This window comes from Micromonospora sp. NPDC051141, from assembly GCF_044455765.1.
In the GTDB taxonomy this organism is placed as follows: domain Bacteria; phylum Actinomycetota; class Actinomycetes; order Mycobacteriales; family Micromonosporaceae; genus Micromonospora.
Window position 1 is genome coordinate 55886 of sequence record NZ_JBITFD010000002.1, and the last position, 115343, is coordinate 171228.

A 115343-nucleotide genomic window follows, 5' to 3' on the forward strand; every position below is an offset into this window, starting at 1 on the left:
CCTGGTCCGCAACGGCCCCACCGCGATGAACGCGCAACCGCTGCGGGTGCTGCTGCTGCGCTCGCCGGCGGCCCGGGCGCGGCTGCTGCCGTACGTCAGCGCCGGCAACCGGGACAAGACGGCCGGCGCGCCGCTGACCGCGGTGCTCGCCGCCGACGTGGACTGGCACGACCGGCTGCCCGAACTGTTCCCGCACCGCCCCGGCGCGCGGGACTTGTTCACCGGCGACCCGGCCGGCCGGGAGGCACAGGCCCGCTTCAACGCCGCGCTCCAGATCGGCTACCTGGTGGTCGGGGTACGCGCCGCCGGGCTGGCCGCCGGCCCGATGGCCGGGTTCGACGCGACAGGCGTGGAACGCGAGTTCTTCCCCGACGGGCGGCACCGGGTGCTGCTGCTGATGAACATCGGCCGCCCGGCCCCGGACGCCTGGCGGGAACGGCTGCCCCGGCTGCCGTACGAGGAGGTCGTCAGCACGCTGTGAATCAGCGCGGCTCCCACGCGTCCGGCTGGGTGGTCAGCTTGCGCACGTGCGCCGGCAGCCGGCCGCTGACCAGCTCGTCCAGGCTCACCTCGTCGACCACCCGCCGCACCGAGGCGCGCACCGCGACCCAGAGCCGGGGCAGGTTCTCCGCCGCGCCCTCGTACTTCGTCTCCTCGGGACGCAGCCCGCGTACCCCGGCGAGCGGACCGTCGACGGCGCGCAACACCTGCCCGATGGTGACGTCGCGCGGCGGTCGGGACAGCGTGTAACCGCCCTCGGCGCCGCGCTGGGCCCGGACGATCCCGGACCGGCGCAGGTCGGCCAGGACCGCTTCGAGGAACTTGCGGGGCATGTCCTGCTCCGCCGCGATGGCCTGGGTGGACAGCAGGGTGGGGTACGCGGTGGCCAGGCTCAGGGCTGCCCGGACCGCGTAGTCGCCGCGCGCGGAGATCTGCACCCTGCCATCATGCCCGGCCGGCCGGTGCGGGGGAGTCGGCGGGCGGGCGCGGGCGCACCAGACGGACGGGCAGCGGCTGCTCCCGGGCGGCCCGGAACGCCCCCGGGCTCACCCCGACCTCCCGGGTGAAGAAGCGGCCGAAGTTGGTCGGCTCGGGAAAACCGAGCAGCCGGCCGATCCGGGCGATCGGGTCGTCGGTGGCGGCCAGCAGCCGGCAGGCCTGCAACGCCACCCGCTCGTCGATGACCTGCTTGGCGCTGCGACCGGTCACCGCCAGGCAGGCCCGGGTCAGGGTACGCACGGAGCAGCCGAGCCGGGCGGCGTAGTCCTCCACCCGGCGGGTGTGCCGGTAGCCGCGTTCCACCTCGCGGCACAGCCGCCGGAACGTCACCGCCTCGGTGCCCGGCGGTGGCCCCTCCTCGCCACGCGGCAACAGGCTCAGCCGCAGCAGCAGCACGGCGAGCTGGTGACGCAGCAACGCCGCGGCGGCGGGCACCAGCGCGTGCCGGTCGGCGTCCACCGCGAGCTGACTCACCTCGCTGATCACCGCGTCGGCGTCCTCGCCGGTGAGCTGGCGGTGGGCGGGCACCGCGTCCGGATCGACGTCGAGGCCGCGCAGCGCGTCCGGCCCCCAGCTCACCACCGTGGCGTCGAGCTGCTGACCGAGGCAGCGCAGCGCCTGGCCGGGCCGGGCGCGCAGCAGCGTGCCCGGTCGGCAGGGCACGGCCCGGAAGTCCAGCTCGGCGGTGCCGTGGCCGTGCGTGACCAGGACCAGCAGGTCACGGTCGAGCAGGATCGGCCGGGGCCAGCCGGGTGCGGTGGTGAGGTCGTCGAGCGCGCCGGTGACGATCTCGTCGGTGTCGAGGCGGGTGTCCGAGAGGCCGATGCGGGTGGCCGGGGAGGGCTGACCGGTAGTGACCATCATCCCCGACGGTAACCGGCTCGGACGCACGTTGCATCTCGACAGTTTCGTCCCGCCCGGCTGCCTTGTCGGGGCGCACCACGGACGGTTAGGTTACCGATCGGTAAGGCTCGGGTCGGGTGACCGGCCCGCGGCCCGGCGGCGACGGCGATGGGATGGGCATGACGGATCTGTTCTCGGTCGACGGCAAGACGGTCCTGGTCACCGGCGGCTCGCGGGGGATCGGGCTGATGATCGCGCGCGGCTTCGTGCGGGCCGGCGCCCGGGTGATCATCTCCTCGCGTAAGGCCGACGTGTGCGAGGCGGTCGCCGCGGAACTCTCCACCGAGGGACACTGCGAGGCGATCCCGGCGGACCTCGGCAGCGACGCCGGCGCGCTGGCGCTGGCCGAAGCCGTCCGGCAACGCCACGACCGGCTGCACGTGCTGGTCAACAACGCGGGCGCCACCTGGGGCGCGCCCCTGGAGGAGTACCCGGAGAGCGCGTTCGACAAGCTCTGGGCCGTCAACGTCAAGGCCGTGTTCCGGCTCACCACCGCGCTGCTGCCGGCGCTGCGCGCCGCCGCCGATGCCGACGACCCGGCCCGCGTGATCAACATCGGCTCGATCGACGGACTCCGGGTGCCGTGGATGGAGGTGTACGCCTACTCCGCCACCAAGGCCGCTGTGCACATGCTCACCCGCGGCCTCGCCCACCAGCTCGCCGGCGAGGCGATCACGGTCAACGCGATCGCGCCCGGACCGTTCGAGAGCAAGATGATGGCGTTCGCGCTCGACGACCCGGAGTCGCGCGCCGCCATCGAACAGCAGGTGCCGCTGGGCCGCATCGGCCGCCCCGACGACATGGCCGGCACCGCGATCTACCTCGCGTCGCGCGCCGGCGCGTACCTGACCGGGGCGGTCATTCCGGTCGACGGCGGGATCACCACACGCGGCTGACCCGCGTACCCCTCGGGGTGAGACGGCCCGGGGCCGCGCGGACTCGGCAGATCCGCGCGGCCCCGGTGTGGTCGTGCTCAGCGACCGGCGAGCAGCCGGTTCACCGCGGTGTCGACGTCCAGGTGCTCGGCCTCCCGGCCGCGCGGGACGACGACGTAGGTCCGGCGCAGGAAGCGCACCAGCACGCTGCGCGGAACCTCGAACAGGGCGTTGCCGTCCGGGGACGACAGCGCCAGCGCGACGAAGTCGCCGCGCGGGGTGGCCCACGGCCAGACCCGCACATCACCGATGCCGGCCGGCTCGTCGAGCCCGGTGACCAGCAGTTCGCGGGCGAACGACCAGCTCACCGCCTCGCCGCCGGCGGACTCGGCATGGAACAGGACATGGACCGCATACGGGTCAGCAGGGTCGTAACGCAGACTGGCACGCACCGGCAAGGCGGTGGCGTCAGGCGCGACGAGCCTTAGCGACGTCTCGACCTCTACGGTCGTCGGTCGGATGACACTCATGGACGTTCTCCCCCCGGCACCGCTGCGGAACGCGCGTGTCCCGCTTTTCCCATACTCAGGTGCTGCTCCTGGCTACGCTCCGCCATACGCTGACTTCACCCAGTGGTGGGAAGGGGTTCGGAAAGCCTTCGGAGCCGGGAGACCCCGAGTAGGATTTCCGGTTCCGCCCACTCCGTCGTCCCGCCCGGCAACGGGTGGTTCAGTCGTCGACTTACTCCGGTAACGTCCAGTCCTCAGCAGGGGTGACGGTCCGGGGCGACACTGGGGGTGGAAATGGTCACGAGGGGAACCCCGGTGGCATCGCGGGCCCCGGGCGATCCGCCGGAGGATGCGGCCCGAACGGCCAGAAATCGGGGGTACGAAGTGCCGGTCGACGGGCGTTCCCCGGCCGCGCCCACCGCGCCGCGTCGGCGGGGCTGGCGAGGTCGCCTGCACACCACGCTCGACCTCATCCGCGCCAACCCCACCGGCCGCGTCGCGCTGAAAATCTTCATCGGCATCCTCGGCGCCGTCGTGGTCACCGTCGGCATCGCGCTCATCCCGCTGCCCGGCCCCGGCTGGCTGCTCGTCATCGCCGGGCTCGGCGTCTGGGCGGTGGAGTTCCACTGGGCCCGCCGGCTGCTCGCGTTCACCCGCCGGCACGTCAACGCCTGGACGCGCTGGGTGACCAGTCGATCGCTGCCGGTGCGCTTCGTGCTCGGGCTGGTCGGGCTGGTCTTCGTGTCGGTGGTGGTGTGGCTGTCGCTGAAGTACAGCCTCGGCATCGACGTGGTCGCGCGGGTGCTGCACTACCTCGCGACGCACTGAGGCCCGGTTTTTGGTCCGGGCCGTCGATCAGGTAGAGTCATGCGCGCTGAGGGCGATTAGCTCAGCGGGAGAGCGCTTCGTTCACACCGAAGAGGTCACTGGTTCGATCCCAGTATCGCCCACGCAGGTCAAAGGCCACTTCCCGGCTTCGGGAGGTGGCCTTTCTGCTTGCGTACAGCAGCTTTGTACAGCAGTTCTCGTCAGCGGCTCAGGGAGTCGCCGAGGCGCTCGGTTTTACCGTAGACGTACTTGCGGGTGCGCCGGCCGTCGGGCTTGGTGACCCAGACGTAGGCGGCGAAGCCGTTGCGATAGGGAAAATCGAGCCTTCGCCGTTGGCTCGGGTGCATCCGGGCATCAGGCGGCCTCCTGGCGTTCGACCTGCTCGCGGATGTAGTCATCGACCCATTCGGGGAGGATCGACGGTATTTGCCGTCCTTGATGGAGCACAGCTCGCCGGTGGCGATCTTCATCTTGACCTGGGAGATGCCGAAGCCGGCTCCGCTGGCGGCTCGCGGTTCGTGGGTAGTTGCGGAGGGCCATTCCGCCTGCCATCGACCGGGGCAAGCCGAAGCAGACCAGCACCCGACCCGCCAGCGTCCGTACGAGCCGTCACGGTTCGCCCGTTGTGCGGGCCGGGCGGTGGCCCGCTCCCCTGGTGGACGGGTGATGACAGACGGGATGGCGGTGTTGTCGGTGGCTGGTGTCTTGCTGTTGTCATTTGTGGGTGACGGTGTGCGTGGGTGTGGTACTGATCGGAGTCGTTGGGTGGCTGTCTGCTGGGAGGTGGCGTGGTGGATGTTGAGGTGACGGCGTTGGCGGCGGCGGTGGTGCCGCACGTGTCGGCGGCGGTGGCCGCGTACGGGGCGGGGGTGTTGTCCCGGGTGGAGGATGCGGCGACGGACGCGACGGTCGGTGTGGGGGGTCGAGTGCTGCGTCGGTTGTTGGGGCGGGGGGAGTCCCGGCCGGCGGTCGAGGCGGCGGTGGGGGATCTGGCCGAGGATCCGGGGGATGAGGACCGGGTGGCGGCGTTGCGGTGGCAGATCCGTAAGGCGCTTTCTGAGGACCCGGGTTTGGCTGCGGAGGTCGCGCAGTTGATGAGGGCCGCGGGGGTGACGGTGACGGCATCTGGGGAGCGGTCCGTCGCGGCGCAGACGATCAGTGGGGTGACGGTAACGGGCGATAACGCTCGGGTTACCCGGTGAGGGACGGGTTCGAAGAAACCACCGGCCCCGACCGTGCGCACTCCGCCGCCGCTGCTGGCGATAGGTCGATTGCTGCCCGTGAGATCAGCGGAGTGACCGCGACCGGCGACAACCCGAGGATCGATGCCCGGCAGATCGTGATGCAGCGGTCGTCAACCGGGTCGCCGGTGGTGCAGCGGTTGAGTAATTTGCCGAAGCCGCCGACTCGGTTGTTTCTCGGTCGGGATGAGGATCTGGCCCGCCTGGAGGAGGTGATGGCGGCGGGGCGTGGGGTGGTTTCGCAGGCGGTGCATGGGTTGGGTGGTGTGGGTAAGACGGAGTTGGCGTTGCAGTATGCGAACCGGCAGCGGGATCAGTTTGAGGTGCGGTGGTGGGTGACGGCGGATAGCCCGGCGGCGATCCAGGATGGGCTGGCGGAGTTGACCGCTTTGGTCAATCCTGAGTTGACGTTGACGGCTGGTCATCAGGACGCGGCTGGGTGGGCGGTGGCGTGGTTGCAAAACCGTTCGGGATGGCTGCTGGTGCTGGACAACGTGGAAGATCGCGGTGATGTAGAGCCGCTGTTAGGGCGGTTGGATACCGGTGAGGTGTTGATTACGACACGGCGTGATGTGGGTTGGGAAGCGGTGGTTGACGGGTGTCTGCGGTTGGGGATGTTGGATCGGGCGTCGGCGGTGCGGCTGCTGGTGGAGGCTGGGGGGCAGTCTGATCAGTTGACGGCGGCGGTACTGGCTGACGAGTTGGGGTATCTGCCGTTGGCGTTGCGGCAGGCGGCTGGGTTCCTGCGGCAGACACAGATGCCGATGTCGGAGTATCTGGATCGGCTGCGTGCCCAGCCGGCGGAGGTACTCAACCGGATCGCGGAGGGCGACCTGGCGGAGCGCGCGGTGGCGCAGGTGTGGTTGGAGACTCTCAATCGGCTGCGTGAGCAGCGGCCGGCAGCGGTTGATCTGCTGGGGATGTTGTCGTGTTACGCGCCGGAGGCGGTTCCGCGTGACGTTTTGGCCGGGTATCCCGGCGGGGGAAACGTGGTCGGTCAGGCGTTGGCGGTGCTGGCCTCGTACAACCTGGTCACCCTGACCGTCGAGACGGTCGAGACACACCGTTTGGTGCAGGCAGTGGTGCGTGCGCATGCACAGATCCCACGGCTTGCGAACACCCCCGAGCATCAGCAGCCTTCATCGTGGCCGCGCATCGTGGACCAGGCGGTGGCGATGCTCAACCAGGCACGTCCCCGCACCAGCCCGTCCAATGACGTTGACAGTTGGCCGCGCTGGCTGACCCTCAGCCCACACATCGAAGCGGTTACCGGTCATATACCAACCGATTCCGAGAATTTGGAAGCTGCATCGCTGATCGGACAGCTCGGCTTCTTTCATAACACCCAAGGCAATTACAACCGAGCCATCGTGTTGGAGCAGCGGGCGTTGGCGATTAGCGAGGCCGCGTTGCCGGAGGGCCACCCCGATGTGGCGTTGCGGCTGGACAACCTGGCGCAAACGCTGGTTGATCTGGGGCGGCCGGCGGAGGCGTTGCCGTTGCAGCAGCGGGCGTTGGCGATTAGCGAGGCCGCGTTGCCGGAGGGCCACCCGAGTGTGGCGTTGCGGCTGGACAACCTTGCGTACACGCTGGGCCGGTTGGGGCGGGCGGCGGAGGCGTTGCCGTTGCGGCAGCGGGCGTTGGCGATCAGCGAGGCCGCGTTGCCGGAGGGCCACCCCGATGTGGCGTTGCGGCTGGACAACCTTGCGTACACGCTGGGCCGGTTGGGGCGGGCGGCGGAGGCGTTGCCGTTGCGGCAGCGGGCGGCGGAGATGAGACAGACGAATGGATCCAAGGCAAGTGAGTAACCGGGTGACAACGGGGACAGACTCCGGCGCATATGCACGGACACATATGGACTGTCGGCGCATCTCAGTGGCGTAAGAGGCCCACGCCAGCGCGCGGTAATGGTTACCTGGTTTCAAGGAGTCCGCCGGGGCACACACGGGGCACAAGACACTGTGAAACGTCGGCAATCAGCCATCAACGACGTGAGCCCGGGAGCGGGCGTGACCAGTGCGCCGACCAGGTTGCCGCAGGTCATGGGAGAGGCAGCCTAAGTTCCGCCTCAACGTCTGACACCGGAGTTGGGTGACCAACTGGGTGACGATGGGCACGAGCAGCGCTGGACGTCCATGGACTGCGGCGGCCCGTCCGGGCAGTCCGAGCGCTGCTGCTGGCCCAGCTCATCGATGGCTGGTGATTCCCTCGGAACGAATCCGACCCCGGTTGCTGTCACCGTGCTGTCGATCGCAACCGGGCCATCGAGCCTATGACGGGGACCAGCGACGGAGGACTACGGATCAGCGCCCGTCGTCAGAGACGTGCGCAGACGCGCCCGGACGGAGGGCCCAGAACTTACAAGCGAAGGGTCGGGTGGCCGGGTGGTGCGGGAAGCAGGTGCTACCTGTCGAGCATGGTGAGAGGGTGGGTGCGGATACTGGCGGGGTGGTGGAGAAGCAGTGGACGGAGATGACCCGGTGGACCATTCACGGCGAGCGGGTCGTGGACGACACCAGGCGGGCGCGGCTGAGCATCGCGGAGGTCGAGCTGCCCGACGGGCTTCGCTTCGAGCAGTACGTGATCCGGGCTCCCCGGTCGGCCATGGTTGCCGTGCTCGACAACCAAGAGCGCCTGCTGTTGATGCGGCGGCACCGTTTCGTGCTCGACCGGTGGGTGTGGGAGCTGCCCGGCGGTTACGTCGACGGCGAGGAGCAGCCGGCGGTGTGTGCGGTGCGGGAGGTTGAGGAGGAAACCGGCTGGCGCCCTCAAGGCGTCGAGCCGTTGCTGTCCTTCCAGCCGTGGGTCGGTACGGCCGACGCCGAGAATCTGCTGTTCCTGGCCCGGCAGGCCGAGCACATCGGCACGCCGGTGGACGTGAACGAGGCTGAGCAGGTCGCCTGGATCCCGCTCGATGAGGCTTACCGGCTTGTGGCTCGGGGCGAGATCGTCGGTGCCGGCACGGTGATCGCGGTGCTGGAGCTGGTCGCGCGTAAGGCCCGTGAGGAGCTGTGACGGTCAGCGTCTACGGCCGAAGGTGGCGTCAACGCGGCCGGTGAAGACCCGGACGGCGGGCAGTCGCCGGTGTGGGACGAGTTGGCTTTGCAGATCTCGGAGGTAGCGGACGGCTCTGGCGGAGCGTAGCTGGGTGGTCAGGCTCAGAGCCTCCGCGCCGGTGGTGCAGGCCCGCTCGGCTTCGCCCTGTTGAGCTTGAACGCTGGCGAGCAGGGCGAGGTTGAAGGCTCTGCCGCGTACGTAGCGGTTGTCCATGCGTAGGGATCGGGCGGCGAAGCGTTCGGCGTGGGTGTTGCGGCCGAGGGCGTGGAAGCAGTGGCCGAACTTGGCCGACAGGTATGCCTCGTCGAAGTAGCTGAGCCATTGCGGCTCGGCGCTGCGGTCAGCTCGGTCGAGGGCTTGCTCGGCCTTGTGCAGGGCGGCGGCGCAGGCTCGTTCGTCACGGGCTTTTGCCAGGGCGTGGGCTTCCATGACGTGGGCTTCGGCGGCCAGGACGGGGACCCCGGCTCGGCGGGCGGCCTGGCCGGCGGCGCGGGCGAGGTCGAGGCCGGCGGTGGTGTGGCCGAGGTAGGTGGCCTGGTGGCTCATCGCCGCAAGAATCTCCGCCCCGAGGCCGTCGTCTCCGGCGGCGTGGGCGAAGTCCAGGGCGAGGGTGAGGTATTGCTGGGCGATGCCGTGTTCGGCTGTGTCGTACGCCTGCCATCCGGCGAGTTGGGCCAGTTCGGCTGCGGCGCTGAGCAGCCGTTGACCGGTGGGGTGGCCGTATCGGCCGTCGGTGAGCAGTGGGGTCACCTCCTGGTGGAGGTAGCGGGCCACCGTGTCACGGGCGTGGCCACCGCCGTACTGGTTGTCCAGCCCGCGGTAGGTCGCGGTCATCGCGCGAATGGTGTCAATCTGCGGTTGCCCGACGGCGTTACGGCCAGGCTGGGTCACCGGGGCCGGATCGGGGGCGGTGAACCAGCGCAACGCTGGCAGGGTATATCCGGCGGAACTGAAGGCCACCTGTCGGAGCACGTCTCGACGGTTCACGTCACCTCGCCAAAGCTCTATGGCACTGCGTACGTCGTCTTGCCAGGTCCGAGCAGCCGGCGGTTCGATGGGCCGATCGGGAGTGCGGCGGGCCGATGCGGACGGCAGGGTGGCCTGTCGGGGTGCCAGCCCATCATGATTCGCGCCTGGTCGGGCATCTGGCATCCGTCGGCGATCCGCTCCAGGACGTCGATCGAGGTGACCTTGCGTCCGGCGATGATCCGGCTGACGTAGCCCTGTTCCAGCCCGACGGCGGCCCCGATCCGGCTCTGACTCGCCCCGGTGAGGCTGGTGATCCAGCGAAACAGCCCGCCGATGTCGCGGGCGGCCAAGGCGGTCAGCACCGCGCCGTGCGACCACACATCCTCAGGTATTCGAAGCGGATCGAGCAGCACGGCGGCTCCCAGCGTCGCGTTCCGACTACTCATGGTGTTTAGACACGAGCGTATGGCGGCCATTCGCGCTGGTCGAGTCGTCCCATGTGACGGTGACATGTCCGCTGGCCATGGGGCTGGCCCCTGGCCTTCCGTAGCTTCTTCGTCACCTAGGGTGGCGGGAGGCGAGAGATGCCGGGCAAGGGTGACGAGTCGGCGGTGAGCCGTGGCGAGCAGATTCAGGCGGCCGAGCGGGAGGCGGCGAAGCGGCGGCTTCTCGCCCTGGCGGAGGCGGATCGGATTCCGGTGGAGGAGACTACGCGGGCGGTGCCGGATCGGCGGTGGCGTCGTGGGCGGCGTTGAGGTGTTGCCGGTCGGTCGGCGGGTGGCGTACTGGCGGGTTCGGCGGAGGTTGTCGCAGCAGGTTTTCGCTGACCGGCTCGGTAAGTCGAAGAGTTGGGTGGACAAGGTCGAGCGCGGTGTGCGGCGGTTGGACAAGCTGTCGACGCTTCAGGAGATCGCCAGTGTGCTCCGTGTCGATACCGCAGCGCTTGTCGGCCGGGACGCCGCGCCGGTGCAGGCGAAGGGTCGCGCGGATGGTGTCGATCGGATCAGAGCGGCGTTGTCCTGCTACGAGATCCCGTTGGGCAAGCTGGCAGGCGGTTCGGTGGTGCCGGTGGATCGGATGCTGCGGGATGTGGGGTATGCGTGGACGACGTTCCAGTACGGCCGCTATCCGCAGGTGGTCGACTTGGCGCCGGACCTGCTCGCCAACGCGCAGCGCACCTATGTTCACGATCGGGGCTCGGGTCGTGGGCCGCTGGTCGAGGCGTACCGGGTCACCGCCGCTCTGTTGGTCAAGCTCGGCGACGCCGAGTTGGCGTGGCTGGCGGTGGATCGGGCGATGCTCGCCGCCACCGGCGACCGGGAGTTGGTGGCCGCCGCAGCCGTCCAGCTCGGTCAGGTGTTGCGCGCGCTCGGGAGGGCTGGGGAGGCGAGGTCGGTGATGCTCGCTGCCGCGTACCGGATCGCCCCGCCCGTGATCGAGCACGACCCGCCGGTGGAGTTGTCCCTGTGCGGGACGCTGCTCGTTCAGGCCGGTCTGGCGGCGGCGCAGAACGGCAACGAGGCTGTCGCCGGTGAGCTGCTCGACGAGGCCGCCGGTATGGGGGAGCAGGTCGGTGACGGGTGCGACCATCACCGCACCGGGTTCGGGCCCACCGCCGTCGACGTGGCCCGCGCCGCCGTGGCCGTCGAGGTGGGCGACGCTCATGCGGCGATCGCCTGGCACGAGAAGGCCACCACGCGTCCCGGCTGGCGGTGGCTGCCCGCCGAACACCGCGCCGCACACCTGCTCGACGTCGCCCGCGCCCACCTGCATGCCGGGGACGTGGGCAACGCGGCTCGCATGCTGACCGAGGCCGAGCGCACCGCACCGACCGAGATCACGCACCGGCCCGTCGCCCGCGACATCCTCGCCGAGATTGCCCGCGACCCCCGCGCCCCGACCACGATCGCGAAGCTCGCCGCCACGCTCGGGGTCGGCTGAGCAGCGCTACACGCGGATGAGAAATACAGCAGTGAAGTACAGCAACCGTGCCGGCCGGACCGGGCCGAGAAGCGCCTCAGCTGACGGTCTGACCTCGCATGGAGTCCGATCCGACCGGCTCGCCGACAGTTCACACCGAAGAGGTCACTGGTTCGATCCCAGTATCGCCCACGCAGGTCAAAGGCCACTTCCCGGCTTCGGGAGGTGGCCTTTATGCTTGCGTACAGCACCAGCGTCAGTAGATCGTCAGCAAGCGCTTGGCGAAGGCGCGTGGGAGATGCACGCGACTGACAAAGGTGCTCCTCGTTCATCCCTCAGCCATTTCGAAGGGCTGCGCGCAGAGCCGCTAGCAGAGAGTAATTGGTTCCCGCGAGCTATGCCACCGGTCCAGTGAGGAACTGTGGTGAGCAGGAGGATCGGTGATGTACCGGCGGTCTCCCAGCGCTGCTGCCGAATCTGCCTGTAGTTGGATCAAGCGCGCTCCGCGCGGCGCGGGCCGGGCGCGGTAACCGGCTCCTGACGGAGCCGCGCCCCGCCCGCCTTCGGCGGCGGGGCGGAAAGTCAGCCGGCCCGAACCCCACGCCCGCCCCGCGCGTCACACCTGGGTCAGTGAGGTGACCCGGTGACGAGTCCCGAAGGACGACCTGGGCCAGGCGAACATCTTCCACCCGGTTCGGCGATCCCGAAGCAGCACGAGATCCGGCAGGCCAACCACGGCGGACGAAGTTGCCGAACGGTTCCGCACGGTCGCTCAGGCCCCGGTGGGGAAGGGGTTGAGGTGGGTGTGGGGGTGGTGCGGTGAGGGAGAGGCGGAGTTAGAGCTGTGCCTCCGGCGGGGGCCAGACGACTCCAGGATGGAGTTGCCGAACGGTTCCGGTGGTGGGTGGTTGAGGTGGGATGCCATCCCGCCAGCCACCGACCCAGGCAAGCCGAGCAGACCAGGGCCAGGGTGACAAGGTGGAGCGCCCTACTGGACGAACGACCTTGTCACCCTGGCTTTGGTCCGCTCCACGGAGTGTGGGTCGGCGGCAGACGGGATGGCCAAGCGGGCAGGAAGCGCGCTCGCGTTGGTCGAGGTCATTGATCGGGTAGCATGCCGATCGTCCCTGTCGCCTGAGGGGCTATCCCTTCTGCCTATGCGACCTTGGACTATTTCGGGCTCGCTAAACACCCGTCCTTCAGCTGGGAAGAGGGCCAGCACTAGGGGTGCTTGCGGCTGGGACATGGCGCGACGGAGGGGGAGCAGTGGCGCGAAAAGCAAGTGGTGTCCGAGGCTGTATGGCGGCAGTGGTTGCGGTCGCTATTGTGCTTCTAACTGCCTTTATCGGCCTAGCGACCGAGGTGGGTGCAAATCTTCTGCCGAAGTCTTGGGATTGGTTGCAAAACCCGGCTATCGTATTCGGCGGAGGTGGAGCGGCCCTTTTGGTCTTGATTGGCGCAGTGATCATCGAGCGAAACCTCGCGCTAGGTGACGGTGGCGATCAGATCGAAGACGGGGCAAAAGGCGCCTCGGGTCGGCAGTCAAATAACTATGGAGATCGCATCACGGTCGATAGCAACTCCGGGACCATCGTTAATGCCCCTGGGGCCACAATCCACGCGATATGCGGTGCCGAAAAACCGAGTGCCGGCCCTGCCGAGAAGAGCCCCGATAATTTGGGCGAGGCCAGCCGGATTCGTTACAGCAACCTACCACCTCGGAACCAGTTCTTTACTGGACGACAAGATTTTTTAGATAGGCTGGAAGGGCGGACGGGCCTAGACCGTCGAGTGGTTATTCTAATACGCGGACTCGGCGGCATTGGCAAGACGCAAGTCGCGCTCGAATTCGCGCATCGGTTTAAAGACAAAAATCCTCGGGTCATAGTCTGGTGGGTTCGGGCAGAGTCTGTGGTGACTATCGTCGAGGACCTTTCTAGCTTGGCCCCGGTCGTCGGCGTTGCAGATATGATCGATCAAGAAGCAACTGCTCGAAAAGTCCTGGACATTCTGAGTCAGACGCCCGACGGGCTTCTCGTTTACGATAACGCCAACGCTCCGAGTGTCGTCGCACCGTGGACCCCGACTGGGGGTCCAAAGACTCTTTTGACAAGCCGAGATCGTGGCTGGAGCGGCATCGCAGAGCAAGTCGACCTGCCTCTCTTTGGGCGCTCAGAGTCGGTCGCATATCTTCAGCGACGAATCCGATGCGACGATGACACCAGCTTGGCGGTATTGGCCGAGGAACTCGGCGATTTGCCGCTAGCTCTGTCTCAGGCTGCCGGGTATGTCGATGTTAATGGCATGAGTATTAGTCGATACCTGGATCTTTATCGCGATAAGCGTTCTGCCGGTAGGCTCCTCGCGCAACGGCTTGGAGTTCCGGACTACCCCGAAACTGTTGCGACAACCTGGCTCCTGCACCTTGATCAGTTGAACCAGATGCCATCCGCCAGTGGCCTGTTGATGCTATGCAGCTTCCTCGGTCCCGAAGTAATCAATCTCGACTTGATATTGTCTGAGCCTCGCGTACTTCCAGCACCTTTGGGGGAAAGGATCTCTGATTCCTTCGAAAGGGAACAGGCGATAGGTATGCTGGCAAAGACCAGCCTTGTAGCTAGGGTGGGGGATGGCGAGATAGTAATTCACAGGCTTGTCAGCCTAGTGATAAGAGGCTACCTGCTTCCGGCTCAAAAGGTGGTATGGGCGAGTTCAGCAATCTTTACGCTCTATAACGCCTTCCCTGAAAGACCTGCCGACAAGCGAGAATGGGCTACCTGTTCAGCTCTTGCGCACCATGCTGTCGCGGCAATCTCGCGGATATCCGAACTCCCACCATCGCCTGAGCTGGCTGAGTCTCCTGCCTTATCTGCCGCTGTAGGCTTGCGGGTTCTTGTTGCCGACTACCTCTCGGTGCGAGGGGAGTACTCGATCGCACGAGAGCATTTATTGGAGGCGCTCTCTACCGCAGACAAGTTGCATGGTCGCAATACTCCCCGGCGCAGTTCCATCCTTGTGTCGCTTGGAGGGGTTTACCGTCAGATGGGTGACCTTGCGGCTGCGCGAGACTACTTCGAACAGGCGCTTGAAATAGAAAACCAGCAGCTTGAACCGAACCGATTGAGTCTCGCGACCATTATGGGGAACCTCGGAGCCGTGCTGGCTCAGCAGGGTGACCGTTCACGCGCGTATGATCTGCAGAGGAAAGCTCTAGAGGTTGGGGAAGAGGTATTTGGTCGAGATGCCTATGAGATCTCAACAGCTTTGAACAATCTCGGTGCCCTGCAAGTCGATCTCCAGGAATATGACTTGGCTGAAGTGAGCCTTCAGAGGGCTCTGCGCATCAAGAGGGCAAATCTGTCGCCAACTGATCCCGAGATACCGATGACTCTGGCGAACCTTGGAATGCTCTCGGTTGCTCGTAGGAGATTCGACAGGGGGCTGAGATTCTATCAAGACGCTTTGGCGCTGAAGGAGGAAGTCTTCGGCAACAAGCACCCAGAGCTTGCGGCAACGTTGATTAACATGGGGGGCGTGAGGCAAAGGTTAGGAGACCTGGAGAACGCGCGGAAAGACATTGAGCGGGCGATCGCCATCTACAGTGATGCAGGATTCCCTAATCACCCGTCAGTAGGCCTCGCTTACGCTATTCTTGGGCTTGTGCACCAGGACGAGGGCGATCTGGTCGCTGCACGCGACCGAACGAAGGACGGCGTGAAGGTGCTCGAATCTGTTTATGTTTCGGAGCCTGCGGCGGACCTAGCCAAGGCGCTTTGCCAGCTCGCCGAGATCGAAGAACTGCTGGGGAATCATGCAGAGGCATTAAGGCATGGCTACCGTGCCTTGAAGTTGCAGGAAATCGGGAGGAGTGGGGACGATGAAATCCTCGTGCCAACGCTCGTCGTGTTGTCCACCGCTCATGAGGCCCTGGCCGATCATGGGAGAGCGCGTGCGACGTTGCGGAGGGCGGCCGATATTTCTGCATCTCGCCTAGGCGCTGACCATGACGTTACTAACCAGCTGCGCCAGCTTCTCGGCAACCACGATGAGCCAGGCAGATGACCACACGGAGCCAGGGCTCTACCCGAGCAGGGGTTAGCGGATCTTGCGCCAGCTTCGGCAGTCGGGGCCGAGGCCGAGGTCGAGCCGATGGAAGGCGCGTCAGCAAGAAGTCAGCAGCCTCTCCGACATCATCCGCAAACGAGTGAGCTTGGTTGGTCAGGATGGTGCCCATCGTGGCAGCGGATGGCAACAGTCGAGCCTTGATGGCTGCCGAGATTGACGCTCACACTGAAGAGTTCACTTCGATCCCTGGTGGCTTCTGTCCTGGGCGGGACGAAGTGTGGTTCCTAGAACAGATATCTGTGCGAAGGAAGCGCATGCGTCACTAGCATCGACGTAGGCCTACGTTTGGTGGGTGAGGGCTCCTGAGACGGCCGCTGGCTCGGTAGCGTGAGCTGACGCGGCCGGTCGGCCAGCGCCGCATCCCCGCGCTACCAGGAGGTTCGCGATGGAATCCTTGCCGGAGTTGACGTTCGGGCAGCGGCTGAAGGTCTACCGGGAGCGGTCTGGAAAGACTCGGGCGGTGCTCGGCGGGCTGGTAGGTCGGAGCGCCGAGTGGGTCAAGGCGGTGGAGACGGATCGGATCCTGCCACCGCGGGTGCACATGCTGGACCGGATCGCGCGGGCGCTCAAGGTCGACGTGTCTGCGCTGGTCGGGGAGTTGAGCGACCGGTCGGCCATGGTGAACGGGCCGGAGCACCCGGCGTTGGCGTCAGTGCGGGATGCGGTGAACCGCTTCTCTCTCCCCGGCGACGTGCCGCCCGAGCCGCTGTCCAGCCTCAGGGCGCGTCTCGACGCGGCATGGCGGGCACGCCATCAGGCGTCGGACCATCGAACGGTGCTGGGCGCTCTGCTGCCGGGGCTGCTGCGGGACGTGCAACGCGCTGCCCTTGTGTACGAGGCCGCCGAGCGTCGGCAGGCGCAGGCCCTGGTGGCAGAGACGCTCGGGCTGGCCCAGATGTTCCTCGCGTACCAGCCCGCCGCCGAATTGCTCTGGCGGGTCGCGGACCGGGCGATGGTGGCGGCGCAGGAATCCGGGGACCCGGAGGCGGTGGCGGGCGCGGGATGGTTCCTGTGCCAGGTGCACCGGGACGCGGGGGACTGGGACACGGCCATGGCCGTGACGCTGGACATTCTGTCGGCCCTGGAACCCCGCCTCACCGATGCGAGCGCCAACCTGCTGGCGCTCTGGGGTGCGGTGAACTTCGAGGCCGCCTACACCGCCGCACGTGCTGGTGAGGAGGGCCGGGCCTGGCGATTTTGGGACCGCGCCGACCGGGTGGCGCATCGACTTCCGCCGGACTTCTACCAGCCGCAGACGTCGTTCTCGCGGGTCGTCATGGGTGCTCACGCCGTGACGGTGTCGGTGGAGTTGCAGAAGTCCGGTGAGGCGGTACGGCAGGCGCGTCGCCACGACGCGGCGGCGATTCCGTCGAGGCCGCGCCGGGCACGTCATCTCATCGAGATCGCGCGAGCCCACTACGGCAAGAATGACAAGGAAGCGGCAGTGGCGTTCCTCGGGCAGGCGTACCAGTCGGCGCCGGAGACGATCCGCTTCAACGGATACGCCCGACAGATCACTCTGGACCTGCTCGACGGCCCGAGTCCCACCCGTGACGAGGCTCGTGACCTCGCAATGAAGGTTGGTCTCGTCTCGTGATCTAAGGGTACGAACCATACCCATCCCACCAGGTAGTCATACGTAGCTTCTCCGTCACTTGATGTGGTGACGGGAGGCGAGAGATGCCGGGTAAAGGCGACGAGTCGGCGGTGAGCCGGGGCGAGCAGATTCAGGCGGCCGAGCGGGAGGCGGCGAAGCGGCGGCTTCTCGCTCAGGCGGAGGCGGATCGGATTCCGGTGGAGGAGACCACGCGGGCGGTGCCGGATCGGCGGTGGCGTCGTGGGCGGCGTTGAGGTGTTGCCGGTCGGTCGGCGGGTGGCGTACTGGCGGGGCCGGCGCAGGTTGTCGCAGCAGGTTTTCGCTGACCGGCTCGGCAAGTCGAAGAGTTGGGTGGACAAGGTCGAGCGGGGCGTGCGGCGGCTGGACAAGCTGTCGACGCTTCAGGAGATCGCCCGTGTCCTCCGTATCGACGCCGCCGCGCTTGTCGGCCAGGACGCCGCACCGGCGCAGACGAAGGGTCGCGCGGACGGTGTCGACCGGATCAGAGCGTCGTTGGCCCGTTACGAGATCCCGTTGGGCAAGCTGGCAGGCGGGCCGGTGGCGCCGGTGGATCGGATGCTGCGGGATGTGGGGTATGCGTGGACGACGTTCCAGTACGCCCGCTATCCGCAGGTGGTCGACCTGGCGCCGGACCTGCTCACGAACGCACAGCGTACCTACGTACACGATCGGGGCTCGGGTCGTGGGCCGCTGGTCGAGGCGTACCGGGTCACCGCCGCTCTGCTGGTCAAGCTCGGCGACGCCGAGTTGGCGTGGCTGGCCGTGGATCGGGCGATGCTCGCCGCCACCGGCGACCGGGAGCTGGTGGCCGCCGCAGCCGTCCAGCTCGGCCAGGTGTTGCGCGCGCTCGGCCGAGCGCGGGAGGCGAGGTCGGTGATGCTCGCTGCCGCGTACCGGATCGCTCCACCCGTGATCGAGCAAGGCGCACCGGTGGAGTTGTCGCTGTGCGGGACGCTGCTCGTTCAGGCCGGTCTGGCGGTGGCGCAGGACGGCAACGAGGCTGTCGCCGGTGAGCTGCTCGACGAGGCCGCCGGTATGGGGGAGCAGGTCGGTGACGGGTGCGACCATCACCGCACCGGGTTCGGGCCCACCGCCGTTGACCTGGCCCGCGCCGCCGTGGCCGTCGAGGTGGGCGACGCTCATGCGGCGATCGCCTGGCACGAGAAGGCCACGGCGCGGGCCGGCTGGCGGTGGCTGGCCGCCGAACACCGCGCGGCGCACCTACTCGACGTGGCCCGCGCCTACCTGCACGCCGGGGACGTGGGCAACGCGGCTCGCCTGCTGACCGAGGCCGAGCGCACCGCGCCGGCCGAGATCACGTGCCGGCCTGTCGCCCGGGACATCCTCGCGGAGGTCGCCCGCGGCCCGCGCGCCCCGACCACGATCGCGAAGCTCGCCGCCACGCTCGGGGTCGGCTGAGCAGCGCTAGACGAGGACGAGAAGTACACCAGTGCAGTACATCCGCTCATGCCGAGATCAGTGCACCCGATCATGTGGTGTGGGCTGTCGCTTGGCTGGCAGGCCGGGTCAAGAAAGCGATTGACGCCCTCGGCCAGACGGTCAAGAGGAGAGCAACTGCGGGGCCGCACTTCGCCACGCCATTCCGCTCTCGATCGAGTCGTGGCGCGCAGAGTGCCCCGGCTTCCTGCGAAGCCGGGGCACTCTTGCCTTACATCGATTGAATCAGCGGGGCATGTGGCGCAGGAATGCGTCGGTCACGCCGTTGGTGTCGCCAGGTACCAGGTTCGTGGCCGTCGAGGCGAAGGCGACGTATCGGCCGTCTCGGGTGACCACCCCGTTGTAGCTGCCGTCGTTGCCCTGTCCGCCGTCGGCCGCCAGGCTGGCCCTGACGGTCGTGCCGGTGCGCAGGTCTCGGAGGAACACGTCGGCTACGCCGTTGGTGTCGTCCGATACGAGGTTGGTGGCGTCGGAGCTGAAGACGACGTGCCGGCCGTCGGCGCTCATCATCGGGCCGTAACTGCTGCCGCCGGTGGCCTGCCCACCGTCGGCCGCCACGTTGACCCTGATGGTCGTGCCGGTGCGCAGGTCTCGGAGGAACACGTCGGCTACGTCGTTGGTGTCGCCGGGCACCAGCGCCGCTTCGGAGGTGAACGCTACGAACCGGCCGTCCGCGCTCATCGTCGGGGAGACGGTGAGCGCGTTTGCCTGTGCGCCGGTGGTGGACACGTTGACCCGCTGGAGGCTGCCGGTGCGCATATCACGGATGAAGACGTCGGCTATGCCGTTGGTGTCGCCGGGCACCAGCGCCGCCTCCGAGGTGAACGTCACGTACCGGCCGTTGGCGCTGATCGCCGGTGCCTCGGACGGTGCGTCGGCGTTCGTGCCGCTGACCCGGACGGTGGTACCGGCCTGCCGGTCACGCAGGAAGATGTCGGCCAAGCCGTTGGTGTCCCCCGGCACCACGTTGGTGGCTTCGGAGACGAACGCCACGAACCGACCGTCGGCGCTGATGGCCGGCGCGTAGCTGCGGGCATCGGCCTGGGTGTTGCCATTGGTCAGCGTGACCCGGCTGGTGGTGCCCGTGCGGCGGTCGTGGACGAAGCCGTCGGAGGCCCCGTTGGTGTCGCCGGGCACCAGATTGGCGGCGTCGGAGGTGAAGGAGACGTATCGGCCGTCCGGGCTCAGGGAGTGGCCGTAGCTGGAGCTGTCGCCCGCAGCTCCTGCGGTGGACTGGCTGACGCGGCTGGTGGTGCCGGTTCGGCGGTCGCGTACCAGCACGTCCCAGGTGTTGTTGGTGTCGTCCGGCGCCAGGTTCGGTGCGGCGGAGGTGAAGGCGACGTACCGGCCGTCCGCGCTCGCCGCGAAGGGCTCGCTGCGGTACTCGGCGGCCTGGCCGCCGTTGCTGTCCACGCTGATCCGGGCGGTAGCTGGCGGTGCGACGGCGGAGGCGGCAGGTGCGACGCCGACGGCGAGGCCGCCGATCACGGCTACGCCGGCAGCGGCGGTGCTGATCGGGCGGTGCAGGCGAAGCCATACGGGCCTGCGACGCGTGGCGGGTGTCTCGAAATGTGTCGTCATACCTGGTTGGTCTCGGGCTGCGTTGCGGTTGTTCGCTCGTGTCCGGTACCCGACACGGCTTGTCACACCGACCCGCGTACCACCATGCGCTACGACCGAGTCCGCAAGAACCTCGACCGGCATCCCACTACATCCTCGCCGCCTACATGGCCTCCGGGACGTAGGCAGCGCTCGCGGCTATGCCGAGATACGTGCATCTGACCATGCTTGGTCGCGAGTGGTTGATCTGCGAGGGCGGGCGCGTTGGGTAGGTCGAGGAAGCCGCTGGCGGGCTCAATCTTCATCGGCGGCTCCAGGCGTCCGGGTTTCGGTCGGCCGGCCCGCCTGATTGTGGGTTGGCGACCGCCGCGGCCGGATGTGCATTGGCCGCCCCGGAATGTGTCCCGGTCGGCGCACGGATTGACGGGCATCGTGGGATCAGCGGTTGACGGCGAGCTCTACCTTGGGTGCCATCGACTCTGCCGACACTTCCGCTGGAGGGCTGATGTCGTTGCCCGCTGGAAAGGGATCTCGGGCGTCGGGCCTGCGGGTGTTCGTGGCTGCGATTCTTGCCGTTGTTGGCGCGATCAGTTGCATCCTCGGCTTCGTCCGCAGCGTGCGGGATGTGGAGCGGTTCTCCGCCGAGGTTGGGGACTGCGTAGCCGGGGCGGCGGTAGAGGACACGCGCGTCGTCGCCTGTGACGATCCGACTGCGCGCAGGCGAGTGGTGTACCGCGAGACAAGGCCGAGCCCGGCGACAGAGGAGGTCCTCAATGAGACGTGCCCCGGCGCTCCGACAGCCGACGACGTCCTCTGGAAGACTTTCGAGGACGGCCAAGTGCTGATCCTGTGCCTCGAAACCTTGAAACCATAACCCGCCCAAGTGATCACCTCGCTCGCCTCTGGAGCCACCAGGGCGGCCAACACCTGCCCGGTCTGGCTGCCGACGCAGTCTGATCACCGACGTCGGTGATCGATCAATAGTGCAGGCGCGAGAATGGCCGCCGCTTTCGTGGAAGGCCGCCGAAGCCCGTTCGCCGAGGACTGATCGATCACGGCTTGCCGCTGACCGGCCGGTCCCGGTGCTGCCACCGCAGAGAGTCGCGATCACCACAGGGCGCCGTAGGCGATCCGCCTGGCCGGCGTCCGCACATGCCGCGGAACGCCCGCCGCGCGGCGTCACGATCGCTTGGGTCAGGTGCCGTCCGGTCGCGTCGGTTAGGGTCAGAGCGAACGCCGATTGCGCTACGGATTGGCGGTCTGCCGGATGAACGACAGGGCCCTCGGCAGGACGGAACAGAACTCGCCGCCACCCCACGAGTCCACGAGACCACCGGCTCGTTCCATCGCATCCCCAAGTGGCTCAGTCGAGCGGATGATGTCCTCCGCTGTAGCCACGATCAGCGGCATCGGCCACGGTGCCCGGGTCGTCGCCGCGGCCGGCCTCATCATGAGCTCGGTGTTCGCCGGCCTCATCCTGCTCGGCGGCCCGTCCTCAAGAGCATGGGCTTTCCTGGCGATCGGCGCGGCGGTCATTTCACTGCGGACCGCGGCGCGTGGTGGCTGGACCGGCTGCCGCACATCGCCATTGAGGGCGAGGGTCTGCGCCGACGCCTGGCCGCCGAGCCGGGGTGGAAGCCGTCCGGTTCTGATCCGGGCGGGCGACCCCGACCGGTCGCTGCCCGGGGCCGACTCCGTCAGCGCGGGTGGTAGACGACCGCGTGGCTGACACCCCAGACCGGGCGGATCGTCGCGGCGATGCGGCCGTGGTCATCGAGGTCGACGACCTCGCCGTCCGTGCTGACCCCGGCGAGGCTGAGGTCGTGCAGGACGCCGCGTCGCCACAGCGCCGGGCGGGCGCTCCCGTCGGTGGCCTGGGAGCTGCCCAGGATCTCGCCGCGGTTGTTGATCGCCCGCAGCTGGGTGAAGCTGCCGCCGAGGGTGCCGACGTCCAGCGCGCGGCCGTGCCGCCAGAGGATGCCGCGCTCGAACTGCTCGGCCGAGAACTGCCAGCCGATCACCCAGCCGTGGTCGTTGAGGGCGTACGTGTTGCTGCGGTCGAAGGGGCCGGTGCCGAGGTCGGTGATCCGGCCCCTGTGCCACAGGGCGGCGTGGAAGCCGCCCGGCACGGACACCCCGCCGGAGACCTGGCCGCGCTCGTTGACGTCGGACACCTCGCCGAGGGCCAAGGGCCGGGCACGGCCGTTCGTCCACAGGACGGGGCCTGCGTCGGTGCGGCCGAGAACCTGGCCGCGGTTGTTGATCGCCACGGGCAGGGTGGACGGTGCTCCCAGCGGCTGGAGGACACCACGGTGCCAGACGTACCCGCCGGAGCCGTCGTCGAGGGTGCCGACGACCTGGCCGCGGTCGTTGACGTCGGTCGGGTTGAAGGCGCCGAGATCGATCATCCGCCCGTGATGCCAGAGGAACCCGCGGTAGGTGCCGTCGGTGGCCTGGGCGCGGCCGACCACGTCGCCGCGGTCGTTCATGGCGCTGGCGTAGCTGCTGTCGCCGCCGAGGGTGCCGAGGTCCACCATGCGATAGCCAGCCAAAGCGCCGGGCGCGGCAGGCGCGGCGGCGGCGGGTGCGGCCGTCAGGGCGACCGCGAGGAGGACGGTGGCGAGGAGGGATGGCATGAGACGGCTCCTTCCGGAGCGTCGCCGGGCGAAACGTGCACTCAGCGTAGGAGGGTCCCACCGCTCCGTCAGGTTGACGTCACGAATCCGACATGTGTCAGGGCGTCGTTAGCATCCGTGGCGTTCCGCTCGTGCTGCGCTTCGGACGATGGGTGGAACGGTATGGGGAATCCGCGCAGCAGGCATTCTTGTTCGTCGGTCCAGCCAGTTCACCCTGACGGACACGCCGTCCGATACCAACGTCTGCACCCGTGTCGGCGCCGGACGGTCCGACCGTGTCCGACCCGTGCTCGGGCAGCTACCGTCGCCGAATTCCGGCCGGCGCGCGAGTGGACAATCTGGTGTGACTGTTGCGACCGATGGCAGGATGGGAGCGGCAGTCAGCGAATTCGGGTCGTCGTCGCACGGGTGGGGACAGATGAACCAAAGACTCATTGCCGCCCTTTCGGTGGGGCTGGGAATCGTCGCCAGTGTCCTGACCAATCTGGTCACCGCAGGTCCCACGCCGCCGCTCGTCGTGGGGCTCGTCGCGGTCACCTTGTTCTGGGCCGGGCTGACCGCGCTTCAGCGCCCCGGATCACCGCCGGCCGCGGCCCCGACGTCCGAGACGCACGGGGACAACAGCCCCATCGTCAACGCGGACAACAACAGCGGACACATCACCTTCCACGCGCCGCCGAGATCCGACCGGCCGTCCCGCGACAACGGCGATCCGACTTGATGAGGAGATGGCGGCCGTTTCCCCAGCGGCGCCGTACGTCGGAAACGCGCGGGGACAACAGCCCCATCATCAACGCGGACAACAACAGCGGCAATATCAACATCACGGTCATGACCGCCGCCGGGGCCCATCCGCTCCGGGATGCTCCCCAGGCGTACGGGGCATACGTCGATTCGCTGACCCGGGCCTACTACCCGAACAATCCTCTGGTCGCGGATTTCCTCCGGTTCATGGAAGAACGGGATCGTGGATACTTCGCGGTGGAGGCCGAGCCCGGCATGGGGAAGTCGGCCTTCGCGGCGTGGGTCGAGGCGCGACCGGAGACGGACGCCGCGCACTTCGTGCAGAACGGCGCCGGGGCGGGACTGACGGCGACGGTCGTGCGCAGCCTGAGCGCCCAACTCATCACCGCGTGGACGTTGGACGATCTCGCCCCCGGTGGTTGGCTCTCCGACTCCAGCGGAGAGCCCGGGTGGCTGGCCGACGTCATCGAGCAGGCGGCGCGACGGCGGAACGAGCAGGGGCCGACACGGCCCATCGTCGTGGTCGTCGACGCGCTGGACGCCGCCCACGAGTATCCCGCCACCGAGTTGCCGTTCGGGCTGCCGCAGTGGCTTCCGGAGCGCGTTTACGTCGTCGTGACCGCGCGGACCGGGCGATTGAGGAACCTTCCGTGGGACCAGACACGTCGTGTGACGCTGTTGCCGGAATCGCCGGGGAATGGTGCGGCTCTGGAGGGTTTCCTCCGTGACCGTGCGCGGAACGACCCCCGTGTCGCCCGGGCGCTCGACGGACACGGCGTCACCGAGGAATCCTTCGCCCTGCGGATCCTGGAGCGCAGTCGAGGGTCGTGGGTCTACGCCCACTACGTGATCGAGTCCATCGGTCAGGAGCCACGAAGCATTCGGGATCTTCCCGGGTTGCCGGAAGGCTTGGAGGCCTACTACCAGCACCGCGTCCTGTCGCTCTGCCTCGGCGGGGACGGGCAGTACGACGAGCGACGCGTCCGACTGCTCGCGGCGCTCGGCGTGGCCGGCGAGCCGGTGGACGCCCGCACCCTCTGCTCGCTCGCCGGGCTGGACGAGCCGTCCCTCGTGGACGCTCTCATGCGCGACGGGCTGCGGCCCTTCTGCACGGTCGTCGAACCCGGTGAGGAGGTGGACGAGCCGGTCCGCTTCGCGCCCCACCACCCGAGTCTCCGGGAGTACCTGTCGGGCGCGTCCGACGGGACCCTCCGGCAGGCGGCCCGGGCCGCTCACGCCCGTGTCTGCGACCGCTACCTGGCGGCGTGGGGTGGCCTGGAGTCGGGGCTCGGCACCCTGGCGGCCCGGCCGGAGCTGGCCGGCGCGGACGGCGGGTATCCCGTCCGGCATCTGGCGTCGCACCTGTTGGCGACCGGCCGGGAAGCGGACCTGCACCGTCTGCTCGCGCTGAGCCGTAGTCGGGAGAACCTTTGGTACGCGGTGCACGCGCAGGCCGGGGATGTCGGCAGCTATCTACGTGACGTCGAGTTGGCGGAGGCGGCGACCGGGCGGCTCACGCTCCGGTTGCGGTACCGCCTCATCCGGGCGAGCGTGACCTCGGCGGTGACGGCCATCCCGCCCGGGCTGGTGCGGGAGATGGTCACTCGGGGACACTGGACCGTCGAGCAGGGCTTCCAGCGTGTCGCGATCATGAGCAATCCGGACCATCAGGCGCTGGGGGTTCGACTTCTCGTACCGGACCTGCCGGAGCGCACGCATCTGGACGTGCTCAGCCTCGCCGCCTCGTACGGCAGCCAGGAACGCTCCGCCGTGCTGGAGGCGATCCTGCCGTTCCTCGCCGACGAACTGGTTCCGGCCGTGGTCGAACTGGCCCTCGACACCGACAACGGCCGACTGCTGCCCGGGCCACTGGCCACCGCGGCCGCCCGGCTGCCGCACGACGCGCTGACGGACCTGCTGCACCATCATCTGTTGCAGGACCGCTACGGCAACCGGAAGTTCGTCCGGGCTGTCGTCACCCTGTTTCTGCACCCGGACCGGGGGGCCGGCGCGCGCAAGGCGTTACGGATCCTCGGCTCGGGAAAGTACGAGCCGGGCCGGGACCAGCTGATCGCCCTGCTCCAGCACGTGCCCGTCACCGAGGCGGTCTTCGACGACGTGCTGACCCTGCTCGGGAACCGGCCTGACGGACCGGGGGACAGGCCCGCCACGCCTGGTCCCCGGCCCACCGGCGGCATCGAGCGACTGCGGTGGGTGCTGGAGAAGGGCGTGGACATGGAGGTGGCCGCCCGCATGCTCCATGTGGCCGCGCACCTCGACTGGGGCAGGTCGGAAGTGCCCGCCCTGCTGGAGTTGGCGCTGCGGTTCAGGTTGGACTTCCGCTCGCCGAGTCTGCTGTACGCGCTCTGCGGACAACTGTCCACCACCGAGGTGCGAGGTTGGCTGAGCGAGTTGTTCCCGCCCGACGGAGAGTCGGGTCGGCTGCTGGATGCCGCGGTCCGACACCTTCTGCTCGGCGCGATGCTCGACCGGCTGCCGCCGGAGGAGGCACGCGACTACGCCGAGCAGGAGATGGCGGCGATCCCGAAGATCGAACGGCTGCCGGTCCGGATCGACCACCCACTCGCCTTGGACGCCCGACCACACCTGGTCAGGTATCTCTCCCCGGAGACGCGTCGCCGGTACGTCGCGGAAGCCATTGAGGCATGGGACGACGACCCCAGGTACGCGCAGACGCTCGCGATCATCGCGCCGCAGCTGAGCGAGGAGGAGCTCGGGGCGGCACTGCGCGCGGTGAACACGGAGGACGCCGTCGAGTCAGGCGCCCGGGTGACGGCACTCAACGTGCTCGCTCCGCACCTTCCCGAGGACGTGCTGCGACAGGCCGTCGCCGACAGCACGTCGAGCCCGGTACGGCTGGACGACCTGTCCGCGGTAGCCGAGATCGGACGGGTTCTTCCCCCCGAGGCACGTAGCCGGACCGGGAGGCGCGTCCTGACCTTCGTCCGCGGGATCCCGGAGTCGCGGACCCTTGCCGACGCGGTGGCGAGGCTCGCACCCCTGCTGTCCTCGGAGATCGCCGTGGACGCGCTGGCGCTGCTGGAGTCCGGGTCACGCTCGGTGCCTCTCTGGGCGCGGAAACAGCCGGTGTGGCGGCCGTTGACCATGGCCTCGGCGGACCCCGGCCTGAGCACGACGATGATCAGCGCAGAGCGGGTGTACGGCCTCGGGGGCGTCGCGCGGGCCGTGGAGGCGCTCAGCGGGGCGCTGCCGGATCAGGCGCTGCCACGGGCCTGGGCCGCCGCGGTGGGCGATGACCCGGAGAGCGCCGCGCAGATGGCACTCTGGGCGCCCGGTCTGGTGTCGCGACTCCGTTCCACCGGCCAGGACGAGCTTCTCGACGGTGTCTTCACGTACGCCGCCGAGCACCTGCCACTGATCGACGAGGACGAGGTGCCGCCGCTGCTCCGCTTCGCGGAACTGGTGCCGGTGGAACAGGTACGCCGCGCGTGTGACCTCCTGCTCGCCCGCCGCGACGGTCCGCTGCGCGCGCAGGCCCTCGCGGGTCTGAGCCGTCACCTGCCCGATGCCGAGCGGAGTTCCCTGACCGGAGCGGTACTGACGATGCTGGCTACCGCCCGGTGGCAGGGTGGGACCACCAACCGGTCCCATTCGGCGGACGCCCGCACGCTCGGGTACCTGTACCGGGCGGGAGCCACCGAAGCGGCAACCACGGCGCTGCGTGCGTTACTGGCTGTCAGCGGTGAGTGGGACGCGGTCGTCCTGGAGGCGTTCGGTGCTCCGCTGCCGGCGTCCGTCGTCGAGGAGGCCCTGGCGATGACGCTCGCGGACTCGCCCGGGCGGCGCAACTATCAGGTGCTCGTCGTCCTGGCTCCCAGCCTCGACGGGGACCAGCTCCGGAGAGCGCTCCGGGCGATGATGGAAGACGAGCTGGATGATGGTTTCCGCCTCAGCGTGGTCATCGCATTCGCCAGGCGGCTGGCGCCGGACGCCGCAGCCGTCCTGGCACCCGAGATGTTCGCGCACGCCCTCCGGATGACGGAGGTGGAGCTCGCGAGTGAGCGGGGCATCCTCCCGTTCCTGGCCCGGATGCGTCGGGACGAGCCCGTTCGGTTCCGGACTCTGACCGAGCGGCTGATCAGCTGTCACACGCCGGACGCCTCGACCTCCTGGGCGCCGGACACCGGCTTCGCCTCCGCCGTACGCCTGCTGGAGCGTGACGAACTCGTCGAGTTGTACGCGCGGGTCACCCGGGCCCGCACCCCTGCCTCGCGTGCCGGTGCCCAGGCCACGATCCTGCGGCGCCTCGGAGACGAATGGCCGGGGACGACCCCGGGCGGCGGCGACCTGCCCCGCACCTGGCCGACCGGGGTGGACCGGCGGGCGCTGTGCCGGTTGCTCGCCGCGTCAGCCTGGTGGATACGGCGTCAGGGCGGGAACGACGCCGTCGACGAACTGGTCGGGGCATTGCTCGACGTGGTCACCTGGTGGCCCGCGACCGGCCAGCTCCGGGCGCCGTCCCGCCCCACGCTGACGATGTCGGTCACGGACGGCGTGGCAGTCGCCCAGCATGCCGCCTCGTGACGTCGGCGACTCGGTTCTGCCGCTACTTCCGTGCGGTGCGGCTTGATCGGGACCGGGTTTGCTCTTCGGCCTGTTCGAGCCAGCCTCGGTACCAGCGGTGAAGCCCGTCGGGCTTCCGTCGGGCTCGTCGCCACTGATGGCCGTTGGCTCCGAAGACCGCGCCGGCAGACGGGTGCGTCGACAATCTGGCCAGGCGATCCGGTACATCCGACCAATCCGAGAGGATCACGGCAACACCCCAGACGTGGTGCTGCGGGTGTGCGCTCACACCGCGAGCAGGCGCGGATGCTGTCCGGCCTACAGGAAGCGCTCGGGGTCGAAGCTCTCCAGGTCGATGATGCGGACCCGAGGAAGGACGTTGGTGAAGCAGTCCGCATCGTCCTCGATGTCGAACACGTGCAGACCGGGAAGCTCCGCGAAGCCGGCGTTGAGGAACTCCGTGAACCCGACGACCGCGACCTGATGATCACCTCGTAGGAGCTCGTCGACCTGCGGCAGGAAGTCGCCGTCGTGGCTGGCGAGCATCACATTGCCCGGGCGTCGGGCGATAGCCTCCAACGTCCGCTGGATGCCGATGTCCACCACCTTCTGATCCGACGAACCAGCGAGCGGAACGGGGCGGTAGTCCATGCTCAGGAGGGCCCGGACGAAGGGCATCGGCAGACCGCCGCCCGAGGCGTTGAGGAAGAACAGTGCCTTCACCGGTTGCTGCCACGTGTCCCGTGCGAATTCCCGCAGACGCTCCCACCGGGGTCGCTCCGCAGGGGCCGGCCGACGCTCCAGAACACTGTTGCCGAGAGTGGCATCGATGTTCTCCCCGTCCACGATGAGATACGTGACGGGTGCGGTTGTACCGGGCATGGTTGTGCCTCTCGAGTCGAGCAGCGAGCGCGGACCGGTCGAGCCCGAACGTTCGACGTGCCGGAGGAAGCCGGGCTCATGGTCGAGGGTATTGCCTGCCAGCACTGCCGGCAGACAGCACCCGACTCTCATCTGCCGCTCCGGATGGACTGGTGTTCGTCGCCGGCGGTGACGCACGGTGACGTATCGCCAGCTCTCCTGCTTCGGCCTCCAGCGTCGTACCTGCCGATCAACTCGTGGTGCGCGCCGCACGTGTCCCGCGCCCACGAACTGATCCGTCGGCTGCTCCCGCCGGGCGCCGGCCGGTGAGTACGCTCGCGCCTGGTCCGTTCCGACCGACGGGAGACGAGTCATGAGCGACGCCGACGCGCCGTTGTCCGCAACCCCCCGCACCCGGCTGCGCCGGATGAGCCAGAAGGGACGCGGCGACCGCGCCGCCCTCTTCGAGGTGCTGCGGGCCGGTCTCGTCTGCCACCTCGGCGCGCTGGTGGACGGCGCTCCGATGGTGGTGCCGACCGTCTACGGCTTCGACACCACGCACCTCTTCCTGCACGGCTCGGTGGCCAGCCGGAGCCTCACCACCGACGCCGAGGTCTGCGCCACGGTCACGGTCGTCGACGGGCTGGTCCTGGCACGTTCGGTCTTCGAGCACGGGGTCAACTACCGCAGCGCGATGGTCTACGGGACCCCGCGCAGGGTGGTCGACGCCGAGGAGAAGCGGTACGGCCTGCGGTTGCTGACCGAACACGTCGCGCCGGGCCAGTGGGACTACGCCCGCGGGCCGAACGGCAAGGAGCTCGCGGCCACGGTCCTGCTGGCGCTGCCACTGGCCGAGGCGTCGGTCAAGACCCGCAGCGGTCCGCCCGACGACGGCGCCGGCCCGGACGCCGCGCTCGGCCTCTGGGCCGGCGAGCTTCCCCTGGTCGCGACGTGGCAGCAGCCGCTGACCGACCCCGCGCTGCCCGCGACCGTGGCGGTGCCGGCGCACGTGGCCGCCCGCGCCGGGACCCGCGCCGACAGGTCCTGAACGCACCGGCGCGGGCCGGGTCTCACCCCGACCCGGACCGGCTGTGCCGCCGAGCTGGCCGCTGCCGGCCGGCGCCGCTAGCGCAGTTGCCGCGCCAGCTCGGTGAGCGACACCCCGGGCTGGACGGCCGCGCAGGCCGCCACCACCGCCAGCGCCCGGGGCACGCCCTGGCAGTGGGCCACGATCCCGCGTACCGCCTCGGGTTCCGTCGCGAGTCGGTGCGCGCCGAGGCGGGCCCGCAGCAGCTCGTACGCCTCCTCCGGGGCGAGGCGGTCGAGCACGACGGGGTGCGCGACCTCTCCGGCGACCAGCCCGGTGAGCCGGTCCCGGCTGGTCACCAGCACCATGCACCCGGCCGCGCCGGGCAGGAGTGGCCGGACCTGGTCGACGTCCCGCGCGTCGTCGAGCACGATGAGCATCCGCCGCCCGGCGAGCAGGCTGCGGTACAGCCCGACCCGGGCGTCGAGGCCACGCGGGATGCCGCCGGCCGGCCCGGCGAGCGCCTCGATGAGGCAGCCCAGCGCGTCCGAGGGCGACGCCGGTGACCTTTGTGTCCGGTTGCCGCTCAGGTCGATGTGGAGCACCCCGTCGGCGAAGCGGGTCGCGAACCGGTGCGCCCAGTGCAGCGCCAGCGCGGTCTTGCCGATCCCGGCGCGGCCGATGAGGACGCAGACCACCACAGTGGACATCTGCCGGGGGCCATCGTCGAAGAGCCGGTCGAGTTGGGCGAGCTGGGCGACGCGGCCGGTGAAGCCGGGCACGTCCAGCGGCAGTTGCATCGGGCGCGGCCGGGGCGGTGGCGATGACGGGCCGGGCGGGCCGGGCAGGCCGAGCGCGTCGCGGATCAGTCGGACGGTGGCGGGCCGGGGCCGCAGCACCCGCGCCGACTCCAGGTTGCGGATGCTGCGCACGCTCAGCCCCGTCCGGGCCGCCAACTCCTCCTGGGTGAGGTGGGCCCGCTGTCGGGCCGCGACGATCTCATCACTCAGGGTAACCGGGTAGTCGATCACCATGCCATCCCCACTCGCCTGCTCCGTGCGGGTCTGGCCGATTCGTGCCGACGGTACGCCGTAGCCGGGGCCACTGATCCGGGAGTCGGCCGAGATGTTGCCGTTGAACTGCCGGTTGTCTGCCTGTTCGCAGAGCGACCCTACGCCGACAGTGGCAGTGCCGCCATTCGCCGCGGCGAATCAATCGGAGCCGGGGAGGCGGTGTTTCGAGCAGCGGTCCGCCGTGACCCATGGGGGCGTGGTCACGCACCGCGCGCCCGGCGTGCGCCGGGCCGGAGGGCCGGTCCCGGCCCCCGGTGGGGACGCCCGCGCCGCCCTCACCACCGGGCCGCCGACGTGGGCCCCGCCCCGGGCGGTGGCACGCCGTCGACCGGCCGCGCCACGACGCCGGCGGGACGCGCACCCGCCGTCACGCCGACGACCGCCGCCCCGGCGGGCCGTCGGCGCCGCCCCACGGCCCCGCCGCTCAGGTCACCCGCGATCAGGAGGACAACCATGCGGAAGTACGTCAGCGACACCGCGCAGCTCACCGACGAGTACGGCATTCAGATCGGCCGCTGGAAGCAGTACCGCGACCTGGGGCCGCTGCCGTTCGACGCGATGTGGTGCGTGATCCCACCCGGCGCCAGCAGCGCCGAGGACGTGCACCCGGAGGTCGAGTTCGCGGTGGTGACCCGGGGCACCGCCATCTACGAGGCGGCCGGGGAGAAGGTCGAGGTGCCGACCGGCGGGGTGATCCTGCTCGACCCCGAGCGGTCCCATGTGATCCACAACCCCTCCCCGGAGGTCCCGCTGACCATCCTGAGCATGTACTGGATGCCCCGGACCGCCGACGCCGACGCCGAGGGCGACCGGGACGCCGGGGCGGGCCGTGACTGACGCCGCCGCCCCCGCCGGGGTGGTCCTCATGGTGACGCCGCCGCCGACACCGAACGGGCCGCTGCACGTCGGGCACCTCTCCGGCCCGTACGTCGCCGGGGACATCGCGGCCCGCGCGCTGCGCGCCGACGGCCGCCGGGTGCTGACCCAGTGCGGCCTGGACGCCCACCAGAACTATGTGCGGACCCGGGCCGAGACGCGTGGCGAGGCACCCGCGGACACCGCCGCGCACTACGGCGCGCTGGTGGGCGAGGCGCTGCGCGCGGCGCGCATCCGGTACGACGTGATGGTCGACCCGCTGGCCGACGCGGGCTACCGCGACGCCGTGGCCCGGCTGCTCACCGAACTGGTCGAGGCGAAGGTCGTCGAGCTGGCCCCGATGTCGCTGCGCGCCTGCGCCGGCTGTCACCGGATCCTGCACCACGCCCGGGTCGTCGGGGCCTGCCCGCGCTGCGGGGCGGGGGCGGCCGGCGGCACCTGTGAGGGGTGCGGCAGCTTCCTCGCCGCGGCGGACCTGGTCGACGCCCGCTCGACCTGCTGCTCGGCCGCACCGGAGCCGGTGACCCACCAGGTGCCGGTCCTCCGGCTGGAGGAGCACCGGGAGCGGCTGTGCGAGTTCTGGTCCCGGGCGGTCCTGCCGCCCCGGCTGCGCCGGCTGGTCGCGGCGTACCTCGACACGGGGCTGCCGGACGTCGCGCTGGCCTACCCGAGCGACTGGGGCATCGAGTGGGGCGACGGCCTGCGGGTGGACGTCTGGGCCGAGATGGCGCTGGCCAACCTGGTGCTGCCGGCCCGCCACCTGCGTCCGGGGGTGGACACGCTGACCGGTTACCTCGACGCCTGGGGCGACGTCGACGAACAGTGGCTGTTCCTCGGCATCGACAACGCCTTCTACTACGCGGTGCTCATCCCCGCCCTGCACCTGGCCGCCGGGCTGCCCGAGCGGCCGACCGGGCTGGTGGTCAACGAGTTCTACCGGCTCACCGGCGCGAAGTTCTCCACCAGCCGGGGGCACGCCATCTGGGCGCACGAGTTCCTGGCCACCGAGGACCCGGCGGTGGTCCGGGCGTTCGTGAGCTGGGACCGGCCGGACAGCTACGAGTCCGACTTCCTGCCGGCGGCGTACGAGGCGTTCAAGGCCGCCTACACCGCGGCGCTCGACGGCGCCGGCCCGCACCTCGACGCGGTGCTGGCGGACATCGAGCTGACCCGGGGCGAGCGGGCGTTGCGCCCGGACGCCTTCGACCCGGCCGCCGCGGTCCGCGCGGCGCTGGCCGCCGCCGGCAGCCGACCCGAACGGGCGGCCCGGCTGCTGGGCCTCGTCGGCGGCACCCTCCCGGCGGGCGCCGGTGACTGAGCCGCGGGTGCTCGTCGTCGGCGCCGGGCTGGCCGGGGTCCTGCTGGCCCGGCGGTTGCAGGACGCGGGCGCCGAGGCGGTGCTCATCGGCACGGCGCCCGACGGCCCGACCGGCGGGTACCGGGACGCCACCGCGGCGTCGGGCGGGCTGGTCCGGGCCTTCGAGCCGGAGCCGGCCGCCCGCGCCCTGGCCGCCGCCAGCCTCGCCGAGCTGCGGGGCGACCCCGGCCTGGCGGCGGAGGCCGGCTGGCGGCGCACCGGCTCGCTCTACCTGCTCGATCCGGACACCGTCGCCGGGGGCGGCGGCGGGGTCGGGGCCGGCGCCGCCGCGGTCGACGCCGAGGTGCTCACCGCTGCGGAGGTCGCCCGCCGCTTCGGCGTCGACGGGCTGCCCGAGCACGCCGTGGGGGTCTGGGAGCGCCGGGCCGGCCACGTGGTGCCGGACCGGCTGCGGCGGGCCGTGCTGGCCGGGCTGACCCGGACCGAGACCGTGCCGATGGCCCGGCTCGACGGCGACACGGTGGAGTTGCGCGACGGCCGGCGGCTCGCCGGTGACCTCGTGGTCGTGGCCGCCGGGGCGTGGACCCCGGGACTGCTGCGCGCCGCCGGGCTGGCCACCCGCCTGCGCACCAAGCACATCCAGTACGCCCACCACGCCGTGCGTCGCGCCGACCTGCCGTCCTTCGTGGACGAGACCAGTGGCCTCTACGGCCGGCCCGCCGGCCCCGGGCGCCTCCTGCTCGGCCTGCCCAGCTCCCGCTGGGACGTCGACCCGGGCGCCCCCGCGCCCGACGCCGAACTCGCGGCGCGGGTCCGAGCGGTGGCCGCGTCGCGGCTGCCCGGCCTGGACCCGCGACCGGCAGGCCCGCCGGTCAGCGCGGCCGACTGCTACAGCGAGCCCCCCGGTCTCGCGCTGCGGACCGTCTCCGGGACCGTGCACACCTTCACCGGCGGGAGCGGGGGCGCCGCCAAGACCGCCCTGGCCGCCAGCCGACGCGCAGCCAGCGCTCTGCTGGACCACCCATCGTCCGTCGGGGTCCCGACGGGTTAGCCGAAGGCAGAGAGATGACGCAGACATACCACACCGTGGGGATCGGCGCGGGGCCCGCGAACCTGAGCCTCGCGGCGATGTACGACGTGCTCGCGCCGCACGAGATCGCGCTGTTCGAGTCCCGGGACCAGCCGGGCTGGCACGACGGGATGCTGCACAGCGGCGTGCGGATGCAGACCGGCTGGGTCAAGGACCTGGTGTCCCTCTACGACCCGACCCACCCCCTGTCGTTCCTCAACTACCTGGTCACCACCGGGCGGGTCTACGCCCTGCTGGGCGCCGGTTTCGACACGATCCCCCGGATCGAGTACCAGCAGTACCTGAGCTGGGCGGCGGGCCAGTTGCCGAACGTCTTCTACGGCACCCGGATCGACCGGGTCGACTTCGACGGCGCGCTGGTCAGTCGCAGCGGTGACGTGGCTGTCGCCCGCTCCCGGCACCTGGTGCTCGGCACCGGCACCGTGCCGTTCCTGCCGGACTTCCTCGCCGCCCTGGATCCCCGGCACGTCTTCGTCGCCGACGAGTTGCACCACCGCCTGTCGACCGTGGCCGACGAGCCGGACGCGCCGTGGATCGTGATGGGCAGCGGGCAGACCAGCGCGGAGTGCGTGGCGGCGCTGTTGGCCCGCGGGGTCCGGAACATCCGCTGGATCGGCCGGCGGTCGTGGTTCGCGCCGCTGGAGGACTCTCCCTCGGCCAACGACCTGTACCGGCCGGCCTACCAGGAGGCGTTCCTCAACCTCTCCCGTGACGTGCGGGAACGCCTGGTCTCCGGGCAGATCCTCACCAGCGACGGCATCTCCCCCGGCACGTTGCGCGGCATCTACCAGCACAACTACGAGGAGCGGCTTCGGACGGGCCGGTTCCCGGTGACCATCATGCCGAGCCGTACCGTCACCGCGGCCCGGCAGCTCGACGGTGAGATCGAGCTGGAGTGCCTCACCGCCGGCAGCGGCGAGGAGCGGCACCGGGCGGTGCACCTGGTGGTCGCCGCGGGGCGGCAGCAGGCCCCGCTGCCCTTCGACGAGGAGCTGACCGCGCTTGTCGACGTCGACGAGCGGGGTCAGCCCGTCATCGAGTCGGACTACTCGATCCGGTGGAAGCACGCCGACCAACACAAGATCTTCGTGCTGAACCGGGGGCGTTACGTGCAGGGGCTGGTCGACTCCAACCTGAGCATCCTGCCGGTGCGCAGCGCCATGGTGCTCAACTCGATCGCCGGCCGGGTGGTCTGCCCGTTCCGCGACGAGTTCCTCAGCACCCGGTGGGCGTGATCCCGATGGCCTCCTTCGACTACGACGGCCGGGTCTTCGTCGCCGCCGACCAGGCCGGCACCGACCACGGCACGACCGGCGACGCCGGGCCGCTGACCGGGCACTACCACCAGCGCGGCGACCTGGTCTGGGCCGAGATCACCGGCGGCGCGGTGCGGCACGGCTCGCTGGCCGGGACCTGCGACGCCGAGGGGGTGGTGCGCTTCGCCTACCTGGAGGTGCTCACCGACGGCACCATCGTCGTCGGCGAGTGCGTCTCCCGTCCCGAGCGGCTGCCGGACGGGCGGATCCGCCTGCGCGAGCAGTGGCGCCGGCACGGGCCGCGCCGGGACAGCGGCGTGTCGGTCATCGAGGAGGCCGTCCCGGCCCTCCGCGTACAGGAAGAGATCCACCAGCATGTCTGACATTCAGCTCGTCAGCTTCGTCGCCGCGAGCATCCTGATCATCGTCGTGCCCGGGGTGGACTTCGCCCTGGTCACCCGGCAGACCGTGCGGTACGGGCGGCGAGCCGGGTTCGTGGTGCTGGCCGGGCTCTTCGTGGCCGCCCTGGTGCACGCCACGCTCGCCACGGCCGGGCTCTCGGCGCTGCTGGTGTCCTCGCCGCGGCTCTACACCGTGCTGCGCATCGCCGGCGCCCTCTACCTGGTCTACCTGGGGGGCAGCATTCTCTGGGCCACCCGGCCCCGACGCCCCGTGCCGGCCGCGCAGCCGGTCCCGGTGGGCGCCGGCGGGGGCGGCGACACCCCGAGCGCGCCGCCCGAGCCGGCCCCGGCGGCCGACGAGCCGCACGTGGCCCGCCGCTCGTTCGTCATGGGAATCACCAGCCAGCTGCTGAACGTCAAGGTGGTCATCTTCTACGTCTCGTTCGTCCCGCAGTTCGTCACGTCCGGCGACGGCGCGGCGGCCCGCACGGCGGTGCTCGCCGCGACGTTCATCGGTCTCGCGGTGCTCTGGTGGGCGTGCTACATCCTGCTCATCGACAGGTTGCACGCCTGGTTGACCCGCCCGGCGGTGCTCCTGGTCATCGAGCGGCTGACCGGCGTGATCCTGATCGTCCTCGCCGTGCGGATCGCGCTGACCCGGTGAGCACGATGGTGGCCGGCACCCCGCCTCCGGGGTGCCGGCCACCGCCGCCTGCCCCGCCCGGGGAGCGCCTCGGCGCCGGCGGGGTTCCCGCCGCCGTGACCACTGCGGCGCTCCGCCGCCGTGACCACTGCGGCGCCCGGCGTCGGCGACCAACCGCTGTTCCCGGCACCGGCCCAGGGCCTGCGACAAGCGACTGCGCGCCTGCCGGCGTCTGGTGCGGCCACCCCATCCGTTCCGGGACCCGGAGGGGCGCAGCGGCGTCCGCCAGGTCGAGCAGGAGGGGCGGCGGCTCCTCGTGGTGGCCTTCCTCGCGCCGAGTTGCGGCACCCGCCCCGAAACTTTCGGCGCTGTGCCGGTCGGGATGCTGGCCTGCCGTCCGGTGCTCCTGCTGGCAGCGCGGTCATTGACGGATGACCGGGGCACTGAGTAGCCTCAGCGAACGAATCATCAGATGTAAATATCTCGATAATTTTCCGAGGCGACGACATGGCCGCGGCTGACCGTCGGTGAGCCGTCCGTCGGCTTCCGCCCGCGTGCCCGCTGGTGGGAACCCGTCGCCCTGACCCGCCGCGGTCACCCGACCACCGCCGCTCACGATCACCGATGGAGGGCCGTTGAAACGCGTCCGGAGCACCGCAGCCGTCATCGCCACCCTCGCGCTCCTCCTCGCCGGCTGTGGGGGATCAGACGGCACGTCCGACTCGAAGACCTTCGAGTTCTGGTCGTTCGCCAACATCAACCAGAAGGCCGACGTCGACGTCTACACCAAGGCGCACCCGGACGTGCGGGTCAAGCTCACCGAGGTGGGCAGCACGACCGAGACCGCGCAGGCGCTGACCGCCGCGCTGGCCGGTGGCAAGGTGCCCGACCTGGTGCTGATCCAGGCCGACGACCTGCCGAAGTTCATGCAGTCGCCGGACAACTTCGTCGACCTCACCACGCTGGGCGCGGGCGACATCAAGGGCAACTACCTCGACTGGGTGATGGCGCAGTCGACGACCGAGGACGGCAAGATCATCGGTGTGCCGACCGACGTCGGCGGCCTGGCGGTCGCCTACCGGACCGACCTGTTCAAGGCGGCCGGCCTGCCCACCGACCGGGACGAGGTCGCCAAGCTCTGGCCGACGTGGGACAAGTTCATCGACGTCGGCAGGAAGTACGTCCAGCAGACCGGGAAGCCGTTCGTGGACAACACGCCGACAAGCGTCTTCTTCCAGGCGGTCAACCAGGGCAGCCAGCGCTACTACAGCGCCGACCGCAAGCTGGACTACGACAACGATCAGGTCAAGTCGGCGTTCGACGTGACGCTGAAGGCATTCGGCGCGGGCATCTCCGCCAAGCAGGGGTCGTTCTCGTCCGGCTGGACCGCGGCCATGAAGAAGGGCGACTACGCGGTGGTGTGCTCACCGTCCTGGATGCTCAGCCAGATGAAGACGAACGCCCCCGAGACGAACGGCAAGTGGGACATCGCCACCATTCCCGGCGGCTCGGGGAACTGGGGCGGCAGCTTCCTCGCCATTCCCAAGCGCGCCAAGAACGCGAAGGCGGCGTGGAACTACATCGCCGAGATGCAGTCGCCGAAGGGGCAACTGGACCACTTCCTGATGCAGGGGTCGCTGCCCACCACGCCGTCGGTCTACACGGACCCGCAACTGGTCGGCAAGACCGACCCGTTCTTCAGCAACGCGCCGATCGGCAAGATCTACACCCAGTCGGTGGTGGGGATCAAGCCCTTCTACTTCGGTCCGCAGGACGGCCCCGTCGGCACCGAGTTCCTCAACACGCTCACCAGCGTGGAGCAGGGCAAGGTGGCCCCGGCCGATGCCTGGAACACCGCGCTGAAGAACGTCAAGAACGCCGTACGCGAATGACGGAGGGCTGACGCGCGGCGGCCGGGCTCCGTCCGGCCGCCGCCCATCGGGAAGGTGACGCCTTGACCACCATGCTCACCCCGGCCACGGCCGCACCGGACCTCCGGCGGCCCCGTCGCACGCGGCGGATCCGGCAGGGCGTACGGGAGTCCCTGGCGCCGTACGCGTACATCTCGCCGTTCTTCGTGCTCTTTCTGATCTTCGGTCTCTTCCCGTTGCTGTTCACCTTCTACATCTCCCTGTTCGACTGGGACCCGATCGGTGAGCACCGTTTCGTCGGGTTGGACAACTTCTCCGAACTCCTGCACGACCCGCGCTTCTGGGGGGCGCTGCGGAACACGTTCAGCATCTGGGTGCTGTCGACGGTGCCGCAGTTGCTCCTGGCGCTCGGCCTGGCCCACCTGCTCAACCACGCGCGGCTGCGGCTGGCCGCGTTGTTCCGGATGTCGGTGCTCGTTCCCTACGTCACCTCGGTGGCGGCCACGACAATCGTCTTCGCCCAGATGTTCGACCGCGACTACGGCATGATCAACTGGTTCCTCGGCTTGTTGGGCTTCGACCACATCGACTTCACGGCGTCGCTGTGGGGCAGCCACATCATGATCGCCACGATGATCGCCTGGCGTTGGACCGGATACAACACGCTGCTGTACCTCGCCGCGCTCCAGGCGGTGCCCCGGGAACTGTACGAGGCCGCCGCCGCCGACGGTGCGAACGGCTGGAAACAGTTCCTGCACATCAGCATCCCCTCGCTACGGCCGATCATCGCGTTCACCGTCGTGACGTCGACCATCGGCGGGTTGCAGGTCTTCACCGAGCCGCTGCTGGCCAACCCGGTCGGCGGACTCACGTGCGGAGCGGCACGGCAGTGCCAGACCGTCACCCTCTACCTCTACGAGCAGTCCTTCGGGCAGTTCCACTTCGGCTACGGCGCGGCGGTCGGCGTCGCGCTCTTCGTCATCGTGGTGGCCTTCTCCGGACTCAACTACCTACTGGCCACCCGCATCCGCTCGGAGCGCCCATGAAGCCCGTACCTCCGACCGCCGCGCCCGGGCGGGCCAGGCGACGCTCGGCCAACCGCGTCCCGCTCCCGGTGTACGCGCTGCTCACCCTCACCGCGCTCGGCAGCGTCTTTCCGCTCTACTGGATGTTCGTGGTGGCGACGACGGACTCCGCCACCGCGACGACCCTGCCCCCGACGATCACGCCCGGCGGCAACTTCCTGCACCTGGCGGAGCTGGTCCTCACCATCGTGCCGTTCGTGCAGTCCCTGCTCAACAGTCTGATCGTCGCCGGCACGATCGCCGTGGGCCAGGCGCTGCTCTGCGCGTTGGCCGGCTTCGCCTTCGCCAAGCTGTCCTTTCCCGGCCGCAACACGCTGTTCCTCATCGTCGTGCTGACCATGACGGTGCCGGCGCAGTTGGCCGTGGTGCCGCAGTACCTGATTATCTCCCAGCTCAACTGGGTCGACAGTCTTCAGGCGGTGATCGTTCCCGGGTTGGTCAGCGCGTTCGGCATCTTCTGGATGCGCCAGCACATCGGCAGCACCATCGACGACGAGCTGATGCAGGCGGCGCGGGTGGACGGCGCGACCACCTGGCAGATCTTCTGGCGGATCGCCTTCCCGCTGGTCCGCCCGGCGGCGTACGTGCTGGGGCTGTTCACGTTCGTCTACGCGTGGAACGACTTCCTGTGGCCGTTCATCGTCCTGAAGTCGCCGGAGAACTACACCGTCCAGATCGCCATCAAGGCACTGCAACAGAACCGGGACATCGATCTGGGCCTGGCCATGTCCGGCTCCTTCCTGGCCACCCTCCCGCTGCTGGTGCTGTTCGTCTTCGTCGGACGACGCCTGGTGCAGGGCATCATGGAAGGCGCGTTCAAGGGGTGAGCGGGCCGGTCCCGTCACCCGGTCGGCCGGTAGTCGAACCAGTCGAACCCGGCGGTTCCCTCGGTGACGTACATGCCGACGACCCGCCCGGTGAAGCCGGAGGCGACCTCGGTGGACAGGTAGCGTCCGTCCAGCTCCGCCAGGCACGCCCAGCCGGCTCCGGTCTCGACCTCGAACCTGATCGTGTCACTGCCGGCGGCCACGACGCCCACGTGGCCCGCCCGCGCGAGATCGTCGGACGAGGTGACCGTCGGCGGCAGCACGTCGGTGCTCCGGATGCTCACTGCCACGGTCACCGCTCCCGCCGGCACCTGACACTCCCCGAACACCTGACGGAACGGCCCGACCCGGCCGACGACCCGAGCCCGGCCCCGCGCGAGCTCCAGGTCGTAGTGGTGGGCCTCGTCGATCCTGATCGTCAGGCCGCAGCGGCTCGCGCCGGGATCGACGCGGACGCTGACCCGGCAGTCGTGGTGCTGCTGGCGACGGCCGACGACGGTGGCGCCGCTCCGGTCGAGGCTGTCGCCGGTCGCGTGCAGGGTCAGCCAGCCGGGCCGGTCGGTCAACGACCACGCCGAGGCGGGCCGGTCCCGGGGAGAGATCCACTGTGGTCCTAGCCGCTCGTCATCGAAGTCGTCCCGGTCGTGCCATCCGCTCGTCCCCGCCGAGCCGGTCCCGGACCGGACGGGGTCGACCACCGGCCACCCGTCGACCCAGCGCACCGGCGCCAGGAACGTCTCCCGCCCGAGCACGTGGTAGGGCGGCCAGTGCCCCTTGGCCCGGATGCCCAGCAGGACCATCCACCAACTGCCGTCGGCGGCCTCGACCAGGTCGGCATGCCCGGTCGCCTGCACCGGCCGGTCGGTGCCGCGATGCGTCAGGATCGGATTGGCCGGCCCGGGCTGGAACGGCCCGCGCGGCGAGCGCGCGCGGGCGACGCTCACCGCGTGGCCGGTGTGGGTACCACCCTCCGAGACGAGCAGGTACCACCAGTCGCCGACCCGGTACAGGTGCGGCGCCTCCGGGTACTGGCCACCCGTGCCCGACCACATCGGCACCGGCCCCTCGAAGACCTCTCCGGTGTCCGGGTCGATCCGGTACGACTCGACGCCCGACACCGTCAGCCAGCAGGTGCCGTCGTCCTCCCAGGCCAGCGACGGGTCCACGTGCGGCAGGTCCAGGTAGACCGGATCCGACCACGGGCCGGCGGGATCGGTCGCTGTGACGATCAGGTGCCGACCGAGCGTGACGTTCGTCGTGACCACCCAGAACCGGTCGTCGTGGTGGCGGATCGTCGGCGCGTAGATGCCCCGCGAGGCCAGCGTGTCGGGAGGCAGCCGAAGCTGGTCGGCGCGGTCGAGCACGTTGCCGATCTGGCGCCAACTCAACAGGTCCCGACTGTGGAAGATCGGCACACCGGGCGAGTACTCGAAGCTCGAACACACCAGGTAGTAGTCGTCGCCGGCGCGGCAGATGCTCGGATCGGGCCAGAAACCCGGGAGGATCGGGTTGCGGTCGCTGAGGGACTCACCGGATGCGGACACGGCATGAGTGTCGATGTCGTCATCCGTTTCGGCAAGCCGGTCGTGTCGTCGATCACCGCCAGCACCGGGGCCGGGTGATGACGAGCCTCCGCCGCCGACTGTCCGGCCGGCTCCGGCGCGCCCGTCGCCACCCGGCCACGGAGCCGCCGTACGCCTTCACCGTGCGGCGCGGGCTGCGCGTGCCGATGGACGACGGCGTCGAGCTGCGCGCCGACCTCTACCTGCCGCTCGGCCCGGTCGAACCGCCGTTGCCCACCGTCGTCGTCCGCTCGCCGTACGGCCGGCACGGCTCTCTCACCCACGCGCCGGCGCTGGCGGGCGAGGGGTTCACGGTTCTGGTGCAGAGCTGCCGCGGCACGGGCGGCTCCGGTGGCAGCTTCCGGCCGCAGCTCGACGAGCAGCGCGACGGCATAGCCACCCACCGGTGGGTACGTCGCCAGCCCTGGTTCACCGGCACGGTCGCGACGTACGGGGAGAGCTACCTCGGCTACGTCCAGTGGGCCGTGGCGGGACTGATGTGCCGCGACGATCCCGGGCACGCGCCGGACGCCCTGTGCCTGAACGTCACGATGGCCGACTTCGGCGCGGTCACCTGGAACAACGGCGCCTTCTCGCTGGGCGGTTCGCTCGGCTGGTCGCGCCGGATGGCGCTGCGGGGCGTACGGGGCGCCCTGGTCCGGGCGCGGCTCGCGCGGTGGCCGGACCGGAAGCTGGCCGAAGCCTTCGACGTCCTGCCCCTGTCCCGCGGCGACACCGTGGTGGCGGGCCACCCGATCGGCTGGTACCAGGACTGGCTGGCCCACGAGAGTCTCACCGACGACTACTGGACCCGGCAGTCGCACACCGCGTCGGTGCCCGACGTGACCGCGCCCGTGTACATGGCCACCGGCTGGTACGACATTTTCCTTCCCTGGCAGTTGCGCAACTACGCCCAACTCGCCGCCGCCGGTCGTCCACCCCGGCTCACCATCGGTCCGTGGGGCCACCGCGGCGACCGGAGTCCGTTCCTCGCCGAGTCGGTCGCGTTCCTCAAGGAACACTTCGCCGGCGCGCCCGCGGCCCGGCCGGCGCCCGTGCGCGCCTTCCTCACCGGCGCGGATCAGTGGCGTGACCTGCCGGCGTGGCCGCCGCCGGGCACCGTCGTGCAGCGGTGGCACCTGCACCCGTCCGGGCTGCTCGACGCGGCGGTCCCCGACGGGGGCAGCACCTGCTACACCTACGATCCCGACCGGCCCACACCCGCGCTCGGTGGTCCCGGCCCGGCCCCCGGCCCGGTCGACACCAGCGCCCACGAACGCCGGGCGGACGTGGTCGTCTTCCGCGGTCCGCCGCTGGCGCACGCTGTCGTCCTCGCCGGGGAGCCGGTCGCCCACGTCCGGTTCCGCTCGACGGCGGCCAGCGCGGACGTGTTCGTCCGGATCTGCGACGTGCACCCCGACGGTCGCTCGATGAGCGTGTGCGACGGCATCCGCCGCCTCGGCGGCGTCGGCACCTCGGCCACCGACCCGCGGCCCGACGAGGACGGTTTCGTCGAGCTGGCGGTGCCGCTGTGGCCGGCGTTCCACCGCTTCGCCGCCGGCCACCGCGTCGCCGTGCAGGTCAGCTCCGGAGCGCATCCGCGCTACGCCCGCAATCCCGGCAGCGGCGAGCCCGCCGCCACCGCGACCACCACGGTACGGGCGCGGCAGGAGATCTCGCACGACGGCGCCCACCCGTCCCGGCTCGACCTGCCGGTCTGGACGTGACCGGGCCGGCGGCCACGTGAACCACTCGTCAGGAGGCTCCCCGGATGACATCCGTATTCCATGTGGCAACCACCGGTTCGGATCACGCCGACGGCTGCGCCGAGCGGCCGTTCCGGATGATCAACCGGGCGGCCGGCGTCGCGCAGCCCGGTGACACCGTGGTGGTGCACGCGGGGGAGTACCGCGAGTGGGTGAAACCACGCCGGGGCGGTCTCAGCGACTCCCGCCGCATCACCTACCAGGCCGCGCCCGGCGAACACGTGGTGATCAAGGGATCGGAGCGCGTCACGGGCTGGGAACCGCGCGGCGGCACGGTCTGGCGGGCGGTCGTCGACAACGCGCTGTTCGGCGCGTTCAACCCGTTCGCCGAGGAGGTGGCCGGCGACTGGATCGTGTACGGCACGGGTGCGCCACGCCGGCACCTCGGCGACGTCTACCTGAACGGCGTGAGCTTCTTCGAGGTGGCCAGCCGGGCGGAGGTCGACGCTCCACCCCGGCGTACCGAGGTCGTCGACGACTGGACCCGGATGACCCGTCCGGTCGACGACCCCGACCAGACCCGGCTCGTCTGGTACGCCGAGGTCGGCGAGCGGACGACGATCTGGGCCAACTTCCAGGGCGCCGACCCGAACACGGAACTGGTCGAGATCAACGTACGCCGCAGCGTCTTCTACCCGGAACAGCCGCACCTGGACTACCTCACGGTCCGTGGCTTCGAGCTGGCGCACGCGGCCAGCCCGTGGGCGCCGCCGACCGCCGACCAGCCGGGCCTGATCGGGCCCCACTGGGCGAAGGGATGGGTCATCGAGGACAACGTGATCCATGACGCCAAGTGCGCGGCGATCTCGATCGGGAAGGAGGGGTCGACCGGGCAGAACCACTCCGCTCTGCGCGGCGACAAGCCGGGCTACCAGTACCAGTTGGAGTCGGTCTTCGCGGCCCGCCAGATCGGGTGGGACCGCGAGCACATCGGCTCGCACGTGATCCGCCGCAACACGATCTACGACTGCGGCCAGAACGCGATAGTCGGTCACCTCGGATGCGCGTTCTCCACGATCGAGGACAACCACATCCACCGCATCGGCGTGAAGCGCGAGTTCTACGGGTACGAGGTCGCCGGCATCAAGCTGCACGCCGCCATCGACGTGGTGATCCGGCACAACCGGATCCACGACTGCTCGCTCGGCACCTGGCTGGACTGGCAGGCACAGGGCACCCGGCTGTCCCGCAACGTCTACAACGACAACTGCCGGGACCTCTTCGTCGAGGTGAGCCACGGTCCCTACCTGGTCGAGCACAACATCTTCGGCTCGCCCGCCTCGCTGGAGCTGTTCAGCCAGGGAGGCGCCTTCGTCCACAACCTGATCTGTGGCACCGTGCGGCTGGAGCCGGTGCTGGACCGCGCCACGCCCTACCACCGGCCGCACAGCACCCAGGTCGCCGGGTACGCGGTGATCTACGGCGGCGACGACAGGTACGTCGGGAACCTCTTCCTGGGCGGTGACCCGGGCGCGGCCTACGGGGCGGGCGCGGAGGGCGACGGGCCACCGCTGGCCGGCACCGCCGGATACGACGGCCATCCCGCGTCGTTCGCGGAGTACCTGGCCCGCCTCGCCGACCAGCCGCCCAGCGACCAGCAGAAGTACCTCGACGTGAAACAACCGGTGTACGCCCGCGGGAACGCCTACACCGCCGGCGCCCGGCCGTTCGAGGGTGAGCGCGAGCCGTGGGTGCTGGGCGCGGCGACCGCGACAGTTGTCGACGAGGACGGCGCGGTCTGGCTCGTCACGGATCTCCCCGAGGCGTTCGACGAGGCCCGGGTCGGTGTGGTCACCGGCCGGGACCTGGAGCGGGTCCGATGCGCCGACGCGGAGTTCGAGGAGGTCGACGGCAGCCCCGCCGTCATGGACACCGACCTGTCGGGCGCACCCCGGCAACCTGGACGGGACGGCGCCGTCGGCCCGCTCGCGCGACTTCGGTCCGGGCCGCGCCGAACGCGCGTCTACTGACCGTGGCGGCCCCCCCGGGTCGCGCGGCGACGGTCCGCGCCCGGTCCGCTGGGCCTGCTCGTGGAGCTGGGTGCGCCGGCTGACGGCCTACCCGAGCAGTGCCACCGCCGCGGCCAGGGTGGCCAGCGACAGCGTCGTGGTCACCACCACCGCCCGGTTGGCGACCGTCTCGCCGACGCCGTACTCCTGGGCGATGATGAACGTGTTCTGCGCGGTCGGCAGGCCCGCGCACACCACCACGGCGAGCAACTGCGGCGGGGACAGGTGCAGGGCCAGCCCGGCCGCGTACGCGACGACCGGCTGTGCGACGAGCTTCAGCGCGGTGATGGTGGCCAGTGCGGCCGGCGCGGCCCCCGACGGCGACGCGCGGTGCAGTGACGCGCCGAGCGCGACCAGGGCGGTCGGAACCGCGGCGCCCGCCAGCAGGGTGAGCGACGCGTCGGCCACCGACGGCAGGCGCAGGCCGGCAGCCGAGCACGCGACCCCCAGCAGCGACGCCAGGATCACCGGGTTGCGTACCGGTAGGGAGGCGATCCGGCGGATCCGTACCCGCCCGGCCGGGTTGCGGTGTCGGTCCAGGACGACCAGGACCATCGGCGTCACCACCAACACCTGCCACAGCACCACCTCCGCCAGGAACGACACGGTGCCGAGAACCTGCGTGGCGATCGGGATGCCGAGGTTCGCCGAGTTCACGTACCCGGAGGCCATGCCCCAGACCGGCCGCTCGCCGCGCCCGCGACCGAACAGCCGGCTCGCGCCGAGCCACCCGGCCCCGACGACCGCGGCCGTGCTCACCCCGAAGGCGAGCAGCGAGCGACCGGCGAAGCCGGACAGCGGCATTCGGGACAGCGTCAGGAACAGGGCGGACGGCATCGCGAGGTGGAACACGAACCGGCCGAGCACCGATGCCGCCGCCGCACCCAGCAGGCCCTGACGACAGGCCGCGTAGCCGACCGCGGTGAGGATCCAGATCGGTACGAACGCCGAGATCAAGGTCATGCCGGGGTCCTGTCCGCTTGCGGGCCTCGTCCAGCCTGACCGACTCCACCGGGGCGACCCGGTCCCGGTGCGGCGACGGGAACACCGTGCGAGTCGGGCACGGCTGCCGGTTCGCCGTCGCGGGTGTGCGGTCGGAGCCGGTGATCTGGACGCACGCGCCCGGCGTCGCCGCGTGCCGCCGGGCGACGGTGGTGGCGCGGCGACCAGTCCGGCCGGTAGCCGGGGAGGCCGAATCAAATCACATGACGGCACGGTGGTCCGCTCCGGATAATCCTCGACGGGTCGTGACGCGCCCGCCTCGTCGGACCGCGGGCCCGTGGATCGGCTCGCGGTCGGAGCGGAAGGGAACTCGACGATGACCGACCAGATGACGGCGTCCGGGCGCCGGCCGGAGGTCCGCGTGGCGGCCGGGTCGCTTCGGGGCTGTCAGGAGGCGGGGGTGGCGGTCTTCCGCGGCATCCCGTTCGCCGAGCCGCCGGTCGGCGCGCTGCGCTTCGCGGCCCCGCGGCCGGCGCCGGGCTGGACCGGGGTACGGGACGCGACCTCGTACGGCCCGCCACCCCCACAGGGCGGGCACTTCGGCATGGACGCCCGGACGGCGGCGGCGGGCGACGACTGGCTGACGGTGAACGTCTGGTCGCCCGAGCCGGACCCCGACGCGCGGCTGCCGGTGTTGGTCTGGATCCAGGGCGGCGCCTACACGATCGGCATGTCCGGTCTTCCCGAGTACGACGGTGGCCGGCTCGCGCGGGACGACGGCGTCGTCGTGGTGACGTTCAACTACCGCGTCGGCGTCGAGGGCTTCGCGCAGATCGAGGGCGCTCCCGCCAATCGCGGGCTGCTCGACCAGATCGCCGCGCTCGAATGGGTACGCGACAACATCCGGGCCTTCGGCGGCGAACCCGACCGGGTGACGGTCTTCGGCCAGTCGGCCGGTGGCGGGTCGATCGCCGCGCTCCTGGCAACGGAGCGCGCGGCGGGGCTTTTCCGCCGGGCCGTCGTGCAGAGTGCGCCCGGCACGTTCTTCTCGCCGGAACTCGCCGCCGACATCGGTGCCGCCTGCGCGGCTGAGCTGGGACTGCGCCCGACGGTGGGGGAGCTGTCCGGAGTTCCTCCGCGCCGGCTGACCCTCGCCGCCGACGCGCTCGTCGCCGGGATGGCGCAGTGGGCGCCCCGGTGGGGCCTGCCGGCGTACCGATCCATCCCCTTCGCGCCCGTCGTCGACGGCGAGGTCCTGCCCGCCGCGCCCTGGGAGGCGCTGGCCCGGGGCGCCGGACGCGCGGTCGACCTCCTGGTCGGGCACACCCGTGACGAGCACCGCCTGTTCACCGCCATCGACGGTCTGCTCGGCGCGGTGACCGAGGAGCAGGCGGCCGAGGCGCTCGACGTGTTCGCGCCGGGCCGCGACGGCGCTCGCCGCTACCGGGCGGACTTTCCCACCGCGGGGCCAGGCGAGCTGTACGAGATGGTCCACGGCGACTGGCTGTTCCGGATGCCGTCGCTGCACCTGGCCGAGGCCCAGCGCGTCGGTGGCGGTCGCGTCCACGTCTACGAGCTGACCTGGCGGGCCACCGGCATGGGTGGCGTGCTCGGCGCCTGCCATGGCCTCGACGTGCCGCTCGTGTTCGGCAACCTGGACCGGGGGCAGGTCGCCATGCTGATCGCCGACCCGGAGGCGGAGGAGGTGCGGGCCCTGTCCGCTCGGATGCGTGCCGCCTGGTCGTCGTTCGCCGCGCACGGCGACCCGGGCTGGCCCGCGTACGAGAGGGAGCACCGGCTGATCCAGTGCTTCGACGCGTCGTCCACCGTCACTGCCTATCCGGAGGAGTCCTCCCGCCTGATCTGGGAGCACCACACCTTCTCCGCGCTGCCGTTGATCGGCCGGTGACGGTTCGTCGGAACGGGAGGCGCCGGCGGCCGGGCGCACGCCCCTACGCGCGGCCGACCGGCCTCCATCGTCTCCTCGACCCCTCCTCCGCTCAGGTGGGGCGACGATCAGGCTCCCTGGGCAGTACACCCGGCCCGGCCGCGCGGCGGGTGCCCGCGCGACGCGGGCACCCGCCGTGGGCCAGTGGCGCCGGATTCCCGGCTCGCCTCAGCTCGTGGGGCCGGACGCCGCCCCGCCGAGGGTCACCTTGAGGATCTTCTCGTTGCTGTTGTTCGGGGTGCTGTCCTTGTCCCCGCCGGTGCTCGTGGTCAGCCACAGGTTGCCGTCGATGGTCGGTTCGACGGTGCGCAGCCGGAAGTACGTCCCGACGAAGTACTGCTGGACGTTGGTGAGCGTGTTGCCGCTGATCTCGGCACGGTACATCCGGTTGCCACGCAGGCAGGCGATGTAGAGCACGTCCCGGACGATGGCGATGCCGCTGCACGAGGCCTCGGCCACCGGGTACGTCCGGACCGGGGCCCTGAAGTTCGGGTTGGCGCAGTCGCCGGAGGTGCCCTCGCAGGCGGGCCAGCCGTAGTTGCCGCCCCTGACGATGATGTTGGTCTCGTCCATGACGTTGTTGCCGAACTCCTGCTCGAAGAGCCGGCCCTGGGAGTCGAAGGCGAGTCCCTGCGGGTTGCGGTGGCCGTAGCTCCACACGTAGTTGCCGAAGGGGTTGTCCGCCGGCACGGTGCCGTCGGGGTTGAGCCGCAGCACCTTGCCGCCGAGGTTGTTGGTGTCCTGGGCCACGTCCGGGTTCTGTCCGTCGCCGGCGGCGGCGTAGAGCTTGCCGTCGGGGCCGAAGCGCAGCCGGCCGCCGTTGTGGTACTTGTTGCGCGGGATTCCGGTGACGAGCACCTGCTCGGTGGTGGTTTGCAGCGTGCCGTCGTAGCGGATGCGCACGATCCGGTTGTCGGTCGTGGTGGTGTGGTAGATGTACAGCCAGCGGTCGGTGGTGAAGGTGGCCGAGACGGCCAGCCCGAGCACGCCGCCCTCACCGTTGGTGCCGGCCACGTTCGGCACGGTGCCGATGCTGTGCTTGTCGGTGCCGTCCGGTTTCATGGCGACGATGTCGAACAGGTCGCGCCGGCCGTAGAGGACCGTGCCGTCGGGCAGTTGCACCAAGCCCCAGGGCAGGTCCCGCTCGGTGGTGACCGCCGTGGCGCCGCAGATCGGGCTCGTGCAGCCCGACCCGGTGTGCGCGGTGACCGCGGCGCTCGCCCCCGAGACATTGCCCTGGGCGTCCCGGGCGGTCACCGTGTACCGGTGGTCGGTGTCGGGCGTCAGCCCGGTGTCGGTGAACGTGGTCGCCGGCGGGTTGCCGGCGGTGCCGGTGGTGGAGCCGACCGCCGTACCGTTGCGCAGGATGGTGTAGCCGGTGACCGCGACGTTGTCGGTGGAGGCCGACCAGGTGAGGGTCACGTCCGTGCCGTTGACGGTCGCGGCCAGGTTGGTCGGCGTGCTGGGCGGAGAGGTGTCCTGCTGGCAGAACGGCGGCGTGACGGAGAGCGTGGAGCTGGCCTGCGAGACGTTGCCGGCGGCGTCGCGGGCGTTGACGTACCAGCCCCAGGTGACACCCTGCACGACACCGAGCGTGGCGGTCAGCGTCCGTCCCGAGACCGAGGTGACGAGCTGGCCGTCGTGGTAGATGTCGTAGAAGGCGACGCCGACGTTGTCCCAGGAGGCGTACCAGGAGAGCGTGACGGACTGGCAGGTCAGCCGGGTGCTGCGCAGGCCGGTCGGCCGGCTGGGCGGGCTGGTGTCGGCGGCGAGCCCGGCCGCTGGCCGGCTCCCGGTGGCCGGGGCGGCCGGCGCGGCGTTGGCGGGTACGCCGGTCAGGATGGTGCCGGCGCAGATCAGCAGGGCGAGCGGGACGCGGTGTCGGAGCTTCCGAGAACTCATCCGCACGGGTGCTCCTCCTTTCCGGGTTCTTGGTCAGTACGGGTAGCCGGGGACGTTGAGTCGCACGCTGTACAGGCCGGAGTCGTTCGTTCGGCCGGAGGTGACGTAGAGGGTCTGCCGGTCGGTTCCGCCGAACGCCACGTTGGTGGTTCCGGCGCCGCCGGCGCGGATCGTGCCGAGCTGCGCGCCGGCGGGCGAGTAGACGTGGACCAGTCCGTCCGAGCCGGAGGCCCAGTACACGTTGCCGGCGCAGTCGACGGTGACCCCGTCGGGACCGCCGAGGTAGTTCACGAAGACGCTGCGGGCGCCGGTGCTGCCGTCGGGCTGGACGACGTACTTGTAGATCTTGTTCTCCGAGTAGGCGCCCACGTAGAGCGTGCTGCCGTCCGGGGAGAGCGCGATGCCGTTGGGTTGCCGCAGGCGGTCGTCCACGAGTGACACCTGGCCACCGGAGACGCGGAAGACGCTGGTGCGTCCGCTCATCTGGTCAGGTCGGTTGCCGCGCTGGAAGTTGGGGTCGGTGAAGTAGACGACGCCGTCGGAACGGACCGTGACGTCGTTGGGCGAGTTGAACGCCCGGCCCTGGTAGTCCGCGGCGACGGTGCTGCGGGCCCGGTCGCTCAGCCGGTATGCGGAGACGTTCCGCTGGTCGTGGGTGGCGGCGATGATCTGCTGGGCGTCAGGGCTGAGCGCCAGGCCGTTGCTGCCGGCGTTGGCGATGAAGGTGTCGAAGGTCGCCGGCGGGGTGAACCGGCGGATCGTGGCGGGCTGCACGTTGTTCGGCCCGGTGCCCGCGGCCATGTCGGACATCAGCAGGTAGCCGCCGTCGGAGATCCAGACCGGTCCTTCCAGGAACGAGAACCCGCTCTGGATCTTGGTGGCGGACACGGAGCTGGCCGGCAGGGGTGGGCCGTACCCGGTGCCGCTCGGGCAGACCCCGGGGGGCGCGCCGGGCGGACCGGCGAGCAGGTCGGTGTGAGCGTTCACATGAGCGGCACGCCGAGGTGCCGGGGGTGCGGCTCCGACGGGGCCTGGTGCGGTGGTGAGGGCGAGGCCCAGGCCGGTGAGTGCGGCGATGGTTGGGCGCCAGATCATCGGGTACTCCCATCGGGGTTGGTGAATGCGAGGCCCGTGGTTGCCGGTGAGCTGGCCCCGGCCGCCGACGCTTGTTATCGATAAACATCGATGTTTACGTGACGCAGCTTAGGCGAGAACGCAGCGCGCCGCATCACTTCCCCACGATCACCTTCGGCGCCTGCCCCGAAGGCGCCCGGTGGGCCGGCCGCATCGGGCCCTCCGCGACCCCCGGGCAGGCATCGCCAGGTGCTCCCACGGCGAGGTGGGATCAATCGCGCCACTGCGGCGGTGTCCGTCGGGGGTGCGGTCCGTGACACGAGGGCCGGCTCCGTCTGTTCCGGCAGCGTCCGACCGTGGGTCGGGGCCCGCTTGACGTACGGGGCCGGGTCGGCTCACTCGACCTGCCGGCAACCTTCCGCCGGCGCCGGCCGGCCGCGCCCTCGGGTGCGCGATTCAGCAGGAGGCAGTGGCGGGATCCGACGGTTGCCGAAGCTCGCAGGCTCGGAGCGTCACCGAGGCCACGTGGCTTTCCGACGCTCAATCGCCGGTAGCCGAAAAGTCATGTTCGGCGCGGTACGACTCCGTCCTGCCAGCGGTAGAGGTCGCGTAGCAGGCAAATCTCGGCGCCGTGATGGATCAGCTCCCTGTTGACGTGCAGGATTCTGTTCTCCATAGGAAACCGCTCGGGCCCCACGGTGGGTGGATTGTCCAGGTCGGCGTCCGAGAGGCCGTGAACCCCCTTGCGCCATCTCCCGTACATCTCATCGAGCTGTTTCAGTGCCTCATCAGCGGTCCCCGCGTAGGCGAATGTCTCGGAGTCGACGTCCTGGCCGCCGAAGTACCAACCGACCCGATAGCCCAGGCACGAGACGATGATGTGGGCCAGCCGCCAGGCAATCGTGGTCACCGGCGCCGGCGCCGGGGCGGGGAAGACGTGGTCCATCGTCCATTCCCCCGAACCTTCCGACATCGGTGCGCCCGACGTGCCCCGTGGGCGGATGCTCCAGCAGCCGCGCACCGGCTCCCAGAAGTACTCCTCGTCGGTAAGGCCCTCCAGCCGTGGCCGCAGGTTCTTGTGCCAGTACCAGTCCAACTGCGCCGAAAGTCGCTCGCCTCTCGTCATTTCCACACCCTACGAACAGCGAGACTCCGAGCCCGATGGAGGGGCGAGATGGGTCAACGGCGGCGCGGGCGGTAGCCGTGTGACGCCAGACCTCCGAGCGGCGACCCGAGACCCGCAGGCCCAGCCCTCGCGGCTACCCCTCCAGCGGTGATGAGCGCCTTCATGACGGCACCCGCCGGGCGCGTGACGACGCACCCGGCGGGCAGTTCCGGCAGAGATCAGGAAGAGATGTTGCGAACCGTGTTGTAGAGGCCCGCCACCTGGTTGCCGTAGTACGGCGAGAACATGTACTGCGGGAGGTTGTTGTACTTGAAGTCGTTGTGTCCGTTGATGAGGCCCCAGTTGCCGTCGAACGCCATGAGCCAGGGACCACCCGAGGAACCACCGGTCATGTAGTTCGTCATGTAGATGGTGCCGCCGCCACCGTCGTAGGTCGGGCCGTTCTCGGCCCAGAGGGTCTGCCCGTTGAACGGGGATGCCTGCGGATATCCGAAGGCGTAGTCGTACTGGCCGACCGCCTGGTTCCAGGCGATGCCCTGGCCGCCGAGGTAGTCGGTGATCCGCCAGCCGTTGACCCGTCCGATGACCGCCGAGCCGACGTCGTTGGCGAAGTCGGCGTTGTTGTTGTACCAGGCGCTGGTGGTCCAGAGCCCCGTGGCGTACCAGTAGCCGTACGGCGCCGAGCCGTTGACGTAGTTCGGGACGAAGGCCCAGTTCGTGGCCCACTGGAGGTTGCCGGTCATGCAGTGTCCGGCGCTCCACACCGAGGACTTGCCCTCGGTGTTCACGACCGCGGCCGAGCAGACGTAGTTGAGGCCGCTGAGCGTGAAGAAGACCTTGCCGGTGGTCCGGGCGGTCGGGTGTCCGACCGGGTAGGCCGGGTCGTAGGCGTTGGTGCCCATCTCGGGCAGGTCAGCTCGGGGCTTGGCCACGGGCGGAGCCGGCGCCACGCTGCCCGCCGCGCCCTGCGGACGGCTCGTCGCGCCGGTGACCTGGCCGCGGCGGGCGTTCTTCACCGCCGGGATCTCGCTTTCGGGCAGCGCCGCGCGCATCCGATCCGGGGTCCAGTAGGCGGCCAGCGCGGCGGCGCGGGCGTCGACGCCGGTGCCGTGGGCGGTGCGGGCGACCTCGGGGCTCAGTTGCGCGACGACGCCGACGACGCCCGTGTGGGACGTGTCGGGCTTCGCCTGGGCGGCGCCCGCGGTGGTGAGCGTCACCGCGGACAACGCGGTGACCAGCGCGAGGCTGCTCAGCAGTCTCCGGGACATTCTCCCTGCCTCTCCGGGTGGGGTGTGGGGGAGACAGAAAGATACGACGGAAAAGCGGAAAGGTAGTCATCGAAATGCGCCGGGTGTCATCTGAAGAAAGATGTGGCCAAGCGAGCAAACATTGACCTGCTTGACTGAGAGGGATAAAGCGGTGCCACTCCCGACATTACGCCAGGCAGGGCAGTGGGAATTAATATTAATGTCATCAATTTTTATTAGAGTTGGCCACGGTTGGCGCATCCGTTGATCCCACCACCACCTCGGCTTGTGCGTGGCCGTGGCGACCGTGGGCAGTTATCGCATTGATGCAGGTCACCTGAAAATGGATCGAGGTAGGAGCCTCGGGTGCCTGGCCTGAACCGGCGCGGTGACCGGGCGACCACGCGAACCCGGCCACCGCGCTCCCGGTCAGATCCGGGCCAGGATGGACCTCATCGTGTCGATCTCGGCCCGCTGGGTGGTGCTGATCCGCTCGGCGAGGGCCTTCGCGTCACTGTCGGCGCCCTGGGCGGCCTCGGTCCGGGCCATCGTGATCGCGCCCTCGTGGTGGGCGATCATCATGGTGAGGAACCGCCTGTCGAAGTCCCGCCCCGAGGCCGCCGCCAGCCGGGCCATGTCGACGTCGGACATCATCCCCGGCATGCCGTGAGCCATCCCCGGCATCCCGGAGTTGGTCGGGCTGGCACTGTCACCGTGGCCCATGCCCGGCATGCCGGTGTTGCCGTGATCCACCCCGGGCATGCCCCTGCCCGGTGTGGCGTTGTCGCTTCCGGACGGCACGGGCGCGCCCCAGGCGCGCAGCCAGCCGCTCATCGTGGCGATCTCCGGCGCCTGGGCGTCCCTGATCTGGGCGGCGAGCTGCGTGACCTGCGGGTCGGCGGCCCGGGTGGCGGCCAGGTCGGCCATGGCCACGGCTTGCTGGTGGTGCGGGATCATCATCTGCGCGAACATCACGTCCGCCGCGTTGTGCGCCGAGGCGGACGCGGTGTCGGACGCGGCGGCGGTGGGCGAGCGGTGGCCGCCGCCGGCCGTACGGTGGTCGTCGCTGCCGCAGCCGGTCAGGACGGCGGTGGCGGTGGTGAGGCTGACGCCGGCCACGAGGGCACGGCGCAGGATGGTACGGGTCATGACGAGGTGAGCCTTTCGGAGTCGGTGAACGTGCGCGGAAGCGATCGCGCGGACACTCCGTGGGGTGTCGCGGCGGAATCGCTCCTATACGCGCAGCACCGACACCGCGGCGACGCGTTGTCCCAGCCGGGGAGCCGCGGGCGGTCCCCGGGAGGCGGCCGGCGACGACCAGCGCAGACGGCCGGGCGCGGCAACCGTCCGCGTCACCACCAGCGCCGCGGCGAGCGCCAGCGCCGTCCCGAACGCGCCGATCACCGCGAGGCACACGGCCCAGCCCGGCAGGTGTCCCGGCGTACCGTCCGGCGCGGCGGCCAGCCGGGGGCACCCGTCGCCGGCGCACCCGCTCGGGACGGCGACGCTCATCGCGGCGGCGCCGCTCGTCAGGTCCGCGGCCGGTGCCGTCGCCGGATGCGCGCTCGGGCGCATGCCGTGCCCGGCGTGCCCGCCGGGCATCGCCGCCTGGTGACCCAGGCTGTGCATCGCCGCGAGCCCGATCAGGGTGGCGGCCAGCAGCAGGAAGCGGACAACCCATCCGCCCCGCGCCGCCGACACACCGGTCACGGCCCTCACGCTACCGTCACCCGGCCCCGCGTGCCGGCGTCGAGGCGCTCGTCCACCGGGCGAGTCGTTCGCGGGTCCTGGCGATGTCGGGATGGTTCCTCTCGAGCACCGCGAGCCGGTCGGTGAGCACCCTCTTCAGCAACGCCACCGCGAGCTGCGGGTTCCCCTGCTCGCCGTACAGTTCGGCGAGTGCCGCCTCAGTGGTGAGGGTGTCCGGGTGGTGCGTGCCGAGGGCTTCCCGGCAGTCCTCGACGAGTTGCTGCGTGTCGCGCAGTGCCCGGGCGGAGTCGCCGGCGGCGGCCCGCCATCGGGCCAGTCGGTACCGGGTCGCGAGCGTGTCGCGATGCTGGGCGCCGAGGACGCGACGACGGTCGTCGAGCAGCGATTCGAATGCCGCCGCGGCGGCTGCCGGGTCACCCGCTTCCCCGAGCCAGTGGGCGAGGTGGTGTCGGGTGTCCAGCGTGTCCGTGTGGTCGTCGCCGAGAATGCGGACGCGATCCATGAGGACCGACCGGAGTGCCGCGACGGCGCCGCGCGGATCGCCGGCGTAGCCGAGCCATCCGGCCAGGCTGTTGCGGTTGTTGAGGGTGTCCGGGTCGTCCGGGCCCAGAATCCGGATCCGATCGGCCAGCAGGTCGCTGAGTTCCGCGACCGCTCGCTGCGGCGCGCCCGCGCGCCCGTGCCAGCCGGCTGCGTGGTGGCGCGCGTTGAGTGTCTGTCGGTGGCGTGGCCCCAGTGCCCGTCGGCAGTCCGCGACGAGCCGCTGGGCCGCGGCGGCGGCGTTGCTCGGTGCCCCGGCTTCGCCGCGCCAGAACGCAAGGTCGCCCCGGGCGGCCAGCGTGTCCGGGTGGTCTTCGCCGAGCAGTCGCGACGCCGTCTCGTTCAGCCATTGGGCGAGTCGTACGGCTGCCGCCACGTGGCCGGCCCGACCGAGGCTGGTGGTCGCCCGGAACAGCAGTGGGTGCACGCCGTCGCGGACGAGTTGGTCGTCGGCGTGCCGGTGGAGTGCGAGCGCGTTGGAGTGCAGGACCTCTTCCGGTATGTCGTTGCCGCCGGTGTCGAGCCAGATGGCGTTGAGCGCGTCTGCTGCCGCGCGGAGTGCGTGCCGCCGCCAGGAACTGCCGAGGCCGTCACGGGTGGCCCGCTGAACCAGGGCGTGCACCCTGACCACAGCCGCCGAGTCGTCGACGGTCACCAGGTTCAATCGGTGCAGGCTGCCCAGCGCGTCGGAGGCGTCGCCGGTTCGGAGGTCGGCGGTCGGCCGTCGTCGGGCGAGGTAGGCGCGGACGGCGGCGTGCTCGAAGAGCACGACGGGGATGCCGTTGGGATCCAGCCAGGCGGCCATGTCCAGCAGGGGACGCGCCAGGCCCTTCGGGCGCAGACGGTCGGCGAGCCGGACCGACAGTGACCAGGTCGCGCTGACGGCGGCGTGATAGTCGTCCGGCAGGGCGTCGGGCTCGGGCAGGAGGTCGGCGAGTTTCGCGAGCCTGGCGGTGAGACGCCGGCGGTACTCCTGGCAGGTCAGTCCGCGATCCTGGATGTAGGCGGCGGCCTGACCCATCGCCACCGGCAGGTGTCCGAGGTCGTTGGCCAGTTGGGCCGCTCCGGGCATGCGCTGCGGAGCGGTGGCGAACTTCTTGGTGAGGTACGCCATCGATTCGGCCGGGGTGAAGGGTTGCACGGTGATGAACCGGCGGCCCTCGTGGGCCAGGGCGGCGTCGCGGCGCCTCGTCGTGACCAGAGTTCGACCATGGGCGGTGTTCGGCGGCCACAGATCGGCGATGTCGCCGGGAGCCGCCAGATCGTCAAGGACGACGAGCCACCGCCGGTCGGTGCTGGCGGCCCAGGCCAGGAATCTGCGGGCCGCCTCGGTGTCGTCCGTCTGGTCGGCGCCGGTCGCGAACTGGGCGGCTTGCGCGTAGGCCGCGACGATGCCGTGGCGGTGGGCGGCATTGGCCCAGACCAGCATGTCCAGGGCGCCGCGGGTCCACAGGTCGAGGGCGTGGGCGACGGCCACCTGTGTCTTGCCCACACCCCCCAGCCCGGTCAGCACGGACGTCGGTTCGGAGCTGGCCGTACCCGGGCTGTCCGCGGCCAGCTCGCTGCTGATCGGCCGGCGCTGCCAACAGTCGGCGGCGTGGGGCACGACACCGATCCGGCACGGCCAGTGCGGGTCCCCGGTCCGGTGGACCCGGGCACGGGTCGGGGCGGGCGGGCGGGGCACCGGTGAGTCCCGCATCCGCTCCGCGTAGGTGCGCGCGGCACGGACGTCGTACGCGGTGCCACCGAGTGCCTCGGCGATGGCGGCTGCCGCGTCGGGACTCGGCCGCTTCCGGCCGCGGAGAACCTCACTGAGGAAGCCGACCGAATATCCGGACCGGGCGGCGACCGCCCGCAGTGAGGGGACAGCCCCGCGACCGGATGTCTCGGCGGGGGCGCGTAGGCGCTGCCAGAGCACCAGAATCTCGGCCTCCCACGCCTCCGACACCCCGCCATTGTCCAGCTCTGTGTAGTCGACAACAACGCTCCGTGTCGGTACTCGCTGCTGGTGCGCCGTTCACCGTTCGCCCATGATCGCTCGCTGTTCCGCCGTCACCGCAGCTCACGTCGCCCGTCACGCCGAGCGTGTTCGCTGTCCGCGCCACTGACGAGCCCCGGTGCCGACGCTTGGCGAAACACCCGTACGAGTTGGAAGGGAAACTCGGATGAGACATCAACTGATCGGCCGCCGGGTGGCGGTGGTCAACCTGGTGGCGTCGCTGATCGCCGTGGCGGGCGCGCTCGCTCCGGCCTCCGCCTCCGCCGCCACCGACGGCGACCTGTGGTGGCCCTCGAACGGAACGGTGACCGGCACGTGCGGCGAGCCCCGGCCGACCCACACCCACAAGGGGACGGACATCGCCCGCAGCCCCTCCACCGAGGTGTACGCCGCCTACGACGGCACCGTCCGGTGGAACGCCGTCGGCGCCGACCCCGCCGGCTACGGCAACTATCTCGACGTCGTCCACGCCAACGGCTGGTCGACCCGCTACGCGCACCTGCGGGAGACGCCCACGGCTCCGCTGGTTCCCAACGGCGCGACGGTGAGCCGCGGGCAGCTCATCGGGCACACCGCGGTCAACGGTGACTCCACCGGGCTGCACGTCCACTTCGAGATCCTCAAGAACGGCGCCTTCCAGTGCTCGGCCAACGCCGGCCGGGGCACGGTGATCACCGCGAAGACCCGGACCTCGATCAACATCGGCGCCACCTCCGGCGCGGAACCGGTCACCAACGGCGCCGGCGTGCACATCACCGGCCCGAGCTCCTACACCGACGTGTCGAGCACCGGCCAGGTCTACGCCTGGAACGGCGGCTACTTCGGCGGCTCGCCGACCGGCTACTCCGGGCGCTTCACCGATGCGAAGGTGACGTCGAACGGGGGAGGCTACTGGCTGCTCACCTCGATCGGGCAGATCTACGCCTACGGCAACGCGCCGTACAAGGGCGGCAGCCCCACGGGATACAGCGGGGAGATCGTGGCCATGGCCGCGACGCCGGACAACCAGGGCTACGTCATGCTGAGCGCGACCGGCCAGGTCTACGCCTACGGCGCGCCGTACCTCGGCGGCAGCCCGGGCGGCTACTCGGGGAGCTTCGTCGACATCGAGATGACCCCGGACGGTGGCGGCTACTGGTTGCTCACGTCGATGGGACAGATCTACGCCTACGGCAACGCCGCCTACCTCGGCGGCTCGCCCGCCGGGTTCAGCCGGGCAATCGTCGCCATGTCCCGGACGACCGACGGCCTCGGCTACGTCCTCGTGAGCAAGGCCGGCCAGATCTACGCGTACGGCAACGCCCAGTACCAGGGCGGCTCACCGGCCGGCGTCACCGGAGAGATCGCCGACGTCAGCTACCGAACCGACGGCCAGCCCGGCTACGTGATGGTCTCCACCACCGGGCAGCACTACGCCTACAACACGCCCTTCCTCGGTAACCCGACCGGAGCGAGCGGCGTCTTCTAGCCCGGACAGCGGAATCGGCCGGTCGCTCCAGGGCGACCGGCCGATTCGGCAACCGCGGAAGGCGGCGTCGCGTCGCCAGGCGCGCGACCGGACCCCCTCCGCCGCGATCCGGCTCGGCCCGGCGACCGCGGTTCTGCCGCGAGCGAATCCGCTTGTCCTGGCGGTGGTGCGCTGGAGAGGATCGGCGGATGGATCTCCATACTGCGGATCGGCGGCTCCAGGCCGCCCAGCGCGCCGGTGATGTCGAGGCCCTCGACGCGCTCCTGCACCCCCGGCTCGTGGCCGCCGGGCCGGACGGCACGGTCTTCACGAAGGAGGACGACCTGGAGAGCTACCGCACGGGGGCCCTGCGCATCACCAACCTGGTGGAGGAGTCGCTCGACGTCCAGGAAGACGCTGAGACGGGGGTGACCCGCACGGTCGCCGCGGTGGATGCCGTTCAGGGCGGTGCCGTCGTGTCCGCGCGGTTGCGCTACACCCGACTGTGGGTGCGTGCGGACGGCGACTGGCGGGTGCTGGCCGCCACCTTCGTCCCCGTCTAGCACCTCGGCGCCGCGGGCTGTGCCGTCGGTCTGGCCCGGTGCAGGATCCGGGCCAGCTCGGCCGGTCGGCTGAGCATCGGCCAGTGCCACGTCGGCAGTTCCGCGTACCGCCACGAGTCGCCGCCCATGTGCCGGCACAGTGGCACGGTGGCGGCCATCCCGCGGGCCTGCTCGACGGTGAAGCTGGACAGCACGCCGAGGCGGGGCAGCTTCTCCCACGCCCCGGTGAGCCGCACCGGGCTGGTGGCGGTCGCCCACGGTTGCGCCACCGACCGCTCACCGAGCAGCGCGACGACCGATTCATCCACATCTGCTGCTCCCGCCGCCAGGTCGGCCCAGGGCGGGGGAGGCAGCCGCCAGCCGTCGCCGTGTTCGGCCACCACCGCCGCGTTGCGTTCACGCTCCCGGGGTGGGCTGAAGTCGTCGTTCGTCGCCCCGTCGGGCAGCGGGCCGGTGTCGACGAAGACCAGTTGGGCTATCCGATCGGTCATGCGGTCGGCGGCGGCGGTCGTCACCACCGCGCCGGCGTAGCTGTGCCCGACGAGGACCACGTCGTGCAGGTCCTCGTAGTGCAGCAGGTTGACCACGTCGGTGACGTGGACGTCGAGGTCGGTGTCCGGGCGGGCCAGGTGGGCGCGCTCGCCCATGCCGGTCAGGCTCAGCGGGTACACCTCGTGACCGTGCCCACGCAGCGCGGCGGTGACCGGGCGCCAGGCCCACGCGCCGAGCCAGAACCCGGGAATCAGTACGAAGGTCGTCATGCGGTGCACGCTACGATCAATACCGGACAGGTTCCGCCCGGAAAGGAGTCAGATTCTTGGCCCGGCCCACCGCGCGTGTCCTGGCGATGCTGGAGATCCTCCAGGCCGGCGGCGGCTTCACCGTCGCCGACCTGGCCGGTCGGCTGGGCGTCGACGAGCGCACGGTCCGCCGCTACGCTGCGCACCTCGCCGACCTCGGCATCCCGGTAGAGGCCCGGCGCGGTCGCTACGGCGGGTACCGGCTCGCGCCCGGATACAAGCTGCCGCCACTCATGCTCACCGACGAGGAGGCGGTCGCCGTCATGCTCGGGCTCGTCGCCGCGACCCGGGCGGGGCTGGTCACCGCCGAAGGCACGGCCGCCGCGAGCGCGACCGCGAAGATTCGCCGGGTACTGCCGGCCGTCCTCGCCCGGCGGATCGACTCGCTGCTGGACACCGTGGACTTCACCGCACCGGTCCGGAAGCCCGCCCCGCCCGGCATCGAGGTGCTGCTGGTGCTCGCCGAAGCGGCCCGCCATCAGCAACCGGTGAGCATCACCTACACCACCTGGCGCGGCCGGGCCGGCGAGCGGCGGCTCGACCCGTACGGGCTGGTCTTCCACGCCGGCCGGTGGTACGTCACCGGCCACGACCACGACCGCCGGGCCGTACGCACGTTCCGGCTCGACCGCATCGGGACGGCCCGCCCCACCCCGGGCCGGTTCGACATCCCGGCCGGCTTCGACCCCACCACGCGGGTACTTGCCGGCCTGGCGGCCGTGCCGTACGCGCACGACCTGTCGGTGGTGCTGCACACCAGCCTGGAGCAGGCGCAGCGACGGATCCCACCGTCGGTCGGCACGCTGACCGAGGTGCCCGACGGCGTACGCCTCACCGCCCGGGTCGAACGGCTCGACGGTGCGGCACAGATGCTCGCCGGGCTCGGCTGGTCCTTCACGATCGACCGGCCGGACACACTCAGGGACGAGGTGCGGGCGCTGGCCGCCCGACTGCTCACCGACGCCGACGCCGGAGGGAAGGCAGCAGCCGGTCCCGCCGGAGACGACCCCGTGGTGCGGTGATCAGCAGCCGGCCCGGCGCAGCCGCTGCTCCGCCTGGGCCCGACTCCGGCCCGAACAGCCGACCACGCGTACCGCCATGGTTGGTCACTGCGGTCCGAGCCGCCGGTGTGGACGCCGGGCGCGGAGGAACGCCGTGGCCATCGTGCGCCGGGTGGGTGTGCCGGCCGCGACCAAAGCGTTCATGTACGTGTCGAGGCGTGCGCGTTCGTCGTCGGTCAGGGCGGCGGCGATCGCTTCGCCGTACGTGGGGACCAGGGGGTTGGGCGCCACGCGCTTGAGTGCCTCCCAGTCCTCGATCGGGTCGGCGGGCACGTCGACCCGGGCGCGGTAGTCCAGCTCCACCGCCTCGAAGCCGGCGGCCGTCGCCCAGTCGACCAGGTCACGTTCGTCGAAGTCCATCATCGGTCGCGTGGCTTCCCCGCTCCGGTAGACGTCGGCGACCCTGGCGGCCAGGTCGTGCACGGGCGAGTTGCCGGTGCCGAACGGATCATCCGGCCGGAGCCGTTCCGCGAAGCGGTTGATGGGTTCGAACAGGGAGATCCGCCCACCCGGCCGCAGGACCCGGCGGAACTCCGCGAAGGCGGCGGCCTTGCGGTCGGAGTAGATGAGCACCGACCGGGTGGTCACGACGTCGACGGAGGCGTCAGCGACTGCGGTGAGGTCGTCGGCCGGCGCGACCACGAAGCTGCACCGCCCGTCGTCGCCGGCGGTACGCCGGCACTCGTCGAGCACATCGGGAGACACATCGGCGAAGATGACGTGACCGTCCGGGCCGAGTCGATCCAGCGCGCCGAACCCGATCAGCCCGGTCCCGCAGCCCACGTCGAGGACCACGTCGTCGACCGCCAGGGCGGCCCCGTCCAGGACGCCGTCACGGAACGCCGCCAGATCCCGCGCGTGGCGGGCGCGCAGCCCCGCGCTGTCGCCGTCCCGGCGGGTCAGGAGCCACTGTGCCCACTTGTCCGGCGCCACCGGGTCAGCGTAACCCTGCCGCTCGGCTCCGGGCCTGGACCGGGCCGTACCGCGAGGCCGCATCCGGCCTCGGTGGGGCTGCGACCGATGGACGATGTGGTGGCCGGCCGGGTCCACCAATCCGCGATCGTCCGGGCCTGCGGTGGCGTGCGGTCGACGAGTGCGAATACTGACGTCTCGCGGGCGGCGGCGAGACCCGGGCGACCAGCCTGCCCAGGTCGGATAGTGCGCTCGAACGTGCCGGCTCGATGAGGCGTAGCAGGTCGCGCTCCGGGGAATCCTGACGGCCATGGCGTCGTACTCGGTGAACAAGGCGGCCGTCGCCCGCGCTCGGCGGCTCATCGAAGCCCGGCAGTACGTTCTCGACAGCGACTGGGGCGCCGTGCAACCCCGGGCGAGCGACGAGAACGCCTATCTCGACGCGCACTCGTGGACCGAGTACGGCGAGTGGTTCCTCGCCCGCACGGACGGGGCGAGCGAGGAGACGAAGGGGCGCTACGCCTTCGCGTACGGCGACTTCCGCCGGGTCCACCGTTCCGGGCTCATCGCCTGCGTCTACCGCGCCGCCGAGTGGCGCCACAAGGACGTCGAGCTGGCGGCGCACGAGCTGCTGCAACTGCTCGACCGCACCGCCGGCTGACCGCCCTTCCCGACCTCGCCGCCGGCTGCGCCGTGTCCTGCGGGACAGCGGGCGGTTCGGGCCGTCACTACGGTGCGGAGGATGGACAGTTCCCAGCCGCCGGTGGTCGGCGTCGTGCACGAAGCGCCCGGTTCGACCGTACGACTGCGTCCGGTGGCCGAGGACGATCTGCCGATGCTGCGCCGGTTCGCGGTCGAACCCGGGCTGATCGGGCTCGACTGGGCCGGCTTCCGGGACGCGGGCGCCCCGGCCCGCCGGTTCGCCGAGGACGGCTATCTCGGCGAGCAGGTCGGCGGCCTGATCGTCCAGGTCGATCCCCCGGACGTCCCGGCGGGTTACCTCAGCTACCAGCAGCGCCAGGGCGGCGGGCGGGCGCCGTACTGGGAGATCGGCATCGTGCTGCTGCCCGAGTGGCGTGGCCGAGGGCTCGGCTGGCGGGCCCAGGCGCTGCTCTGCGACTACCTGTTCAGCCACACCCCGGCGCAGCGCATCCAGGCCGGCACCCATCCCGAGAACATCGCCGAGCAGCGGTCGCTGGAGAAGGCCGGCTTCCAGTTGGAGGGGGTCCTGCGGGCCTGCGAGTTCCGGGCCGGGGCCTGGCGGGACGGATGGCTCTACAGCCGGTTGCGCGACGACCCGGCACCGCTGTGACCGCATCACTCGGCGTCCCTCGGGTCGGGGCCGAGCCGGGCCAGAGCTGCGGCACCTGGACCATCGCTGGCATGGCACGCCGCTGACGCAACAGGGTCGGCAGAAGGTCAGCGAGGGCACCATCCAGCCGGTGCGCCTGGCCGGACGGACGTCCGGGGTGGACGGTGCGGTGTGGATCCGCCCACGGAGCCTCGCTACGTCGCTCGCGTGTTGTAGCGAGCGAGCGTCGCCTTGGATGTCGACGCGTCCCGGAAGACAAGCTCCCATGGACCGGTGTTGACGTCCATGTCCTTGCCGAAGCCGATCCACTTCCCGGACATCCGTCGGCCGGTGGGCTCGGCGATGAGTTGGATTGCCCCGTGGTATCGGGCGCCCCGGTAGTAGCCGGTGGGGTCGGTCTGCTCGACCCAGGTGCCGGTGACGACGGCACCGTCCACGCTCAGGTCCAGCGAGAGCGACGATGACGCCGAGCCGGGCAGGCTGCGCGCGGTGAGCCGGTCGCCGTGCTGGAGCAGCACCACGAAGTGTTGTCCGGCGAAGGAGTCTCCCCGCCCGCTGGAGTAGAACTGGTAGCGGCTGAGCCACACGCCTTCGTATGACTGGTGGGCCGTGGTGGGCTTGGCCGCCGGTGTCGGCGTGGCCAGGCTGGACACGGGCGAGGTCAGGTCGTGGCCGCCGTGTTCGTCGTCGGTGACGTGCCCGTTGGGCGCTGCGGCGAAGCCCAGGAGCGAGATGGGTAGCCCGGTGACGACTTCCAGGGCGCGGGCGTAGACGGGGCGCGGTGCGGCGATCGCGCCGGACTCCCATCGCTGGACGAGTCTCTTGTTGGCGTCGTTGGGTTCGCCGACGCGGTGGCCGGCGGCCTGGAGGGCGCGGGCGAAGTCGTCCTGGCTCATCCGCATTCCGGTGCGGACGGCGCGCAACGCGGTGTTGGGGGCGGTCATGACCGCCACCCTAGCGGCATGTCGCCTCAATGTCGCCGATGATGTGGTCGATTTGCCGGTTCTTGTGCCGTCGCGGCAGGTGACAGCTCGACGGCACGGTGAATCTGCGACGGTCGCTGTGCCGCCGCTTTCACCTGGCGGAGGTGGGAATGCCGGGTAAAAGCGACGATTCGGCGGTGAGCCGGGGTGAGCAGATCCAGGCGGTCGAGCGGGAGGCGGCGAAGCGTCGGCTGCTGGCCGAGGCGGAGGCGGATCGCATCCCGGTGGAGGAGACCACCCGGGCCGTACCGGATCGGCGGTGGCGTCGTGGGCGGCGTTGAGCTGTTGCCGGTCGGGCGGGTGGCGTACTGGCGGGGTCGGCGGAAGCTGTCACAGCAGGTGTTCGCCGACCGGCTCGGCAAGTCGAAGAGTTGGGTCGACAAGGTCGAACGCGGCGTCCGGTCGCTGGACAAGCTGTCCACGCTCCAGGAGGTCGCCCGCGTGCTGCGCGTCGACACCGCCACCCTGCTCGGCCGGGACGTCGCACCGGCGGAGGCGACGCATCGCGGCGACGGCGTCGAGCGGATCAGAGCGGCGTTGTCGCGCTATGAGATCCCGTTGGGTCAGCCGGTGGGCCACCGTCCGGTGGTGCCGGTGGACCGGATGCTGCGCGATGTGGGGTACGCGTGGACGACGTTCCAGCACGCCCGCTACCCACAGTTGGTCGACCTCGTGCCGGGCTTGCTCACCCGTGCACAACGCACCCATGCCGAGGTCCCGGCGGCGGGTCGGGTGCCGCTCGTCGAGGCGTACCGGATCACCGCATCTCTGTTGCTCAAGCTCGGCGACGCCGAGCTGGCGTGGTTGGCGGTGGATCGGGCGATGCTCGCCGCCACCGGTGACCGGGAGCTGGTGGCCGCCGCGGCGGTGCAGCTCGGGCAGGTGTTACGCGCGCTCGGTCGGGTGCGGGAGTGCTCGTCCAGGCCGGCCTGGCGGCGGCGCAGGACGGGGACGAAGCCGTTGCCGGCGAACTGCTCGACGAGGCCGACGGCATGGCGCAGCGGGTCGGTGACGGGTGCGACCATCACCGCACCGGGTTCGGCCCCACCGCCGTCGAGCTGGCTCGCGCCGCCGCAGCCGTCGAAGCCGGGGAGGCCCGTGCGGCGGTCGTCCGACATGAGCGGGCCGTCGCGCGGCCCGGTTGGCGGTGGCTGTCCGCCGAGCACCGTGCCGCGCATCTGCTCGACGTCGCCCGTGCCTACCTGCATGCCGGCGATGCCGGCAACGCGGCTCGCATGGTGACCGAGGCCGGGCGCACCGCACCGGCCGAGATCACGCACCGGCCCGTCGCCCGGGACATCATCGCCGAGATCGCCCGCGACCCCCGCGCCCCGACCACGATCGTGAAGCCAGGGAGGGTCAGCGGCGGTGCTTGGTCATCCCGGCCATGACCCCACCCATGACGCGGACGCGGGCCCGGCGCGGCAGCGGGGCGAGGCTGTCCTTGAGGATGCGGGAGAGCAGCCCGGGGAAGACGGTGGGCCGGCGACCGAGTGCGTCGAGTGACCGCTGCGCGACGTCCTCGGGGGTCAACGTCCTGCCCATGCGCATGCCGGCGGTGTCGGCGAAGCCGCTGGCGACCGGGCCCGGCGCGGCGGCGAGCACGTCGACCCCGTGCGGTCTGAGTTCGGCGTGCAGCCCTTCCGCCAGCGTCTGGACGTATGCCTTGGTGGCGGCGTAGTTCGCCGCGTTGGGCGCGCCCTGGAAACTGACGATCGAGCTGAGCAGGATGATCCCACCGCGGCCCCGGTCCGCGAACCGTCGTCCGAACAACCAGCTCAGGGCCAGCGTCGCGGCGCAGTTGACCTGGAGCATCTCCAGTTCGCGGGGCAGTTCGGCGGCGACGAACGGGCCCGAGGTGCCGAAGCCGGCGGCGGCGACGCAGAGACCGATGTCGGCGCCGGCGGTCGCGGCGGCGAGCGCGTCGAGGCTCTCCGGCCGGGCCAGGTCCAGCGGCAGCACCTGCGCGTCGATGCCGTGCCGCGCGGTGAGGTCGGCGGCCAGCTCCCGCAGCTCGGCCTCGCGGCGGGCCACCAGCACCAGATCGAGACCGCGTTCGGCGAGGCGGTGGGCGATCTCCCGGCCGATGCCGGAGGAGGCGCCGGTGACCAGGGCGGTGGGACCGTACCGTTCGAGGAACCGCTGGTGGGCGCGGCTGCGGGAGGCGGCGGGGGTGGAGTGAGTGTCGGATGTGGTCATGGCGGAGGTCGCCCTTCCGGCAGAGGTGGCTCGCCGGATGCCGGGCACCGAGCGAGTAGCATCACGCGACTCACGGTAGGAGCGGTGAGTCGCTTCACGCAACTCACTGGGTGTAGGGTTGGCCGCCTCATGCTGGGCCAGGATTACGCGCATCAGACCTGCTCGCTCGCCCGCAGCCTGGAGGTGGTCGGCGAGCGCTGGACCATGCTCATCCTCCGGGACGTCCTGGTCGGCCGGTGCCGCTTCGACGAACTCGTCGCCAGCCTCGGGGTCACCCGGACCGTGCTCACCCAGCGGCTCCGCCTCCTCGTCGCCGAGGGCGTCCTGGAACGCCGCGCCTACCAGCAGCGACCCGAGCGTTTCGAGTACCACCTCACCGCCAAGGGCCGGGAGTTGACGCCGGTCGTCGCCCAGCTCATGTGGTGGGGTGACCGCCACTATCCCGAGCCGGCCGGTCCGCCCCGGCTGCTGGTGCACGACGGCTGCGGAGGGCCGGTACGCGCCGCCTACCGCTGCGGCGCCTGCCACGCCGAACTCCACCCCGATCAGGTGGTCACCCGGCCCGGCCCGGGTGCGCCCGCGACCGACGCGGATCACCCGGACTGACCCGGCGAGGCGACACGGAGGGGCCCTCGGGCCGCCGCGCGTGCGGGACACTGGCGGAAGCCGACTGCCGATAGTGTTCTCAGTCACACTGTCCGCATGTCCGGAAGGGTTGTGCCATGAGCTGTGGTCGTCGGCGGCTGTCGCGAACCGCCGCCGCGCTGTTCCTCCTCGCCGGGGTGGCTGTCCCCGCCGGTCCCGCCGCGGCGGCGAAGAAGGGTCCGGACCTCGCGGTCGACGCGTCCGGGACGAGGATCGCGCGGGGGGTCGAGAAGAAGGTCGTCCACCTGAAGATCAGCAACCGGGGGGACGAGACCCCGAGCAGTGTCGTCGTCAGAGTCCGCCAGCCGCCGGAGGGCCTTCCGGAGCCCCTGCCGGTCGCCCTGATCTGGCATTCGGGCGGGGTGGGCGAGTGCGACGGTGATTTCGGGGGGTTCTACTGCGAACTGGTGCCGGAGTTGATCCCGGGGCCGGGCGAGACCGTCGACGTTCCCGTCGACGCCAGGGTCTTCGGGGCGGCGGGGCCCTACCGGGGCAGGTTCGAAGTCACGGTCACCATCCGGCCGGAGCAGGACGCGAATCCGGCCGACAACACCAGATGGTTCCCGCTGGAGCTGGTCGACCAGCCCAGCGCCGACCTCTCGGTGGTCGCCCGGGACGTGAAGCAGTCCGTACGGATCGGCGCCGGCGGCACGCCCGAGCCTACCGGCACGCTGAACCGCGGTGAGACGGGCGCGGTGTGGCAGACCATCGCCAACCAGGGCCGGAAGGCCGTCAGCGGAGTGCGCGTCACGCTGCGCCTGCCCCAGGGGGTCACCTTCACCAGGCCGCCGACCCAGTGCGCGCTCGCCGACGCCCGGCGTTCAGCGGTCTGCACCTACCCGGGTCTCACCCTCGTGCCGGCCGTCGAGGACACCGATCCGAACGACACGGTCTACTCGGCGGTCGAGCTGTACAACCTGGTGACGACCTCGGCATCGGCCACCGCGCCGGCGACGCTGCCGGGCGGAACCGTGCGGGTGGAGGGCCTCGCCGAGCGGCCGACGGACGACCGTGCCAAGGCCGCGCAGGCCGAACTGCCCGCGAACGCCGTCGCCGCCCGGGTGGCCGACGTGGACCGCAGCGACAACCAGGACGGGTTCGCCGTGGTGCTCGCCGCGAAGAGCGGCGGTGACGGTGACGGCGGTGGTGGTGACGGCGGCGATGGTGACAGCGGCGGTGGTGGCGTCGGCGGCGGTGACGGCGGGTTGCCCGTCACCGGGCCGCAGGCCGGACTGATCGGTGGCATCGGCGTCGTGGCGCTGGCGGCCGGAGGCGTGTTGTTCCTCGCGGCCCGGCGTCGCCGGCCGACCCTGGTCCTGCCCGACGACGAGCGACCAACGGCCTGATCTTCGGCGGGCATGCCGCGGGGCACCGTACGGAACCGGTGGGGTGGCGCCGGTTCCGTACGGTGCGGGCACCATCTCAGAGAGGACACCGCCCGCCGATGCGCCGGACCCTGCCGATCGTCGTCGCCCTCACCCTGCTCGGATTCGCCACCGGGTGTGCCGACGACTCCGGCCCCGTCTCCACCGCCACCACCACCGTCACCGCGCCTGCCGCAGCCCCGGCCGACGAGGTGACGCCGGACGCCACCTCGTCCGCGCCGACCGCCGACAGTTCCACGTCGGCCGCGTCCGCGCCGGCGAAGCCGGCGAGCGACCCGCAACCGGCCCCGCCGAAGGCCGTCCCGGCGCTGACCTGCGGTCAGCTCGCCGGCGCCGACCTGGGCAGCCCGAAGGCGCCGTTCTACGATCACACCGACCACATTCCGCTGCTCGACGGCATCTGGAACGGTGAGGACGGCACCGGCGTCGCACTCCAGAAGCCCTGTGCGATCGGTGACCTGGACGGCGACAAGGCCGCCGACGCCGCCCGCGCGGTGGTGGTGCGCACCGGCGGGACCGGCCAGTTCTGGAGCGTCGTGTTCTGGCACAACGCGGCCGGGAAGCCTGCCTACCGGACGGTGGTCGACCTCGGCGACCGGACCCCGGTCACCTCGATCGGGATCACCGGGCAGAAGGCCACAGTGGTCTGGCTGACCCGGTCCGACGACGCGTCCATGGCCGAGCTGAACACGAGACGGACCACCGTCTACCGACTCTCCGGCGTCACGGTCACCGAGCTGAGCCACACCGACGCCCCGTACACCCCCTGAGCCGTGCCGTCCGGGTGGGACCGGCCTGCGGGCCCGGTCCCACCCGGGCGCCGGTCACGCAGACCTGATCGAGCGTTCACGAACAGTTGTAGTATCGACGTCCGTCCACTCTTTCTAGGAGGCGTGTGTGACGACGTATGCGCGTTCGCTGATGGCGACGACGATGCTCGGCCTTTCCGTCCTGGCCGCGCCGGCCCCTGCCGGCGCGACCGCCCGGGCCGACCTGAGCGCCCAGGCCACGGCTTCCGGCTGTACGACGTGGGTGGAGTGGGTGCAGGAGGGCAGCAACAGCTACTACTACGGCCGGGGCAACGTGCAGTGCGCCAGTGGTCGATACAAGGTCAAGCTCCAGTGCCGCAACCTCCAGACCGGGGTGGGATACGTCGTCTACGGCGGGTACGCGGTGAACGCGCCCGGCACCGCCACCACGACCTGCTACAGCGGCAACGTCGCCGAGGGCGTGTACCCCGTCGACGATCCACTGGCGACGACCGGCGTCACCGGCTGCGTCTCCTGGGCCGAGTGGGTCCACGAGGGCAGCAACCACTACTACGGGCGCGGCACCGCCCAGTGCGACACCGGCGTCTACCGGGTCCAGATCCAGTGCCGCAACGCGCAGACCGGCCAGCGGTACGTCGTCTACGGCCCGACGAAGACCGCCCCCGCCATCTCCACGACGACCTGCTACCAGGGCAACGTCGCCGACGCCGTGGCCGGCGTGCCGGCGTGAGGAAGGGACGCCCGGTCAACCCGCCGTGGCCGGTTTGTACGCGATGATCAGCTCCCAGGTGCCGGGCAGCACCGCCGTTCGCACGAAGCCGATCTCGGCGAGCAGCGTGGTGTAGAAGTCCGTCTCGCGGAGCCGGCTGACGCAGGTGTCCACACCGATGAGGAAGTAGCTCCAGAAGAACTGCATGGCCAGGCGGTCCGGGGTGCGGAACTCCTCGCTGATGACGATCAGCCCGCCCGGCTCCAGGGCGGCGTACGCCTGCTCCAGCAGGCGGCGGGCGACGTCGTCGGGCCAGTCGTGCAGGACGCGCACGAAGGACAGCGCGTCGTAGCCGGGCGGCAGCGGTTCGGCCAGGAAGTCGCCGCCGACGAAACCGAGCCGGTCCGGGTGGCCGCGGGCGACGCGGGTGGCCGCGACGAGGGGCGCCACGGCGGGCAGGTTGTAGACGTCGGCCCGCAGGTGGGGCGCGCTGTCCAGGATGTGCGCGGCGAGCGTGCCGTCGCCGCCGCCGACGTCCAGCAGGCGGCGGCGGTCCGACCAGAGCGCGTCGGCGTGCCGCCCGACGCTCTCGAGCACCGGGCCGAGCCCGACGGCCATGCTGCGCTCGAACTCGGCGGTCTGGGCGTCGGTCCGGGGCGGCCAGGCGAAGTCGTCGTCGCCGATGCTGACCTCGCCGCGCAGGCTCTCGGTGAGCCGGCCGTGCAGCAGCCGCCACGGGTAACGGTCGCGGTCCCGTTCGACCGCGTCCGGACCGACCACCGCGGCGACCGTGTCCCGCAACCCGGGCAGGACCCGGTAGGTGGTGTCGCCGATGTCGTCGCCGGACGCCTCCCGGGTCAGCAGGCCGAGACTCTCCAGACAGTCGAGGAACTTGTACAGCCGCAACGGGCGCATCCGGAACTGCGTGGCGAGCGCGTCGAGGCGGGCCGGGCCGGGCTCCAACGCGTCGAGCAGCCCGGTGTCGAACGCGGTGGTCAGCACGTCCATGGCCTTCGGGCCGTTCGCGAGCAGGCTCATCAGCGCCCGTGGGGAGAGGGCGACGGTCATCGGGGCAGCTCCTTCGTCAGCGCGTCCATGAACGCGTCGACCTCGTCGAGGGTGTTGTAGACGTGCGGTCCGATCCGCAGGTAGCCGCGCCAGCTACCGATCAGCCCCTGGGCGGCCAGCCGGCGCTTGACCGCCTCGCCGTCGGGGACGTCCAGGCAGACCACGCCGCCGCGACGCGCGGGCGAGGTGGGGCTGACCACGCGGATCCCGGCCGCCGCGGCCCGGTCCAGAACCCGCCCGGTGAGGACCAGCGAGTGCGCCCGGACGGCGTCGGCGCCGACGCCCGCCAGCAGGTCGAGGCCGACCTGCGAGATCAGGGCGGTGAGCGGGTACGGCGTGCCGCCGGCGAACCGCTGCGCGCCGGCCGCCCATCCGTCGGACGGCCGGAACGTCAACGCCCGGTCCCCGGCCTGCCAGCCGGTGGCCGCCGGTTCCAGCGTCGACGCCAGTTCCGGCCGGACGTAGAGGAAGGCGGTGCCGACACCGCAGAGCCACTTGTGCGCGCCGCCGAGCACGATGTCGACGCCGAGGGCGGTGACGTCCAGCGGCACCACCCCGACGGTCTGGAAGGCGTCGACGACGACGAGCGCGCCGACGTCGTGCGCGCGGTCGACCAGGCGGGCCAGGTCGACCGTGGCGCCGGAGGTGAAGCTGGCGTGCGACACGCACACCAGCAGCGTCCGTTCGTCGAGACGGGCCTCCAGGGCGTCCTGGTCGAGGTGGGGGCCGCCGTCGCCGACCACGTCGAGCCGGGCGCCGTAGCGGCGGAACGCCCGGAAGATGAACGGGACCGTCGGGTACTCCAGGTCGGTGGTGACGACCCGGTCGCGGGGCGGACGGTAGTCGAAGCAGGAGGCCACCCGGGCCAGCAGCGTGCTGAGGTTCCCGTCGGTGACCACGCTGCCCGGTGGCGCGCCGAGCAGGCGGGCCACCGAGTGGGCGTACCGGTCGAGGCCGACGTGCCAGCCCTGCCAGACGTCGTCGCGCCAGGTGCGCAGCGTCTCCCAGTAGTCGCGCAGCACGGTCTCCGCCCCGGCCGGCACCGCTCCGGTGGAGTTGCTGTTCAGGTACACACAGGTGCGCAGCACCGGGAACTCGGCCCGCAGCGCGGCGTGCGTGGCCGCGTCGAGGCACTGGGGCGGGCGGCCGGGTCCCGGCTCGTACGGGCTCATGCGCGCTGGCCTCCCACCGGTTCGAACGGGCCGGGCCGGCGGTCGACGGACGTGAACACCGGCACGTCCCGGACCGCCGCCAGGTAGGGCGTGCCCTCGGTGTAGCCGGTGCCGGAACGCGGCCCGAGCATCCGGGTGGCGATGCGGTGGTGGGTGCGCCGCCACCGGAGCAGGGCGGCGGCGAACTCCTCCATCCGCCGCGCCACCAGCCGCCGGTCCGGGCCGTCGAGTCGACCGTCGCGCACGACCGCGTGGTACGCCTCGTCGATCGTCGCCCGGCCGGCCCGGACCCGCGCCCGCACCTCCGGAACCGACAGGTACGCCACCGAGTCCAGCCGGCCCTGCAGCGGGGTCCGGCAGAGCGACTCCACCCGCTTGTAGGAGCGGGACTGGATGGCGCTGGCCCCCTCGGTGTACTGCCGGAACGTCCGGAACGACTCCGGCTGCATGGTCGCCAGCAGCGAGAACAACGGACCGGCGTCGTCGAGCAGGTCGCGGGCGTACGCCAGCCGGTCGGCGGCGGGGGCGGGCCGGAGGTCGGCGAGCGCGGCCACGGTGGCGGCGAGTTCGTCGACGAGTGCGGCGAACAGGCACTCGTAGGCCTGGAGCACCCGGATGAACAGGTACTCGTCGTGTGTCACGTGCACCGGCAGCATGCTCAACCGCAGCGACAGGTCCGACGGGGGATCGAGGGTGGCGGCGACGGTGTGCAGCGTGGCCGCGGCATCAGCCGGGGCGGTGTCGTCGGGCCACGTCGGGTGGCCGAGGCGCCGCAGCGCGGGAGCGGCGGCCCGGGTGCCGAGCCGGCAGCGCTTGGCCACCACCGTCCACGCGGGACGCCGGAGCGGGAACAGGTCGGTGGCGCCCCCGGCGGCGGTGACCTCGAACGCCACCGCGTCGGCGACCAGCCGGACGAACAGCCGGTCCCGGTCGCGCCGGGTGGTGGGGCCGTCGCTTCCGGTCGCGACCGGGTCGTCGTCGCCGGTCGGCAACCGCAGCAGACGCAGCGCCAGATAACTGCGGTAGTCGTATCGCCCGTCCCACTTGTCGAGCGTGGCGTCGAGGAAGTCGTCCAGGAGCCCGGGTGCCGCACCGCTCCCGGTCCACTCGGGGGCGGCGAGGCGTTGCCGCGCTCCGTCGAGCAGTTCGAGTAGTCGCGGGTCGACGAAGTGTTTGCCGACCCGGTGGAATTCTCGCAGCACCGCAGCGTAGGGAAAAGTGCGGGGGTCCGTCGTTCCGGACAACCAGTTGGACAATTCGCGCACGGGCAGCCCTTCGGGGTGAGGACGACTGTCACGCAGGCGCACCGGCGACCCTGCGTCGGACGCGGGCCGTCAGAGCGGGCCGGTCCCGGGGCTGCCACCGGGGGTGTGGAGTCGGGCCTGCCACAGGTCCGGGAAGAACCGGTGCTCGACGAGCCGGGCGAGCACCGTCGCCGAACTGTTCGGCGTGCCCGCCGGAGCATGACCCCCGACCCGCAACGCCACCTGGTAGTGCCGGAACCGCCACAACGCCACCCGCTCGTCCCACTCCACCATCGTCTCGGCGAGCCGGCAGGTCGGATCCGTGCGGTCTCCCGGTCGCAGGTCCACCGCGGTGGTCCCGTGCGCGGCAAGGTGGTCGGCGAAGGCGCGGTCGAGCTTCCGGCTGGCCGCCTGGACGTGCCGCCAGCCCGGCGACTCGGCGCCGGATCCGTTGCCCAGCGCGGGCTGCATCGCCTGGAAGTCCGCGGGGGAGAGGTGGTCCAGCATCTCCAACTGGTCGGTGACCAGGCGTACGGCGAGGGTGGCCCGGGCCAGCAGCGCCGCTGCCCCGGCCAGGTCGCCGCCGGCCACCCGTGCGGTCGTCTCGGTCACCTCGGCGGCGGCCAGCTTGAACCACAGCTCGCTGGACTGGTGCACCACCTGGAACAGCAACTCGTCGCGGTGAATGACCTCGTCCGGGTTCCGTTGCAGTCCGAGCAGCACGTCGGTGCGCATGTAGCGCGCGTAGTCGGTGGTGCCGGATCCGGGTAGGACGGGCGACTTGTCGCGCTTCAAGGATGGCCCTCCACTCGGCGTCGGCACGCCGGGAGTGGCGGTGCGGCGGAGCCATTATGCAATGACGAAAGACGATGCGCCAGCATTCGGTCAACTTCGATTCGGCTGCTTCGCTGACTGATGGCTCAGGCGGTTTTTACTCGAAATTGGTGGCCAGGGTGTTTCTTTTTCGTTAACCCGGTGAAGGGTGTGCGGGTGTGCGACCGGACGTCCGGGCGGGGCCACGGCGACGTACCGAACCCGCCACCGAGCCGCCGGCCCCTCACCACGGCATGCGACGCTCAGGTTCCTCGACCAAGGGAGCAACGTCGCGTGGCCCCGGCACGACCGCATCAGTCGCACAATCTCAGGCATGGCAGCGCGGCACCACCCGACCCCGACACCCCTAGTGCCCGGAGGAACGCAGACCATGGACCACGCATCTCAGCTCATCCAGGAGCGGAGTGCCCCGCCGGCCACGCTGGTGATCTTCGGCGCCTCCGGTGATCTGACCCGACGCAAGCTGCTGCCCGCGGTCGAGAGCCTGGCCCGGCACGAGCGGCTCCCCGACCAGTTCGCGCTGGTCGGCGTCGCGCGTACGCCGATGACCGACGAGCAGTTCGCCGAGAGCGCCCTCGGCGGGCGCGAACTCGCCGACAAGCGCCAGCTCCGAGGCGGCGTACGCTACGTGGCCGGCGGTTACGACGACCCGGCGACCTACAAGCGGCTCGTCGAGACCCTCGACGAGCTGGACGCGCAGCGGGGCACGTCCGGCAACCGGCTCTTCTACCTGTCCACCCCGGCCGGCGCCTTCGAGCCGGTGATCAACGGGCTGGCCGGGGTCGGGCTCAACCGGCCGCGTGAGGGCTCCTTCTCCCGCCTGGTCATCGAGAAGCCGTACGGGCGCGACCTGGTCACGGCCCGGGAGCTGGACGCCGTCGTGCACAGCGCGTTCGACGAGCACCAGGTCTTCCGGATCGACCACTACCTGGGCAAGGACACCGTCCAGAACGTGCTGGCGCTGCGCTTCGCGAACTCGATCTTCCAGCCGATCTGGGATCGCTCCTGGGTCGACCACGTGCAGATCACCGTCGCGGAGACCCTTGGCGTCGGCACCCGCGGCGGCTTCTACGAGGAGGCCGGCGCGATGCGGGACATCGTGCAGAACCACGTGCTCCAGGTCCTCGCGCTGGCCCTGATGGAGCCGCCGGCCTCGTTCGAGGCCGAGGGCCTGCGCAACGAGAAGGTGAAGCTGCTCCAGGCGATCCGGCTTCCCACCGACCGGGACATCGCCGAGGCCGCGGTCCGCGGGCAGTACACCCGGGGCGGCACCCGCGAGGAACTGATGGCCGGCTACCGCGAGGAGGCGGGCGTCGACCCGCTGTCGCGGACCGAGACCTATGCCGCGCTACGGCTCAACGTGGACAACTGGCGGTGGGCCGGGGTGCCGTTCTACGTGCGCACCGGCAAGCGCCTGCCGGCCCGGCTCACCGAGGTGGCGTTGCAGTTCCAGCGCCCACCGCACCTGCCGATCCCGACCGACCAGCTCACCGGCCTCGAGGCTGACGCGCTGATCCTGCGGATCCAGCCGAACGAGGGCATCTCGCTGCGCTTCGGCGCGAAGGTGCCGGGCCACTCGTTCCGGGTCCGCACCGCCACCATGGAGTTCTCGTACGACCAGACGTTCGTCGAGGAGTCCCCGGAGGCGTACGAGCGGCTGCTCCTGGACGCGTTGATCGGTGACGCGTCGCTCTTCATCCGCAGCGACGAGGTGCAGCAGTGCTGGCGGATCGTCGATCCGATCATCGAGAACTGGGAGAAGGACGACACGCCGATCCCCACCTACGAGGCCGCCTCCTGGGGGCCGACCGACGCCGACCGGCTCATCGGCCGGCACGGCCGCAGATGGCGCAACTCCGCATAGCTCCGCGCTGACGGCCCGGCGGTCGACCACGCCCCCGGCCGCACCCCTCGACCGGGCGGGGCCGGGACGTGCACGTCCCGGCCCGCGCGGTGGCGGTCGCGGGACTACGGCCCGTCCTGGGACGGATCGGCGGCGGGCTCGCCGGCTCGCTCCCGCCACCTGGCGAGGTTGCGGCGGGTGCTCACGGTGTCGGGGTGGTCCGGTCCCAGGACCCGGAGCCGGTCGGCGAGAAGCTGTTCGTACGCGGCGACGGCGCCGGTGGGATCGCCGGCCTCTCCTCGCCAGTGGGCGAGGTTGTGCCGGGTCGTCAGGGTGTGCGGGTGATCGGGTCCCCGCACCCGGAGCCGGTCGGTGAGGAGCTGCCGGTAGGCGGTGACGGCGCCGGCGGGGTCACCGGCCTCTCCCCGCCACCGGGCGAGGTTGTGGCGGGTGATCAGCGTGGCGGGGTGGTCGGGTCCCAGCACCCGGAGCTGGTCGGTGAGGAGCTGCTGATAGGCGGCGACGGCGCCGGTGGCGTCGCCGGCCTCTCCCCGCCGCCCGGCGAGGTCGTTGCGGGTGATCAGGGTGTCGGGGTGGTCGGGCCCCAGCACCCGGAGCTGGTCGGTGAGGAGTTGTTCGAAGGCGGCGACGGCGCCGACGGTGTCTCCGGACTTCCCCCTCCAGTAGGAGACATTGCCGCGGGTGGCCAGGGTGTCCGGGTGGTCGGGCCCCAGCACCCGCAGATAGTCGGTGAGGAGCTGTTCGAAGGCGGCGACGACGCCGGTGGTGTCGCCGGCCTCCACCCGCCAGCGGGTGAGGTGACCGCGGGTGGCCAGGGTGTGCGGGTGGTCGGGTCCCCGCACCCGGAGCTGGTCGGTGAGGAGCTGTTCGTAGGCGGCGACCGCGCCGGTGGCGTCGCCGGCTTCTCCCCGCCAGTAGGCGAGGTTGTGACGGATGTCCAGGGTGTGGGGGTGGTCCGGTCCCCGGACCCGCAGGCAGTCGGTGAGGAGCTGTTCGAAGGCGGCCACCGCGCCGGTGGGGTCGCCGGCCTCTCCCCGCCAGTAGGCGAGGTTGTGGCGGGTGGTCAGGGTGTCGCCGTGGTCGGGGCCCAGGACCCGCAGGCAGTCGGTGAGGAGCTGTTCGAGGGCGGTGGCGGCGGCGGTGACCTGGCCCATGTCGCCGAGGCTTCGGATGCTGCGGAACAGCAGCCCGTGGGGGTCGGGGAGCAGCAGGCTGTCCCCGCTGCCGGCCCGCAGGGTGGCGGTGTTCGCGCGCAGGGTCTGCGCGTACTTGGGATCCCGGTCGATGTCCGGCCAGAGGGCGAGCAGCCCGTCCGCGGCGGCGCGGGCCGCGGCGCCCAGCCGGGCGGTGTCGCCGTGGTCGCGGGTGGCACGTTGCACCAGGGCATGCACGCGCACGCCGGCGGTGGCGGCGTCCTGGGTGACGAGGTTGAGCCGATGCAGGTTACGCATGGCGTCGGTCACCATCGGTGCTGTCACGTCCTGGCCGGTCACCGCGCCGAGGTGGGCGACGACCGCGTCGGTGGTGAAGACCGCCTCCGGAATCCCGTTCGGGTCGAGCAGCGCGGCCAGGTCCAGGACCGGTCGGGCCAACCCCCGGGGCGGGTGGTTGTCGGCGGCGTCCAGGGACAACAGCCAGGTGGCCGCGACCGTGGCCCGGTGGTCGTCGGGCAGGGCGTCGTCGGGCGGCGCGAGATCAGCCAGGCGCTGACCGGCCAGCCGGCTCCGGTAGGCCGCCGCGTCGATGCCACGATCGCGGATGAACGCCGCGGCCTGCGCGACCGCCAACGGCAGGTAGCCGAGGTCGGCGGCCAACGCCTCGACATCGCCCTGTTGGTCGCCGGTGGCGCCGGTGGCCCGGGTGAGATAGTCGACGGCCTCGGCGGGGGTGAACAGGTCGACCGGCACCAGGACGCGACCGTCGGTGTGCAGGACCGGATCCCGACGGCGGGTGGTGACCACGGTACGGCCGTCACGGTTGGCCGGCGGCCACCAACCGGCGGCATCGCCGGGCGCGTCCAGGTTGTCCAACACGACCAGCCACCGGCGGTCGGTGCGCTCCAACCACACCAGCAACCGGCCCGCCGCCGTCTCCGGCTCCAGATCAGCGGTCGCCACACCGACAGCACGTGCGGCCTCCGCGTAGGCGGCGATGATCGCGTCCCGACTGGACGCCGTGACCCAGACCAGCACGTCCAGCTCACCATCGGTGTCGAGGTGACGAGCGAACTGGGCGGCCAACTGCGTCTTGCCGACACCACCCATCCCCGACAGCACCTGGGTCAACACCGCGGTCCGTCCGGTCCGGGCCGCCCGCATCAGATCGACGCGGGCCGCGCGGTCCTGGAACCAGGCGGCCTGCTGCGGCACCCGGCCGATCCGGACCACCCCACCCACCCGGGCCGACCCCGCGGCACGTGCCCCACGGGCGTCGAGACGGTCGAAGACCAGCGACGCCAGCGCGAACACCGCGCCCGCGATCCCGGCGATCCAGCCGGCCTGTTCGGTGCCCGTCCACCCCGGGCGGGGCGGCCACCAACCGGCCGGCAGCCACCAGGCCGACGCGGCCACCAGCGCACAACCGACAGCCACCACCGCGAGCACGACCACACGCCGCCGCAACCGACGCCGGAACACCCGAGTCACCCCACCATCATCGACGGTGACCACAACGCCCTCACGATGGCCCGGTACGGCCCGGACGAGGGAACGTCGTTCCGTCCCGGGCCGGGTGGCGTGACCCCGCTGGTGGCGTCAGCCGATGCCGTCGACGGCGGCCCGGAGCGCGTTGACCGACGGGTCCCAGGTGAAGTTCAGCACCGGCAGGCCGGACGCGGCGGCGTTGCTGTCGCCGCCGAGGACCACCGCCCGCGGCTTGCCGGAGCCCTGCGGGACCACGAGGTACCAGCTGCCTTTCACATTCGCGATGAACACTTCTTCTGCCTCCTGGTCCGACGGGTCGGGGTTGCCGCCGTCTCCGACGTGGTTCTCGAAATCCGTGGTGGCGCCGAAGTTCGTCGGGCTGCCGGTGTTCAGCCAGAGACTCGTGTGCACGTGCGGCCCGACACCCTGGTCGCTGCCGTTCGCCGACGCGCCGGAGTAGGCGATCGTCTGGCCCCGCGACACGCGTTGCCCGGTGGAGACGGCGATTCTCGACAGGTGCAGGTGCCGGGTGTAGTTGCCGTCGTCGTGGGCCATCCCCACGACGCGTCCGGTCGCGGTGGAGGTGTCGGTCTTCACGAGACGGATCGTGCCGTTCGCCGCGGCCACGACCGGAGTGCCGGTGGCCACCGCGTAGTCGGTGCCCGGTTCGGCCGAGGGCGGCGTCCGGTTCCGGTGGTCCTGCCAGGAACTGGAGATCCGGACGTTCCCGCAGGGCCGCTGATAGCTGCCCGCGGCCCGGGCGGCGGCGGGCAGCAGCGCGAAGGCGGCCGACACCCCGGACGCGGCCAGCGCGGCGCCGGTGAGGAACCCCCGTCGCGAGAGCCCTCTCAGGTAGGCGATGCCGTCCAGATCCTCGGGCCCCGGCTCGCCGTGGCCGGCACTCCGCGCCGGGCTGGGGTGCGGCTCTCCACTGAGGATCATCAATGCAACCTAAGGCTGCGCCCGGCGAAGGGCAAGGGTCTCGCGGCGCGCACCGGCCGGCGAGACCCCCGCCGACCGCTCAGCCGGGGCGGCGTCCCCATGCCGAGATCAGCGGTACGGCGTCGTCGGGGCGTCAGCTTCCGACGCACGTGGCGGTGGCTCCCCCGCCGGTTCCGCTGCCCTGGAACCCGAAGCTGGTGGACTGGCCGGCGGCCAGTTGTCCGTTGTAGCTCTGGTTCGCGACGGTGACCGTCCCGCTGGCGCCGTTGGCGACGCCGTTCCACAGCGAGGTGATCGATGCTCCGCCGGCCAGGGTGAGCGTCACCCGCCAGCCGGTGAGGGCGGTGCTACCGGCGGTGACGTTGACGCTGGCGACGAATCCGCCGTTCCACTGGTCCTGGACGGAGTAGACCGCGGTGCAGACAGGGGTTCCACCGCCGGGCGGGGGAGTGGTGGGCGGAGGAGTGGTGGGCGGGGGTTCGGTGGGGGGCGGGCTGGTCGGCGGCGGGCCGTCGTCGAGCGTCAGGTTCTTCTGCTGGACGGTCCACTGGCTGTGGCACAGGCCGCAGTCGGCGCCGACGAAGTTGCGCCCGGCGGTGGTGTCGCCCTTGAGTCGCCACTTGAGGTAGAGCACGGCCACCCGGCCGAACTCGCCGCCGTTGGGCTGGTCGTAGGTGCCGCCGTGCCCGACGTTGAGATTGCCCATGAACGCGGGCAGCCCGGCCGGCAGCTTGCCCCAGTCGTCCATGGCGTTCGGGTAGGCGATGTCGCTGGGCCCGCCGACGAAGTAGGCGATCGGCTTGGTCAGCCGCCTGAGCTGGTAGTCGTCGGCATCGTTCAACAGACCGCTGCTGAAGATGCCGGTCGTGGTGACCCGCGGGTCGGCGGAGACGGCGTACGCCTCAAGCCCGCCACAGGAGAAGCCGGCGACCGCGATCTTCGACGTGTCGAGCCGGTTGTAGTACCTGCCGCCCGATCGGGAGTTCTCCGCGACGGCCCAGTCGATGGACTGGGTGAGCATCTGGGAGGTGGTGGAGCCGGACCCGTTCGGCGCCCCGCTGGCGATGGCGAGGAAGCCGTGGGAGGCGATCTCGCGGAGGAAGTTGCCCTGGGAGAGGCCGTTGGCCGAACAGCCGCCGTTGCCCCACACGAGGACGGGAAGGCGTTCGGACGGGAGCGTCTGGGGCCGGAAGATGGTGTGGTTGGCCAGGGTGGTCGAGGTCTCGTAGTCGGCGGGATAGGGGCCGGAACCACCCACCGCGGCGTCGGCCGGTGTCCCGCCGAGCGCCATGACCACCGCGGTGACGGGAAGGACGACGGCCGCAAGCCCCGCCCAGATCTTCGATGTCCGTCTCATGCGTACTCCCGCGGATGTCGCCACGGCGCTGCCTGTGGTGGCCGGTGGCGGTTGGCCGCTCGCGCCTCGACCGACCTGGGTCATCCAGATGCGCGCGGGCGGGAACGGGATGCGGTCACTGTCACAGTGGCAGCGATAGGTGTCAATATGATGCCCGACTGTCGGGACTCGTGCGCCGACCGCTCAGCCGGGGCGGCGTCCCCACGCCGAGATCAGCGGCGCGAGGGTGAGGTCGAGTTCACCGGCCTCGACGGCGCTCAGGTGGGCGTCGATCTCGACGTCGTCGGCCAGCTTCGCGGCGAGCAGCTCGCCACGGACCATGCGCACCGTCGCGGCCTCCAGCCGGTCGCAGGCCACGCCGCCGACCGGGAAGCAACCGGCGGCCGTCACCTCGACCAGACCCGCCGCCCGCAACGCCCGCGGCAGCGTACGGCCGAAGCGCAGATCGGCGCCGCGGCGGGCCAGCAGCTCCCGGACGGCCCGGCGCAGCCGGTTGGCGCGCCGCTGCGCCGGGCCGATCTCGTCGAGGCAGGCCAGTGGCTGCAACTCGGTGTCGGCGTCCTCCACCACCAGCCATCCGCCGGGCCGCAGCGCCGCCGTCATCGTCGCCAGCGCCCGGGCCCGGTCGGGCAGGTGGACGAGCACGAGCCGCGCGTGCACCAGGTCGAACGTGCCGGGCTGCGGCGTCGGGTCCGCGACGACGTCGTGCCGGCGCACCTCGTACCGGCCGTGCGGGTCCAACCAGGCCGGATCGAGGTCCGTGGCCAGCACGTGACCGGTCGGCCCGACGGCCGTGGCCAGCGCCTCGGGGATGCTGGGGCCGCCGGCGCCGACCTCCCAGCAGCGCCAGCCCGGCCCCACCCCGAGCCGGTCGAAGTGCCCACGCGTGACCCCGTCGAACAACTCGGCCAGCCAGGTGAACCGCTCACCCGCCTCGACCCGGGCGTTGTCGAGCAGATAGCGGTGATCCGGGGAACCCATGCCCCCATCCTCCCGCCGGCCGGGCCCGGTGTCAGCGCGACACGGGCCGACGCCGGACACCGCCGCCCGCGACTCGGCCGCTCAGTCCGCCCGCGGACGCAGCCAGAACGACGCGGGCAGGAAGTGCTCGGTCAGCCCGAGACGCCGCCACAGCGGGGCCGCCACCTCGCGCAGTTCCGGGTCGCCGGCCACGAACGCGTTGGGCAGCTCGATCTCCCAGCGCTCCGGCGCGGCCAGCAGGAACGCGGCCAGCAGGTACTGCTCGTTGTAGTGCCGGTGGCGCCACTGCGGCGGGTAGTCGCGAGGCAGCATGATGTCGTGCACCTGCACCAGCACGCCGGGCCGCAGCCGGGGCAGCACCTCGAAGAAGAAGACCGTGACGTCCGAGCCCATGAAGCTGCGGTGCGACCCGTCGAAGAAGACCACGTCACCCGCGTCCAACTCGTCGAAGAGGCTCAGGTCGGCCCGCTCCAGCGGGGCCCGGACCACGTCGTCGCAGAGCACGTCGACGCTGGCCCGGGGCGCCGGGTCGATCGAGGTGATCCGGGTACGCAGACCGTGGTCGCGGACCGCCCGGCGGGCGAACTTCGTCGAGTTGCCGGAGCCGATCTCGACGTACCGCGCCGGTTCGCGCTCGACCAGGAAACCGTAGAGCGCCAGCGCGTCCAGCGGCGGCAGCCAGCCGTTGCGCCAGTACGGCTCGCCCGAGTCGAGGTCGCCGTGCAGCGGAACGGCGGCGAGCCGGTCGGCGTGACCGAGGAACCGCCGGAGCGTGTCGGCGTACGCGTCCCGCCGCCGGTCGAGCAGCTCGGTGAGGCCCGGGTGGTCGGGTCGGCCGTAGCCGAAGCGCGGCTCCGGGCTCACCGGGAAGTCCACGAAGATCGGCCGACGCAGCCCGAACGCGGAGAGCACCAGCCCGTGCAGCAGGGGGCGGCGCTCCAGCCGCGCCAGCGGGCCGGCGAGGAACGGCAGGGCGGAGAGCACCTCCACCCCGGAGGCGGTACGCACGGCGCTGCGCAGCCGGCGGAGACCGCCGCGCAGCCCGCCGCCGGTGACGGGGGACACGGCGGACGGCAGGTCGGTGGTGGTCATGAGGAGACTCCTTCGAGACGGTCGGCAGGGGCGGAACGGGACGAGGCGGCGGCGTGCGGCGGACCGCCCGGGCGACGGCCGGTGACGGCCAGCAGGGCCAGCACGACGACCGTCGAGCCGATGTCGCCGACGGTCAGCAGCACCCGGCTCAACGCGACGAGGGTCACCAGGTCGGGGCCGCCGACCAGGGTGGCGACGGTGAGCGCGAGCGCGACCTCGCGTACGCCGAGCCCGGTCGGCAGCACCACGGCGCAGAGTCCGGCGACCACGGAGAGCGCGAAACCGCCGACGCCCAGCGGCAGCGCCGGGCCCGGCGCGGCGCCGAGGGCGACCGCCAGCACGGTGATGTGCAGGCCGCTGATCAGCCAGCCGAGCACCATCAGCCCGGTGGCGCCCAGCAGCGTCGGGCGGCCGGGCAGCAGCGGCCCGGTGTCGCCCCGGCGCAGCAGCCGCGCGGCGGCGGCCAGCAGCCGGCCGAGCAGGCCCGGGGCGAGCACCGGCGCGGCGGCGGCCACGCAGGCCGGCAGCAGTAGCCACCACCACCGGCTCTGCCCGACCAGCCAGGGCAGCGCGAGGACGCCGACGAGCACCCCGGACACCGCCGCGAGTCCCTGGCTGGCGAGGAACGCGGCGGCGAGCCGGGCCGGTGGCTGACGCAGCGGCCGGGCCATCGCGGCGTGCGCCACCGTCGGCCACACCCCGCCCGGCAGGTAACGGGTCAGCCCGGCGAGGAAGTAGACCCGGGTGGCGTCGCGCAGCGACAGTTTCGTGCCCAGCCCGGCCAGCAGGACCCGCCAGCCGACGAAGCCGGGCACCCCGCCGACCGCGGCGAGGGCCCCGGCGGTCAGCGCCGCGCCCCAGCCGACCGTCCGCAGGCTGTCCGCCATCCCGTGCCGTACCCGCCACACCTGCCAGCCGAGGAAGGCCAGCACGGCGGCGTACCCGAGCACGCGCAGCGCGGCCCACACCCGCGCCCGGCTCACCGGGACCCGCCGAGGGAGAGCACGACGTCCTGCACCCGGTGGTCGGACATGCCCCGGGCGTCGTGCAGCCGGTAGCGGTGCACGGTCCATCCGGAGGAGACGAACGTCCAGTCCAGCCGCCACCAGCGCCGGCCGGCGATCGTCCACGACGTCGGGTACGCCGACCCGCTGGCCCGGGCCGCGTCGGTGAGCCGGTCGCGGAGCCGCCCCAGGTCGCCCATGGCCGGGCTGGTGTTGAGATCGCCGGCGACCAGCACCGGGTTCGGGTTGCGGTCCAGGTCGGCGGCGAGCGCCCGGTACTGCGTCTCCCGCCGTTGGAAAAACTCGTGCCGGCGGTCGTAGAACAGCTCGCGCAGCGGGCTGCTCAGGTCCAGCGGCACCAGGATGTGGGTGTTGTAGACCGACACCGTGCGACCGCCCACCCGCAGGTCGGTGCGGAGCGACTTGACCTCCCAGTAGTCGGTGCGCCAGTCCGCGCCGGGCGGCGGGTCGGCCGGCAACGCGGTCGTCGCGACGACCGGGAACCGGGTCACGGTGACCAGTTCCCCGCGCAGCACCACCTGGTAGCCGGGGAACTCGCGGCGCAGCCGGACCAGGTCGGCGTCGCGGCGGGCCGGGTCGTCGTCGGGTTTGTACTCCTGGAGGAGGTAGACGTCGGCGTGCCGGGCGGTCAGCGAGGCGTAGAACGCGTCGGCGTCGTCGGTGGCGTTCCACACCGTCGTGTTCCAGGAGACCAGGCGCAGCGCGTCCGCCGGCGCCGGCGGCGGGGTGCGCCACACCGCCGGGTTCAGCCCGGCCAGGTCCGCGCCGAGCAGTAGCCCGGCCACCGCGAGCAGCGCCAGCCGGGCCCGGAACCGCCCGGCCAGCGGCACCGCCCCGAGCAGCAGCGCCGGTACGGCGACGAACGCCAGCGGCGGGATCAGCTCCGGCGCCAGCCACAGCCACCACCGGCCGCTGAGCAGCCGGTGCGCCACCACCAGGAGCAGCCACGCCGCGCCCAGACCGGTGAGCACCGCGCCGGCGCGGGCGCCGGGTCGCCGGCCGACCCGACCCGTCCGGCGGGCCGCCGGTGTGGTGCGCGGTGGTGTCCGTACGGCGGTCACGCGACCACCGCCGGCTGCTCGTAGAGGCGGCGGAAGCGGCGGGAGAGCAGCCACTGCCCCAGTCCGACCGCCACGCCCACCCCGATGGTGAGGCTGACCAGCAGGTGCAGGCCGGCGAAGCGCAGCGCGTAGCCCAGGCCCCGGACGGCGCGCACGTAGCGGTACATCCGGGCGTCGCTGAGCAGCCAGAGCGCCAGCAGCAGCAGCGGCGCCACGGCCCACCCCGGACCGGCCAGCAGCGGCAGCGGCGTGGTGGCGGCGGCCAGCCAGGACGCCAGCCCGGTGCCGGACTCGGCGGAGGTCACCACCCCCACCACCCGCCGCCGGTGCAGGAAGAACGGGATGTGCACGCGGGTCCGGGTGAACACCTTGCCCAGCGCGATCCGCAGCGTCGCGTCGTCGTCGTGCCGGCCGATGACCCGGCTGGTCATCCGCACCTCGTACCGGTCGGTGAGCCGTTCGCTGACGTCCGCGCCCTCGCTCTGGGTCAGCCGGGGGTTGAACGGACCCACCTGCGCCCAGACCCTGGTCGGCACGGCCAGGATCGCGGTCGACAGGAAACCGGTGATGCTGCCCTCGGCGACGCGGAAGTACCAGTGCCGGTACAGGTTGCGGTAGTCCTTGGTGAAGGTGCCGTCGATCAACGGGACGGTGTCGTAGTTGCCGCAGACGGCGCCGACGCCGGGCTCGTCGCGCAGGATCGCCACCGCGACGGCCACCGCGTCCGGGGCCAGCGCCACGTCCGAGTCGACGAACATCAGCACCTCCCCGGTGGCGGCCTCCGCGCCGAGGTTGCGCGCCACCGAGGGCCCGCTGTTGACCGGCGTACGCAGCACCCGCACCTCCGGGAAGGACTCGGCGACCGCCACCGAGTCGTCGGTGCTGCCGTCGTCGACCACGATCACCTCCACCGGCCGGTGGGTCTGCCGGCGCAGCGCCGCCAGGCAGAGCCGCAGCGTGCGGGCGTAGTTGTAGTTGGGCACGATGACCGAGACGAGGGGCGCGGAGACGGCCACCACCTCACCAACCTTTCGAGTCGAGGGGACGGAGGGCGGTACGCGACGACGGGCCGAACGACGGGTCCACCAGGGACCGGACCAGGCCGACCGCGGCACCGGTGATCAGCGCGACGTTCACCAGCAGGTGGATGCCGAGGGCACGGACCAGGAACGCCCCGCCGCCCCGGCGCAGCGCCCCCACCAGCGGCGGGTCGGCGGCGGCGAAGACCGCCAGGCAGAGCGCCGGCACGCCGGCCCCGTACGGGCCGAGCAGCGCCGCCGGCAGCGTGAGCACGGCCAGCCCGGCGGCCAGCACACCGAGGCTGCGGTTCAGCGCCAGACCGCGCCGGCGGTAGCGGTTGCGCAGCGACCAGCGGAGCAGTTGGGCCCGCCGGTACTGCTCGGCCAGCAGCGGCAGCAGCCGGTCCGCCTCGTCGTGCCGACCGACGACGGTGTCGGTGAGCCGGATCCGGTAGCGGGTGAGCAACCGCTCGCTGTACTCGTCGTCCTCGGCGCTGCGCAGGTTCTCGTCGAACGGACCGAGATCGCGCAGCACGGCACGGGGCACCGCGGCGAGCGCGAAGACGGCGGTGTCGACCGGGCCGACCGCCCGGGTCAGCGCGGAGTGCAGGTGCAGCACCCGGTACCGCTCGACCGGCCCGTCGTCGATCAGCGGCTCCGGGGCGTAGACGCCGTAGACGCAGCCGCAGTCGGGGTCGGCGGCCAGCACCGCCAGCGCGTTGGCGATCGCGTCCGGGGCCAGCGCGACGTCGGAGTCGACGAAGAAGACCACCTCGCCACGGCTGGCCACCACCCCGGCGTTGCGGGCCGCGGAGACCCCGCCGTTGACCGGCTGCACCAGCACCCGCACCCCGGCGGCCGTGGCCACCGCCGCCGACCCGTCGGTGCTGCCGTCGTCGACGACGAGCACCTCCACCGGCGGGTGGGTCTGTGCCGCCACCGCGTCCAGGCAGTGGCGCAGCGTCTTCGCGGCGTTCCAGACCGGGATCACGACCGAGACGGTCGGCGTACGGCTCACGACCCCTCCCCGAGCGTCACCACGGCGGTCTGGGCGCGGTGGTCGGACAACCCGCGCGGATCGTCCAGCGTGTACCGGTGCACGCGTACCGTCCGGGAGGTCAGCGTCCAGTCCAGCCGCCAGGCCGCCGGCAGCCGACCGGCGGGCCAGCTCGCCGGGTACACGTCGGCGTTGGCGTCCGCGGCGTCGCGCAGCCGGTCCCGCAACGGGCGCAGGTCGCCCATCGCGGCCGTCGTGTTGAAGTCGCCGGCGACCAGCACCGGCCCGGGGTTGGCCGCGAGATCGGCCCGCAGCCCGGCGAGTTGCGCCCGCCGGGCCCGGTCACGTTCCCGCACGTAGCCCAGGAACCGCCTCGGCGCGAGGTTCACCTGCACCGGCAGGTGCACGTTGTACGTGGACAGCACCCGGCCGCCCACCAGCAGGTCGGCGCGGAGCACCTTGGCGGCGGCGAAGACCCGCCCGAAGTCGGCGCCCGGGTCGGCCGCGAGGCCCGCGTCCGGACCGACCGCCGGCCGGGCCACCACCGGGAACCGGGACAGGGTGAGCAGCTCGCCACGGGCGACGACGGTGTAGCCGGGGAACGCCCGACGCAGCCGCTCCGGGTCGGGGGCGGGCCGGGCGCCGGCCAGCCCGGCCGCGTCGTCCCAGTAGAGATGCTCCTGCAACAGGTAGACGTCGGCCCGCCGGTCGACCAGGAACCGCAGGAACGCCTCCGGATCGTCGTGCTGGTCCCAGTAGCCGGTGTTCCAGGCCAGCACCGTCAGCGCGCCCGACGGCGGGGCGGGACGGGACGCCCACGCGTACCGGTTGAGGCCCGTGTCGGGCAGGCCGACCGTCAGCGCGGTGACCGCCGCCGCCAGCACCACCGCCGCCGCCCGGGCGGGCAGCGGCCGGCGCAGCGCCCGGGCCGCCGGCACCACCGCCGCCAGCGCCACCGGCACCAGCAGGTACGCCACCGGCGGCAGCAGGTCCGGCAGCAGCCAGAACCACCAGCGCCCGCTCAACGCGCGGTGCAGCCCGGTGAACACCGCCCAGCCGAGCGCCGCCGCCCAGAGCAGCCGGGTGGCCGCACACCACCGCCGCCGGCCGGGCGTGCGCTCGCGGCCCTCGCTGGGCTCGCGGCTTTCGCTGGGCTCGCGGCCCTCGCTGCGCTCGGTGCGCTCGCTCATGCTGTGCTGGCTGGGCATGCGCTCGCGGCCCTCGCTGCGCTCGGTGCGCTCGCTCATGCGGGGCTGGCTGGGCATGCGCTCGCGGCCCTCGCTGCGCTCGGTGCGCTCGCTCATGCTGTGCCGGTTGGGCGTGCGCTCGCGGCCCTCGCTGCGCTCGGTGCGCTCGCTCATGCGGGCACCTGCGCGGTGGGGCGTGGGCCGCCCTCGTAGAGGCGCCGGAAGGAACGGGAGCAGAGCCACTGCGCCGCGCCGGCGGCAGCGCCGGCGGCGATCGCCAGGTTGATCAGCCACTGCACCCCGACGAACGCGACGAGCAACGCCGGTCCGCGCCGACGGGCGACGAACCGGTACATGCCGGCGTCGCACGCCAGGAAGAGCAGGAGGGCGGCCACTGACGGCAGCGCTCCGAGCGCGCCGGCCAGCAGCGGCAACGGCAGCGCGAGCGTGCCGAGCAGGGCGCTGACGGCGGCCCACATCCGGGACGCGGTCTCGAAGCCCTGCGCGGCACGACGCCGGTACGCGTACAGCGGCATCCGCAGCCGGCTGCGGTGGAACACCTTGCGCAGCATCGGTCCGAGCCGGTCGTCGTCGCGGTGCCGGCCGTGCAGCGCGTCGGTGAGCCGGATCGGGTACCGGCCGGTGAGCCGCTCGCCGTACTCGACCTCCTCGGTCTGGCGCAGCCCCTCGTGGAACGGGCCGATCTCGGCGAACACCCGGGCCGGCATGGCGCAGATGGCGGTGAACAGGAAGCTGACGTCGCCCAGCGAACTGATCCGCCACCAGTGCGCCTGGAGGCACCGGCACTCCTGGACGAGGCTGTCCCGGACCAGCGGGACCTCGTCGAGGATGCCGCAGATCGCGCCGGCCCGCGGGTCGGCGGCGAGCAGCCGCACCGCCCGGGTCACCGTGTCCGGCGGCAGTTCCACGTCGGAGTCGACGAAGAGCAGGACGTCGCCGCGGGCCCGGGCGGCGCCGATGTTGCGGGCCAGGGCGGGGCCGCCGTTGTGCGGCGTGTGGACCACCGGCACGCCGAGCGACTCGGCCACCGCCACCGAGTCGTCGGTGCTCCGGTCGTCCACGAAGATGATCTCGGTGGCGGGATGGGTCTGGGCCAGCAGCGCCGGCAGCGTCAGCGGCAGCGAGTCGGCGTGGTTGTAGTTGGGGACGACGACGGAGACGGTCGGGGTGTGTGCGGTCATGGCTCTCCTTGACGAGGGCACGGGCGAGTGCGGGGCGCAGGCGAGTGCGGGGCGCGGGCGAGGGCGGGCGCGGCTTCAGGACAGGGCGGCGACGAGCGCCGGGAACCGGATGGCGGCGTAGAGCGCGCCCAGGCAGGCCGCCCAGAGCACGGCGGCGGCGAGCACCGCCCGGTCCCGCGACAGCAGCCGGACCGGGTCGCCGCCGGCCCGCCGGACCAGCGCCAGTTGCAGGTACCGCGACATCAGGTAGAGGACGAACGGGGTGGACAGCAGCATCGCGGCGTCCCCGTACCGGCCGAACGGCGCTTCGGTGCCCAGCCAGACCAGCCCGGCGGTGACCGCCAGGAGCCCGTTGAGCTGGAGCAGGTGCCCGGCCAGCTCCACCGACCAGCCGCGCAGGGCGGGCCGGTGGGCCACCCCCGCGTCCAGCAGTTCCTGACGGCGCTTGCCGACGATCAGCAGCAGGCAGCCGGCGAACACGGTGACCAGCAGCCAGGCCGACACGTCCGCGCCGACGGCCAGGTAGCCCTGCACGGCGCGCAGCACGAACCCGGTCGCGACCACCCCGGCCTCGACCAGCGGAACGTGCTTCAGGCCGCGGCTGTACCAGACGTTGAGCACGAGGTAGGTCAACACCGGCCAGGCCGGTCCGACCGGGCCGGCGGCCAGCAGCAGCGCGAGGCCGAGCAGGAGCACGACGGCGCAGGCGTACGCCAGCGGCACCGGCACCCGGCCGGACGCCACCGGCCGGTGCCGCTTCACCGGGTGGAGTCCGTCCCGGTGCCGGTCGACGACGTCGTTGCCCACGTACACGGCCGAGGCGGCGAGCACGAACGCGACGACGGACCAGCCCAGTCGGGTCAGCCCGGCCAGGTGCCAGGACAGCGGGTCCAGCAGGGGGAGCGGGACGACCAGCAGGCTCTTCACCCAGTGGCCGGGTCGGATCAGGCGGACCAGGTCGACGACCAGTCGGTGGCGGCGGGTGGCGGGCGGCTCCACGGCCGGTACGGCGGCGGGAGCGGAGTCGAGGAGAGGCATCGGCCGGCGCCCTAGAAGAAGATCTTCGCGAGCGAGAGGGCGCCCTGTCGCCAGGGTTCCCGGCTGGTCCGGCCGGCCCCGGTCGCCGTCGCGCCCCGGTTCGCCCGCCACCACCGGTAGGTGGCGAGGATCGCGTCCCGGTTGGCGAGGCGGGGCGTGAAGCCGAGCCGGTCGCGGGCCTTGTCGATGCTCACGTAGGAGTCCGCGCGCAGCTTGTACAGCAGCCGCCCGTACACCGGGGAGAGGCCGCTGCGCTCCAACGCCCGCAGTGCCGCGAGCGTCGGCGCGGCCGGCAGCCCGACCACCCGCCGGCCGTGCCCGGCGGCGTCGAGCACCGCCTGGAAGTCTTCGCGCAGCGTGCCGAACTCGGCCGCGCCCAGGTTGTACGTGTCCCCGGCGACGTCTTCCGGGGCGGCCAGCACGGTCAGCACGGCGTCGACGAGGTCCTCGACGGCGAACATCTGCACCCGCACGTCGCCGCGACCGAGCACCGGGAAGTTCCGGCCCTCCTCGGCCCATTCGAAGAGCATCGCGAACAGGCCCATCCGGCCCGGCCCGAGGAACGTCTTGGGTCGCAGCACCGGCACGCAGAGCCCGTCCGCGCGGAACCGCTCCACGAGGAGTTCCGCCTCGACCTTCGCCCGGGTGTACGGGTCGACCGGCTCCCGCGGGTGGTCCTCGGGGGTGGGCACCAGCCGGGGCAGGCCGTAGACGGCGGTGGAGGAGATGTGCACGACCCGGGGGACCTGCACCCGGCGGGCGGCGCCGAGCACCGCGTGCGTGCCGTCCACGATGATCGACCGGATCATCTCGGCCGGGTAGCTGGGCAGCGCGGCGGCGCAGTGCACGACGGCGGACGCGTCGGCGAACACCCGCGCCAGCAACGCGGCGTCGCGGACGTCGCCCTGGCTGTGGGCCAGCTCCGGGTGGGTGTGCGCGGCGGGCAGCAGGTCCAGCCCGTGCACCCGGTGTCCCTCGGCGAGCAGCCGGCGGACCAGGTGCGAGCCGAGCATCCCGCTGGCCCCGGTCACCACGACGTGGCCGCTGGTCACCATCGCGACGTCACCCGCTCCCGGACGAAGGCGGTCAGCAGCCGGGGCAGCCCCCGGGACAGCGTCGCGTCCAGGGCGGTGAGGAAGTGCTCCACGTCCTCCGAGCCGGCCACCAGGCTCGGCGCGACCATCAGCGGATTGTCGGCGTTGGGGCTGTAGTAGGTCATGATCCCGTGCTCGCGGAACAGGTGCGCGATCACCGAGAGGGTGATGAGCTTGGTGCGGAACTGCGGGTCGTGGGTGAAGCCGGGCATCAGCCGGCCGGCCAGGTCGAGCAGGCCGGGACCACCGCCGAGGAAGACGCCCCACAGCGCGCCGGCGCCGTCGACCCGGCCGACCACCTCGGGGTACGCCTTGGCGATCCGGTCGAGGCCGGGTTGCAGCACGGCTCCCAGCATCCGGGCCCGGGCGGGGTAGTCGTCCTCGACCACCACCGCGACGGCCTCCAGGGCGGTGGCGGTCTCCTCGCCGAAGCCGTAGTAGGTCGTGCTGTGCAGGATGACGTCGGTCAGCCGGTCGTACGCCCGGCGGAACACCGGCTCGCGGGCCGTGTAGCCGGCGATCGAGGCCTTGCCGCCACCGAGCGACTTGGAGTACGTGAGGATGTCCGGCAGCAGCCCCTCGCAGCGCATGAAGTTGAACAGGCTGCCGGTCTTGCCCCACCCGGTGTAGACCTCGTCGAAAATCATGATGATGTCCCGCTCCCGGCAGAGCCGTTGCAGGGCCAGCAGGTCGTCGTCGCCCCACCGGCGCATCGTGGAGGCGCTGAACGGTTCGACCAGGATGGCGTACACGTCGCAGCCGCCGTCCGGGGCGCGTGCCGCGTCGACGGCCGCGCGGACGGCGGCCAGGTCGCCGTACGGGTAGACGACGATGCCGGGCAGGCCGGGGAAGCGGAACGCGTTCTCCGACGAGCCGGTGAGACTGCCCGCGCCGAGGGTCTTGCCGTGGAAACTGATGTCGGCGCGCAGCACCGTGTTGCGCCGTCCGCCGTGGTACTTGTAGGCCATCTTCACCGCGCCCTCGTTCGCCTCCGCGCCCGAGTTCGGGAAGTACGAGACGGAGAGGTCGCCGGGGAGCAGGGCGGCCAGGTTGTGGCTCAGCGCCGCCGTGTACGGCGAGAAGAACGCCTTGTGCACCTCCATCCGCCGGGCCTCGGCGAAGCGCCGCCGGGCGGCCAGGATGCGCGGATGGTTGTGCCCGTGGTTCAGCACGCCGACGCCACCGGAGAAGTCCAGCACCCGGCGGCCGTCCCGGAGGTGGATCCACACCCCTTCGGCGTGGTCCACCAGTTCCCGGCCGAAGCCGAACGTCGTCATCAGGGAGACCTGGCTGCGACTGACATGGTCGCGGTACAGCTGGTGCACCTGCTTCGTGCCGAGCTGTTCCGCCTCGTCGATACCGATCAGGTGGGGCATGCGGTGGCCTTTCCTCGGACGACCGGTGGGGGAGTGTCAGCGTCGACGGGACCGGGTCCCCCCGAGCCCTCGGGTGACGGTGTGGCGACGCTGTGCGATCTCAAGCTAGCGACGTGTGTCGATCTCGTCATGCCGGATGTTCGGGGGACGGACCGACCCGTCCGCTGTCCCCCGGGCGGGGGACAGCGGACGTCCACGAGGACGGCGGGTGGACGTTCGTGGGGTGCCGGCGCCGTCTCAACCGGCCTGGAGGCGGTCCTCCCGGACCCGGTCGGCGAGGTCGAGCTTCGTGCGGCTGGGCCGACCGAGATCGTGGTACTTGGCCTTGACCCGGTCCAGGTAGGTGCGGGCGGTCTCCGGCTTGATGCCCAGGTGCCGGGCGGTGGCCGTGAGGGTCATGCCGGAGGCGTACGCGAGCAGCACCCCGCGCTCGCGGGGGGACAGCCGGGGGCGGGTCGGCCGGGCGTCGCCCAGGCAGGCGAACGCCAGTTCCGACGAGAACGCGGGCCGCCCCGCCGCCACGTCCCGGACCGCGGTGGCCAGGGCCCCCAGGTCGTGGTCCTTCGTCACGTACCCGCTGCACCCGGCGGCGAACGTGGCCACCACCTGGTCGGGGCGGGCCCAGACGCTGAGCACCAGCACCCGGCGGCCGGACGTCACCAGCCGCCGCACGTTCTCCGCCGCGTCGCTGCCGTCGCGCAGCACCAGATCCAGCAGGACCACGTCGATCGGCTCGGTCAGCGTCCGCAGCAGGCCCTCCACCGTGGCCGCCGTGCGGACCAGCCGCAGGTCGCCGACGCCCGCCAGCCAGGCGTCCAGGCCCTCCAGCAGCATCCGGTCGTCGTCGACGGCCGCCACCCGGATCAGCCCGTCCACGTCAGCTCCACGCACGTCCCGGCCCCCGGCGCACTGGAGACCCGGGTCCGACCGCCCACCTCGGCCACCCGGTCGACGATCGAGTGCCGGAAGCCGAAACCCGGGGGAGCCTCCTCGGGGCGGAAGCCGCGCCCGCGGTCGACCACGGTCACCCGCAGCAGTCGGCCCGCCACGGTCACGGTCAGCCAGGCGTGCTCCACGCCGGCGTGCTTGACCACGTTGTTCAGCGCCTCCTGCGCCGCCGCGCGCAGCGCGGCCACGACCTGGGGCGGGACGTCCGGGGGCACGGTCGCCCCCTGGTACCGGACCCGCAGGCCGAGCAGGGACGCCTCGCTCACCACGTCCCGCAGCGCCTCGCCGAGCGTGCCGAACTCCACGTCGGAGCCGTCGCCGAGCAGCCCGCGGACCACCTCCGCGTCGCGGGCGCAGCGCCGGCGTACCTCGGGCCGGCCCGGGTCGGCCACGCCGCGGGCGATAAGCGTCAGCGTGGTCAGCACCGTGTCGTGCAGCGTCCGGTGGTGGGCGAGCCGGGTGACGAAGCGGGCGTGGTCGGCGGCGGCGTCGGCCTCGGCCGCCAACCGTTGCGCGTTGGTCCGGTCCAGGTTGCGTCCGGTACGCCGCAGGTAGCGCACGGCAAAGCCGGCGACCAGCGCGAAGCAGGCCACGCCGTTGACCGCGTGCACGAGCGCCGGCACCGAGGGGCCCGTGCCCGGGCCGACGGCGACGATCACCAGCGACTGGATGAGCACCAGCACCAGCAGGTCGCCCGCGACGGCCCAGGGCCGGGCCAGCGCCGCCCCCACCAGCGAACCGCTCGCCTGCACCAGCAGGTTGCCCCAGTTCGGGGCCCCGACGTCGGTCGTCAGGTTCGCGGTGACCGCCACCAGCACCGTGCCGGCCAGCAGGACGTCCAGGTGCACCAGCGCCGTCGGGAACCAGCCCCGCCGCCGGGCCACCCCGAACAGCACCACGTTCCAGGCCGTCGCCGCGACCAGCAGGCCGAGGTTGGCCCAGGCGCTGCGGTACGCGCCGTAGGCGCAGGTGACGACCGCCGGGGCCAGGCAGGTGATCCGATGCAGCGCCAGTAGGACCAGCATGAACCGGTTCGCCCGGCCCTCCCCCGTGACACCGGTCATGGTCGCAGAGTGACCGCGCAATGACACGCCGGTCATTCTGGCAGTCGATCTCAACGATGGTCATCACTGCGCCGGATGGTCAAGGCCGTTCGGCGGCCCGGATCGACCGGCCGGTGCGGGGAGCGACCGCTTCCGCCACTTGACGTCCGTCGCCGCGAGCCGATCCCACCGCGGGCGATCCCGCCGAACAAGGTCTACCGGCGACTGTCGGTTGTAGGGTGTTGCGGCACGACGATCGGCACCGATGGAGGACCGGTATGCGGGGGTGGCGTCGGTCGATTCCGGTGGCCGTGGTCCCGGTGGTGCTGGCGGTGGTCGGCAACCTGGCCACCAGCACCGTGCAGGTGTCGGCGGGTTGGTGGCCTCCGGTCGTCTGGACGGCGACCGGGGTCCTCGGCCTGGCGGCCGTCGCCATCGGAGTTCGCGACACGGCAGCGCCGCCTTCGATCACCACGCGCCCGAACGACCTCGACGACGCGGCCGACTGGCTGGCGCGGGCCCTCCGCGAACGGTACGTCCAGGCGGAGGAGCAACGGCGGGTGCAGGCCCCAGCCGCGTTGCTGCTGCGGTTCCGGCCCGCCTCGGAGGAACTGCTCGACCACTGGCCCAACATCCGCCGGGCCCGCCCCGGCGCCGATCCCGGCCCGCTGCGGCTGGCCGGGAACTCGGCCGACATCGCCAAGATTTACAGCCGGATCCCGTCCGGCCGACTGGTCGTGCTCGGCGAGGCCGGGGCCGGCAAGACCGTGCTGGTCACCCGCCTCGCCCTCGAACTGCTGGGCAGACGCCGTCCCGGTGGTGCGGTGCCGGTGGTGCTCGACGCCCGTTCGTGGGATCCCGCCGGCCCCCTGCGAGACTGGATGGCCGAACAACTGGCCCACGATCATCCTGAGCTCGCCGCGTCGGCCGGCCCGGACCGACCCAGCCTCGCCGCGCGACTGGTCGGCGGGGGACACGTCTGGCCGGTGCTCGACGGTTTCGACGACGTGCCGCCCCGCCTGCGCAAACTGGCGATCGAGCAGATGAACCTCGCCGCATCGGTGCCGCTGGTCCTGACCTCGCGAGCCGCCGAGTACGCGGCGACGGTCGCCGACGGATCCGTGTTGGCCGAAGCGGCAGGCATCGAACTCCAGGGCCTGACGGCAACCGATCTGGACCACTACCTTCCGCGCACCAGCCGCCCGTCGCCCCCGGCGACCCACACCGACCACGGCGGGTGGGGTCCGGTGCTCGCTCGGCTTCGCCGGCGCGGCACCGACCCGGCAGCCGCTACCCTGGCCGCGGCGTTGACCACGCCCCTCATGGTCTATCTGGCCCGGGCCCGCTATTCCGACAACGGCCACGATCCGGCGGAATTGCTCGACCGGGATCGCTTTCCCACCGCTGACGACGTCCGCCAGCACCTGTTGGCGGCCTTCGTGCCGGCCGTCTACCGCCACCCGTCCGCAGGCGGTTGGACGGCGGAGGCCGCGAGCCGGTGGTTGACGGGTCTCGCCCGCTACGCCGGCGGGTCCCGCAGCGGGGACCTGGCCTGGTGGCAGCTCCGTGACCAGGTGCCGAGGACCGTACGCGTGCTGGGCTGCGGGGCCGTGCACGGGCTGGCGGCACTGCTCACCGTCACGCTGCTCACGGTGCTGTTCAGTCACTTCGGCGGCCGAGGCGACGCGGTGCTCCGGCCCGGCCTGGCGCTGTCCGGGGTGGTGGCGCTCGTCGGTGGCCTCTACACGGGCTGGCCGGCCAGGGGCGCGCCACCCACACGGACACACGTGGGAGTCCGCGGGCGTCTCCGCGACCAGGTCCGCGACTTCGTGATCGTCTTCTTCCTCGCGAAAGCGTTCTTTCTGCCGCTGAAGGTGATCCTCCTGGCGGCCGGCGGATGGTCACTCGCCTTCGCGTTCGGCACCGTGCCCTCCATCGCGGTCGCCCTGTCGACCGCGATTACCGTGATTCTGCTGCGTTCCGTCGAGGTCCCCGCCGAGCCCGAACTCGTCAGCAGCCCGCACGCGTCCCTCAGGTCGAGTCGCCGCAGTGCCCTGCTGCGCTCGGGCGTCGTCACGCTGGCCTGCGTCGTCGGGGTCGGCGGAGCCTTCGGCGCGTTCGGCGGCGTGACCGTCGGTCTCGTCGCCGCGGGCCTGGCGGTACCCGCCCGGCTGGCCCACGTCCTGACCTGTACCGCATGGGGTTCCTGGAGCACCCTCACCCGGCCGTATCTCGCCGTGACCGGCCGTCTGCCCTGGCGTGCCATCCGGTTCCTGGACGACGCCCGGCAGCGGGGCGTCCTACGCCAGGCCGGTCCGGTGTACCGGTTCCGCCACGAGGAGCTCCGACGTCGCCTGGCCGGTGCCGTTGTGCCGTGACGTGTCGGCTCCGTCTGTCATCGGACGCTCTCCTCGCGCGCCACCGTCCCCGGGCGTCGGCTACGAATGATGGGCCCTCCATCAGGTCGAGGGTCAAGCCGGGTCAGGGGCGGGGGAAGATCGGCACCGGCTGGTCCTCCGGGTCCAGGTCGAGCCCGGCCGGCCCGATGATGCGCGGATCCGGCGTGCCGACCACGGCCTCGTCCTTGTCGGCGTAGTCGAAGCGGTGCAGCACGTGGCGCATCGCCTCCAGCCGGGCCCGCTTCTTGTCGTTGCTCTTCACCACCGTCCACGGCGCGTCCGCGGTGTCGGTCCAGAAGAACATCGCCTCCTTGGCCTCGGTGTAGTCGTCCCAGCGGTCGAGCGAGGCGAGATCCATCGGCGAGAGCTTCCACTGACGCACCGGATCGACCTTGCGGATGACGAACCGGGTGCGCTGCTCGTTGCGGGACACCGAGAACCAGAACTTGACCAGGCGGATGCCGGAGCGGACCAGCATCCGTTCCAGGTCCGGGGCCTGCCGCAGGAACTCCAGGTACTCCTTGCGGGAACAGAAGCCCATCACCCGCTCCACGCCGGCCCGGTTGTACCAGGACCGGTCGAACAGCACGATCTCCCCGGCCGCCGGCAGGTGCGCCAGCCACCGCTGGAAGTACCACTGGCCGGCCTCACGCTCGTCCGGCTTCTCCAGCGCGACCACGCTCGCGCCGCGCGGGTTGAGATGCTCCATGAAGCGCTTGATCGTGCCGCCCTTGCCGGCGGCGTCGCGGCCCTCGAAGAGGATCACCAACCGCTCGCCGGTGTCCTTGACCCAGTCCTGCAACTTGAGCAGCTCGATCTGGAGCAACCGCTTCTGGTGGTCGTACTCCTCCCGGTCGAGACGCTCGTCGTACGGGTAGCCGTCGCGCCAGGTCTCCACCGGGCTGCCGTCGGGCAGCAGCAGGACCGGGTCGTCGTCGTATCCGTCGTGTACCTGGTAGTCGGCGGCGAGGTCCAGCAGCGCGGTGTCGGCCATACCGGTCGTACCTACCCCGCCGCGCCCGCCTCGATGCGGTCGGACCACAACTCCCAGGTGGTGCTCAGGTTGCCCGGCGGAAGCGGTGACCCGCGATGGTTTCGGCCCCGGTGCGAGGGGCATCTTCCGGCGGCGGCCCACTCGGGTCGCCACGTCACCGGGAGGGGGAGTTCGCGATGGCCATGGGCGGCGAGCCGACGGCTGCCGCGTTCCGATCGGCCGTGGCCGGGGGACGTCTCGACCTGCCGTTGCCCGGTGGCGGACGGACGGCGGAGCGGTTCGCGCGCCTCGTCGCGCTCGGTCGCGCCGATCCGGCGTTGGCCCGCCTGGGGGAGGGGCACGCCGACGCGTTGGCGATCCTCGCCGAACTGGGGGTGGCGATCGATCCGGCGTGGCGCCGCGAGCCGTGGGGCGTCTGGGCCGCCGTGCCGGCCTCGGTCACCGCGAGCCGGGACGGAGACCGGTGGCGGCTGACCGGGGAGCGACAGTGGTGCTCCGGGGCGGGTCTGCTGTCCCGGGCCCTGGTGACCGCGACCGCCGACGACGGCGTACGTCTGTTCTCGGTCGAGGTCGGCGCGGCCGGGGTGACCCCGTTGGCCGACACCTGGCCCGCCGTCGGCATGGCCGCCAGCGACAGTCGGACCGTCCGCTTCGACGCAGTGCCCGCCGACCCCGCGGGCGGACCCGGCCGCTACACCGCGCGGCCGGGTTTCTGGCACGGCGGGGCGGGTGTGGCGGCGTGCTGGTACGGCGGGGCGGTCGGCGTCGCCGACACCCTGCACGACGCGGCGCGGCGCCGTCGCCTCGGCCCGCACGCCATGGCGCACCTCGGCGCGGTCGACGCGGCCCTGACCGCCGCCCGGCGCGTCCTGTTCGCCGCCGCCGACGAGATCGACGCGAACCCCACCGGCGACGCCGACCGGCTGGCACACCAGGTGCGTGCCACCGTCGAGGCGACCGCCACCACCGTCGTCGACCGGGTCGGTCGGGCGCTGGGGGCCGGCCCGCTGTGCCAGGACGCCGGCCACGCCAGGCGGGTCGCCGACCTGACGGTGTACGTGCGGCAGAGTCACGCGGAGGCGGACCTCGCGCATCTGGGCGAGCTGGTGACGGCGGCCGGAGATCCCGGATGGTGAGGCCGATCGTCGGCGCGGGCACGGACGAGCGGACGTGGCGCGCGTGGCCGGCGCCGGCCACCTGGCCCGTGCTGGCCGTGGACGGCCGGGCGCCGGCGGCGCCGCCGTTGGTCGTCGCCCCACACCCCGACGACGAGGTGCTCGGCGTCGGCGGCCTGGTCGCCATGCTCGGCGGCGGAGTCGGCGCGGAGATCGCGGTCGTCACCGACGGCGAGGCCTCCCACCCCGGTTCGACGGTCCACTCACCGGGGGAACTGGCGGCGATCCGGCGGGCCGAGACGGCCACCGCCTGCGGACTGCTCGGGGTCGCCCCCGCCGCCATCGCGCACCTCGGGCACCCGGACGGCGCGGTCGACGAGACGGCCCTCACCGACGCGTTGACCGCCCGGCTGACACCCGGCCGGTGGTGCGTCACGACCTGGCGCGGGGACGGCCACCCGGACCACGAAGCGGTCGGGCGAGCAGCCGCGGTCGCCTGTCGGCGCACCGGCGCGACGCTGCTGGAGTTCCCGGTCTGGACGTGGCACTGGGCCGAGCCGGACGATCCCGACGTGCCGTGGCGCCGCGCGCGCCGGATCGACCTGACCGAGGCGGCCAGCTCGGCCAAGCGGGAAGCGATCAAGGCCTTTCACAGCCAGATCCGGCCGCTCGGGCCGGCGCCCGCCGACGCCGCGATCCTTCCCCCGCACGTTCTCGCACGCTTCGCGCGTCCCTACGAAACGGTGTTCGTGCCATGAACTCACCCGGCACCCCCGCCGAATATTTCGACGCCATGTACGCCGGCGCCGAGGATCCGTGGAGTTTCGAGACCCGCTGGTACGACCGGCGTAAGCACGATCTGACGGTCGCCTGTCTGCCTCGTCGGCGGTACCGGTCGGCGTTCGAACCGGGATGCTCGACGGGCATGCTCACCCGCCGGCTCGCGCCGCGGTGCGACCGGCTGCTGGCGGTCGACATCGCCGCCGCGCCGGTGGCGAGCACCCGGCGACGGCTCGCGGACCAGCCGCACGTACGGGTGGAGCGGATGCGCGTCCCCGACGAGTGGCCGGCCGAGGCCGAGCGCTTCGACCTGATCGTGCTCTCCGAACTCGGCTACTACTTCGACGACGCCGGGCTGGACCTGCTGACCACCCGGACCATGGACTCGCTCGAACCGGGTGGCACGCTGGTCGCGGTGCACTGGCGGCCGGCGGTGGCCGAGCACGCCCGGGGCGGGGACGACGTGCACCGGCTGCTCGACGACGTGGACGGGCTGGTGCGGACGGCGCGCCACGAGGAGGCTGACTTCCTGCTCGACGTCTTCCTCCGCGTGCCGCCGCCGGCCCGCTCCGTGGCGCAGGCCGAGGGTCTGTGGTGAACCGGATGGCGGTCGTCGTGCCCGCCCACGACGAGCAGGAGTTGCTGCCCGGCTGCCTGAGCTCGGTCCTCGGTGCGCTCCGCCGCCTGCCCGTGCCGGCGGAGGTGATCGTGGTGGCCGACGACTGCCGGGACGCGACCGCCGCCGTCGCCGAGCGACTCGGCGCCGTCGTGCTGACGGTGCGGGCCCGCAACGTCGGCCGGGCCCGCGCCGTCGGCATGGCGCACGCGCTGCGCCACGGCCCGCGGGATCTCTGGCTCGCCACCACCGACGCGGACAGCCGCGTACCCCGGCGGTGGGGCGGCTGGCAGTTGCGCCACGCCCGCGCCGGCACCGACCTGTTGGTCGGCACGGTGCGGGTGACCGACTGGGCGCCCCGCTCCGAGCAGGTCCGGGAACGCTTCGAGACCCGGTACCGACGGGATCTGGGCAGCACCTGGCACCGGCACGTCCACGGCGCGAACCTGGGCTGCGCCGCCCCGGCCTACGAGCGGTTGGGTGGGTTCGCCGACCTGTCGCACGGCGAGGACCACGACCTGGTCGAGCGGGGTCGTCGGCAGGCCGTACGGGTCGTCGCCGATCCCGACTGCCCGGTCCGGACCAGCGCCCGGCGCCAGGCCCGCGCCCCGCACGGCTTCGCCCGCTACCTGGACGCCCTCGACGCCCCGACCGCCCCGGTGCTGCGGGGAGACCCGGCCGCGACCAGGGGCGCGGGGACGCGCTAAGGGGGCGGCCGGTTGCGGATGTGCGGTCGATAGGGGTCTCCTCCTGACGGATTCACCGGGATCATCGTGCCTGCGACGACCGCCCGGCCCACCAGCCGACCGCGGCTGCCGGAACCTCTCGCGCACCTTCGGGGAAGGAACTGCCTTGTCCACTCGTCGTCAACTGCTGCGCCTCGGCGCGGCGTCGGGCATCGTCGGGGCGACCGGTGGCCTGGCCGGTCTCGCCGGTCTGGCCGGGCAGTGGGGCGCGGCTCCCGCCACGGCCGGGACCGCCGCGCCGACGGCCACGCCCGTGCCGCCGTTCACCGTGCCGTTGACAGTGCCGCAGACCCTGCGCCCGGTGCGCCGGACCGCCACCACCGACTACTACTCGGTCACCATGCACCGGCGGCGACTGGAGATCGTGCCCGGCACGCGCACCGAGGTGTTCACCTACAACGGCGACCTGCCCGGCCCCACGATCCACGCCACCTCGGGTCGACGGGTGGTGGTCCGCCAGCGGAACCGGCTGGCCATGCCCACGGCGGTGCACCTGCACGGCGGCGCCACCGCACCCGAGGACGACGGCTCGGGCGACGCCACGATCCCGCCGGGCGGCGAGCGGATCTACACCTACCCGAACCGGCAGCCGCACGCCACGCTCTGGATGCACGACCACACCCACCACATGGAGGCCGAGCACCTCTACCGGGGCCTGGCCAGCCTCTACCTGCTCACCGACCGCACCGAGGCGGCGCTGCCGCTGCCCCGGGGCCGGTTCGACGTCCCGCTGGTGCTGCGCGACGCGCACCTGGACGCCAACGCCCAGTTGGTCTGGACCATGGACGACGCCGACAACCGCACCACCCTGCTGGTCAACGGACGGCCGTGGCCGCGCTTCGAGGTGCAGGCCCGGCGCTACCGCCTGCGCCTGGTCAACGCCAGCAACCTGCGGTTCTACCTGCTGCGGCTCGCCGACGGCGGGGACATCACGGTGATCGGCTCCGACGGCGGCCTGCTGGAGGCGCCGGTCACCATGCCGTACGTGCTGCTCTCCCCGGGTGAGCGGCTCGACGTGGTGGTCGACTTCGCCCGCTACCAGCCGGGCACGTCGGTGGTGCTGCAGAACCTGATGGGGCCCGGCCCGGCCGAGCAGGTGGGCCAGGTGATGCGCTTCGACGTCGTACCGGCGAAGGGCCCGGACCGTACGTCGGTGCCGGAGCGGCTGCGTACGCTGCCGCCGCTGCCCACCCCGACCGTGCACCGCAGCATCGAGCTGCGGATGGACGAGGCGGGTTCCGGTGGGCACCAGGCGTACATCGACGGGAAGGTCTTCGACCCGGCCCGGATCGACACCACCATCGCCTGGGGCAGCACCGAGGAGTGGACGGTGACCAACGCCAACGTGGTCATGCCGCACAACTTCCACATGCACCTGGTGCAGTTCCGGGTGCTCGACCGCAACGGCGCACCGGCCGATCCGACCGAGTCCGGGCTGAAGGACACCGTGATCGTCTGGCCCGGGCAGAGCGTGCGGTTGCAGGCGACGTTCGACACCTGGCGTGGCGTCTACCCCTATCACTGCCACATGGTCGACCACAGCGCGATGGGCATGATGGCCAACCTCAGGATCATCTGAGCCGCCCCGGGCAGCGGGCAGGAGGTCAGGGCGCGTAGCCGGGGTCGGCGACCGTCTCGGCGATGCGGGTGAGCCAGTGCAGGTCGTTGGCGCGGGACTCGGCACCGGCCCCGGGGGCGAGGATGCCGGCGAGGAACGCGGCGACGTCGTCGAGGTGCCGCTCGGCGCGGTAGTAGCTCAGCCTGGTCCGGTCCGGTTCCCACGGCCCGTAGCCCCGGCGGAACAGTTCCGCGCGGCGCGCGTCGACCGGGTGGTCCCCGAAGTCACCGCTGAGGACGAACATCAGGTCCCGCTCGCGCGGCGCGAGCACCGGCGCGTCCCAGTCCACGACGTGCAGCGGGCCGTCGCCGTCGGCGATCAGGTTGCCGGGGTGGATGTCGGCGTGGCAGATGACGTGCCGGGCCGGTGTCATCCGGGCGGCCAGCTCGTCGACGGTCGCCGACAACCGGCGCAGCGCGTCGCCGTACCGGTGCCAGAACGCGCCGAGGGCCGGGCTCGCCGCCGCCTGCGGGCCCAGCGTCCGCAGCCGTTCGCCGGCGCTCGACCGGTAGGTCTCGACCGGCAGGAGGTCGGCGATCCCGGCGGTCGGCGTGATCGTGTGCAGGCGGCCCAGGAACTCGCCGTACTCGATCCACTGCCTGTCGGTGAGGCCGGGCGCCCACCGGCTCCCGCCGTCGTGGAACGGGTAGAGCAGCAGGTGGTGATCCCCGAACGGGTGACCGGTGCCGCCGTCGGGCCGGTCGATCGGCGCGACCACCTGCCGGATGCCCCGGGCCCGGAGCAGGCCGGGCAGCCGGACGGCCGCCGGCGTGAACTCGCCGAGCCGGAGCTTCAGGAACCACCGCCCGCCGTCGGCGGTGTCCACCCGGTAGGCCCAGGCCCGGCCGTCGAGGCCGACCGGCAGGAACACGAGCGCGGAGACGTCCAGCGCCCAGGCGGTGGCCACCTCCGCCGCCAGCGACCGTTCGTCGACGTCGGGCTTGTCGATCACGGAGGGAGCGTGGCAGGCCGGCGTCCGCCCGGCAAGCGCATTCGCCGGTACGCGGGCGGTCCGGGGACCGGACGTCGGGCACGTCCGGTCCCCGGGGTACGTCCGGCCGGGGCGGCCGACGCTCAGGCCGGCCGGGCGCTCGGGGCCTCTGCGCACGGCTCGCCGAACCAGCGGGCCAGGTGTCTGTCCAGGTCCCGCTGGTCGTCGCCGACCCAGGCGACGTGGCCGTCCGGGCGGAGCAGCACGGCCGGGACGTCCAGTGCCGCGGTGGGATCCCCGAGGTGGTCGACCCGGTCCGCCCAGCCGCCGACGGCCAGCCGGCCGGTGCGGTCGAGCAGCAGGCCGCGGCCGTGGTGCAGCAGGTCGTAGAGGCGGCCCGGCCGCACGTCGACGTCGGGTAGGCGGCGGCCGAGCAGGTCGGGTCCCTCGCCGAGGTCGTAGCGGACGTCGATCGCGGTGATCTTCTCGATCAGGCGGCGGTTCACCTCGTCGATGTCCATCAGTTCGGTGAGCAGCCGGCGGACGGCTCGTGGCCCCGGCTCGGTGGACAGCAGTTCCATCTGGGCGCGCGTGTTGTCCAGCACGTCTGCGGCGACCGGGTGGCGTTCGGCCTGGTAGGTGTCGAGCAGCGGGTCCGGCGCCCAGCCCCGGACCTGCGCGGCCAGCTTCCAACCGAGGTTGAACACGTCCTGGAGGCCGAGGTTGAGGCCCTGCCCGCCGATCGGCGGATGGATGTGGGCCGCGTCGCCGGCCAGCAGCACCCGGCCGACCCGGTAGCGTTCGGCGAGCCGGGTGGCGTCCCCGAAGCGGGACATCCAACGCGGGGAGTGCACCCCGAAGTCGGTGCCGGCGACCACGCGGAGCTGGCGTCGGAAGTCCTCCAGCGTCGGCGGCTTCGCGCGGTCGCTGACGCCCGGAACGGGGACGATGACGCGATGGACCCCGACGCCGACGGGCGCCACCAGGAACCGCCTGTCGATCTCCCGGACCTCGGCCACCCGGGCGGCGATCTCCTCGGGCGACACGCCCACGGCCATCTCGCCCAGCAGCGTCTCGGACCGCGCCGGCTCGCCGGGGAAGCCGACGCCGAGCAGCTTGCGCACCGTGCTGCGCCCGCCGTCGCAGCCGACGAGGTAGCGCGTGCGCAGCCGTTGCCCGTCGGCCAGCTCGACTGTCACCCCGTCGTCGTCCTGCGCGAGACCGGCCACCGCAGAACCCCGCCGGACCTGCGCACCCCGCGCGACCGCGTGCTCTTCGAGCAGGTGGACGACGACCGGCTGCGGGATTCCCAGCAGATAGGCGTACGCGGAATCCAGGCCCTCCGGCGCGGGCTTGTCGATGGCGGCGAAGAAACCGCGGGCCGGACGCCGTCGCCCGCGTTCGAGCACGCGTGCCAGCAGCCCGCGCATGGCCAGCAGCTCGATGCTGCGGATGTGCAGACCGACGATGCGGGCGAACGACGTCGGCTCGGTCTCCTTGTCCAGGACGAGCACCCGGACGTCGTGCAGTCGTAGTTCGGCGGCCAGCATCGCGCCGACCGGCCCGCAGCCGGCGATGATCACATCGAACATGGTGTTGCCTCTCGGGAAGCGCCGTGGTGGCGAGGGCGCTCCCGGCGACACCTACGTCGATCGCCCGACCGGGACCGGAGGGGGAGCACCCACATCGATACGGTTCATGGGTCTCACCTCCTCGGGCCGGGTCACGGTCAGCCGCACGCTACAAGCCAGGGTGTCGCCCGGTCCAGCCCTTTTTCCCGGGTCGGGTCGGCGGTGCCGACATCCACGTTCGGGTGGTGCTGACACCACAGTCGGTGAGCGGTGAGGGGAAACCTGATGGAGAATCTTCCGGTACGGGCGTCGATATCTGATCGTCCTGTTTGGGTAGAGACAGGTGAGGGGTGACCGGAGAGCGTCGCCCGGGACAAGGGAGTCATGGCATGAAGCGGTACCTGATCTCGTTCGAAGACGGCGCGATGGACCACATCCCCGCCGAGGAGATGGCCGACGTCGACAAGGCCTCGCACGCGGTGATGGAGGACGCCGTGAAGGCCGGCGCGTACGTGTTCGGCATCGGGGTCGAACGCCAGCGGGCGAGCGTCGTGGCCGCGGACGGGACGGTCACCGAGGGCCCCGACCCGGAGGCCGTGAGGTTCCTCGGCGGGTTCGTGATAGTCGACGCGGAGACCCGCGAGGAGGGGCTGGCCTGGGCGACCCGGATCGCCGACGCCTGCCGGTGCCCGCAGGAGGTGCGGGAGCTCCAGTACGACCCGGAGACGGAGAAGATGCTCCGCCGCCACCAGGACTGATCACCCCGGCTCGTCCGGCGCCGCCCGGGCCAGCCGCTCGCGGACCCGGTCGACGTCCGAGTGGCCGAGGCCGTCGAGGATGACCAGGGCCCGGCGCCAGGTGCGGAGCGCGCCGGCCCGGTCACCGGCGGAGTGCCGGCAGTCGCCGAGCCGGGTCAGGGTGTCCGCCTCGTCGTACCGGTCACCGATCCGCTGGTAGAGCGTCAGCGCCCGGCCGTAGCACCGGGCCGCCCGACGGTGGTGGCCGAGCCGGTCGTGGATGAGGCCGAGGCTGTCCCAGGTGTTCGCCTCACCGTGCCGGTCGTCGGTCCGCCGCAGCAGCGCCAGCGCCTGCTCGCAGTGCCCGCGTGCGGCAGCGTACTGGCCGAGGCGGGCGTACGACCAGCCATCGCGTTGCGGGCGCTGGCCTGCCCCACCGGGTGACCGGTGTGCTCGTAGAGCGCCAGCGCCCGCGTCGCGTGGTGCAGCGACTCCTCGTACCGGCCCATCCCGTCCAGCATCGCGCCGAACGCGCGGTGGGTGCGGGCCTGTCCGCTGTGGTCGCCCAGCTCCGCGAAGAGCGCCAGCGCGTCGCGGTAGTGGCCGGCGGCCTCCTCCTTCCGGTCCAGCCGGACCAGCACGCGGGCGAGGTCGCGGTGGGCGTTGGCCTGGCCGGCGCGCTCGCCCGTCCGCCGCGCGGCGGTCAGGGCGGCCTGCTGGGCGTCGGCCAGGTCCGACCAGCGGCCCTGGCGTTGCAGGAAGTCGACCAGGGTCCGGGCCAGCCGCCAGGCGTGACCGTCGCACCGGGTGCGCCCGGCGTGCGCCACCGCCGCCAGGAGCACCCGGTGCTCGGTGGTGAACCAGGCCAGCGCCGACGCCGGGCCGGTGATCTCCTCGGGGACCACGCCGGGCAGCGCGTCGGCCGGCGCGACCGGATCCCAGCCCGGCTGCAACAGCACCGCGGCGGCGTGCGCGGAGTGCAGGTAGTGGTCGAGCCCACGACGGATCGCCGCCTGCCGCTCCTCGTCGGGATCGAGCCGCTCGGTCAGCTCGGCCGCGTACGCGCGCAGCAGGTCGTGCACGCCGAACCGGCCGGGGGCGTGCTCGGTGACCAGGTGCGCGTGGGTCAGCTCACCCAGCAGCCGGGGCACCTGGTCCCGGGGCAGGCCGGCCAGGCTGGCGACCGCCGGGATCCCGAACTCGGGGCCCGGATGGCAGCCGATCAGCCGGAACAGCCGCGCTGCCGGCGGGGTCAGGCACTGGTACGACCAGGAGAAGACCGCCTGCACGTCGGTGCCGGCGTCGCCGGTGTCGAACGCGTCCAGCAGCCGTGCCGTCTCGCGCAGGCCGGCAGCGAGGGTGGCCAGGGGGAAGGCGGGGTGCGCCGCGCCCCGGGCGGCGAGCACCGCCAGCGCCAGCGGCAGCCGCGCGCACCGCTCGACCATCTCGTCCACGACCTGCGGCTCGATCGCCAACCGTTCGGCGCCGAGGCGCCGGGCCAGCAACTGCCAGGACTCGCCGGTGCTGAGCAGCCCGACATCGATCGACCGGGCGCCCTCGGCGGCGATCAGGCCGGCGAGCCGGTTGCGACTGGTGACCACCACCAGGCAGCCGGGGCTGCCCGGCAGCAGGAGCCGGACCTGCTCGACGTCGCGGGCATTGTCCAGCAACACCAGCATCCGACGGTCGGCGAGCAGGCTGCGGTAGAGGCCGACCTGCGCGGACAGATGGTGGGGCAGCAGTTCCGGGGGCACCTCCAGCGCCTCCAGGAAGCCGCGCACCGCGTCCGCCGGTGTCACCACCGCCCCGGTGGAGTCGAAGCCCCGCAGATCCACGTAGAGCTGGCCGTCCGGGAACCGGTCGGCGGCGCGGTGTGCCCAGTGCACCGCCAGCGTCGTCTTGCCCACCCCGGCGGTACCGGACAGGACGACGATCGTCGAGGCGGGGTCGCCGGTCGCCGGTCCGCCGCGGTCACCCGCGTCGTCCAGTTGCGCCAACTGCGCCTGCCGGCCGACGAAGCCGGGCAGGGCCGGCGGAAGCTGACGCGGTGCGGGCAGCCGTGCCGCCCGGGTGCGGCCCCGGCCACCGGACCGGACGGTGGGGGCCCGGTCCGGCCCGGGCTGTCGTCGGGCCTCCTCCACCCGGTCCCGCGCCGTGGCCAGCGCGCCCTGCTCCACGACGGTCGCCCCGAGCAGTCGGATCAGGATGTCGAACCGCTCCGTCGGCGGCAGGATGTTGCCCGCGAAGTACTCCCCGATCACGCCGCGCGACCAGCCGGTCTTCGCGGCGAGCTGCCGGTAGGTCAACGGCGTCTCACCCTGCTGCCGGGCCTCCCGGCGGCGCAGTTGACGCAGCAGTCCGGCCAGCTCCGACACGGTCCGGGTCGCGTCGGCGGGGCGGACCAACGGGTGCGCGTCGCGGCCGGGGGCCACGCCCGGCGTCGTCGTTCTCCGCGCGTCGCGACGCTCCCTCTGGTCGGACATCCGGCCTCCCCACTGGCCCTCCCCGGCCGCCCCGGGGTGAGGTTAGGGCCGCGCTCACGGATAGCCATAGACCCATGCTGATGTACGACAGTTCCCCTCCCGAGGAACGGGATCCGGCCGGCGTCGGCGCCTCGGGGGTGGCGTTGGGCTGAGGGCTCTCGGGCGCGATGCCCGATCCCGGCGACCGGGCCGGTACGCGATCCGCGTACCGGCCCGGCTCCGTACGGCCTACGCCTTGATCGCGGCGTCCAGTGCCTTGGCCAACTCGTCGTGCCCGGGCAGGTTGGGATGCGGGCACCCACCGATCAACTTCTTCTGGATCTTGTCGGAGGTGAGGGCCGGCGCCGGCTGGAAACGGACGATCGGGTCGGCGGGCAGGATGCTCGCCCGGATCGCGTTGTTGACGTCCTTGGTCCAGGTCTGGACCTGTGTCTTCCAGGCCGGCTGCGTCACGAGGTCCACCTCGACGTCGGGGATGTTCGGCAGCGCGCCCTTGACGGTGTCGGGCAACTTCGTGTTCTGCACGTACGTCTGGGCGAACGAACCCAACGCCACCTTCGCCGGCGTGATGTCGTAGTAGCCCATCCAGACGACCTTGTCCGCCCCGGCGCGGACCATCCGGGTCGTGATCGCGTTGGCGTCCGCGGTGATCTTCGCGTAGTTGGCCGGTCCGTCGAAGGCGGGCACCACGAACCGGAGCCGGTCGACCGTCACCTCCTTCTCGTTGCCGGCGTTGACGTTCTCCTGGAGCACCACCTGGCACGCCCCGCCCTTGATGACGTCGTCCCGGCCGATCTGCTTGCCGGTCGTGTCGTACCAGCGCATCACCGCGTTGAGCGGGAGGTTGTTCCGGATGAAGTACTTGACCATCTCGGTGCGCATCAGCTCGGCCATGCCGCACATCGCGATGCCCTGCGCCACCTGGGTCCAGTTGGTGTTGTTGATCCCGCCGGTGGTGACGAAGTACGCCTTGCGCCGATCCTGCTTGGCCTTGGCCACCGCCGCCTCGGCCAGTGCTATCGGCGGCGACGTGCGCGACCAGAGGTTCTCGCAGGCGTCCGGATAGGTGGCCGCCGCGCCGAGGATGTCACCGGTGCCCATGCCGGTGCGCGCGAAGTTGTAGTACTCCACCACGTCCTGGTTGAGCGCGGTCACGTACCTGCCCGCGTAGCTCGACGTCATGTCGTTGCCGGGCAGGCCGCGCTGGTCCGCCTGGGTGTTCTGGTTGACGGCGCACTTCTTGGGTTCGTGGTGGTGCTTCGCCTGGATGTGCGCCGAGGTGACGGAGTCGCCGGTCGCCACCAGCACCGCGGGCGCGGCCGGATTCCGGTTCGGTGGGCAGAGCCGGTCCTTCTCCGCTTCGGTGAGTCGGCTGTCGGTGGGCGCGGTGCCGCCGGTCGCCGCGCACCCGGCGGGCGGTGACGGACTCCCCGACGGCGGCACCGTGGCGCTGGGCGGCACCGTGGCGCTGGGCGGCACCGTGGCGCTGGGCGGCACCGTGGCGCTGGGCGGCACCGTCGTGCTGGGCGGCACCGTCGTGCTGGGCGGCACCGTCGTGCTGGGCGGCACCGTCGTGCTGGGCGGCACCGTCGTGCTGGGCGGTGCGCTGCTGCTGGGTGGCGCGGTGGCGCTGGGTGGGACCGTGGCGCTGGGCGGCACGGTGCTGCTGGACGGCGCGGCGGTGGTCGGCGGCGTGGCGGACGTGGTCGTGCCGGGTGACGACGGCGGGCCGGACACCGGCACGGTGGGGCTCGGAGTGACCGGGCACGGGCTCGGCGACACCGCCGAGGCGGACGGGTCGACCGATCCGCTCGGATCTGGGCCCGCGCTGCCGGTGGAGGTCGGGATGCTGGTCGGGGCGACGGTCGCGGTCGAGGAAGCCGAGGGCGTCGCCGTCAGGGCGACCGCGAGCGGCGTCGTCGAGGGGGTGCCGGTCGGCCCGCACCGGGCCTGCCGGTCCTCTTCGATGCCGGTCCGTACGTCGGGCGGCAACGGCTCGTCCGGTGCGACGCACGGATCGAAGAACCAGTCCACCCCCTCGATGGTGCGGATGCAGGTGCGCTCGTCGACGGCGTCGGCGGGGGCGGGGTCCACGGCCGGCTGTGCCAGGGCGGGCAGCAGCCCGGTGCCCAGCGTGATCACCATGGTGGCGGCCGGCAGCAGGAGCGTGCGGGGTCTGCGCATCGAACCTCCGATCGGTCCCGGGCGCACCGCCCGGGACCCCGCCTCTACCCACTTCCATAGATCGAGATTCCTGGATCTGTGAGTCCGGTCAACCGCCCGGGCAACGGGTGTCGCCACCGCTGTGCTCCACGCAGTGTCCCGGCGGGCCGGGCGCGGTCGGGGCCGGCGCCGGGTTCAGGTCCCGGCCGGCGTGCACGGCGATCGGCAGGGCGGGCACGGCGAGCCCGACGGCAAGCACCAGGAAGACGATCGCGGTACGGACCAGTCGCAGGTGGTACGCCACGAGCGCGACGAGAACGGGCCCGGCGACCGCCACCAGAACGAAGGTCAGCAGGGCCAGCGTCGCCCGTCGAACGCGGCGACGGCGCTGCGGATGGTGATGCCCCGCCGACGCTCGATCTCGCCGCTGTCGGTGCGGGTGGTGCCCGCGTCGACGCTGCCGAGCCGGTCGATGGCGCCGGTGGCGTGCAGCAGGCGTTCGGTCAGGCTGGTCTTACCGGCGTCGACGTGGGCGACGATGCCGAGGTTGACGGTCTGCATGGGTCGACGGGTCCTCGAAAGCTCGCGTCCGGATGGGCGGGAAGGTTTCGAGTCCTCGCATCGTCGTGCTCCCGTCAGTCGGTTCGGCCCGTCTCCGCGTCAGGCTGGCAGAGCCGGCGCGGCCGGTCCACCGAATTGCGCGGTCACCTCCCGGGCCGCTCGTCCGGGCCGGCCGGGCGCTCGGTCTCCTGCACCAGGTAGTGCGGCCGGCGCTTGGTCTCGTAGTAGATCCGGCCGATGTACTCCCCGATCACCCCGAGGAGCATCATCTGGATGCCGCCGAGCCCGATCACGCTGACGATGATGGTGGTGTAACCGGGGACGTCGATGCCCTTCTCGACGGCGTCCGCGACCACCCAGGCCATGTACGCGACCGCGATCAGGGTGAGGAACAGGCCACCGTAGATCGCGAGCCGCAGCGGCCGGTTGTTGAACGACAGCAGGCCGTCGAACGCGTAGTTGAAGAGCTTGCCGAACGTCCACCGGCTCCGCCCCGCCTGCCGGATCTCGTTGCGGTGGGCCACCACCGCGGTCCGGAAGCCGATCCAGGAGAACAAGCCCTTGGAGAACCGGTTGTACTCCGGCATGGCCAGGATCGCGTTCACCGCGAGCCGGGACAGCAGCCGGAAGTCGCCGGCGCCGTCCAGCAGGCGGACGTCGATCCACCAGTTGATGGCCCGGTAGAACGACCGGGACGCGAGCGTCCGGACGAGGCGGTCACCACGCCGGTCCCGGCGGGCGATCACCTGGTCGAAGCCCTGCCGGTAGAGCGTCAGCATCTCGGGCAGCAGCCGCGGCGGGTGTTGCAGGTCGGCGTCCATGATCACGACCGCGTCGCCGGTGGTCCGCCGCAGCCCGGCGAGCATCGCCGCCTCCTTGCCGAAGTTGCGGCTCAGCGACGTGTAGCGGACGTCCGCGTCGGCGGCGGCGAGCCGGCGCAGCGCCGCGAGGGTGCCGTCGGTGCTGCCGTCGTCGACGTAGACCACCTCGACGTCCACGTCGGGAAGTTCGGCGAGTGCGGCGCGCACGGTCCCGTGCAGCCGCTCCACCGACGCCTCCTCGTTGAAGCAGGGCACCACCACGGACAGCCGCACCCGCGTCACCTCGGCCCGCCCCGGTCAGAGGTGAAAGACGAGCGTGCCATCGAGATCCTCCCGGGTGATGCCGAGCCCGTCGACGGGCCGGGCCTCGATGCCCTCCCACGGTGTGCCGGCGGCGCGGCTGGGGACGGCCACCACCGACCGCACGCCGATCCCGCGCAGGTAGGCCACGCTGCCCGGGTCGGGGAAGGACGCGATCGCCGCCTTGGTCTGCGCCTGGCTGACCGGCTCGAAGCCGGCCAGCCCGTTCGTCACCCGGGGAAAGCCGTCGGTCGTCCACAGCATGTACGTCAGGTCGCCCACGCCGCCGGCCGGCAGCACCAGGATCGGGTCCCGGGCCGCCCGCATCGCCGCCGGTGGTCGGGGCACCTCCGGGTGGGGCGTGGTGTTGACGCCCTCCGTGACGACCAGGGCGAGCGGCGCCAGCAGGACCAGCGGCATGAGGAACCGTGACCGGCGGCGGCCGGTGGACCGTCCCGGCGACTCGGCCAACGCGGTCACCAGCCCGGCGGCCAGCAGCGCCAGCAGCAGACTGGTCCAGTGCATCATCCGGCCGGGCGTGCGCAGCGCGTCCCAGCCCGGCAGGTGCGTGGACAACGTCAGGTAGCCGGGATCGCCGTCCCCGCCGAGCGTGGCGCCCAACCCCAGCAGCACCGTGCCGAGCACCCCCACCCCCAGCGCCACCCGGCGCCGCAGCGGGTACGCCGAGACGACCAGCCCCGCCGCGGCCAGCCCGATCAGCGTCATGCCCGGCAGCAGCGCCATCTCCGGCGGCCAGGAGAGCTGCTCGCGGGCGGCGGCGTGCCGCTCGCCCCACAGCCACGAGTCCCCGGGCGCGGTGAGGAACCCCATCAGCGGCGGGGAGAACATCTTCGTCCAGTCCAGCGTGCGTTGGGCCTGCGGGTTGAGGTCGACGACGCGCAGGAAGACCAGGCCGAGCAGGAGCGTCACCGCGCCGAACACGGCGCCACCGGCCAGGTCCGCGAGTAGCAGCCGGCGGCCGAACGGCGGGCGTTCCCGTCGGCGCCACCAGGACCAGCCGTAGCACCCGGCCGCCACCAGCACGGCGGCCAGCAGGAAGTACACGAGTGGCAGCCCGATGCCGAAGCCGAGGCTGACCTGCCAGGCGGCGACGAGCCACCCGGCGAGCGCCCAGCCGGGCCGCCGCCGCTCCGGCCGGTAGCCGTGGCGCAGCGACCACCCGTGGCCCCGGGCCAGCATCGCCAGGGCCAGCGCGATGCCGCCGCTGGACAGGATGTTCAGGTGCCCGGAGTGCGCCAGCCGCCACGGCGCGAACGCCCAGGCGATCCCGGCGACCGCCCCGCCCCACCGGTTCGCGCCGAGCTGCCGGGCCAGCGCATACGCCCCGAAGCAGGCCAGCGCGTGCAGCAGCACGTAGAGCACGTTGTACCGGATC

The 115343-nt window shown here is 71.8% G+C and carries 96 protein-coding genes, 1 tRNA gene and 2 pseudogenes (2 of these 99 running past the window's edge); 47 read left to right on the top strand and 52 right to left on the bottom strand.

Annotated elements, in window-relative coordinates:
* Positions 1 to 481, top strand: partial view of a malonic semialdehyde reductase gene (locus ACIA6B_RS02795; protein ID WP_396770304.1) — the 3' portion only. 134 nt of this gene lie to the left of the window's left edge; the window shows 481 of its 615 coding nt (coding positions 135–615); the start codon falls outside the window, past its left edge; the stop codon is at positions 479 to 481.
* 1 nt (position 482) lies between these two features.
* On the opposite strand, the gene ACIA6B_RS02800 is transcribed toward ACIA6B_RS02795, so the two are convergent.
* Positions 483 to 938 (bottom strand): Rrf2 family transcriptional regulator, encoded by a 456-nt coding sequence (locus tag ACIA6B_RS02800; protein ID WP_281935072.1) that lies wholly within the window; start codon positions 936 to 938, stop codon positions 483 to 485.
* 7 nt (positions 939 to 945) lie between these two features.
* Positions 946 to 1860 carry a helix-turn-helix transcriptional regulator gene (locus ACIA6B_RS02805; protein WP_396770306.1) on the bottom strand — a complete coding sequence of 305 codons (915 nt, stop codon included), beginning with the start codon at positions 1858 to 1860 and terminating at the stop codon, positions 946 to 948.
* A 161-nt stretch (positions 1861 to 2021) separates the two neighbouring features.
* Between ACIA6B_RS02805 and ACIA6B_RS02810 the strand changes: the two genes are divergently transcribed.
* A complete protein-coding gene (locus tag ACIA6B_RS02810) occupies positions 2022 to 2798 on the top strand; it encodes a glucose 1-dehydrogenase (RefSeq protein WP_396770308.1) in 777 nt (258 codons plus the stop codon).
* A 77-nt stretch (positions 2799 to 2875) separates the two neighbouring features.
* On the opposite strand, the gene ACIA6B_RS02815 is transcribed toward ACIA6B_RS02810, so the two are convergent.
* Positions 2876 to 3307: an SsgA family sporulation/cell division regulator gene (locus ACIA6B_RS02815; protein ID WP_007457244.1), complete on the bottom strand. Its 432-nt coding sequence runs from the start codon at positions 3305 to 3307 to the stop codon at positions 2876 to 2878.
* A gap of 273 nt (positions 3308 to 3580) precedes the next feature.
* On the opposite strand from ACIA6B_RS02815, the gene ACIA6B_RS02820 reads away from it, so the two are divergent.
* Positions 3581 to 4114 (top strand): TIGR02611 family protein, encoded by a 534-nt coding sequence (locus ACIA6B_RS02820; RefSeq protein WP_396771199.1) that lies wholly within the window; start codon positions 3581 to 3583, stop codon positions 4112 to 4114.
* Between the two features lie 50 nt (positions 4115 to 4164).
* Positions 4165 to 4236 (top strand) — tRNA-Val (locus ACIA6B_RS02825).
* 78 nt (positions 4237 to 4314) lie between these two features.
* Here the strand turns inward: ACIA6B_RS02825 and ACIA6B_RS02830 are convergent.
* Positions 4315 to 4584 (bottom strand): hypothetical protein, encoded by a 270-nt coding sequence (locus tag ACIA6B_RS02830; protein ID WP_396771237.1) that lies wholly within the window; start codon positions 4582 to 4584, stop codon positions 4315 to 4317.
* A gap of 321 nt (positions 4585 to 4905) precedes the next feature.
* Here ACIA6B_RS02830 and ACIA6B_RS02835 point away from each other — a divergent pair, with 321 nt between their 5' ends.
* The 3 genes from ACIA6B_RS02835 (at position 4906) to ACIA6B_RS02845 (ending at position 8370) form a co-directional block, all read left to right on the top strand.
* On the top strand, positions 4906 to 5316 hold the full coding sequence (locus tag ACIA6B_RS02835; protein WP_396770310.1) for a hypothetical protein: 411 nt from the start codon (positions 4906 to 4908) through the stop codon (positions 5314 to 5316).
* Complete coding sequence (locus ACIA6B_RS02840) at positions 5313 to 7163, top strand: tetratricopeptide repeat protein (RefSeq protein ID WP_396770312.1); 1851 nt, start codon at positions 5313 to 5315, stop codon at positions 7161 to 7163. The genes ACIA6B_RS02835 and ACIA6B_RS02840 overlap by 4 nt, the downstream gene beginning before the upstream one ends.
* 640 nt (positions 7164 to 7803) lie before the next feature.
* Positions 7804 to 8370, top strand: a complete 567-nt coding sequence (locus ACIA6B_RS02845) for an NUDIX hydrolase (protein WP_396771201.1) — start codon at positions 7804 to 7806, stop codon at positions 8368 to 8370.
* A gap of 3 nt (positions 8371 to 8373) precedes the next feature.
* On the opposite strand, the pseudogene ACIA6B_RS02850 reads toward ACIA6B_RS02845, so the two are convergent.
* A pseudogene (locus ACIA6B_RS02850) lies at positions 8374 to 9794 on the bottom strand (helix-turn-helix domain-containing protein).
* Positions 9795 to 10122: 328 nt separating this feature from the next.
* On the opposite strand from ACIA6B_RS02850, the gene ACIA6B_RS02855 reads away from it, so the two are divergent.
* The 4 genes from ACIA6B_RS02855 (at position 10123) to ACIA6B_RS02870 (ending at position 18463) form a co-directional block, all read left to right on the top strand.
* Positions 10123 to 11322 (top strand): helix-turn-helix domain-containing protein, encoded by a 1200-nt coding sequence (locus ACIA6B_RS02855; protein WP_396770314.1) that lies wholly within the window; start codon positions 10123 to 10125, stop codon positions 11320 to 11322.
* A 1278-nt stretch (positions 11323 to 12600) separates the two neighbouring features.
* Positions 12601 to 15363: a tetratricopeptide repeat protein gene (locus ACIA6B_RS02860; protein ID WP_396770316.1), complete on the top strand. Its 2763-nt coding sequence runs from the start codon at positions 12601 to 12603 to the stop codon at positions 15361 to 15363.
* 448 nt (positions 15364 to 15811) lie between these two features.
* Positions 15812 to 17023 carry a helix-turn-helix domain-containing protein gene (locus ACIA6B_RS02865; protein WP_396770318.1) on the top strand — a complete coding sequence of 404 codons (1212 nt, stop codon included), beginning with the start codon at positions 15812 to 15814 and terminating at the stop codon, positions 17021 to 17023.
* A gap of 240 nt (positions 17024 to 17263) precedes the next feature.
* Complete coding sequence (locus ACIA6B_RS02870) at positions 17264 to 18463, top strand: helix-turn-helix domain-containing protein (RefSeq protein WP_396770320.1); 1200 nt, start codon at positions 17264 to 17266, stop codon at positions 18461 to 18463.
* 264 nt (positions 18464 to 18727) lie between these two features.
* On the opposite strand, the gene ACIA6B_RS02875 is transcribed toward ACIA6B_RS02870, so the two are convergent.
* Entirely contained in the window at positions 18728 to 19990 is a 1263-nt protein-coding gene (locus ACIA6B_RS02875) for a TolB family protein (RefSeq protein WP_396770322.1), read from the bottom strand.
* A 577-nt stretch (positions 19991 to 20567) separates the two neighbouring features.
* Here ACIA6B_RS02875 and ACIA6B_RS02880 point away from each other — a divergent pair.
* Positions 20568 to 20936, top strand: coding sequence for a hypothetical protein (locus ACIA6B_RS02880; protein ID WP_396770323.1), 369 nt, complete (start codon positions 20568 to 20570; stop codon positions 20934 to 20936).
* An 823-nt stretch (positions 20937 to 21759) separates the two neighbouring features.
* Here the strand turns inward: ACIA6B_RS02880 and ACIA6B_RS02885 are convergent.
* Positions 21760 to 22698: a hypothetical protein gene (locus ACIA6B_RS02885; protein WP_396770325.1), complete on the bottom strand. Its 939-nt coding sequence runs from the start codon at positions 22696 to 22698 to the stop codon at positions 21760 to 21762.
* 418 nt (positions 22699 to 23116) lie between these two features.
* On the opposite strand from ACIA6B_RS02885, the gene ACIA6B_RS02890 reads away from it, so the two are divergent.
* A complete protein-coding gene (locus tag ACIA6B_RS02890) occupies positions 23117 to 23419 on the top strand; it encodes a hypothetical protein (RefSeq protein WP_396770327.1) in 303 nt (100 codons plus the stop codon).
* Between the two features lie 110 nt (positions 23420 to 23529).
* Positions 23530 to 28008 (top strand): hypothetical protein, encoded by a 4479-nt coding sequence (locus ACIA6B_RS02895; RefSeq protein WP_396770329.1) that lies wholly within the window; start codon positions 23530 to 23532, stop codon positions 28006 to 28008.
* Positions 28009 to 28305: 297 nt separating this feature from the next.
* Here the strand turns inward: ACIA6B_RS02895 and ACIA6B_RS02900 are convergent, their stop codons facing one another.
* Entirely contained in the window at positions 28306 to 28974 is a 669-nt protein-coding gene (locus tag ACIA6B_RS02900; protein ID WP_396770331.1) for an NYN domain-containing protein, read from the bottom strand.
* Between the two features lie 247 nt (positions 28975 to 29221).
* On the opposite strand from ACIA6B_RS02900, the gene ACIA6B_RS02905 reads away from it, so the two are divergent.
* The gene (locus ACIA6B_RS02905; protein WP_396770333.1) at positions 29222 to 29896 is read left to right on the top strand and encodes a pyridoxamine 5'-phosphate oxidase family protein; all 675 of its coding nucleotides are present in this window, start codon (positions 29222 to 29224) and stop codon (positions 29894 to 29896) included.
* Between the two features lie 77 nt (positions 29897 to 29973).
* Here ACIA6B_RS02905 and ACIA6B_RS02910 read toward each other — a convergent pair whose 3' ends face one another.
* A complete protein-coding gene (locus tag ACIA6B_RS02910) occupies positions 29974 to 30909 on the bottom strand; it encodes an NB-ARC domain-containing protein (protein WP_396770335.1) in 936 nt (311 codons plus the stop codon).
* 492 nt (positions 30910 to 31401) lie between these two features.
* Between ACIA6B_RS02910 and ACIA6B_RS02915 the strand changes: the two genes are divergently transcribed.
* The 9 genes from ACIA6B_RS02915 to ACIA6B_RS02955 all read left to right on the top strand — a co-directional run bounded on the left by ACIA6B_RS02915 (position 31402) and on the right by ACIA6B_RS02955 (position 40315).
* Positions 31402 to 31785, top strand: a complete 384-nt coding sequence (locus tag ACIA6B_RS02915; RefSeq protein ID WP_396770337.1) for a cupin domain-containing protein — start codon at positions 31402 to 31404, stop codon at positions 31783 to 31785.
* Positions 31778 to 33142, top strand: a complete 1365-nt coding sequence (locus ACIA6B_RS02920; RefSeq protein WP_396770339.1) for a class I tRNA ligase family protein — start codon at positions 31778 to 31780, stop codon at positions 33140 to 33142. Before ACIA6B_RS02915 ends, ACIA6B_RS02920 begins: the two co-directional genes overlap by 8 nt.
* On the top strand, positions 33135 to 34193 hold the full coding sequence (locus ACIA6B_RS02925; protein ID WP_396770341.1) for an NAD(P)/FAD-dependent oxidoreductase: 1059 nt from the start codon (positions 33135 to 33137) through the stop codon (positions 34191 to 34193). The genes ACIA6B_RS02920 and ACIA6B_RS02925 overlap by 8 nt, the downstream gene beginning before the upstream one ends.
* A gap of 14 nt (positions 34194 to 34207) precedes the next feature.
* Positions 34208 to 35467 (top strand): lysine N(6)-hydroxylase/L-ornithine N(5)-oxygenase family protein, encoded by a 1260-nt coding sequence (locus ACIA6B_RS02930; protein WP_396770343.1) that lies wholly within the window; start codon positions 34208 to 34210, stop codon positions 35465 to 35467.
* A gap of 5 nt (positions 35468 to 35472) precedes the next feature.
* Positions 35473 to 35871, top strand: a complete 399-nt coding sequence (locus ACIA6B_RS02935; protein ID WP_396771203.1) for a hypothetical protein — start codon at positions 35473 to 35475, stop codon at positions 35869 to 35871.
* Positions 35864 to 36553, top strand: a complete 690-nt coding sequence (locus ACIA6B_RS02940; protein WP_396770345.1) for a LysE family translocator — start codon at positions 35864 to 35866, stop codon at positions 36551 to 36553. The genes ACIA6B_RS02935 and ACIA6B_RS02940 overlap by 8 nt, the downstream gene beginning before the upstream one ends.
* A gap of 614 nt (positions 36554 to 37167) precedes the next feature.
* Positions 37168 to 38424, top strand: a complete 1257-nt coding sequence (locus tag ACIA6B_RS02945) for an ABC transporter substrate-binding protein (RefSeq protein WP_396770347.1) — start codon at positions 37168 to 37170, stop codon at positions 38422 to 38424.
* 71 nt (positions 38425 to 38495) lie between these two features.
* Entirely contained in the window at positions 38496 to 39449 is a 954-nt protein-coding gene (locus tag ACIA6B_RS02950; protein ID WP_396771205.1) for a carbohydrate ABC transporter permease, read from the top strand.
* Positions 39446 to 40315, top strand: coding sequence for a carbohydrate ABC transporter permease (locus ACIA6B_RS02955; RefSeq protein WP_396770349.1), 870 nt, complete (start codon positions 39446 to 39448; stop codon positions 40313 to 40315). Before ACIA6B_RS02950 ends, ACIA6B_RS02955 begins: the two co-directional genes overlap by 4 nt.
* A gap of 14 nt (positions 40316 to 40329) precedes the next feature.
* On the opposite strand, the gene ACIA6B_RS02960 is transcribed toward ACIA6B_RS02955, so the two are convergent.
* Positions 40330 to 41859: a glycoside hydrolase family 43 protein gene (locus ACIA6B_RS02960; RefSeq protein WP_396770351.1), complete on the bottom strand. Its 1530-nt coding sequence runs from the start codon at positions 41857 to 41859 to the stop codon at positions 40330 to 40332.
* Between the two features lie 77 nt (positions 41860 to 41936).
* Between ACIA6B_RS02960 and ACIA6B_RS02965 the strand changes: the two genes are divergently transcribed.
* Positions 41937 to 43604, top strand: coding sequence for a CocE/NonD family hydrolase (locus ACIA6B_RS02965; protein WP_396770353.1), 1668 nt, complete (start codon positions 41937 to 41939; stop codon positions 43602 to 43604).
* A gap of 44 nt (positions 43605 to 43648) precedes the next feature.
* Positions 43649 to 45613, top strand: a complete 1965-nt coding sequence (locus ACIA6B_RS02970; RefSeq protein ID WP_396770355.1) for a right-handed parallel beta-helix repeat-containing protein — start codon at positions 43649 to 43651, stop codon at positions 45611 to 45613.
* 87 nt (positions 45614 to 45700) lie between these two features.
* Here ACIA6B_RS02970 and ACIA6B_RS02975 read toward each other — a convergent pair whose 3' ends face one another.
* Positions 45701 to 46615 (bottom strand): AEC family transporter, encoded by a 915-nt coding sequence (locus ACIA6B_RS02975; protein ID WP_396770357.1) that lies wholly within the window; start codon positions 46613 to 46615, stop codon positions 45701 to 45703.
* Positions 46616 to 46970: 355 nt separating this feature from the next.
* Here ACIA6B_RS02975 and ACIA6B_RS02980 point away from each other — a divergent pair, with 355 nt between their 5' ends.
* Complete coding sequence (locus ACIA6B_RS02980; RefSeq protein WP_396770359.1) at positions 46971 to 48503, top strand: carboxylesterase/lipase family protein; 1533 nt, start codon at positions 46971 to 46973, stop codon at positions 48501 to 48503.
* A gap of 207 nt (positions 48504 to 48710) precedes the next feature.
* On the opposite strand, the gene ACIA6B_RS02985 is transcribed toward ACIA6B_RS02980, so the two are convergent.
* The 7 genes from ACIA6B_RS02985 to ACIA6B_RS03015 form a co-directional block, all read right to left on the bottom strand.
* A complete protein-coding gene (locus ACIA6B_RS02985) occupies positions 48711 to 50444 on the bottom strand; it encodes a PQQ-dependent sugar dehydrogenase (RefSeq protein ID WP_396770361.1) in 1734 nt (577 codons plus the stop codon).
* A gap of 33 nt (positions 50445 to 50477) precedes the next feature.
* Positions 50478 to 51431 carry an SMP-30/gluconolactonase/LRE family protein gene (locus ACIA6B_RS02990; RefSeq protein ID WP_396770363.1) on the bottom strand — a complete coding sequence of 318 codons (954 nt, stop codon included), beginning with the start codon at positions 51429 to 51431 and terminating at the stop codon, positions 50478 to 50480.
* 649 nt (positions 51432 to 52080) lie between these two features.
* Entirely contained in the window at positions 52081 to 52644 is a 564-nt protein-coding gene (locus ACIA6B_RS02995; protein WP_396770365.1) for a DinB family protein, read from the bottom strand.
* A 218-nt stretch (positions 52645 to 52862) separates the two neighbouring features.
* Positions 52863 to 53912: a trypsin-like serine peptidase gene (locus tag ACIA6B_RS03000; RefSeq protein WP_396770367.1), complete on the bottom strand. Its 1050-nt coding sequence runs from the start codon at positions 53910 to 53912 to the stop codon at positions 52863 to 52865.
* Positions 53913 to 54320: 408 nt separating this feature from the next.
* The gene (locus tag ACIA6B_RS03005) at positions 54321 to 55040 is read right to left on the bottom strand and encodes a DUF305 domain-containing protein (protein ID WP_396770369.1); all 720 of its coding nucleotides are present in this window, start codon (positions 55038 to 55040) and stop codon (positions 54321 to 54323) included.
* 84 nt (positions 55041 to 55124) lie between these two features.
* A complete protein-coding gene (locus tag ACIA6B_RS03010) occupies positions 55125 to 55601 on the bottom strand; it encodes a hypothetical protein (protein ID WP_396770371.1) in 477 nt (158 codons plus the stop codon).
* Positions 55602 to 55617: 16 nt separating this feature from the next.
* Complete coding sequence (locus ACIA6B_RS03015; protein WP_396770373.1) at positions 55618 to 58089, bottom strand: tetratricopeptide repeat protein; 2472 nt, start codon at positions 58087 to 58089, stop codon at positions 55618 to 55620.
* Between the two features lie 217 nt (positions 58090 to 58306).
* Between ACIA6B_RS03015 and ACIA6B_RS03020 the strand changes: the two genes are divergently transcribed.
* Positions 58307 to 59608, top strand: a complete 1302-nt coding sequence (locus ACIA6B_RS03020; protein WP_396770375.1) for a M23 family metallopeptidase — start codon at positions 58307 to 58309, stop codon at positions 59606 to 59608.
* 188 nt (positions 59609 to 59796) lie between these two features.
* On the top strand, positions 59797 to 60150 hold the full coding sequence (locus tag ACIA6B_RS03025) for a nuclear transport factor 2 family protein (protein ID WP_396770377.1): 354 nt from the start codon (positions 59797 to 59799) through the stop codon (positions 60148 to 60150).
* Here ACIA6B_RS03025 and ACIA6B_RS03030 read toward each other — a convergent pair.
* Positions 60147 to 60911: an alpha/beta fold hydrolase gene (locus ACIA6B_RS03030; protein WP_396770379.1), complete on the bottom strand. Its 765-nt coding sequence runs from the start codon at positions 60909 to 60911 to the stop codon at positions 60147 to 60149. The genes ACIA6B_RS03025 and ACIA6B_RS03030 overlap by 4 nt on opposite strands.
* A 56-nt stretch (positions 60912 to 60967) precedes the next feature.
* On the opposite strand from ACIA6B_RS03030, the gene ACIA6B_RS03035 reads away from it, so the two are divergent.
* The gene (locus ACIA6B_RS03035) at positions 60968 to 61972 is read left to right on the top strand and encodes a helix-turn-helix transcriptional regulator (RefSeq protein ID WP_396770381.1); all 1005 of its coding nucleotides are present in this window, start codon (positions 60968 to 60970) and stop codon (positions 61970 to 61972) included.
* Between the two features lie 84 nt (positions 61973 to 62056).
* On the opposite strand, the gene ACIA6B_RS03040 is transcribed toward ACIA6B_RS03035, so the two are convergent.
* On the bottom strand, positions 62057 to 62944 hold the full coding sequence (locus tag ACIA6B_RS03040) for a class I SAM-dependent methyltransferase (protein ID WP_396770383.1): 888 nt from the start codon (positions 62942 to 62944) through the stop codon (positions 62057 to 62059).
* 289 nt (positions 62945 to 63233) lie between these two features.
* On the opposite strand from ACIA6B_RS03040, the gene ACIA6B_RS03045 reads away from it, so the two are divergent.
* Positions 63234 to 63584 (top strand): hypothetical protein, encoded by a 351-nt coding sequence (locus tag ACIA6B_RS03045; RefSeq protein ID WP_396770385.1) that lies wholly within the window; start codon positions 63234 to 63236, stop codon positions 63582 to 63584.
* Between the two features lie 81 nt (positions 63585 to 63665).
* Positions 63666 to 64235: a GNAT family N-acetyltransferase gene (locus tag ACIA6B_RS03050; RefSeq protein ID WP_396770387.1), complete on the top strand. Its 570-nt coding sequence runs from the start codon at positions 63666 to 63668 to the stop codon at positions 64233 to 64235.
* Between the two features lie 194 nt (positions 64236 to 64429).
* On the opposite strand, the gene ACIA6B_RS03055 is transcribed toward ACIA6B_RS03050, so the two are convergent.
* Positions 64430 to 65188: a helix-turn-helix domain-containing protein gene (locus tag ACIA6B_RS03055; RefSeq protein WP_396770389.1), complete on the bottom strand. Its 759-nt coding sequence runs from the start codon at positions 65186 to 65188 to the stop codon at positions 64430 to 64432.
* Positions 65189 to 65355: 167 nt separating this feature from the next.
* On the opposite strand from ACIA6B_RS03055, the gene ACIA6B_RS03060 reads away from it, so the two are divergent.
* Together ACIA6B_RS03060 and ACIA6B_RS03065 are read left to right on the top strand one after the other, a co-directional pair.
* A complete protein-coding gene (locus tag ACIA6B_RS03060) occupies positions 65356 to 65499 on the top strand; it encodes a hypothetical protein (protein WP_396770391.1) in 144 nt (47 codons plus the stop codon).
* On the top strand, positions 65486 to 66460 hold the full coding sequence (locus ACIA6B_RS03065; RefSeq protein ID WP_396770393.1) for a helix-turn-helix domain-containing protein: 975 nt from the start codon (positions 65486 to 65488) through the stop codon (positions 66458 to 66460). The genes ACIA6B_RS03060 and ACIA6B_RS03065 overlap by 14 nt, the downstream gene beginning before the upstream one ends.
* Positions 66461 to 66577: 117 nt before the next feature.
* On the opposite strand, the gene ACIA6B_RS03070 is transcribed toward ACIA6B_RS03065, so the two are convergent.
* Positions 66578 to 67417: an SDR family NAD(P)-dependent oxidoreductase gene (locus ACIA6B_RS03070; protein ID WP_396770395.1), complete on the bottom strand. Its 840-nt coding sequence runs from the start codon at positions 67415 to 67417 to the stop codon at positions 66578 to 66580.
* Positions 67418 to 67546: 129 nt separating this feature from the next.
* Here ACIA6B_RS03070 and ACIA6B_RS03075 point away from each other — a divergent pair, with 129 nt between their 5' ends.
* The 4 genes from ACIA6B_RS03075 (at position 67547) to ACIA6B_RS03090 (ending at position 70947) form a co-directional block, all read left to right on the top strand.
* Complete coding sequence (locus tag ACIA6B_RS03075) at positions 67547 to 68023, top strand: winged helix-turn-helix transcriptional regulator (protein ID WP_396770397.1); 477 nt, start codon at positions 67547 to 67549, stop codon at positions 68021 to 68023.
* Between the two features lie 116 nt (positions 68024 to 68139).
* Positions 68140 to 69408 (top strand): hypothetical protein, encoded by a 1269-nt coding sequence (locus ACIA6B_RS03080; RefSeq protein ID WP_396770399.1) that lies wholly within the window; start codon positions 68140 to 68142, stop codon positions 69406 to 69408.
* 98 nt (positions 69409 to 69506) lie between these two features.
* Positions 69507 to 70217 (top strand): hypothetical protein, encoded by a 711-nt coding sequence (locus ACIA6B_RS03085; RefSeq protein ID WP_396770401.1) that lies wholly within the window; start codon positions 69507 to 69509, stop codon positions 70215 to 70217.
* Between the two features lie 127 nt (positions 70218 to 70344).
* Positions 70345 to 70947 carry a hypothetical protein gene (locus ACIA6B_RS03090; protein ID WP_396770403.1) on the top strand — a complete coding sequence of 201 codons (603 nt, stop codon included), beginning with the start codon at positions 70345 to 70347 and terminating at the stop codon, positions 70945 to 70947.
* A 15-nt stretch (positions 70948 to 70962) separates the two neighbouring features.
* On the opposite strand, the gene ACIA6B_RS03095 is transcribed toward ACIA6B_RS03090, so the two are convergent.
* From ACIA6B_RS03095 to ACIA6B_RS03110, 4 genes are all read right to left on the bottom strand, one after another.
* A complete protein-coding gene (locus ACIA6B_RS03095; protein ID WP_396770405.1) occupies positions 70963 to 71994 on the bottom strand; it encodes a methyltransferase in 1032 nt (343 codons plus the stop codon).
* On the bottom strand, positions 71991 to 73166 hold the full coding sequence (locus ACIA6B_RS03100) for an aminotransferase class V-fold PLP-dependent enzyme (RefSeq protein WP_396770407.1): 1176 nt from the start codon (positions 73164 to 73166) through the stop codon (positions 71991 to 71993). Before ACIA6B_RS03100 ends, ACIA6B_RS03095 begins: the two co-directional genes overlap by 4 nt.
* On the bottom strand, positions 73163 to 74431 hold the full coding sequence (locus ACIA6B_RS03105) for a tryptophan 2,3-dioxygenase family protein (RefSeq protein ID WP_396770409.1): 1269 nt from the start codon (positions 74429 to 74431) through the stop codon (positions 73163 to 73165). The genes ACIA6B_RS03100 and ACIA6B_RS03105 overlap by 4 nt, the downstream gene beginning before the upstream one ends.
* A 69-nt stretch (positions 74432 to 74500) precedes the next feature.
* Positions 74501 to 75205 carry a tryptophan 2,3-dioxygenase family protein gene (locus ACIA6B_RS03110; RefSeq protein WP_396770411.1) on the bottom strand — a complete coding sequence of 235 codons (705 nt, stop codon included), beginning with the start codon at positions 75203 to 75205 and terminating at the stop codon, positions 74501 to 74503.
* Between the two features lie 409 nt (positions 75206 to 75614).
* Between ACIA6B_RS03110 and zwf the strand changes: the two genes are divergently transcribed.
* Positions 75615 to 77108 (top strand): glucose-6-phosphate dehydrogenase, encoded by a 1494-nt coding sequence (gene zwf / locus ACIA6B_RS03115; protein WP_281934962.1) that lies wholly within the window; start codon positions 75615 to 75617, stop codon positions 77106 to 77108.
* A 104-nt stretch (positions 77109 to 77212) separates the two neighbouring features.
* Here the strand turns inward: zwf and ACIA6B_RS03120 are convergent, their stop codons facing one another.
* From ACIA6B_RS03120 to ACIA6B_RS03195, 16 genes are all read right to left on the bottom strand, one after another.
* Positions 77213 to 79753 (bottom strand): tetratricopeptide repeat protein, encoded by a 2541-nt coding sequence (locus tag ACIA6B_RS03120; protein WP_396770414.1) that lies wholly within the window; start codon positions 79751 to 79753, stop codon positions 77213 to 77215.
* Between the two features lie 108 nt (positions 79754 to 79861).
* The gene (locus ACIA6B_RS03125) at positions 79862 to 80692 is read right to left on the bottom strand and encodes a M23 family metallopeptidase (RefSeq protein WP_396770416.1); all 831 of its coding nucleotides are present in this window, start codon (positions 80690 to 80692) and stop codon (positions 79862 to 79864) included.
* Positions 80693 to 80825: 133 nt separating this feature from the next.
* Positions 80826 to 82049, bottom strand: coding sequence for a cellulose binding domain-containing protein (locus ACIA6B_RS03130; protein ID WP_396770418.1), 1224 nt, complete (start codon positions 82047 to 82049; stop codon positions 80826 to 80828).
* 183 nt (positions 82050 to 82232) lie between these two features.
* The gene (locus ACIA6B_RS03135) at positions 82233 to 83030 is read right to left on the bottom strand and encodes a methyltransferase (protein ID WP_396770420.1); all 798 of its coding nucleotides are present in this window, start codon (positions 83028 to 83030) and stop codon (positions 82233 to 82235) included.
* Between the two features lie 81 nt (positions 83031 to 83111).
* Positions 83112 to 84122: a class I SAM-dependent methyltransferase gene (locus ACIA6B_RS03140; RefSeq protein ID WP_396770422.1), complete on the bottom strand. Its 1011-nt coding sequence runs from the start codon at positions 84120 to 84122 to the stop codon at positions 83112 to 83114.
* A complete protein-coding gene (locus tag ACIA6B_RS03145; RefSeq protein ID WP_396770424.1) occupies positions 84119 to 85105 on the bottom strand; it encodes a hypothetical protein in 987 nt (328 codons plus the stop codon). Before ACIA6B_RS03145 ends, ACIA6B_RS03140 begins: the two co-directional genes overlap by 4 nt.
* Positions 85102 to 86208 (bottom strand): endonuclease/exonuclease/phosphatase family protein, encoded by a 1107-nt coding sequence (locus ACIA6B_RS03150; protein ID WP_396770426.1) that lies wholly within the window; start codon positions 86206 to 86208, stop codon positions 85102 to 85104. Before ACIA6B_RS03150 ends, ACIA6B_RS03145 begins: the two co-directional genes overlap by 4 nt.
* Positions 86205 to 87227 (bottom strand): glycosyltransferase family 2 protein, encoded by a 1023-nt coding sequence (locus ACIA6B_RS03155; protein WP_396770428.1) that lies wholly within the window; start codon positions 87225 to 87227, stop codon positions 86205 to 86207. Before ACIA6B_RS03155 ends, ACIA6B_RS03150 begins: the two co-directional genes overlap by 4 nt.
* A gap of 1 nt (position 87228) precedes the next feature.
* Positions 87229 to 88245, bottom strand: a complete 1017-nt coding sequence (locus tag ACIA6B_RS03160; protein ID WP_396770430.1) for a glycosyltransferase family 2 protein — start codon at positions 88243 to 88245, stop codon at positions 87229 to 87231.
* Positions 88242 to 89585, bottom strand: a complete 1344-nt coding sequence (locus ACIA6B_RS03165; protein WP_396770432.1) for an endonuclease/exonuclease/phosphatase family protein — start codon at positions 89583 to 89585, stop codon at positions 88242 to 88244. Before ACIA6B_RS03165 ends, ACIA6B_RS03160 begins: the two co-directional genes overlap by 4 nt.
* Entirely contained in the window at positions 89582 to 90613 is a 1032-nt protein-coding gene (locus ACIA6B_RS03170) for a glycosyltransferase family 2 protein (RefSeq protein WP_396770435.1), read from the bottom strand. The genes ACIA6B_RS03165 and ACIA6B_RS03170 overlap by 4 nt, the downstream gene beginning before the upstream one ends.
* Positions 90614 to 90688: 75 nt before the next feature.
* A complete protein-coding gene (locus ACIA6B_RS03175; RefSeq protein ID WP_396770437.1) occupies positions 90689 to 91651 on the bottom strand; it encodes a UbiA prenyltransferase family protein in 963 nt (320 codons plus the stop codon).
* 11 nt (positions 91652 to 91662) lie between these two features.
* The gene (locus ACIA6B_RS03180) at positions 91663 to 92706 is read right to left on the bottom strand and encodes an NAD-dependent epimerase/dehydratase family protein (RefSeq protein WP_396770439.1); all 1044 of its coding nucleotides are present in this window, start codon (positions 92704 to 92706) and stop codon (positions 91663 to 91665) included.
* A complete protein-coding gene (locus tag ACIA6B_RS03185; RefSeq protein ID WP_396771207.1) occupies positions 92700 to 94022 on the bottom strand; it encodes an aspartate aminotransferase family protein in 1323 nt (440 codons plus the stop codon). The genes ACIA6B_RS03180 and ACIA6B_RS03185 overlap by 7 nt, the downstream gene beginning before the upstream one ends.
* Positions 94023 to 94358: 336 nt before the next feature.
* Positions 94359 to 94997 (bottom strand): response regulator, encoded by a 639-nt coding sequence (locus tag ACIA6B_RS03190; RefSeq protein ID WP_396770441.1) that lies wholly within the window; start codon positions 94995 to 94997, stop codon positions 94359 to 94361.
* Positions 94985 to 96133: a sensor histidine kinase gene (locus tag ACIA6B_RS03195; RefSeq protein WP_396770443.1), complete on the bottom strand. Its 1149-nt coding sequence runs from the start codon at positions 96131 to 96133 to the stop codon at positions 94985 to 94987. Before ACIA6B_RS03195 ends, ACIA6B_RS03190 begins: the two co-directional genes overlap by 13 nt.
* A gap of 257 nt (positions 96134 to 96390) precedes the next feature.
* Between ACIA6B_RS03195 and ACIA6B_RS03200 the strand changes: the two genes are divergently transcribed.
* Positions 96391 to 98490, top strand: coding sequence for an NACHT domain-containing protein (locus ACIA6B_RS03200; RefSeq protein WP_396770445.1), 2100 nt, complete (start codon positions 96391 to 96393; stop codon positions 98488 to 98490).
* Between the two features lie 103 nt (positions 98491 to 98593).
* Here ACIA6B_RS03200 and ppk2 read toward each other — a convergent pair whose 3' ends face one another.
* Positions 98594 to 99505: a polyphosphate kinase 2 gene (gene ppk2 / locus ACIA6B_RS03205; RefSeq protein WP_396770447.1), complete on the bottom strand. Its 912-nt coding sequence runs from the start codon at positions 99503 to 99505 to the stop codon at positions 98594 to 98596.
* Positions 99506 to 99681: 176 nt separating this feature from the next.
* Between ppk2 and ACIA6B_RS03210 the strand changes: the two genes are divergently transcribed.
* From ACIA6B_RS03210 to ACIA6B_RS03230, 5 genes are all read left to right on the top strand, one after another.
* The gene (locus ACIA6B_RS03210) at positions 99682 to 100641 is read left to right on the top strand and encodes an acyl-CoA dehydrogenase family protein (RefSeq protein ID WP_396770449.1); all 960 of its coding nucleotides are present in this window, start codon (positions 99682 to 99684) and stop codon (positions 100639 to 100641) included.
* Positions 100635 to 101378 (top strand): PIG-L deacetylase family protein, encoded by a 744-nt coding sequence (locus tag ACIA6B_RS03215; protein WP_396770452.1) that lies wholly within the window; start codon positions 100635 to 100637, stop codon positions 101376 to 101378. The genes ACIA6B_RS03210 and ACIA6B_RS03215 overlap by 7 nt, the downstream gene beginning before the upstream one ends.
* Complete coding sequence (locus ACIA6B_RS03220) at positions 101375 to 101998, top strand: class I SAM-dependent DNA methyltransferase (RefSeq protein WP_396770454.1); 624 nt, start codon at positions 101375 to 101377, stop codon at positions 101996 to 101998. The genes ACIA6B_RS03215 and ACIA6B_RS03220 overlap by 4 nt, the downstream gene beginning before the upstream one ends.
* Positions 101999 to 102003: 5 nt before the next feature.
* Positions 102004 to 102723 (top strand): glycosyltransferase, encoded by a 720-nt coding sequence (locus ACIA6B_RS03225; protein ID WP_396770456.1) that lies wholly within the window; start codon positions 102004 to 102006, stop codon positions 102721 to 102723.
* Between the two features lie 145 nt (positions 102724 to 102868).
* Positions 102869 to 104341 carry a multicopper oxidase family protein gene (locus ACIA6B_RS03230; RefSeq protein WP_396770458.1) on the top strand — a complete coding sequence of 491 codons (1473 nt, stop codon included), beginning with the start codon at positions 102869 to 102871 and terminating at the stop codon, positions 104339 to 104341.
* A gap of 25 nt (positions 104342 to 104366) precedes the next feature.
* Here the strand turns inward: ACIA6B_RS03230 and ACIA6B_RS03235 are convergent, their stop codons facing one another.
* Positions 104367 to 105332, bottom strand: a complete 966-nt coding sequence (locus ACIA6B_RS03235) for a phosphotransferase enzyme family protein (RefSeq protein ID WP_396770460.1) — start codon at positions 105330 to 105332, stop codon at positions 104367 to 104369.
* Between the two features lie 122 nt (positions 105333 to 105454).
* Positions 105455 to 106903, bottom strand: coding sequence for a rifampin monooxygenase (rox, locus tag ACIA6B_RS03240; RefSeq protein ID WP_396770462.1), 1449 nt, complete (start codon positions 106901 to 106903; stop codon positions 105455 to 105457).
* Between the two features lie 368 nt (positions 106904 to 107271).
* Between rox and ACIA6B_RS03245 the strand changes: the two genes are divergently transcribed.
* A complete protein-coding gene (locus ACIA6B_RS03245) occupies positions 107272 to 107640 on the top strand; it encodes a YciI family protein (RefSeq protein WP_396770464.1) in 369 nt (122 codons plus the stop codon).
* On the opposite strand, the gene ACIA6B_RS03250 is transcribed toward ACIA6B_RS03245, so the two are convergent.
* The 3 genes from ACIA6B_RS03250 to ACIA6B_RS03260 form a co-directional block, all read right to left on the bottom strand.
* Positions 107641 to 107961: a hypothetical protein gene (locus ACIA6B_RS03250; RefSeq protein WP_396771209.1), complete on the bottom strand. Its 321-nt coding sequence runs from the start codon at positions 107959 to 107961 to the stop codon at positions 107641 to 107643.
* Positions 107844 to 110102, bottom strand: coding sequence for an ATP-binding protein (locus ACIA6B_RS03255; RefSeq protein ID WP_396770466.1), 2259 nt, complete (start codon positions 110100 to 110102; stop codon positions 107844 to 107846). The genes ACIA6B_RS03250 and ACIA6B_RS03255 overlap by 118 nt, the downstream gene beginning before the upstream one ends.
* A gap of 228 nt (positions 110103 to 110330) precedes the next feature.
* Positions 110331 to 111404 (bottom strand): hypothetical protein, encoded by a 1074-nt coding sequence (locus ACIA6B_RS03260; RefSeq protein WP_396770468.1) that lies wholly within the window; start codon positions 111402 to 111404, stop codon positions 110331 to 110333.
* On the opposite strand from ACIA6B_RS03260, the gene ACIA6B_RS03265 reads away from it, so the two are divergent.
* Positions 111382 to 112368, top strand: coding sequence for a hypothetical protein (locus tag ACIA6B_RS03265; protein WP_396770470.1), 987 nt, complete (start codon positions 111382 to 111384; stop codon positions 112366 to 112368). The two genes, ACIA6B_RS03260 and ACIA6B_RS03265, sit on opposite strands and share 23 nt — an antisense overlap.
* A gap of 6 nt (positions 112369 to 112374) precedes the next feature.
* Here the strand turns inward: ACIA6B_RS03265 and ACIA6B_RS03270 are convergent, their stop codons facing one another.
* The 4 genes and pseudogenes from ACIA6B_RS03270 to ACIA6B_RS03285 all read right to left on the bottom strand — a co-directional run.
* Positions 112375 to 112602, bottom strand: coding sequence for a hypothetical protein (locus ACIA6B_RS03270; protein WP_396770472.1), 228 nt, complete (start codon positions 112600 to 112602; stop codon positions 112375 to 112377).
* Between the two features lie 35 nt (positions 112603 to 112637).
* Positions 112638 to 112826: pseudogene (locus ACIA6B_RS03275) on the bottom strand (GTP-binding protein); the annotation flags it as partial.
* 143 nt (positions 112827 to 112969) lie between these two features.
* Entirely contained in the window at positions 112970 to 113929 is a 960-nt protein-coding gene (locus ACIA6B_RS03280; protein WP_396770474.1) for a glycosyltransferase family 2 protein, read from the bottom strand.
* Positions 113930 to 113944: 15 nt separating this feature from the next.
* Positions 113945 to 115343, bottom strand: partial view of a hypothetical protein gene (locus ACIA6B_RS03285; protein WP_396770476.1) — the 3' portion only. The gene runs 383 nt beyond the window's last position; only the last 1399 of its 1782 coding nucleotides appear in the window; its start codon lies beyond the right edge, outside the window; it ends in the stop codon at positions 113945 to 113947.

Bases quoted from the DNA above. Each gene is read 5' to 3' on its own strand.
- ACIA6B_RS03220 (WP_396770454.1), top strand. From the start codon at position 101,375: ATGAACTCACCCGGCACCCCCGCCGAATATTTCGACGCCATGTACGCC.
- ACIA6B_RS02980 (WP_396770359.1), top strand. From the start codon at position 46,971: ATGACCGACCAGATGACGGCGTCCGGGCGCCGGCCGGAGGTCCGCGTG.
- ACIA6B_RS02815 (WP_007457244.1), bottom strand. From the start codon at position 3,307: ATGAGTGTCATCCGACCGACGACCGTAGAGGTCGAGACGTCGCTAAGG.
- ACIA6B_RS03080 (WP_396770399.1), top strand. From the start codon at position 68,140: ATGAGCTGTGGTCGTCGGCGGCTGTCGCGAACCGCCGCCGCGCTGTTC.
- ACIA6B_RS03175 (WP_396770437.1), bottom strand. From the start codon at position 91,651: ATGCCTCTCCTCGACTCCGCTCCCGCCGCCGTACCGGCCGTGGAGCCG.
- ACIA6B_RS02965 (WP_396770353.1), top strand. From the start codon at position 41,937: ATGACGAGCCTCCGCCGCCGACTGTCCGGCCGGCTCCGGCGCGCCCGT.
- ACIA6B_RS03070 (WP_396770395.1), bottom strand. From the start codon at position 67,417: ATGACCACATCCGACACTCACTCCACCCCCGCCGCCTCCCGCAGCCGC.
- ACIA6B_RS03000 (WP_396770367.1), bottom strand. From the start codon at position 53,912: ATGTCCCGGAGACTGCTGAGCAGCCTCGCGCTGGTCACCGCGTTGTCC.
- ACIA6B_RS02950 (WP_396771205.1), top strand. From the start codon at position 38,496: ATGCTCACCCCGGCCACGGCCGCACCGGACCTCCGGCGGCCCCGTCGC.
- ACIA6B_RS02955 (WP_396770349.1), top strand. From the start codon at position 39,446: ATGAAGCCCGTACCTCCGACCGCCGCGCCCGGGCGGGCCAGGCGACGC.
- ACIA6B_RS03125 (WP_396770416.1), bottom strand. From the start codon at position 80,692: ATGATCCTCAGTGGAGAGCCGCACCCCAGCCCGGCGCGGAGTGCCGGC.
- ACIA6B_RS02975 (WP_396770357.1), bottom strand. From the start codon at position 46,615: ATGACCTTGATCTCGGCGTTCGTACCGATCTGGATCCTCACCGCGGTC.
- ACIA6B_RS03215 (WP_396770452.1), top strand. From the start codon at position 100,635: ATGGTGAGGCCGATCGTCGGCGCGGGCACGGACGAGCGGACGTGGCGC.
- ACIA6B_RS02905 (WP_396770333.1), top strand. From the start codon at position 29,222: ATGAGCGACGCCGACGCGCCGTTGTCCGCAACCCCCCGCACCCGGCTG.
- ACIA6B_RS02970 (WP_396770355.1), top strand. From the start codon at position 43,649: ATGACATCCGTATTCCATGTGGCAACCACCGGTTCGGATCACGCCGAC.
- ACIA6B_RS03085 (WP_396770401.1), top strand. From the start codon at position 69,507: ATGCGCCGGACCCTGCCGATCGTCGTCGCCCTCACCCTGCTCGGATTC.
- ACIA6B_RS03045 (WP_396770385.1), top strand. From the start codon at position 63,234: ATGGCGTCGTACTCGGTGAACAAGGCGGCCGTCGCCCGCGCTCGGCGG.
- ACIA6B_RS03245 (WP_396770464.1), top strand. From the start codon at position 107,272: ATGAAGCGGTACCTGATCTCGTTCGAAGACGGCGCGATGGACCACATC.
- ACIA6B_RS02930 (WP_396770343.1), top strand. From the start codon at position 34,208: ATGACGCAGACATACCACACCGTGGGGATCGGCGCGGGGCCCGCGAAC.
- ACIA6B_RS03200 (WP_396770445.1), top strand. From the start codon at position 96,391: ATGCGGGGGTGGCGTCGGTCGATTCCGGTGGCCGTGGTCCCGGTGGTG.
- ACIA6B_RS03030 (WP_396770379.1), bottom strand. From the start codon at position 60,911: ATGACGACCTTCGTACTGATTCCCGGGTTCTGGCTCGGCGCGTGGGCC.
- ACIA6B_RS03195 (WP_396770443.1), bottom strand. From the start codon at position 96,133: ATGACCGGTGTCACGGGGGAGGGCCGGGCGAACCGGTTCATGCTGGTC.
- ACIA6B_RS03020 (WP_396770375.1), top strand. From the start codon at position 58,307: ATGAGACATCAACTGATCGGCCGCCGGGTGGCGGTGGTCAACCTGGTG.
- rox (WP_396770462.1), bottom strand. From the start codon at position 106,903: ATGTTCGATGTGATCATCGCCGGCTGCGGGCCGGTCGGCGCGATGCTG.
- ACIA6B_RS02915 (WP_396770337.1), top strand. From the start codon at position 31,402: ATGCGGAAGTACGTCAGCGACACCGCGCAGCTCACCGACGAGTACGGC.
- ACIA6B_RS03165 (WP_396770432.1), bottom strand. From the start codon at position 89,585: ATGAGCGAGCGCACCGAGCGCAGCGAGGGCCGCGAGCGCACGCCCAAC.
- ACIA6B_RS02885 (WP_396770325.1), bottom strand. From the start codon at position 22,698: ATGCCATCCCTCCTCGCCACCGTCCTCCTCGCGGTCGCCCTGACGGCC.
- ACIA6B_RS03025 (WP_396770377.1), top strand. From the start codon at position 59,797: ATGGATCTCCATACTGCGGATCGGCGGCTCCAGGCCGCCCAGCGCGCC.
- zwf (WP_281934962.1), top strand. From the start codon at position 75,615: ATGGACCACGCATCTCAGCTCATCCAGGAGCGGAGTGCCCCGCCGGCC.
- ACIA6B_RS02860 (WP_396770316.1), top strand. From the start codon at position 12,601: ATGGCGGCAGTGGTTGCGGTCGCTATTGTGCTTCTAACTGCCTTTATC.
- ACIA6B_RS02805 (WP_396770306.1), bottom strand. From the start codon at position 1,860: ATGGTCACTACCGGTCAGCCCTCCCCGGCCACCCGCATCGGCCTCTCG.
- ACIA6B_RS02940 (WP_396770345.1), top strand. From the start codon at position 35,864: ATGTCTGACATTCAGCTCGTCAGCTTCGTCGCCGCGAGCATCCTGATC.
- ACIA6B_RS03050 (WP_396770387.1), top strand. From the start codon at position 63,666: ATGGACAGTTCCCAGCCGCCGGTGGTCGGCGTCGTGCACGAAGCGCCC.
- ACIA6B_RS02995 (WP_396770365.1), bottom strand. From the start codon at position 52,644: ATGACGAGAGGCGAGCGACTTTCGGCGCAGTTGGACTGGTACTGGCAC.
- ACIA6B_RS02810 (WP_396770308.1), top strand. From the start codon at position 2,022: ATGACGGATCTGTTCTCGGTCGACGGCAAGACGGTCCTGGTCACCGGC.
- ACIA6B_RS03095 (WP_396770405.1), bottom strand. From the start codon at position 71,994: ATGACCGTCGCCCTCTCCCCACGGGCGCTGATGAGCCTGCTCGCGAAC.
- ACIA6B_RS03100 (WP_396770407.1), bottom strand. From the start codon at position 73,166: ATGAGCCCGTACGAGCCGGGACCCGGCCGCCCGCCCCAGTGCCTCGAC.
- ACIA6B_RS02820 (WP_396771199.1), top strand. From the start codon at position 3,581: ATGGTCACGAGGGGAACCCCGGTGGCATCGCGGGCCCCGGGCGATCCG.
- ACIA6B_RS03255 (WP_396770466.1), bottom strand. From the start codon at position 110,102: ATGTCCGACCAGAGGGAGCGTCGCGACGCGCGGAGAACGACGACGCCG.
- ACIA6B_RS02865 (WP_396770318.1), top strand. From the start codon at position 15,812: ATGGAATCCTTGCCGGAGTTGACGTTCGGGCAGCGGCTGAAGGTCTAC.
- ACIA6B_RS03075 (WP_396770397.1), top strand. From the start codon at position 67,547: ATGCTGGGCCAGGATTACGCGCATCAGACCTGCTCGCTCGCCCGCAGC.
- ACIA6B_RS03185 (WP_396771207.1), bottom strand. From the start codon at position 94,022: ATGACGACGTTCGGCTTCGGCCGGGAACTGGTGGACCACGCCGAAGGG.
- ACIA6B_RS02830 (WP_396771237.1), bottom strand. From the start codon at position 4,584: ATGAAGATCGCCACCGGCGAGCTGTGCTCCATCAAGGACGGCAAATAC.
- ACIA6B_RS03225 (WP_396770456.1), top strand. From the start codon at position 102,004: ATGGCGGTCGTCGTGCCCGCCCACGACGAGCAGGAGTTGCTGCCCGGC.
- ACIA6B_RS03140 (WP_396770422.1), bottom strand. From the start codon at position 84,122: ATGACCACCACCGACCTGCCGTCCGCCGTGTCCCCCGTCACCGGCGGC.
- ACIA6B_RS03170 (WP_396770435.1), bottom strand. From the start codon at position 90,613: ATGACCGCACACACCCCGACCGTCTCCGTCGTCGTCCCCAACTACAAC.
- ACIA6B_RS03135 (WP_396770420.1), bottom strand. From the start codon at position 83,030: ATGGGTTCCCCGGATCACCGCTATCTGCTCGACAACGCCCGGGTCGAG.
- ACIA6B_RS02895 (WP_396770329.1), top strand. From the start codon at position 23,530: ATGACCGCCGCCGGGGCCCATCCGCTCCGGGATGCTCCCCAGGCGTAC.
- ACIA6B_RS03210 (WP_396770449.1), top strand. From the start codon at position 99,682: ATGGCCATGGGCGGCGAGCCGACGGCTGCCGCGTTCCGATCGGCCGTG.
- ACIA6B_RS02985 (WP_396770361.1), bottom strand. From the start codon at position 50,444: ATGAGTTCTCGGAAGCTCCGACACCGCGTCCCGCTCGCCCTGCTGATC.
- ACIA6B_RS03005 (WP_396770369.1), bottom strand. From the start codon at position 55,040: ATGACCCGTACCATCCTGCGCCGTGCCCTCGTGGCCGGCGTCAGCCTC.
- ppk2 (WP_396770447.1), bottom strand. From the start codon at position 99,505: ATGGCCGACACCGCGCTGCTGGACCTCGCCGCCGACTACCAGGTACAC.
- ACIA6B_RS03130 (WP_396770418.1), bottom strand. From the start codon at position 82,049: ATGAGACGGACATCGAAGATCTGGGCGGGGCTTGCGGCCGTCGTCCTT.
- ACIA6B_RS02890 (WP_396770327.1), top strand. From the start codon at position 23,117: ATGAACCAAAGACTCATTGCCGCCCTTTCGGTGGGGCTGGGAATCGTC.
- ACIA6B_RS02880 (WP_396770323.1), top strand. From the start codon at position 20,568: ATGTCGTTGCCCGCTGGAAAGGGATCTCGGGCGTCGGGCCTGCGGGTG.
- ACIA6B_RS02935 (WP_396771203.1), top strand. From the start codon at position 35,473: ATGGCCTCCTTCGACTACGACGGCCGGGTCTTCGTCGCCGCCGACCAG.
- ACIA6B_RS02910 (WP_396770335.1), bottom strand. From the start codon at position 30,909: ATGGTGATCGACTACCCGGTTACCCTGAGTGATGAGATCGTCGCGGCC.
- ACIA6B_RS03180 (WP_396770439.1), bottom strand. From the start codon at position 92,706: ATGGTGACCAGCGGCCACGTCGTGGTGACCGGGGCCAGCGGGATGCTC.